General features: G+C 67.7%; 100 protein-coding genes, 1 tRNA gene and 1 pseudogene (2 of these 102 cut by a window edge). 56 read left to right on the top strand and 46 right to left on the bottom strand.

Annotated elements, in window-relative coordinates; genetic code table 11:
• On the top strand, positions 1-1,960 hold the final stretch of the coding sequence (locus ACK6C6_RS12725) for a two-component regulator propeller domain-containing protein (protein WP_409267618.1). The gene continues 1,970 nt to the left of window position 1, outside the view; only the last 1,960 of its 3,930 coding nucleotides appear in the window; its start codon lies beyond the left edge, outside the window; it ends in the stop codon at positions 1,958-1,960.
• 1 nt (position 1,961) lies between these two features.
• On the opposite strand, the gene ACK6C6_RS12720 is transcribed toward ACK6C6_RS12725, so the two are convergent.
• The gene (locus ACK6C6_RS12720; protein ID WP_209586929.1) at positions 1,962-2,909 is read right to left on the bottom strand and encodes a D-2-hydroxyacid dehydrogenase; all 948 of its coding nucleotides are present in this window, start codon (positions 2,907-2,909) and stop codon (positions 1,962-1,964) included.
• A gap of 268 nt (positions 2,910-3,177) precedes the next feature.
• On the opposite strand from ACK6C6_RS12720, the gene ligD reads away from it, so the two are divergent.
• Complete coding sequence (ligD, locus tag ACK6C6_RS12715) at positions 3,178-5,841, top strand: DNA ligase D (protein ID WP_409267617.1); 2,664 nt, start codon at positions 3,178-3,180, stop codon at positions 5,839-5,841.
• Positions 5,842-5,975: 134 nt separating this feature from the next.
• Here the strand turns inward: ligD and ACK6C6_RS12710 are convergent, their stop codons facing one another.
• Together ACK6C6_RS12710 and ACK6C6_RS12705 are read right to left on the bottom strand one after the other, a co-directional pair.
• Entirely contained in the window at positions 5,976-7,439 is a 1,464-nt protein-coding gene (locus ACK6C6_RS12710; protein ID WP_409267616.1) for a catalase, read from the bottom strand.
• A gap of 92 nt (positions 7,440-7,531) precedes the next feature.
• Positions 7,532-8,983 (bottom strand): App1 family protein, encoded by a 1,452-nt coding sequence (locus tag ACK6C6_RS12705; protein ID WP_409267615.1) that lies wholly within the window; start codon positions 8,981-8,983, stop codon positions 7,532-7,534.
• 147 nt (positions 8,984-9,130) lie between these two features.
• Here ACK6C6_RS12705 and ACK6C6_RS12700 point away from each other — a divergent pair, with 147 nt between their 5' ends.
• Both ACK6C6_RS12700 and ACK6C6_RS12695 read left to right on the top strand, forming a co-directional pair.
• Complete coding sequence (locus ACK6C6_RS12700) at positions 9,131-9,703, top strand: hypothetical protein (protein WP_409267614.1); 573 nt, start codon at positions 9,131-9,133, stop codon at positions 9,701-9,703.
• Positions 9,704-9,783: 80 nt separating this feature from the next.
• The gene (locus ACK6C6_RS12695; RefSeq protein ID WP_409267613.1) at positions 9,784-10,857 is read left to right on the top strand and encodes a S41 family peptidase; all 1,074 of its coding nucleotides are present in this window, start codon (positions 9,784-9,786) and stop codon (positions 10,855-10,857) included.
• A 25-nt stretch (positions 10,858-10,882) separates the two neighbouring features.
• On the opposite strand, the gene ACK6C6_RS12690 is transcribed toward ACK6C6_RS12695, so the two are convergent.
• The 3 genes from ACK6C6_RS12690 to ACK6C6_RS12680 are packed head-to-tail and all read right to left on the bottom strand — an operon-like array spanning position 10,883 to position 13,165.
• The gene (locus ACK6C6_RS12690) at positions 10,883-11,116 is read right to left on the bottom strand and encodes a hypothetical protein (RefSeq protein WP_409267612.1); all 234 of its coding nucleotides are present in this window, start codon (positions 11,114-11,116) and stop codon (positions 10,883-10,885) included.
• 3 nt (positions 11,117-11,119) lie between these two features.
• Positions 11,120-12,190 carry a Ku protein gene (locus ACK6C6_RS12685; protein ID WP_409267611.1) on the bottom strand — a complete coding sequence of 357 codons (1,071 nt, stop codon included), beginning with the start codon at positions 12,188-12,190 and terminating at the stop codon, positions 11,120-11,122.
• Between the two features lie 9 nt (positions 12,191-12,199).
• Positions 12,200-13,165, bottom strand: coding sequence for an SDR family oxidoreductase (locus tag ACK6C6_RS12680; protein ID WP_409267610.1), 966 nt, complete (start codon positions 13,163-13,165; stop codon positions 12,200-12,202).
• Positions 13,166-13,340: 175 nt separating this feature from the next.
• On the opposite strand from ACK6C6_RS12680, the gene ACK6C6_RS12675 reads away from it, so the two are divergent.
• From ACK6C6_RS12675 to ACK6C6_RS12665, 3 genes and pseudogenes are all read left to right on the top strand, one after another.
• Positions 13,341-14,810, top strand: a complete 1,470-nt coding sequence (locus ACK6C6_RS12675) for a diguanylate cyclase (RefSeq protein WP_409267609.1) — start codon at positions 13,341-13,343, stop codon at positions 14,808-14,810.
• 42 nt (positions 14,811-14,852) lie between these two features.
• Positions 14,853-16,496 carry a SulP family inorganic anion transporter gene (locus ACK6C6_RS12670; RefSeq protein ID WP_409267608.1) on the top strand — a complete coding sequence of 548 codons (1,644 nt, stop codon included), beginning with the start codon at positions 14,853-14,855 and terminating at the stop codon, positions 16,494-16,496.
• 130 nt (positions 16,497-16,626) lie between these two features.
• A pseudogene (locus ACK6C6_RS12665) lies at positions 16,627-18,420 on the top strand (DUF1302 domain-containing protein).
• Between the two features lie 4 nt (positions 18,421-18,424).
• Here ACK6C6_RS12665 and ACK6C6_RS12660 read toward each other — a convergent pair.
• Positions 18,425-19,057: a 1-acyl-sn-glycerol-3-phosphate acyltransferase gene (locus ACK6C6_RS12660; protein WP_292040993.1), complete on the bottom strand. Its 633-nt coding sequence runs from the start codon at positions 19,055-19,057 to the stop codon at positions 18,425-18,427.
• Between the two features lie 178 nt (positions 19,058-19,235).
• Here ACK6C6_RS12660 and arsC point away from each other — a divergent pair, with 178 nt between their 5' ends.
• Positions 19,236-19,583, top strand: coding sequence for an arsenate reductase (glutaredoxin) (gene arsC, locus ACK6C6_RS12655; RefSeq protein WP_409267607.1), 348 nt, complete (start codon positions 19,236-19,238; stop codon positions 19,581-19,583).
• Positions 19,584-19,592: 9 nt separating this feature from the next.
• On the opposite strand, the gene ACK6C6_RS12650 is transcribed toward arsC, so the two are convergent.
• From ACK6C6_RS12650 to ACK6C6_RS12640, 3 genes are all read right to left on the bottom strand, one after another.
• A complete protein-coding gene (locus tag ACK6C6_RS12650; protein ID WP_409267606.1) occupies positions 19,593-20,813 on the bottom strand; it encodes a DUF1565 domain-containing protein in 1,221 nt (406 codons plus the stop codon).
• Positions 20,814-20,933: 120 nt separating this feature from the next.
• Positions 20,934-21,371, bottom strand: a complete 438-nt coding sequence (locus tag ACK6C6_RS12645) for an acyl-CoA thioesterase (protein ID WP_409267605.1) — start codon at positions 21,369-21,371, stop codon at positions 20,934-20,936.
• 91 nt (positions 21,372-21,462) lie between these two features.
• Positions 21,463-22,317 (bottom strand): endonuclease/exonuclease/phosphatase family protein, encoded by an 855-nt coding sequence (locus tag ACK6C6_RS12640; protein WP_409267604.1) that lies wholly within the window; start codon positions 22,315-22,317, stop codon positions 21,463-21,465.
• Positions 22,318-22,409: 92 nt separating this feature from the next.
• Here ACK6C6_RS12640 and ACK6C6_RS12635 point away from each other — a divergent pair, with 92 nt between their 5' ends.
• Entirely contained in the window at positions 22,410-22,748 is a 339-nt protein-coding gene (locus ACK6C6_RS12635; RefSeq protein ID WP_409267603.1) for a hypothetical protein, read from the top strand.
• 21 nt (positions 22,749-22,769) lie between these two features.
• Here ACK6C6_RS12635 and ACK6C6_RS12630 read toward each other — a convergent pair whose 3' ends face one another.
• The 5 genes from ACK6C6_RS12630 to ACK6C6_RS12610 form a co-directional block, all read right to left on the bottom strand.
• Complete coding sequence (locus ACK6C6_RS12630) at positions 22,770-23,096, bottom strand: hypothetical protein (RefSeq protein ID WP_409267602.1); 327 nt, start codon at positions 23,094-23,096, stop codon at positions 22,770-22,772.
• A 396-nt stretch (positions 23,097-23,492) separates the two neighbouring features.
• On the bottom strand, positions 23,493-26,147 hold the full coding sequence (gene pepN / locus ACK6C6_RS12625; RefSeq protein WP_409267601.1) for an aminopeptidase N: 2,655 nt from the start codon (positions 26,145-26,147) through the stop codon (positions 23,493-23,495).
• Positions 26,148-26,339: 192 nt separating this feature from the next.
• Positions 26,340-27,395: an alkene reductase gene (locus ACK6C6_RS12620; RefSeq protein ID WP_209586910.1), complete on the bottom strand. Its 1,056-nt coding sequence runs from the start codon at positions 27,393-27,395 to the stop codon at positions 26,340-26,342.
• 13 nt (positions 27,396-27,408) lie between these two features.
• Positions 27,409-27,705, bottom strand: a complete 297-nt coding sequence (locus tag ACK6C6_RS12615; RefSeq protein WP_027868136.1) for a helix-turn-helix transcriptional regulator — start codon at positions 27,703-27,705, stop codon at positions 27,409-27,411.
• Between the two features lie 95 nt (positions 27,706-27,800).
• The gene (locus ACK6C6_RS12610) at positions 27,801-28,772 is read right to left on the bottom strand and encodes a succinylglutamate desuccinylase/aspartoacylase family protein (RefSeq protein WP_409267600.1); all 972 of its coding nucleotides are present in this window, start codon (positions 28,770-28,772) and stop codon (positions 27,801-27,803) included.
• A gap of 119 nt (positions 28,773-28,891) precedes the next feature.
• Here ACK6C6_RS12610 and ACK6C6_RS12605 point away from each other — a divergent pair, with 119 nt between their 5' ends.
• Positions 28,892-30,028 carry an acyltransferase family protein gene (locus ACK6C6_RS12605; protein ID WP_409267599.1) on the top strand — a complete coding sequence of 379 codons (1,137 nt, stop codon included), beginning with the start codon at positions 28,892-28,894 and terminating at the stop codon, positions 30,026-30,028.
• Here ACK6C6_RS12605 and ACK6C6_RS12600 read toward each other — a convergent pair.
• The 3 genes from ACK6C6_RS12600 to ACK6C6_RS12590 all read right to left on the bottom strand — a co-directional run bounded on the left by ACK6C6_RS12600 (position 30,009) and on the right by ACK6C6_RS12590 (position 32,083).
• Positions 30,009-30,482: a hypothetical protein gene (locus ACK6C6_RS12600; protein ID WP_209586907.1), complete on the bottom strand. Its 474-nt coding sequence runs from the start codon at positions 30,480-30,482 to the stop codon at positions 30,009-30,011. The two genes, ACK6C6_RS12605 and ACK6C6_RS12600, sit on opposite strands and share 20 nt — an antisense overlap.
• 66 nt (positions 30,483-30,548) lie before the next feature.
• The gene (locus ACK6C6_RS12595; protein ID WP_409267598.1) at positions 30,549-31,421 is read right to left on the bottom strand and encodes a pirin family protein; all 873 of its coding nucleotides are present in this window, start codon (positions 31,419-31,421) and stop codon (positions 30,549-30,551) included.
• 65 nt (positions 31,422-31,486) lie between these two features.
• Positions 31,487-32,083 (bottom strand): FMN-dependent NADH-azoreductase, encoded by a 597-nt coding sequence (locus ACK6C6_RS12590; protein WP_036205583.1) that lies wholly within the window; start codon positions 32,081-32,083, stop codon positions 31,487-31,489.
• 112 nt (positions 32,084-32,195) lie between these two features.
• Here ACK6C6_RS12590 and ACK6C6_RS12585 point away from each other — a divergent pair, with 112 nt between their 5' ends.
• A complete protein-coding gene (locus ACK6C6_RS12585; protein ID WP_409267597.1) occupies positions 32,196-33,179 on the top strand; it encodes a LysR family transcriptional regulator in 984 nt (327 codons plus the stop codon).
• Here the strand turns inward: ACK6C6_RS12585 and asd are convergent.
• On the bottom strand, positions 33,112-33,927 hold the full coding sequence (gene asd, locus ACK6C6_RS12580) for an archaetidylserine decarboxylase (protein ID WP_409267596.1): 816 nt from the start codon (positions 33,925-33,927) through the stop codon (positions 33,112-33,114). The genes ACK6C6_RS12585 and asd overlap by 68 nt on opposite strands.
• Positions 33,928-34,169: 242 nt before the next feature.
• Here asd and ACK6C6_RS12575 point away from each other — a divergent pair, with 242 nt between their 5' ends.
• Positions 34,170-36,377, top strand: a complete 2,208-nt coding sequence (locus ACK6C6_RS12575) for a TonB-dependent receptor plug domain-containing protein (RefSeq protein WP_409267595.1) — start codon at positions 34,170-34,172, stop codon at positions 36,375-36,377.
• A gap of 169 nt (positions 36,378-36,546) precedes the next feature.
• Positions 36,547-38,709 carry a TonB-dependent receptor plug domain-containing protein gene (locus ACK6C6_RS12570; RefSeq protein WP_409267594.1) on the top strand — a complete coding sequence of 721 codons (2,163 nt, stop codon included), beginning with the start codon at positions 36,547-36,549 and terminating at the stop codon, positions 38,707-38,709.
• Between the two features lie 4 nt (positions 38,710-38,713).
• On the opposite strand, the gene ACK6C6_RS12565 is transcribed toward ACK6C6_RS12570, so the two are convergent.
• The 5 genes from ACK6C6_RS12565 to ACK6C6_RS12545 form a co-directional block, all read right to left on the bottom strand.
• Positions 38,714-39,988 carry a TCR/Tet family MFS transporter gene (locus ACK6C6_RS12565; protein ID WP_409267593.1) on the bottom strand — a complete coding sequence of 425 codons (1,275 nt, stop codon included), beginning with the start codon at positions 39,986-39,988 and terminating at the stop codon, positions 38,714-38,716.
• Positions 39,989-40,083: 95 nt separating this feature from the next.
• Positions 40,084-40,758 carry an HD domain-containing protein gene (locus tag ACK6C6_RS12560; protein WP_409267592.1) on the bottom strand — a complete coding sequence of 225 codons (675 nt, stop codon included), beginning with the start codon at positions 40,756-40,758 and terminating at the stop codon, positions 40,084-40,086.
• Positions 40,727-41,437 (bottom strand): ribonuclease HI family protein, encoded by a 711-nt coding sequence (locus ACK6C6_RS12555; RefSeq protein ID WP_409267591.1) that lies wholly within the window; start codon positions 41,435-41,437, stop codon positions 40,727-40,729. Before ACK6C6_RS12555 ends, ACK6C6_RS12560 begins: the two co-directional genes overlap by 32 nt.
• Positions 41,438-41,497: 60 nt before the next feature.
• Entirely contained in the window at positions 41,498-42,121 is a 624-nt protein-coding gene (locus ACK6C6_RS12550) for a YXWGXW repeat-containing protein (RefSeq protein ID WP_209586897.1), read from the bottom strand.
• Between the two features lie 187 nt (positions 42,122-42,308).
• A complete protein-coding gene (locus tag ACK6C6_RS12545) occupies positions 42,309-42,524 on the bottom strand; it encodes a hypothetical protein (RefSeq protein WP_409267590.1) in 216 nt (71 codons plus the stop codon).
• A 243-nt stretch (positions 42,525-42,767) separates the two neighbouring features.
• On the opposite strand from ACK6C6_RS12545, the gene ACK6C6_RS12540 reads away from it, so the two are divergent.
• The 8 genes from ACK6C6_RS12540 to ACK6C6_RS12505 all read left to right on the top strand — a co-directional run bounded on the left by ACK6C6_RS12540 (position 42,768) and on the right by ACK6C6_RS12505 (position 54,939).
• Positions 42,768-45,797, top strand: coding sequence for a penicillin-binding transpeptidase domain-containing protein (locus tag ACK6C6_RS12540; RefSeq protein ID WP_409267589.1), 3,030 nt, complete (start codon positions 42,768-42,770; stop codon positions 45,795-45,797).
• A gap of 90 nt (positions 45,798-45,887) precedes the next feature.
• A complete protein-coding gene (locus ACK6C6_RS12535; protein ID WP_409267588.1) occupies positions 45,888-47,174 on the top strand; it encodes a hypothetical protein in 1,287 nt (428 codons plus the stop codon).
• Positions 47,175-47,179: 5 nt separating this feature from the next.
• The gene (locus ACK6C6_RS12530; protein WP_409267587.1) at positions 47,180-47,719 is read left to right on the top strand and encodes a hypothetical protein; all 540 of its coding nucleotides are present in this window, start codon (positions 47,180-47,182) and stop codon (positions 47,717-47,719) included.
• A gap of 1 nt (position 47,720) precedes the next feature.
• On the top strand, positions 47,721-48,755 hold the full coding sequence (locus ACK6C6_RS12525) for a hypothetical protein (RefSeq protein ID WP_409267586.1): 1,035 nt from the start codon (positions 47,721-47,723) through the stop codon (positions 48,753-48,755).
• Positions 48,752-49,744 (top strand): hypothetical protein, encoded by a 993-nt coding sequence (locus ACK6C6_RS12520; protein ID WP_409267585.1) that lies wholly within the window; start codon positions 48,752-48,754, stop codon positions 49,742-49,744. Before ACK6C6_RS12525 ends, ACK6C6_RS12520 begins: the two co-directional genes overlap by 4 nt.
• A gap of 67 nt (positions 49,745-49,811) precedes the next feature.
• A complete protein-coding gene (locus ACK6C6_RS12515) occupies positions 49,812-51,740 on the top strand; it encodes a hypothetical protein (RefSeq protein ID WP_409267584.1) in 1,929 nt (642 codons plus the stop codon).
• A 19-nt stretch (positions 51,741-51,759) separates the two neighbouring features.
• Positions 51,760-53,961: a bifunctional serine/threonine-protein kinase/formylglycine-generating enzyme family protein gene (locus ACK6C6_RS12510; RefSeq protein WP_409268279.1), complete on the top strand. Its 2,202-nt coding sequence runs from the start codon at positions 51,760-51,762 to the stop codon at positions 53,959-53,961.
• A 75-nt stretch (positions 53,962-54,036) separates the two neighbouring features.
• A complete protein-coding gene (locus ACK6C6_RS12505) occupies positions 54,037-54,939 on the top strand; it encodes a pirin family protein (protein ID WP_409267583.1) in 903 nt (300 codons plus the stop codon).
• Between the two features lie 301 nt (positions 54,940-55,240).
• Here ACK6C6_RS12505 and ACK6C6_RS12500 read toward each other — a convergent pair whose 3' ends face one another.
• The 7 genes from ACK6C6_RS12500 to ACK6C6_RS12470 form a co-directional block, all read right to left on the bottom strand.
• The gene (locus ACK6C6_RS12500) at positions 55,241-56,212 is read right to left on the bottom strand and encodes a hypothetical protein (RefSeq protein ID WP_409267582.1); all 972 of its coding nucleotides are present in this window, start codon (positions 56,210-56,212) and stop codon (positions 55,241-55,243) included.
• A gap of 359 nt (positions 56,213-56,571) precedes the next feature.
• Positions 56,572-57,195, bottom strand: a complete 624-nt coding sequence (locus tag ACK6C6_RS12495) for a helix-turn-helix transcriptional regulator (RefSeq protein ID WP_409267581.1) — start codon at positions 57,193-57,195, stop codon at positions 56,572-56,574.
• Entirely contained in the window at positions 57,192-58,403 is a 1,212-nt protein-coding gene (locus ACK6C6_RS12490) for an MFS transporter (protein ID WP_409267580.1), read from the bottom strand. Before ACK6C6_RS12490 ends, ACK6C6_RS12495 begins: the two co-directional genes overlap by 4 nt.
• Positions 58,404-58,470: 67 nt before the next feature.
• A complete protein-coding gene (locus ACK6C6_RS12485; RefSeq protein ID WP_409267579.1) occupies positions 58,471-59,406 on the bottom strand; it encodes a lipid-binding SYLF domain-containing protein in 936 nt (311 codons plus the stop codon).
• A 295-nt stretch (positions 59,407-59,701) separates the two neighbouring features.
• Positions 59,702-61,228, bottom strand: coding sequence for an FHA domain-containing protein (locus tag ACK6C6_RS12480; protein ID WP_409267578.1), 1,527 nt, complete (start codon positions 61,226-61,228; stop codon positions 59,702-59,704).
• Between the two features lie 113 nt (positions 61,229-61,341).
• Positions 61,342-62,325, bottom strand: coding sequence for a PP2C family protein-serine/threonine phosphatase (locus tag ACK6C6_RS12475; RefSeq protein ID WP_409267577.1), 984 nt, complete (start codon positions 62,323-62,325; stop codon positions 61,342-61,344).
• 62 nt (positions 62,326-62,387) lie between these two features.
• Positions 62,388-63,674 carry an MFS transporter gene (locus ACK6C6_RS12470; RefSeq protein ID WP_409267576.1) on the bottom strand — a complete coding sequence of 429 codons (1,287 nt, stop codon included), beginning with the start codon at positions 63,672-63,674 and terminating at the stop codon, positions 62,388-62,390.
• A gap of 127 nt (positions 63,675-63,801) precedes the next feature.
• Here ACK6C6_RS12470 and ACK6C6_RS12465 point away from each other — a divergent pair, with 127 nt between their 5' ends.
• Positions 63,802-64,251, top strand: a complete 450-nt coding sequence (locus ACK6C6_RS12465; protein WP_409267575.1) for a GNAT family N-acetyltransferase — start codon at positions 63,802-63,804, stop codon at positions 64,249-64,251.
• Here the strand turns inward: ACK6C6_RS12465 and ACK6C6_RS12460 are convergent.
• The 6 genes from ACK6C6_RS12460 to ACK6C6_RS12435 form a co-directional block, all read right to left on the bottom strand.
• Positions 64,237-64,692: an SH3 domain-containing protein gene (locus ACK6C6_RS12460; RefSeq protein WP_209586885.1), complete on the bottom strand. Its 456-nt coding sequence runs from the start codon at positions 64,690-64,692 to the stop codon at positions 64,237-64,239. The genes ACK6C6_RS12465 and ACK6C6_RS12460 overlap by 15 nt on opposite strands.
• A gap of 8 nt (positions 64,693-64,700) precedes the next feature.
• Entirely contained in the window at positions 64,701-66,254 is a 1,554-nt protein-coding gene (locus tag ACK6C6_RS12455) for a hypothetical protein (RefSeq protein WP_409267574.1), read from the bottom strand.
• Positions 66,224-68,548: an FtsW/RodA/SpoVE family cell cycle protein gene (locus tag ACK6C6_RS12450; RefSeq protein ID WP_409267573.1), complete on the bottom strand. Its 2,325-nt coding sequence runs from the start codon at positions 68,546-68,548 to the stop codon at positions 66,224-66,226. Before ACK6C6_RS12450 ends, ACK6C6_RS12455 begins: the two co-directional genes overlap by 31 nt.
• Positions 68,545-69,504: a protein kinase domain-containing protein gene (locus tag ACK6C6_RS12445; RefSeq protein WP_409267572.1), complete on the bottom strand. Its 960-nt coding sequence runs from the start codon at positions 69,502-69,504 to the stop codon at positions 68,545-68,547. The genes ACK6C6_RS12450 and ACK6C6_RS12445 overlap by 4 nt, the downstream gene beginning before the upstream one ends.
• A 71-nt stretch (positions 69,505-69,575) precedes the next feature.
• Positions 69,576-70,535, bottom strand: coding sequence for an IS1595 family transposase (locus ACK6C6_RS12440; protein ID WP_409267571.1), 960 nt, complete (start codon positions 70,533-70,535; stop codon positions 69,576-69,578).
• Positions 70,536-70,681: 146 nt separating this feature from the next.
• Positions 70,682-71,062 (bottom strand): glycine zipper domain-containing protein, encoded by a 381-nt coding sequence (locus tag ACK6C6_RS12435; RefSeq protein ID WP_409267570.1) that lies wholly within the window; start codon positions 71,060-71,062, stop codon positions 70,682-70,684.
• Between the two features lie 346 nt (positions 71,063-71,408).
• On the opposite strand from ACK6C6_RS12435, the gene ACK6C6_RS12430 reads away from it, so the two are divergent.
• On the top strand, positions 71,409-72,482 hold the full coding sequence (locus ACK6C6_RS12430) for a metallophosphoesterase (RefSeq protein WP_409268277.1): 1,074 nt from the start codon (positions 71,409-71,411) through the stop codon (positions 72,480-72,482).
• Positions 72,483-72,560: 78 nt separating this feature from the next.
• Complete coding sequence (locus ACK6C6_RS12425; protein WP_409267569.1) at positions 72,561-74,009, top strand: M20/M25/M40 family metallo-hydrolase; 1,449 nt, start codon at positions 72,561-72,563, stop codon at positions 74,007-74,009.
• A gap of 66 nt (positions 74,010-74,075) precedes the next feature.
• Here the strand turns inward: ACK6C6_RS12425 and ACK6C6_RS12420 are convergent, their stop codons facing one another.
• Together ACK6C6_RS12420 and ACK6C6_RS12415 are read right to left on the bottom strand one after the other, a co-directional pair.
• Positions 74,076-74,447, bottom strand: coding sequence for a DUF1566 domain-containing protein (locus tag ACK6C6_RS12420; protein ID WP_036214920.1), 372 nt, complete (start codon positions 74,445-74,447; stop codon positions 74,076-74,078).
• A gap of 172 nt (positions 74,448-74,619) precedes the next feature.
• Positions 74,620-75,291: an SOS response-associated peptidase gene (locus tag ACK6C6_RS12415; protein ID WP_036214918.1), complete on the bottom strand. Its 672-nt coding sequence runs from the start codon at positions 75,289-75,291 to the stop codon at positions 74,620-74,622.
• A 117-nt stretch (positions 75,292-75,408) separates the two neighbouring features.
• On the opposite strand from ACK6C6_RS12415, the gene ACK6C6_RS12410 reads away from it, so the two are divergent.
• The 3 genes from ACK6C6_RS12410 to ACK6C6_RS12400 all read left to right on the top strand — a co-directional run bounded on the left by ACK6C6_RS12410 (position 75,409) and on the right by ACK6C6_RS12400 (position 76,374).
• A complete protein-coding gene (locus tag ACK6C6_RS12410) occupies positions 75,409-75,813 on the top strand; it encodes a hypothetical protein (RefSeq protein ID WP_409267568.1) in 405 nt (134 codons plus the stop codon).
• Positions 75,814-75,819: 6 nt separating this feature from the next.
• Entirely contained in the window at positions 75,820-76,020 is a 201-nt protein-coding gene (locus tag ACK6C6_RS12405; RefSeq protein ID WP_027867456.1) for a hypothetical protein, read from the top strand.
• 269 nt (positions 76,021-76,289) lie between these two features.
• A tRNA-Leu gene (locus tag ACK6C6_RS12400) sits at positions 76,290-76,374 on the top strand.
• A gap of 22 nt (positions 76,375-76,396) precedes the next feature.
• Here the strand turns inward: ACK6C6_RS12400 and ACK6C6_RS12395 are convergent.
• Positions 76,397-76,990: a hypothetical protein gene (locus ACK6C6_RS12395; RefSeq protein WP_409267567.1), complete on the bottom strand. Its 594-nt coding sequence runs from the start codon at positions 76,988-76,990 to the stop codon at positions 76,397-76,399.
• Positions 76,991-77,269: 279 nt separating this feature from the next.
• On the opposite strand from ACK6C6_RS12395, the gene ACK6C6_RS12390 reads away from it, so the two are divergent.
• From ACK6C6_RS12390 to ACK6C6_RS12340, 11 genes are all read left to right on the top strand, one after another.
• Positions 77,270-78,064 (top strand): hypothetical protein, encoded by a 795-nt coding sequence (locus ACK6C6_RS12390; protein ID WP_409267566.1) that lies wholly within the window; start codon positions 77,270-77,272, stop codon positions 78,062-78,064.
• Positions 78,065-78,085: 21 nt separating this feature from the next.
• Positions 78,086-80,323, top strand: coding sequence for a penicillin acylase family protein (locus tag ACK6C6_RS12385; protein WP_409267565.1), 2,238 nt, complete (start codon positions 78,086-78,088; stop codon positions 80,321-80,323).
• Between the two features lie 65 nt (positions 80,324-80,388).
• Positions 80,389-80,943 carry a sugar O-acetyltransferase gene (locus ACK6C6_RS12380; protein ID WP_409267564.1) on the top strand — a complete coding sequence of 185 codons (555 nt, stop codon included), beginning with the start codon at positions 80,389-80,391 and terminating at the stop codon, positions 80,941-80,943.
• A 91-nt stretch (positions 80,944-81,034) separates the two neighbouring features.
• Entirely contained in the window at positions 81,035-81,592 is a 558-nt protein-coding gene (locus ACK6C6_RS12375) for a thymidine kinase (RefSeq protein WP_036214897.1), read from the top strand.
• A gap of 1 nt (position 81,593) precedes the next feature.
• Entirely contained in the window at positions 81,594-82,130 is a 537-nt protein-coding gene (locus ACK6C6_RS12370; protein ID WP_209586873.1) for a hypothetical protein, read from the top strand.
• 157 nt (positions 82,131-82,287) lie between these two features.
• A complete protein-coding gene (locus ACK6C6_RS12365; RefSeq protein WP_409267563.1) occupies positions 82,288-84,588 on the top strand; it encodes a carboxy terminal-processing peptidase in 2,301 nt (766 codons plus the stop codon).
• Between the two features lie 341 nt (positions 84,589-84,929).
• A complete protein-coding gene (locus ACK6C6_RS12360) occupies positions 84,930-85,721 on the top strand; it encodes a PEP-CTERM sorting domain-containing protein (RefSeq protein ID WP_209586871.1) in 792 nt (263 codons plus the stop codon).
• A 126-nt stretch (positions 85,722-85,847) separates the two neighbouring features.
• Complete coding sequence (locus ACK6C6_RS12355) at positions 85,848-87,050, top strand: acyl-CoA dehydrogenase family protein (protein WP_209586870.1); 1,203 nt, start codon at positions 85,848-85,850, stop codon at positions 87,048-87,050.
• An 11-nt stretch (positions 87,051-87,061) separates the two neighbouring features.
• Positions 87,062-88,201: an acyl-CoA dehydrogenase family protein gene (locus tag ACK6C6_RS12350; protein WP_409267562.1), complete on the top strand. Its 1,140-nt coding sequence runs from the start codon at positions 87,062-87,064 to the stop codon at positions 88,199-88,201.
• 9 nt (positions 88,202-88,210) lie between these two features.
• On the top strand, positions 88,211-88,678 hold the full coding sequence (locus ACK6C6_RS12345) for a MaoC family dehydratase (RefSeq protein WP_409267561.1): 468 nt from the start codon (positions 88,211-88,213) through the stop codon (positions 88,676-88,678).
• A complete protein-coding gene (locus tag ACK6C6_RS12340; RefSeq protein WP_409267560.1) occupies positions 88,671-89,129 on the top strand; it encodes a MaoC family dehydratase in 459 nt (152 codons plus the stop codon). The genes ACK6C6_RS12345 and ACK6C6_RS12340 overlap by 8 nt, the downstream gene beginning before the upstream one ends.
• Before the next feature lie 39 nt (positions 89,130-89,168).
• Here ACK6C6_RS12340 and ACK6C6_RS12335 read toward each other — a convergent pair whose 3' ends face one another.
• The 3 genes from ACK6C6_RS12335 to ACK6C6_RS12325 all read right to left on the bottom strand — a co-directional run bounded on the left by ACK6C6_RS12335 (position 89,169) and on the right by ACK6C6_RS12325 (position 92,269).
• Positions 89,169-90,395, bottom strand: coding sequence for an acyl-CoA dehydrogenase family protein (locus ACK6C6_RS12335; protein WP_409267559.1), 1,227 nt, complete (start codon positions 90,393-90,395; stop codon positions 89,169-89,171).
• Between the two features lie 22 nt (positions 90,396-90,417).
• A complete protein-coding gene (locus ACK6C6_RS12330; protein ID WP_409268275.1) occupies positions 90,418-91,482 on the bottom strand; it encodes a phosphotransferase in 1,065 nt (354 codons plus the stop codon).
• Between the two features lie 82 nt (positions 91,483-91,564).
• Entirely contained in the window at positions 91,565-92,269 is a 705-nt protein-coding gene (locus tag ACK6C6_RS12325; protein ID WP_409267558.1) for a histidine phosphatase family protein, read from the bottom strand.
• A gap of 159 nt (positions 92,270-92,428) precedes the next feature.
• Between ACK6C6_RS12325 and ACK6C6_RS12320 the strand changes: the two genes are divergently transcribed.
• From ACK6C6_RS12320 to ACK6C6_RS12245, 16 genes are all read left to right on the top strand, one after another.
• Positions 92,429-94,132 (top strand): GspE/PulE family protein, encoded by a 1,704-nt coding sequence (locus ACK6C6_RS12320; RefSeq protein ID WP_409267557.1) that lies wholly within the window; start codon positions 92,429-92,431, stop codon positions 94,130-94,132.
• Positions 94,132-95,373, top strand: coding sequence for a type II secretion system F family protein (locus ACK6C6_RS12315; RefSeq protein WP_409267556.1), 1,242 nt, complete (start codon positions 94,132-94,134; stop codon positions 95,371-95,373). Before ACK6C6_RS12320 ends, ACK6C6_RS12315 begins: the two co-directional genes overlap by 1 nt.
• Positions 95,370-95,876: a hypothetical protein gene (locus ACK6C6_RS12310; RefSeq protein ID WP_409267555.1), complete on the top strand. Its 507-nt coding sequence runs from the start codon at positions 95,370-95,372 to the stop codon at positions 95,874-95,876. The genes ACK6C6_RS12315 and ACK6C6_RS12310 overlap by 4 nt, the downstream gene beginning before the upstream one ends.
• A 46-nt stretch (positions 95,877-95,922) precedes the next feature.
• Positions 95,923-96,420, top strand: a complete 498-nt coding sequence (locus ACK6C6_RS12305; protein WP_209586860.1) for a prepilin-type N-terminal cleavage/methylation domain-containing protein — start codon at positions 95,923-95,925, stop codon at positions 96,418-96,420.
• Between the two features lie 115 nt (positions 96,421-96,535).
• Positions 96,536-97,066 (top strand): GspH/FimT family pseudopilin, encoded by a 531-nt coding sequence (locus ACK6C6_RS12300; RefSeq protein ID WP_409267554.1) that lies wholly within the window; start codon positions 96,536-96,538, stop codon positions 97,064-97,066.
• Positions 97,056-97,655 carry a type II secretion system protein gene (locus ACK6C6_RS12295; protein WP_409267553.1) on the top strand — a complete coding sequence of 200 codons (600 nt, stop codon included), beginning with the start codon at positions 97,056-97,058 and terminating at the stop codon, positions 97,653-97,655. Before ACK6C6_RS12300 ends, ACK6C6_RS12295 begins: the two co-directional genes overlap by 11 nt.
• Before the next feature lie 5 nt (positions 97,656-97,660).
• The gene (locus ACK6C6_RS12290) at positions 97,661-98,554 is read left to right on the top strand and encodes a prepilin-type N-terminal cleavage/methylation domain-containing protein (protein WP_409267552.1); all 894 of its coding nucleotides are present in this window, start codon (positions 97,661-97,663) and stop codon (positions 98,552-98,554) included.
• The gene (locus ACK6C6_RS12285) at positions 98,551-99,012 is read left to right on the top strand and encodes an agglutinin biogenesis protein MshP (RefSeq protein ID WP_409267551.1); all 462 of its coding nucleotides are present in this window, start codon (positions 98,551-98,553) and stop codon (positions 99,010-99,012) included. The genes ACK6C6_RS12290 and ACK6C6_RS12285 overlap by 4 nt, the downstream gene beginning before the upstream one ends.
• A complete protein-coding gene (locus ACK6C6_RS12280; RefSeq protein ID WP_409267550.1) occupies positions 99,009-102,011 on the top strand; it encodes a DUF6701 domain-containing protein in 3,003 nt (1,000 codons plus the stop codon). The genes ACK6C6_RS12285 and ACK6C6_RS12280 overlap by 4 nt, the downstream gene beginning before the upstream one ends.
• 132 nt (positions 102,012-102,143) lie before the next feature.
• On the top strand, positions 102,144-103,079 hold the full coding sequence (gene pilM / locus ACK6C6_RS12275; protein ID WP_209586855.1) for an agglutinin biogenesis protein MshI: 936 nt from the start codon (positions 102,144-102,146) through the stop codon (positions 103,077-103,079).
• Positions 103,076-103,723: a hypothetical protein gene (locus tag ACK6C6_RS12270; RefSeq protein WP_209586854.1), complete on the top strand. Its 648-nt coding sequence runs from the start codon at positions 103,076-103,078 to the stop codon at positions 103,721-103,723. Before pilM ends, ACK6C6_RS12270 begins: the two co-directional genes overlap by 4 nt.
• Entirely contained in the window at positions 103,720-104,442 is a 723-nt protein-coding gene (gene gspM, locus ACK6C6_RS12265; RefSeq protein ID WP_409267549.1) for a type II secretion system protein GspM, read from the top strand. Before ACK6C6_RS12270 ends, gspM begins: the two co-directional genes overlap by 4 nt.
• Complete coding sequence (locus tag ACK6C6_RS12260) at positions 104,439-104,792, top strand: hypothetical protein (protein WP_409267548.1); 354 nt, start codon at positions 104,439-104,441, stop codon at positions 104,790-104,792. Before gspM ends, ACK6C6_RS12260 begins: the two co-directional genes overlap by 4 nt.
• A 26-nt stretch (positions 104,793-104,818) precedes the next feature.
• On the top strand, positions 104,819-106,594 hold the full coding sequence (gene mshL, locus ACK6C6_RS12255; RefSeq protein WP_409268273.1) for a pilus (MSHA type) biogenesis protein MshL: 1,776 nt from the start codon (positions 104,819-104,821) through the stop codon (positions 106,592-106,594).
• The gene (locus ACK6C6_RS12250) at positions 106,594-107,484 is read left to right on the top strand and encodes an ExeA family protein (protein WP_409267547.1); all 891 of its coding nucleotides are present in this window, start codon (positions 106,594-106,596) and stop codon (positions 107,482-107,484) included. The genes mshL and ACK6C6_RS12250 overlap by 1 nt, the downstream gene beginning before the upstream one ends.
• A complete protein-coding gene (locus tag ACK6C6_RS12245) occupies positions 107,481-108,551 on the top strand; it encodes a tetratricopeptide repeat protein (RefSeq protein ID WP_409267546.1) in 1,071 nt (356 codons plus the stop codon). Before ACK6C6_RS12250 ends, ACK6C6_RS12245 begins: the two co-directional genes overlap by 4 nt.
• Positions 108,552-108,670: 119 nt before the next feature.
• Here ACK6C6_RS12245 and ACK6C6_RS12240 read toward each other — a convergent pair whose 3' ends face one another.
• On the bottom strand, positions 108,671-109,828 hold the full coding sequence (locus tag ACK6C6_RS12240; RefSeq protein ID WP_409267545.1) for a pyridoxal phosphate-dependent aminotransferase: 1,158 nt from the start codon (positions 109,826-109,828) through the stop codon (positions 108,671-108,673).
• 25 nt (positions 109,829-109,853) lie between these two features.
• A complete protein-coding gene (locus ACK6C6_RS12235; RefSeq protein WP_409267544.1) occupies positions 109,854-110,309 on the bottom strand; it encodes a putative toxin-antitoxin system toxin component, PIN family in 456 nt (151 codons plus the stop codon).
• A gap of 34 nt (positions 110,310-110,343) precedes the next feature.
• Here ACK6C6_RS12235 and yaaA point away from each other — a divergent pair, with 34 nt between their 5' ends.
• Positions 110,344-111,114 (top strand): peroxide stress protein YaaA, encoded by a 771-nt coding sequence (yaaA, locus tag ACK6C6_RS12230; protein WP_409267543.1) that lies wholly within the window; start codon positions 110,344-110,346, stop codon positions 111,112-111,114.
• A gap of 43 nt (positions 111,115-111,157) precedes the next feature.
• Here yaaA and ACK6C6_RS12225 read toward each other — a convergent pair whose 3' ends face one another.
• On the bottom strand, positions 111,158-111,994 hold the full coding sequence (locus ACK6C6_RS12225; protein ID WP_209586847.1) for an outer membrane protein assembly factor BamD: 837 nt from the start codon (positions 111,992-111,994) through the stop codon (positions 111,158-111,160).
• Positions 111,995-112,091: 97 nt separating this feature from the next.
• Here ACK6C6_RS12225 and ACK6C6_RS12220 point away from each other — a divergent pair, with 97 nt between their 5' ends.
• Positions 112,092-112,638 carry the 5' portion of an RluA family pseudouridine synthase gene (locus tag ACK6C6_RS12220; protein ID WP_409267542.1) on the top strand. The gene runs 473 nt beyond the window's last position, so 547 of the gene's 1,020 nt are visible here — the first part of the coding sequence; its start codon is at positions 112,092-112,094; the stop codon falls past the right edge of the window.

Raw genomic sequence — 112,638 nt, 5'->3', positions numbered from 1 at the left:
CTGGTTCGGCGGCACCACCGGCCTGACGTCCTTCCTGCCGGACGCGGTGCGCGACAACCCCTATGCGCCGGAAGTGGTGATCACCGACTTCCTGGTGCTGAACCGCTCGCGGGCCACGCCCAACTTCCACGAACAGTCCGCCCTGACGCTGTCGCACCGCGACACCGTGTTCACCCTCGAATTCGCGGCCCTGCATTATGCCGACCCCGAAGGCAACCGCTACGCCTACCAGCTGGAGGGCTTCGACCAGGGCTGGGTCGACACCGACGCGCGTCGCCGCTATGCGACCTATACCAACCTCGATCCGGGAACCTATGTGTTCCGGGTCCGGGCCAGCAACAAGGACGGCGTCTGGAGCGCGCAGCCGGCCTCCCTCACGATCACGATCACGCCGCCGTTCTGGAAGACCCCGTGGTTCCGCACGCTCGCGGTGCTGGCCGTCCTGGCGCTGTTCACTGCCGCCTACCGCCTGCGCGTGCGCGGCCTGGTCGCCCAGAAGCTGCTGCTGGAACACGAGGTGGGGGTGCGCACCGTCGAGCTGCGGCGCCAGAAGGAATCGGCCGAGCGGCGCAAGCAGGAGGTCGAGCAGCAGAAGGAAGTGGTGGAGCAGGCGCACCGCAACATCGCGCTGCTGTCCGACATCGGGCGCGCGGTGACGGCGAACCTCGAGCTCGAAGCGATCATGCGCACGCTCTACGAGCAGGTGCATGCGCTGATGGACGCGAGCCTGTTCGCGGTGGTGCTGCGCCACCCCGAGCGCGGCGCCATCGAATATGCCTATGCGGTGGTCGACGGCGAGCGCCGCGAGGCCTTCGAGCTGCCGGAAGACCCGGACCGGATTCTCGCCGCCTGGGCCATCGTGCGCGGGCGCGAGGTGCTGGCCGGCGAGCTTCCCCAGGAGCTGCCGGACTACCTGCCGGGCTTGCCGCCTGAACAGGCCGCCGAGATCGCCTTGCCCTGCGCCTGGCGCGCCGGCATGGCGCCGCGCTCGCTGCTCCTGGTGCCGGTGCTGGTGGGCGAGCGCGTGCTGGGCGCGCTGACGGTGCAGAGTCCGGCCGCCAGGGCCTACGGCCAGGTGCACCTCGACATGCTCGAGACGCTGGCCGCCTACGTCGGCGTGGCGATCGACAATGCCAGCGCCTACCGCCAGTTGCAGGATACCCAGGCCCAATTGGCGGCGCGCGAGAAGCTGGCCTCGCTCGGCTCGCTGGTGGCGGGCGTCGCCCACGAGCTGAATACCCCGATCGGCAACAGCCTGCTCATGGCCAGCACGCTGCAGGAGAAGACGGGCGACATCGCCGCGCGCTTCGACAGCGCCAACCTGCGCCGCTCCGAGCTGGCCGACTACATGGCGGCCTCGCGCGAAGCGTCCAGCCTGATCATGCGCAGTCTGCACAATGCGGCCGAGCTGGTGAACAGCTTCCGCCAGGTGTCGGTGGACCAGGCCAGCGCCCAGCGGCGCCGCTTCGACCTGGCCCAGGCCTGCCAGGAAATCGCGGCCACCCTGATGAACACCGTGCGCCTGGCCGGACACCGCCTCGAGCTGCGCGTGGCGCCGGGCATCGTGATGGACAGCTTCCCCGGCCCGCTCGGCCAGGTCGTGATCAACTTGGTCAACAACGCCCTCTTGCACGCCTTCGAGGGGCCGGGCGGAAGCATGGTGCTGGAAGCGGCGCCCTGCGAGGGCGGGGCGCGCATCACCTTTCGCGACGACGGGCGCGGCATCCCGCAAGGCGACCTGTCGCGCATCTTCGATCCCTTCTTCACCACGCGCATGGGACAGGGCGGCACCGGCCTGGGACTGAACATCAGCTGGAACATCGTCACCACGCTGCTGGGCGGATCGCTGCGGGTGGAGAGCAGCCAGGGTCAGGGCGCGGCCTTCATCCTCGAGCTGCCGCTGCGCGCGCCGGACCCGCAGGCGCTGCAGGCGGCGCCGGAAAGCGTGCCCGGGCGCTAGCTCATGCGACCACGTTGATCGGCCGGCCGGCGGCCCAGGCTTCGATGTTATCGACCAGCATGTCGGCCAATGTCTGCATTGCCCCGCCGCTGGCCCAGGCCACGTGCGGGGTCAGGATGAAGTTCGGCAGGCGCAGGCGCAGCAGCGGGTTGTCGGGCAGCGGCGGCTCCTGGCTCAATACGTCGAAGCCGGCGCCGCCGATGCGCCCCTCCTGCAGGGCCACGGCCAGCGCCGCCTCGTCCACCAGGCCGCCGCGCGCGGTGTTGATCAGGAGGGCATGCCGCCCCATGAGGCCCAGCTCGCGCGCGCCGATCAGGTGGCGTGTGGCTTGCGTCAGCGGCAGGTGCAGGCTGACGACGTCGGAGCTGGCCAGCAGTTCGTCGAGCGGCAGTTCGGTCACGCCAGGCTCGGCTACCTTCGAGCGCGAGGTGGCGGCGATCTCCATGCCGAAGGCGCGCCCGAGCTGCGCCACTTTCTTTCCCAGCGCGCCGTAGCCGACGATGCCGAGCCGGCTGCCGGCCAGGTCGCCGATCGGGTGGTCCAGCAGGCAGAAGCGGGTCGAGCGCTCCCATTTGCCGGCCTCGACGTCGGCCACGTAGGCGCGCAGATTGCGGCGCAGCGCCAGCAGCAGGGCGAAGCAGTGTTCGGGCACGGACACCAGGGAATAGTTGCGGATGTTCGACACCACGATGCCGCGCGCCCGGCAGGCCGCGAGGTCGACGTTGTCGGTGCCGGTGGCGGCGATGGCCACCATCTTCAGGTCGGGCAGGCGCTCGATCGCGGCCGCGCGCAGCGGCACCTTGTTGGTGACGGCCACGCTTGCTCCGGCCAGGCGTTCCACGACCTGGTCTTCCGCCGTGCCGGCATGATCCTGCCAATCATGGTCGAAAGCGGGGGCGCGGACCCGGGCCTGCAGGCTGTCGCGGTCGAGGAAGACGATTCTGGGCATGGCGTGCTCGCGGGTGGTCAAAGCCACATTGTAGACGCCATCGAAACGATGGCGCCGAATACGACAAAGGACAGGCGAACCTGTCCTTTGGATATGGTGGGGCCCGAGCGGCCTGTTTATGTACTGCTGAACCCTCAACGGCTGCGCAGGGCGGCCGGTTGACGGGCTTACATTTGCTTACAAAGGAAGGCAGGGTTAGCTGGCGTACAGTCGCGCCAGCCGGCCGCGGCCTACACTGGAGACACGACCGTAGCCGGGGAGGTGCCACATGCCAGACGCGCTCAAACTGTACAAGGCCAAGCGCAATTTCGACATCACGTCCGAGCCCCTTGACGGCGGCGTGCCCAGTACCGAGGCGTTGACCTTCGTCATCCAGAAGCACTGGGCCACGCGCCTGCACTACGATTTCCGGTTGGAACTCGATGGAACCATGAAGAGCTGGGCCGTCCCCAAAGGACCGAGCTACGACACCCACGACAAGCGCATGGCCGTGCACGTCGAGGATCACCCGATTTCCTATTCCGACTTCGAAGGCACCATTCCGCCCAAACAATATGGCGCGGGGAAGGTCATCATCTGGGACAAGGGTACCTGGGAACCGGTCGGCGATCCGCACGAGGGCTATCGCAAGGGCAACCTGAAGTTTGTCATCCACGGCCACAAGATGCACGGGCGCTGGGTGCTGGTGCGCATGAAGGGCCGCGGCGACGACAAGCAGGAACCCTGGCTCCTGATCAAGGAGAACGACGAGCACGCCCGGCCGGCCGAGGAATTCTCGGTGGTCGACGAGATGCCCGACAGCGTCAAGGACCTGCCGATGCCGAAGCCCGCGCGCGGCAAGGTGGCGGCGCTGAAGGCCGAGGCGGCATCCGAAGCCCAGTCGGAAGACGTGCGCAAGCCGGCGCGCAAGCGGGCCGCCGCCGCCAAGCCCGCGGCCAAGGCCGGCGCGAAGTCCACCGGCACATCCACGCGCGCCAGGAAGGCCGCGGCGCCCAACTTGCCGGAAGGCGTGGTCGAGGCAGACCTGCCCGAAGCCTTCACGCCCGAACTGGCGACGCTGGTCGACGGTCCGCCGCTGGACCCGGAAAACTGGGTATTCGAAGTCAAGTTCGACGGCTACCGCATGCTGGCGCGGGTCGAGAAAGGTACGGTTCGGCTCATCACGCGCAACGCCAACGACTGGACCGACAAGCTGGCGCCGCTGCGCGATGAACTGCAGCGCATCGGGCTGCCGGATGGCTGGTACGACGGCGAGATCGTGGTCCATGACGAGAACGGCAAGCCGAACTTCGGCCTGCTGCAGCTGGCCTTCGATGGCGTGCGCACGGCCGATATCGTCTACTTCCTGTTCGACGCTCCCTATTGCAACGGCTACGACCTGCGCGACGTGCCCCTGGTCGAGCGGCGCGCCGCGCTGGAACAGATCCTCAAGAAGGCCAAGTCGGACAAGGTGCGCTTCTCCGCCGAGTTCGGGACCAACCCGGACGAACTGGTGGTGGCGGCCTGCAAGATCGGCCTGGAAGGCGTGATCGGCAAGCGCCGCGATTCGCGCTACGTGTCGCGCCGCTCGCCCGAGTGGATCAAGCTCAAGTGCGGCCTGCGCCAGGAATTCGTGATCGGCGGGTACACCGACCCGAAGGGCTCGCGCAAGGGCGTCGGCTCGTTGCTGCTCGGGACCTACGACCGCGAGGGCGTGCTGCGCTATGCGGGTAACGTGGGGTCGGGCTTCAACCATGCTTCGCTGATGGACATCAAGGAACGCCTGGAAGCCCTGCGTACCGACGACAGTCCGTTCCCGCCGCGCGCGGTGCCGGGGCGCCAGCACCACTGGGTCAAGCCGGTGCTGGTGGCCGAGGTGAGCTTCTCGGAATGGACCAATACCGGCTCGGTGCGCCATCCGGTGTTCCAGGGCCTGCGTAATGACAAGCCGGCCAAGGGCATCACGCGTGAGGAGCCGCGCCACATCGAGGACATCGACGAGGGCAAAGCGCGGGCCGAGGCGCCCGACGAACCGGTGTCGCCGCCGCCCGCCGGCCTGCACGGCAAGCTGCCGGACACGCTGCGGGTCACCAACCCGGAGCGGGTGGTCGACCCGTCCACCGGCATCACCAAGCTGGACATCATCCGCTACTACGCGCTGGTGGGCGAGCTGATGATGGAACACCTCAAGCGCCGTCCGCTGACCCTGGTGCGCGCACCCGCCGGCATCGGTGCGGAGCTGGTGTACCAGAAGCATGCCGACGTGAAGAAGCTGCCCGGCGTGAAGCAGATGGACCAGGCGCTCGACCCGGACAATCCGCCGATGCTGGAGATCGCCGGCGTGGAGGGCATCCTGTCCCTGGCGCAGTGGAACGCGATCGAGCTGCACACCCAGAATGCGCTGGCCAGGAGCTACGAGACGCCGGATCGCATGGTCTTCGACCTCGACCCGGGCGAGGGGGTGGAATGGAGACAGATGCAGGAAGCAGCGCAGATCATGCACGCCTTCCTCGACGAGCTGGGCCTGCCGTCTTTTCTAAAGACCAGCGGCGGCAAGGGCCTGCACGTGGTGGTGCCGGTGAAGCCGGAATACGGCTGGGATACGGTAAAAGCCTTCTCGCAGGCCATCGTGCGCCACCTGGCGGCGACGCTGCCGGACCGCTTCGCCTTCAAGAGCGGCGCCAAGAACCGGGTCGGCAAGATCTTCATCGACTACCTGCGCAACGGCCGCGGCGCGACCACCATCAGCGCCTGGGCGGCGCGTGCGCGCCCCGGGCTGGGCATTTCGGTGCCCCTGGCATGGGACGAGCTGCAAAAGCTCAAGTCGAGCGCGCAGTGGACGGTGGCAAACGTGCACACGCGGCTGGACAAGGGGAACGAGCCGTGGGCGGGCTATGCGAAAGCCGCGAAAGGGCTCACCAAGGCGATGAAGATCCTGGGGTTTGACGAGTAGCGCGCTTGGAGTTCGTAGGGTGGACGGGTCCCCGTCCGCACGTTCAACCAGGCGGAGAACGGTCGGCCGCGTGGTTTCAACCGTGATTTGAACGCGCGGACGGCTTAGCCGTCCACCCTACGATTACCTGGACATCAATCGACGTTACGGCCCAGCGCCTTCAGGGAGGCCCGCACGCCCCGCCCGTACGCCGGATCCGCCTTGTCGAACTGGCGCAGCTGGCGCTGCAGGATGTCCTCGTCCACACCGCTGAGCGGTCCTGCCAGGTTGTCGCACAGGTTCTGGCGCTCCGCAGGACTCATCAGGCGGAACAGGTTGCCGGCCTGGGTGTAATCGTCTTCCATCCCGCGGAAGTCGTAGCGGCCGGCGTCGCCCCTGATCGGCAGTTCCGGTTCGCCATGGCCCATGCCCAGCGCTCCCCGGCCTACCGAATCGACGGTGGCGTAGTTGCGCGCCGCGCCGCCGTTGGCGATCGCCATCGCGCCGTCGCGCTGCTGGTTGTGGAAGGGGCAGCGCGGGGCGTTCACCGGCAGGTGCTGGTGGTTGGTGCCGACCCGGTACAGCTGGGCGTCGTGGTAGGCGAACAGTCGGCCCTGCAGCATCTTGTCCGGCGAGTAGCCCAGGCCCGGCACCACGTTGGCGGGCGAGAACGCGGCCTGTTCGACTTCGGCGTGGTAGTTGTCCGGGTTGCGGTTCAGCTCCAGCACACCCACCGGCAGCATCGGGAAGTCGCCGTGCGGCCACACCTTGGTCAGGTCGAAGGGGTTCCAGCCGGTGCGCTGCTCCCAGTCGGCCAGCTGCTGTTCGCTTGCCACCTGCACCTTGACGTCCCACTGCGGAAAGTCCTGGCGGGCGATCGCCTCGAACAGGTCGCGCTGGGCGTGGTCCGGGTCCGTGCCTGCAAGTCGGACCGCCTCGGCGGCGCTGAGGTTCTTGATGCCCTGGCGGGTCTTGAAGTGCCACTTCACATACACGCGTTCCCCGGCTTCGTTGATCAGGCTATAGGTATGGCTGCCGAAGCCGTCCATGTGGCGGTAGCCGTCCGGGGTGCCGCGATCCGAGAACAGGATGGTCACCTGGTGCAGGCTCTCCGGCGCATTGCTCCAGAAATCGAACATCATGTTGGCCGATTTCAGGTTGGTCTGCGGATCGCGCTTCTGGGTATGGATGAAGTCGGGGAACTTGATCGGGTCCTTGATGAAGAACACCGGGGTGTTGTTGCCGACCAGGTCCCAGTTGCCTTCCTCGGTATAGAACCGCAGGGCGAAGCCGCGCGGGTCGCGCTCGGTGTCGGCGCTGCCCTTTTCGCCGCCGACGGTCGAGAAGCGCAGGAATACCGGGGTGGTCTTGCCGATCTCCGAGAACAGCTTGGCCTTGGTGAAGGGGCGCAGGTCGTGGGTGACGGTGAAGCTGCCGTAGGCGCCCGAGCCCTTGGCGTGGACCACGCGCTCGGGAATGCGCTCGCGGTTGAAGTGCTGCAGCTTCTCGATCAGGTGGAAGTCCTGCAGCAGCAGCGGGCCGCGCGGGCCGGCGCTGAGCGAATTCTGGTTGTCGGCGACCGGGATGCCGGAAGCGGTGGTAAGGCGGGGCTGGCTCATCAGGAATCTCCTTGTTGTGTACTCGATAGGGAGATTCTATGGCTCAACGGGGAATTAATAAATTTGATTTATTGAATCAGTTTGATAGTTTTTCACAATCCCGTCTTTGCAGGGGGTGCGTTGTCGTCCTCGCGCTTGTCCGAGCGGATCCCGGGAAGTCGGTCGACCGCGATCAGGCCCTCGGCTGCGGCGTGGGAGGCGGCGAACACGCTGTCGGGCGAGAGCACCAGCTGGGTGCCGGTGGCGCTCACTTCGTCGATCAGGCGGTCGAGCGCATCGATGCGCGAGGGATCGGGGTTGACGTTGCGGATGTAGATCATCCTGACGGCGCCCGGATGGCGGCGCACGACCTCGGCATAGATCTCGGGGTCCTGTTCGCCGCTGTCGCCGATCAGCACGAACTGCATGCCGGGATAAAAATCCAGGATGCGCTCGATCTGTTCGAGCTTGTGGTTGCCGTGCTCGTTGATCTTGAGGACCTGGCGCACGCTCAGCTCGCGCAGCAGCAGGGGCCCGAGCGGGATGTCCTGCAGCTTGAGGAAGTCGACCAGGGGCCCGAACAGGTGCCAGGGGCTGCTCGAGACGTAGAACAGGGGATTGTCCTCGCTGCCGCTGGCACCGTCGCGCAGGGCGCGGTAGAAGCCGGCCACGCCCTTGAAGGGCTTGCGCGTATGGTGGTTGGTGCGGGCCAGCATCAGCGCCATGTTCAGCTTGTTGGTGACATTGGTCCAGAGGACGGTGTCGTCGATGTCGCTGATGATGCCGAAGCGGGCGCTGGCGGCCGGGACGCGGATCTCGCTTGTCGCGCGCAGCGGCTGGCCGTCGGGCTGCAGGTTGTCCGGGAATTCGAGTTCGACCGCGTGCCAGCCGCCGCCGAGTTCGGCGGCGGGGACGAAGTCGAAGGAAAAGTAGCCGCCCCCATCCGTGTGAGTTTCGTGGGTGGCGCCGGCAAAGTGCGCCAGCACGCGCGCACCCGCCACCTCATCCGATTCGAGCCGGCGGTACAGGGCCACCAGGTTCTGCCAGCCGCTGTCGGTGTCGCTCTGCTCGCGGAAGGCCGCCTCGTCCAGCAGGCGGCCCTTGAGCCATACGCGCCTGGCATTGCCGAAGCCGAGGTAGGGGACGGCCATCAGGCGCCGGCCTTGCTCGGGCGCGGCCAGGCGCCTCAGGGCGGCGCTGGCGAAGGCGCCGGCAGTGCGGGCCAGGCGTTGGCGCAGCGGCGTTGCAGGCACGACCTCCTGCCTGGCCGCCTGTAGCTTGTCGGTAGACGTGGCCGACCGCGGCGTGCCGCGTTCCACCCACACGCTGCCGCGCGCAGTGCGGGTCAGGAGCAGGGCCTGCTGCACCTGCTGGGGTTTCATCGGATCGACCGGCGTGGCCATCACATGCACCGCCGTGCCCATCTCGCGCAGCCGCGCGATGTCCGTTTCCGACAGCAGGCCGGGATTCAGGAACAGGCTGGCCTTGCCGAGGTCGACCCTGGCCGCGATGTCGTCGAAACCGGCACGGGTCAACACGAGGAAGGGCATGGCGCTGTTGGGCATGGTCGCATCTGGCATAGTCGGGATATGCCAAGTATCGCGCACGCGCGGCGAAGGGCACGCACGCTACGAGACAATTGTGGTGCACGCTTTGTGCACGCCACGCTTCTCTGGCAAGCTGGAGTGCCTACCTCACACCGCCGGCCGACCATGAACATCGTATGCATCGCCTGGGGCTCCCTGTTGTGGAAGCCCGCCCCCCTCAAGCTGGCCTCGGGCTGGCATCCCGGCGGTCCACGCCTGCCGCTCGAGTTCGTGCGCAAGAGCGACGACAGCGCGGAAGTCGCCCTGGTGCTGTGCGAAGGCGCGCGCCCGATGCCGACCTATTGGGCCTATCTCGATGTCTCCGACCTCGATGCGGCGCGGGCGATGCTGGGCGAGCGCGAGAAGATCGCGCCGGGGCGGCCCGACTACATCGGCAGCATCCCGTCAGTGGGCGGAGCCCGCAGCGACGAGCGCATCGTCGCCTGGCTGGCGCGCATGCGTCTCGACGCCGCCGTGTGGACGGCGCTGCCGGCCAAGTTCGACGGGGAGTCCGGACGGGTGCCGACGCCCGAGGAAGTGGTGCGCACGCTCGATTGCCTGCCGGGCGAGGAACGTGCGCAAGCCGAGCGCTACGTGCGCTGCACCCCGCCGCACATCGATACCGCGTACCGCCGCATCATCGCGGCGCGCCTGGGATGGCACGCCGCGCGCGATGCCCATGTGACCCGAACGCGCTAGGTCTGCGATCTCCTGGCAAGAAATATTGCCAGGGGATGGCAATTGCTGTGCTATTCTTCCTGTGCCGGATTGTCTCGCTCATGGAAATGCTCGTCCACGCGGAGAAAACAATGAAAAGAATAGTGACGGTGATAGCAGTCTTCTTGGTGCTGGCCGTGTTCTGGCTGGCATTCAAGCCCCGGCCGGTGGTAATGGTCGATCGTGCGATGCGTACCGCGATGATCGATGCCCTGGTGGCGAAGCTGAACGATCACTATGTCTTCCCCGAGAAGGCGAGGCAGTTCGAGGCAGTCCTGCGCCAGCGCGAGCGGGAAGGCAGATACGAAAAAATTAGGGACGGTTATCGGCTGGCGCAGCAGCTCACGGCCGATATCCATGGCGTCGCGCAAGACCTGCACCTGAAGGTGCGCTTCGCTCCCGGACTGGACCTGGTGGGCGACATGGGAGCGGCTCCGGCGGCGACGCAAGCGGAGTGGGAGCAGCGCACCAACGTTATCGAGCGCCTGATGATGCGCCGCACGGCAGCCCGTGCAGTGAAGCTTGAACGCCTCGGCCACAATGTCGGCTACCTGAAAATCACCAGCTTCCCCGATGCCCTCCCGGTCGCCGACAAGTTCGGTGCAGCGATGGATGAACTCGCTGATACCGAGGGCCTCATCGTCGACCTGCGCAAGAATGACGGCGGCGATCCGCAAGCGGTGGCCCTCTTGATCAGCTATTTCGTCGACCGGTCGACACGCCTCAACGACATCTGGGATCGCGAGACCGGCAATGCGGTCCAGCATTGGACGCACGACAAGCTCGCCGGCAAACGCTACGGCGGCAGCAAACCGGTCCTGATCCTGGTCGGCCCCCGCACGGCGTCCGCCGGCGAAGACTTCGCGTACACGATGCAGGCCCTGAAGCGCGCCACCGTGATCGGCGAGCGGACCTGGGGCGGCGCCCACCCCATGAGTTTCTACCGCATCGGCGAGCATTTCTTCGCACAGATCCCCAACAAGCGCACCATCAGTCCCATCACCGGCACCAACTGGGAAGGAACCGGCGTCAAGCCGGATATCGCGGCGGCGCCGGACCAGGCGCTGGGAGTGGCCAGGGACATGATGCGGCGTCGGCTCCAGGGAAGCGCCACGCTCGCCGCCGCCGCACCTTGACAAAGCCGCGCCGGGACGGCCGGCCTCAGGATTCGTTCTTGAAGATCCCGCGGATGTTCATGCACATCAGCGCCGCCTGCAGGACGATCAGGGCCCAGGCCTCGTCGTGGATGCCCCACACGATCCACAGCACGTTACTGAGGATGAACATGGAAAAGCCGAACACGCGCCGCTCGGCGCGCTTGGAGCCGATCAGGTAGGCCGCGAACAGGGTGACCAGCATCGCCGGCCACTGGAGGAGGTCGATGAATTCATCCATCCGTCACGCCGCCTTCCTGCGGCGCGGAGCGGCCGTCGATGGTGCGCCGGTGGACTTGGCGGCAGTCTTCCTTGCCGCCGGCTTGGCCGCGGCTTTGGTGGCGGTCTTGCGCTTCGGCGCCGCGCCGCTGGCGGCGACGCGGTCGGTGCCGTGGGCGGCGGCCTTGCGGGCACGCGGAGGCGGGGCTTCCTCTTCGTCCTCGTCCTCGGCAGCGGGCCGGCGTTTCTTCGGCGGCGGCGGTTCGTCGTCGTCATCCTCGTCGGGCGCGGCCTTGCCGGGTTTCTTGCCGAGGCTGGCCTGCAGCAGCGAGACCAGGTCGATGACCTTGCCGGTCTCGCGCTTCGTCTCGCCCGGCTCGGGCATGGTGATGGTCTTGGTCTGGTGCGCCTTGACCTTCTTCTCGATCAGGGCCAGCACGTCCTCGCGGTAGGTGTCGTGGTACTGCTCGGGATCCCAGTCCTCGGCCATGCCCTGCACCAGGGCCATCGCCATCTTGAGTTCCTTGTCGGTGATCTGGGCTTTCTTGTCGTCGGCCGTGGGAATCTTGAGGTCGCCCGCGTCGCGGATCTCGTCGGCGTAGCGCAGCGTGTTCATGACGATGGTGTCGCCCACGCACACCAGCGCCGCCAGGTGCTGCTTGACGCGGATGACGACGCGCGCGATGCCGATCTTGCCGGCCTTGCGCAGGGTTTCGCGCAGCAGGGCGTAGACCTTGTCGCCGCCCTTGCCGGGGGCGAGGTAGTAGGGCTGCTCGAAGTAGAGCAGCGAGACGTCCTCGGCATCCACGAAGGCGAGGATGTCGATGGTCTGGGTCGCCTCCGGGTTGGCGCGCCGCAGGTCTTCGTCGGACAGCACGACGTATTCGCCGCTGGTGTACTCGTAGCCCTTGACGATGTCGTCCCAGGAGACTTCCTTGCCGTTGCCCTTGTTGTAGCGCTTGAAGCCGACCGGCGAGAAGTCGCGCCGGTCGAGCATGGTCAGGTCGAGCCCCTTGTTGTCGACCGCCGGGTACATATCGACGGGGATGTGCACCAGCCCGAAGCTGATCGCACCTTTCCACATGCTGCGCGGCATAACTCCTCCTTATTCGCCTACCTTGCCGGTCACCGGCAGGATGACCCCCGTGATGTAGCCCGAGCACACCGGCGAAGCCAGGAACACGTAGGCAGGCGACAGTTCCTCCGGCTGGGCGGGACGCTTGAAGGTGGTGCTGGCGCCGAATTCCTTGATGTCCTCGGGCGCCTGGTCGGCCGGGTTCAGCGGCGTCCAGACCGGGCCCGGGGCCACGCAGTTGACGCGGATGCCCTGGTCGATCACGCTGGCCGCGAGCGACATCGTGAAGGCGTGGATGGCGCCCTTGGTGGCGGAATAGTCGAGCAGCTTCTTCGAGCCTTTCAGGCCGGTCACCGAACCGGTGTTGATGATCGACGAACCTTCCTTGAGGTGGGGCAGGGCCGCGCGCGCCATGTGGAAGTAACCGTAGAAGTTGGTGCGGAAGGTCTCGTCCAGCCGCTCCTCGGTGATGTCCAGCAGCGAGCTGGCATGTTCCTGGAAGGCCGCGTTGTTGACGAGGACGTCGAGGCGCCCGAATTCGGCGACCACTTTCTCGACCGCGTCCTTGCAGAATGCGGCGTCCTTGACGTCGCCCGCGATGGTGACGCAGCGCCGGCCTTCCGCCTCGACGCAGCGCCTGGTCTCTTCGGCGTCCTCGTGTTCGTTCAGGTACATCACGGCCACGTCGGCGCCTTCGCGCGCGAACAGCACCGCGACCGCACGCCCGATGCCGGAATCGGCGCCGGTGACGATGGCGCTCATGCCTTCGAGCTTGCCGCTGCCCTTGTATTGTTCCGCCATGAACTTCGGCTTCATCTCCATCTGGGCCTCGATGCCCGGCTTGGCGAGATGCTGCTCGGGCATCGGCGGAGCCGGCTGCTGGATCCCGGTCTGCACCGCCTCGTCGTTCTCCGCCTTCTGCATGCTGCCGTCCTGCTGGTCCTGGCGGCTCTGGATCGCCTTCTGCTCCTTTGCCACGTCATCCTGGTGTGCCATTGCGTACTCCCGTGAACGTTCAATCGACCCGTAGAGTATCGACGCGTCGCTCCGTGCCGGACGGTGCGCTCCCACACACACGGAGACAATTCTTCACTATGCCCTCCCATGGCTTTATGGCAAACTTGCCAGCGTTTTTCGCAAACTGGCTCGCCAGGAAATAAAAGGAGAAGGGATGTCTCAGCAGGAAGGCGCAGGGCAGGCGTGCAGCGGCCTGTTCGTCAATCCGGCCGGGCAGCGCCGCAGCGCGTTCCAGCAAGCCTGCGCCGGACTGTTCGACGCCTTGCGCGTGGCCGATGGCGCCGAGCAGGCCCTTGCCATGCTGGCGCAGCAGCCGGCCGACGTGCTGGTGCTCGACCTCGAGTGCTTCGAGATCGGCATCGACCTGCCGGCGCTCGGCCAGCTGGTGGCGCAGCGCGAAGGCAGGCGGGTGCTGGTCCTGTGCCCCTTCGGCAATGCGCGCTGGCTGCCGGCCCTGATGGCCCATGGCCCACTGGCCTACGTGATCGGTCCCCTCGGGCCGGAGGAGCTGTGCCGCGAAGTCGCCGCAGGCCTGCGCGCCGCGTTCTCGCCGGCCCCCGCGGCCGGTCCGGTCGAGGCGGAGCTGGCGGCGCTGCTGGCGGTGCGCAGCAGGGCCCAGGGGGCGCTGGCCGAGGCCGACGACAGCATCCGCTTCGGCGAGCGCCTGTGCCTGGCTCTGCTGGACTGGCCCGGCGTGGTGCATGCCGCGATGTTCCAGCGCCACGAGGGCGGCGATCTGCGGCTGGAAGCGCAGCACGGGCGCGCTGGGCTCGACCTGGCCGCCGTGCTCGGGCGCGGCGAGCGCCTGCTGCAGGCGCCGCTGCGCCATGCCTTTCCCGGACTGCTGGCCGCTGCCAGCGGCGCGACCGTGCTGCTCGATGCCGTCGACAAGGCAGGCGAGCCGCTGCTCGCGCAAGCCTTGCGTGCCCAGGGCGTGCAGATGGTGCTCGGCGTGCCGGTGCCGGCATCGGGTCCGGGCGCGCCGCGCGGCGCCCTCTGCCTGCTGTTCGGGGACGCGCGCCCGCTCTCTGGCGCCCAGCTGTCCGCCCTGGACGACCTGGCGCAGTTGGCCGCCTTCGGGCTGCGCATGGCGGAGCTGATGCGCGAAAGCGAGGAGCTTCTCGGCCGGGTCACCCAGCTGGCGACCCTCGACGCCCTGACCGGCGTGGCGAACCGCCGCCATGGCGAATACCTGATGGAACAGGAGATCAAGCGCGCCCGCCGCTACCGCACGCCGCTGGCCCTGATCGCCTTCGATATCGACCGCTTCCGCAACGTCAACGACGCCTACGGCCACCCGGTGGGCGATATCGCACTGCGCACCGTGGCCGACACCGCGCGCGCCCTGCTGCGCTCGAGCGACGTGCTGGTGCGCTCGGGCGGCGAGGAGTTCCAGGTGATTGCGCCGCACACCAGCGCCATCGACGGCCTGAAAATGGCCGAGAAGCTACGCGCGGCCATCGAAGCCGCCGAGATCCCGGGCTGCGACCGCGTCACGGTCAGCCTGGGCGTGGCGCAGCTGGGCGAACTGGAAAACGGCGATTCGCTGGCGGTGCGCGTGAACGCCGCGCTGGCGCGCGCCAAGCGGGCAGGGCGCAACTGCGTCGAACTGGCGATGCAATAAGCCGCATGATAGGCTAGCGGCTTTTCTGTCGGGCAATACCATATGCTTCAGTGGCTGCAGCACTACCGGCGTTCGATGCTGCCGGGCGACATCAGCGCCGGCATCGTCGTGGCGATGATGATGATCCCCCAGGGCATGGCCTATGCGCTGGTGGCCGGCCTGCCGCCGGTGGCCGGGATCTACGCCAGTATCGTGCCACCGCTGCTGTACGCGCTGTTCGGCACCAGCAGCACCCAGTCGGTCGGCCCGATGGCGATCATCTCCCTGATGACGGCCTCCAGCCTGGCCCCGCTGGCGGCGCCCGGCAGCGCGCTGTATGGCGTGCTGGCCGCGCAATTGGCGCTGTTGTCCGGGGTTGTGCTGCTGGCCTGCGGCCTGCTGCGCATCGGCTTCCTGGCCAACTTCTTTTCCCGTCCCGTGATGAGCGGCTTCACGCTCGGCTCGGCGCTCCTGATCGCCTGGGGCCAGCTGCGGCCGCTGCTGGGCGCCATGCCGCCCGCCGTCCACTGGCCGAGCGCGGCGCTGGGACTGGGCGCGCTGGCCGTGCTGGTCTGGGCGCGGCACTACATGGCCGGCAGCCTGCGCCGCACCGGGCTGCCGCCGGTGGCGGCCGACATCGGCGCCAAGCTGGCGCCCATGCTGGTGGTGATCGGGGCGACCGCGCTGGTGCCGCTGCTGAAGCTGGAAGCGCTCGGCGTGGCCACCACCGGCTCCGTACCGGCGGGACTGCCGGGGCTGAACCTGGCGACGTCAAGCGGGCACTGGCAGGCCTTGCTGCAGCCGGCGCTCCTGATCGGTTTCATGATCTTCCTGATCAGCATGTCCGGCGCGCAGACGCTGGCGCTCAAGCGCGGCGAGAAGCTGGGCAGCAACCAGGAACTGGTGGGCCTGGGCGCGGCCAACATCGGCAGCGCCCTCAGCGGCGGCTTCCCGGTGACCGGCAGCATCTCGCGCTCGGCGGTGAACTTCGCCGCCGGCGCCAACACCCAGCTGGCCAGCATCATCACGGCCGCGCTGCTGGCGCTCGCCCTGGTGGCCCCGACCGGCTGGCTGGCGCTGCTGCCGCTGCCGGTGCTGGCGGCGACCATCATCGTCGCGGTGCTCGGCATGCTCGACCTGTCGACCTTGAGCACCTCGTGGCGCTACGACCGCGCCGACGCGGCGGCGCTGCTGGCCACCGGCGCCGGGGTGCTGGTGCTGGGCGTGGAAGCGGGCGTGGTGGTGGGCGTGGCCTTGTCGATGGGGGCGCTGATCTGGCGCGCCAGCCGTCCCCACATCGCCGTGCTGGGCCGTATCAACGGCACCGAGCACTTCCGCAACGTGGACCGCTATTCGGCCGAGACCGCACCGGGCCTCCTGATGCTGCGCGTGGACGCCGGGCTGTTCTTCGGGAACGTCGAGGCGGTGAACGAACGCATCGAGGACGAACTCGCGGCGCGCCCTGACACGCGCCACCTGGTGCTGGTGCTGTCGGCGGTGAACGCCATCGACACCTCGGCCCTGTTCGGGCTCGGAGAGTTGAACACCTCGCTGCGCCAACGCGGGGTGCTGCTGCACCTGGCCGAGGTGAAGGGGCCGGTGATGGACCGCCTCAAGCACAGCACGCTGCTGCAGGCGCTGGGTGGTCGCCTGTTCCTGAGCGCCGCCATGGCCTGGGACGAACTGGCGCCCGGGCCGGCCGCATGACTAGTTCCTGAATAGCAACGCTGTATTGACAGCGTGTCGACCCGTCATTACGATTGATCAGGCGCAATATCAAATCAGGTGCGACAGGCTTGGGCCTGGAGCGCACGCGCCGAATCGGATAAGGGCAGGGATGACCCGAGATGAGACGCCGGCAACCCGCGTTGCCGTTCGTAGGACAGGCGCGGCGATCGCACTTGCCGCGCTGGCGGCGGGACCGGCCCAGGCGGCCGAGGTCAAGGCCAGCGGCCGGCTGATGGCCGGCAACGTCTACCGGGTGCAGGACCGGGATCCTGATCTCCTCACGAACGTGAATGCCCCCGCCCTTGGCCTGATAGGCTACGGTAACGGGAGCAACGCCGACGACGGCAATACCAACTACGCCAGGGACGAGGCCGCCTCGCGCGCGATCCGTGCCTTGCTCGACATCGCGGCGGCGGACGGCAACTGGTCGGGGCTGGTGCGTATCAAGGCGTGGCACGATGCCGGGCTGGCGCGCGACGGCCGGCCCTGAAGCAACGTCGTCAACGGCTACGGCGCGGGTGCGCCGCTGTCGGATAGGGGCATGCCGCGGCTGTCGCGCTTTTCCGGTGTCGCGCTGCTCGAGGCCTGGATCGAGGGCAAGGCTGAGCTGGCCGGGATGCCGGTACTGGGACGCATCGGGCAGCAATCGACGACCTGGGGCGAGCGCTCGATGACGCCGGGCGGGCTCGAAGCGCTCAATCCGCGCGACCAGCCCGGGCTGCACCGCGCGGCCCCGATCCCGAACGAGGGCATCGTGCCGCGGCCGATGCTGTTCGGGCGCATCGAGCCGGGAGCCGGCCGCGGTTCAAGCCTTGCGCTGGAAGCCTATTACCAGAGCGCCTTCCGCCCGTCCGCGCTCGACGCCTGCGGCACGCTGTGGTCGATGAGCGACTACCTGGTGGAGGGGTGCGACCGTGTCATGAGCGGACAGCCGCTGGTGAGCGACCGCGCCCGCACCGCGCTCGGCGTCTACCAGAAGCGGCTGCCGACCTTGACGCCGAAAGCGAAGGAATTCGGCTTCGGCGCCACCTGGCGCCCCGACCAAGGGCTCGAGCTCGGCGTGTACCATGCCCGCTATCATGCGCGCACCCCGCTGCCTGGCCTGCGCCGCACCCTGCGCCCCGGTGGCCCGGCGCTGCGGCCCGGTGATCCGGACGGACGCAACATGGCGTATTTCACCGAATACACCGAAGGCCTGCGCATCACGGCGGCGACCTTCTCGCGCAAGCGCGCCGGCACCAGCATCCACGGCGAAGTGTCGTACCGCCCCGCGCTGCCGTTCATGCTCGCGCCGGGCGACGTGCTGCCGCCTTTTCTGAGCGCCACGGCGCCATCGCTGTTGCGGGCGCGCGCCGATGCGGTGCCGCCGGGCGGCGTCTTCCACGGCTACGACCTGTATGCGATGTGGCAGGCCCAGGCCGGCGTGCGCCGCGAATGGACCTTGAGCGCGATGGAGCTGGCGTTCGGCGCGGAGGTGGTGGGCAAGCGCGTGCGCGGCCTGCCCGATCCGTCGGTGCTGCGCTACGGGCGCGGGGACAGCTTCGGGGCTGGCGCGGTCCACGGCAACTGCGCGGTGAGCACGCGCGATGCGGCGCGCCAGTGCAGCCTGCGCGGCTACGCGACGCCGCAGGCCTGGGGCTACCGGCTGCGCCTGGATGGGCGGCTGCCACGGCTGGCGCCCGGGCTGGCGGGCAGCGCCAGCCTGCTGTTCGTGCATGACGTAAAGGGCTGGTCGGGCGACCTGCTGCTGAACGAGGGGCGCAAGTCCGCCAACCTCGCGCTGCGCTTCGAGTACCGGCAGCGCTATCTGGCGGAGCTGGGCTACCAGCCCTCGTGGGCTGGGGACTACAACGCGGCGGCGGACCGGGATACGGCCTCGGTGGCGCTCGGGCTGCGCTTTTAGGGCTTCAAGCGCGCCGGCGTTGCGGCTCGGAGGGATCGCGCGGCGGCGCCAGCTTGATCGGCGCGGCCTGGTCGGGATAGAGCGCCTGGCGGCCCTCGTAGACGGCGGCGATGGCGGCCATGTCCCGCTCAGGGTCGCCGCTCAGCTTCAAGGTATGGACCACGCTGAGCACCTTGGCGCGGTAGTCGATGTAGACCAGCAACAGGGGCACATCGGCGGTGGCGGCCAGGTGGTAGAAACCGCTCTTCCAGTGCGGGCGGTAGCTGCGCGTGCCTTCCGGGGTGATGCCGATCCAGCACCAGGACGAGTCGAGCATGGTCTTGGCCAGTTGGCGGGTGGCACCCATCGAGGCGCGCCGGTCGACGGCGATGCCGCCCCAGTAGCGCATGATGCTGCCCATCGGGCCGCGGAACAGCGAATCCTTGGCGACCCAGCGGAACTTCAAGCCGACCGCCCATTTTCCCAGCAGGCCGACCAGGAAATCCCAGTTCGAGGTGTGCGGATAGACCACGGCGATCCCGTGCGGTCCCGGGAGGGGCTTGAAGTGCACCTGCCAGCCGGCCAGGTTCAGCAGGCGAAGCGCAGTGCGCTGGCCCCAGGTGGGAAGTGCTGCGGGGCGCAGCAGGTGTTCGCTCATCGATTCTCCGTCGCGGTTCAAACGCTTTTTTTCGGGCAGCTTTTGTGTTCTACCGGAAAAATAAGCGTCGAATTCTATAGCGAGCTGGAGCGAGGAACAAGCAAAAAAGCTGGTGCCAGACATGAGGTGTGGTTATGATGCCGCTAGTTTTTCGCCAATATTGAAGAGTATTTAACAGATGGATATCACGATTTACCATAATCCGCGCTGCGGCACCTCGCGCAACACCCTGGCAGAGATCCGCGCAGCCGGCCATGAACCGCAGGTGGTCGATTACCTGTCGGCGCCGCCCGCACTGGAACAGCTCGCAGCGATGATTGCCGCGGCCGGCCTGAGCCCGCGCGAGGCCGTGCGCAGCAAGGAGGCCCTGTTCGCTGAACTCGGCCTGGACCAGCCCGGCGTCGACGACGCCGCCTTGCTCGATGCGATGGCGGCGCATCCGATCCTGATCAACCGTCCCTTCGTGGTCACGCCGAAGGGTGTGCGCCTGTGCCGGCCTTTCGAGCTGGTGCACGAGATTCTTTAAGCACCGGCCTTACTGCGCACCCGGCGCCGGCCCGCCCGTCGGTTCCGAGTCGGTATACGGCACCGCGCCGATATCGATCGGCCTCCGCGGCCGCAGCGCGACCGCATCGCCGGCATCCGGCGGCAGGCCCTTGCCGATTGCCGGCGAGCCCGGCTGGAGCCGGAAGTCGGGCGTGGCGAGCGCCCGGCTGTAGTCGGCGAACAGCGGCGCCGCGGCCACGGTGCCGCTGTGCCGGCGTCCCGCCGAGAGCTTCCAGTCGCCGCCGGCGTTCTGGTACACCAGGTTGTTGCGGTAGCTGATGTTCTGGCCGGTCGCACCCTGTTCCATGATGCCGTGGCCGTTGTCGTAGACGATGTTGTTCGCCGTGTGCGTATGGTCGTTGGGGCCCGTGCTGTGATAGAAGTCGCCGCCGCCGACCACGATGCCGGTGCCGCAGCCGACCACCGTGTTGCCGCGGATCGTTACCTTGCTGGCGTCGTGCCACAGGTGGATGCCGGCGCCCGATGTCCGGTAGATGATGTTGTCGCGCACGCTGGCCGTGGTGCTGACGTAGATGCCGTGCATGTAGCGGCACTCGGGCGGGCCGATGTCGTGCACGTTGTTGCCGACCACTTCGGCGTCGCTGCCCTTGTAGTAGCTGTCGACGCCGATGCCGGCTCCGCCCTTGGCCTCGCAGGGCACGTCGTTGCCGATGTGGTGGATGTGGTTGTGGTGGATGCCATTGTGCGAGCCGCCGTTGTAGATGCCGCTCAGCCACTTCATTCCGCTCTGGTACTGGCCGCCGTCGATCTCGAAGCCGATGATGTCGAGGTAGTTGGCGCGGTTGTCCCAGGCCGCCGGCTGGCGCGAGTCGAGCGGCGGCACCAGGCGCGCGCCGCCGCGCTCGGTGGATTCGAAGACGATGCGCGCCTCCGCCGTGCCATGGGTATTGGTGCGTATCCCGCCGAAGTAGGTGCCGGGCGCGACGTGCACCGTGGTGCCGGGGGTGACGGCCTGGGCGGCGCGGGTGAGCGTGCGGAAGGGTTCGTCGCGGGTGCCCGGGTTGCTGTCCGAGCCGGATGGCGCCACGTACAGGTGCGTGCGTACCAGTTCGGGAATCACGAGGTCTTCCTGGCCGGGCTCGCGCAGGCGACAGCCGGACAGCACCGTGGCGCCGAGCAGGATGAAGAGCAGGGCGGCCAACAGCGGGCGTTTGGCGGGCCAGGCAGCGACGAACGGGTAATGGCGCATCTCTCTCTCGTGGCAACGGACGTGACGGAGTCAGTTTGACCCAGCACAAGCGGGAGGGAGGCCGGTTGTCTCAAGGTCTACTTTGAGGACACTCAACACGGCGCATCGGCGCTTCGGCGATCAAGAGGCCTGCACGACGGCCGGCATGTAGGTGTCGATGAACTCGGCCGGCATGCGGCGCGGGCGGCCGCTGCTGATCTCGATACAGACCAGGTCCCAGCACCCGCGCAGGACGGTGGCGCCGTCGCTGTCGCGCAGCAGCTGGAAACGGCGCTGCATGGCGAGCTTGCCGTCGCCGGCGACCAGCCAGGTGGCCAGGGTCAGCGACTCGCCCAGCAAGGTCGGCAGCAGGTAGTCGTATTCTCCGCGCCGGATCGCCATCGCGCGGTCGAGGCGGCGGTAATCGTCCAGCGACAGGCCGAGCTGTTCGGAATGGGCCCAGCCGGCCTGCTCGCACCAGCGCACGTAGACGGCATTGTTGGTGTGGTTCAGGCCGTCGATGTCGCCGGCTTGCGGCGTGACGGGCAGGGTGTAGGGGCGCGGGTAATCCCAGTCCAATGTGACCTCGTGATGCAAAAACGCTTCGGGCGGCATGCGGCCGCGACACCGCCATTGTACGACCCGGCGCCGGGCCGGGTGTCTTGACGCCTCACGCGTCCCAATCCAGCTCGACCAGCAGTGCCTGGTGGTCCGAGCCCTGTTCGCTGGCGTCCACCCGCACCCGCCGCACCCGCTCGGCCAGGTCGGCGCTCGCGAACACGTAGTCGAAAGTAAAGGGAGCGCAGGCTTCCGGACTGGCGTCGTGCAGGCCCACGGTGGGCGCGTGGCGCCGTCCCGGCTGGGCCAGCTGCCAGCAGTCGCGCCAGGGATGGACGCCGTCGCCGAACGGCGCCAGCAGGCGCTGGTGTTCGGGCGAGCCTGGCAGCATGTTGAAGTCGCCGGCCAGCAGGGCCGGCATGGCGCGCGGCGGCATCGCGAAGGGCCCGCGGCCCGGGGCCGGCGGATTGGCCGCATGCAGGCTGGCTTCGCGGTGCAGGTCGCGCAGGCGCTCGACCTGGGCCATGCGCTGGCGCTGCGAGAAGTACTCGAGGTGCATGGCGACGACGCGCAGCGGCCCGCCGGGCGCCGCCACCGTCAGTTCGAGTGCTGTGCGCGGCATGCTCATGACCTCGGGCTCGGATGGCCAGGGCAGGGAGTGGCGCAGGGCCTGCAGGACCGGATGGCGCGAGAACACCATCATGCCGAAGCGGCGGCGCGCAGCATCGGCGGCGTCGGCAGCGGCGGTATCGCAGGCGATGGCCTCGAAGCCGGTATAGCCGGGCAGGCGCTCGCGCAGCATGGCGAACTGGTCTTCGGCGTCCGCCGTATAGCCGCTCGAAACTTCTTGCACACAAAGCATGTCAAAACTGCAAAATCGGTCGAGGCATGCGATGATACGGTCGAGATCTGTCTTGCCGTCCGGGCTGCGGCCGGACTGGATATTCCAGGTGACGAGCTTGAACATGGTGGTCCTTTCTTTGGACCCCACAGGCTAACTGTCGGGGCGGCGCGGACGTTTGAACCAAGTCAGGCGTGCGGGATACTGAAGGAGTGTGAATGTTTACGATGATCCTGCTGCTCTATCTGCAGCAGCACCGCGATGTGAGCCTGGAGAGCACCAGCCTGCGTGGAACTTTCCAGACGAAAAAGGCATGCGAGGCGGCCGCGCTGCGGGCGCGCGGGCCCTTGCCGACGCCGGATGGCTATGCGGCGGCCTGGCACGACGCGATGTGCATCCCGATCAACCGCGGCGTCACCGTCAACGAGGGCAAGCCGCTCGACCTTGGCAAGCTGCTGCAGGGGCGCCCGCCGGTGGTATGCGAAGGCACCGGGGCCTGGCGCCGGGTCCAGGAACTGTGCGCGCCCGCCGCGGGCGGCAAGGTCGGCAAGCGCTGAGGCGCCTAAGCCGGGGTCGTTTCAGTCGCGCTTCCAGTCCCCATGGCTCGGACAGCGGATCAACCCCGCGGCGCCTCCGCCGCCGGCGCTGTCGAACTGGGTGGCCCCGCCGCCGTTCGCGCCTCCGATCTGCGGGCGGACGCTGCCGCCTGTGCGGCACCATACCTTGCCGCCCTGGCGGAAACGGTAGATGACCTGGCCGTCGGGCGCGGTATAGGTGTCGCTGCTCAAGCCGCGACTGCTGTCCTTGTGGGCAGCTTCGAGCGCCTGCCTGAAGCGTCCCATCGGGGTGTCGGCGACTTCCGGCACGCCTGACTTCCCCTTGCGCATCTCGCGGTCGATGATCATGGCGTCGCGTTTCGCGCGCCCGACCATCGCATCGAGTGCGGGTTCAGCCGAAGCGGAAGGGGCCGTGATGGCGAAGGGGTCGGCGGCCGTTGCCGGTATTTCCTGTGGGTGAGTAACGGGTTCCGGCTCGGGCGACGTGCCTGTATCTGCAGCCTCACTACGCGCGCGTCGCTCCTTGGGCATGGCAGGGCGGGGAAGCGGCGGTTCCGAACGGATCCGCGGGAGCTGAGGTGACGGCGGCGGCAAGGGAACCAGGTCGATGAGCTGTTCTGCGCGCGCATCTGGCGCCGGCGGATGCGCGATCCGCCAGCTCCAGGCCAGCAGCAGGTGGACCCCCAGCGTGGCCACCAGGGGCCAGCCGGGCCTGCTGTGTGGGTAGACCGTCACTATCGGCGATTACGCCTTCGGTGCGGTCAATGCCTTCTTGATCGCCACGCAGCGCTGGTCTTCCTGCAGCGTGTCGAGCAGCGAGCGGCGGGTGCCGGCCGACAGGTCCTTCATGGTGTCGGCGGCGCGCTGCAGGCGCTGGACGCTTTGCGGCGTGCAGCCGGCCGGGATCATTGTGCCCGCATAGGTGCGCATGAAGACCGGACCGGCCGCCTTGTCGATCGCCGGCAGCTTGGCCAGGCGCTCGCTCGCGGTCTGTTCGGCCAGCTTGTGCTGCTCGACCGGATACATGGCGCCCATCGCGGTGCGGATGCGCGAGAACGGCAGCTTGGTCTTCAGGTCTTCCACCGTGCCCAGCCACTCGCTCTTGACCTTCGGATCCGGACGCACCACGGTCGCGGCCAGCGCCGCGCCCTGGCCGGTGTCGGACTTGTCGCGCGCCTGCTCGGCTTCGACCAATCCGGCCGCGCCGGGGACGTTGAAGCGGTTCAGGCGGTTGATGATGGCCCAGCGCTGATCCTGGCTGATGTTCAGGCCTTCGGTGCCCTTACCTTCGAGCATGCCGGCCAGGCGCGCCAGCGCTTCCGGGCTGCTCGCCAGGCCCATGTAGGTGCCGAACCAGCGGCGCTGGAAGGCATCGTTGCCGCGGCTGGCCACCACGCCTTGCCAGGCCATGTCTTCCAGCGCCTTGCCGGTCTTCTTCGCGTAGGCATTGTCGAGGCCCATGGCGTCGAGGTAGTACTTCGAGGTGGCGACCTTGCCCAGCACGTCGCCCAGCAGGGTGTAATCCTTCTCCTGAGGCGCGTTGGCGAGCGCCACGTCGATGAATTCGTTGAGCGGCAGCTTGGCGTCGCGCACGCCGTCCCACAGGGCCTGCCACAGCATGGCGCGCAGCAGCGGGTCTTCCACGCCGCCCAGGGTAGTGCGGGCGGTCTCGAAAGAGCGCTTGTCGAGGTTGACCTTCACGAAGCCCCAGTCCTGGTAGTTCGGGTACACCAGGTCGGGACAGGCGCTGCCGACCATGCCGGCGACATTGGTCTTGGCGCCGGAATAGGTCACCGGCACGTTCTTGGCCAGCACCAGCTTGCCGTTCTCGCGCTTGAAGGCGCCTACCTGCACGCGCTGCTCGCGCAGGGTCGGCAAGGCCTTGCTCGGCGCGGTCTGGGCCAGCGAGAAGTTGCTGATTTTTCCGTTCGAGCAGCTGTAGTTGGCGGTGATGGTGTTCACGCCGGCCTGGTACAGCCATTCCTGGCTCCACTTGGACAGGTCGCGGCCGGCCGCTTCGCCCAGACTCTTGATGAAGTCGTCGAGCGTGGCGTTCTGCCAGGAGTATTTCACCAGGTAGTTGTGCACGCCCTTGCGGAAGGTTTCCTCACCCAGCATGTGGCGCAGCTGCTTCAGGGTCGACGCGCCTTTCGAATAGGTGATCGCGTCGATGTTGTCGAAGGCATTGGCCGAGGAGGGCACCGGCACCTCGATCGGGTGGGTCGAGACCTTCTGGTCCATGGTGTAGGCGCCCTGCTTGTCTTCCTGGTAAAAGGCCTGCCAGGCGTCCTTGAATTCGGTGGCTTCGGCGGTGGCCAGGGTCGCCATGAAGGACGCGAAGCTCTCGTTCAGCCACAGGCCGTTCCACCACTTCATGGTGACCAGGTCGCCGAACCACTGGTGCGCCATCTCGTGCATGATGACTTCGGCCAGGCGCATCTTCTGCGCCGGGGTCATCTCGGCCTTGTACAGGAAGCCGGCTTCGGCGAAGGTGATCGCGGCGGCGTTCTCCATGGCGCCGTACAGGAAGTCAGGCACCAGGAGCTGGTCGTATTTCTCGAACTGGTAAGGGATGCCGTAGTAGTTGTCGAAGAACTCCAGGCCGGCCTTGGTGTAGCGGAACCAGTCGGCTGGGGTCACCTGCTTGGCCACCGACTGGCGCGCAAACAGACGCATCGGGTACTTGCCGCTCTTGTCTTCCCAGACCTGGTACGGGCCGGCGTGCATCGAGAAATTGTAGGGGCTGAGCTTCTTGGTCTTCGGGAAGGTCCAGCGCTTGCCGCCGCTTGCATCCGCAATGTTCGACTCGCGCGTCGTGGTGATCACGTGCCAGTCGGCCGGGGCATTCACGGTGACGGTGTAGGTGGCCTTCAGGTCGGGTTGGTCGAACACGGCGAACATCTGGTGCGCTGCGGCCGGCTCGAAGTGCGAATAAGTATAGACCCGGTTATCGACCGGGTCGACCATGCGGTGCAGGCCTTCGCCGTTGGTGCTGTGCGGGCGCTCGTAGCTGATTGTGACGGTGTTGCGGCCCTTGGCCAGGTGTTCCGGCGCCAGGGTGACGAACCAGTTGTTGTAGCGGGTCGGGACCTGCTTGCCGTTGATGCTGACCGACTTGACGGTCGCCTTGTCGAGGTCGATGGTCAGGGCCGAGTCGGTATCCTTGAGGTCGAAGCTGACGGTGGTGGTGCCGGCGAAGTTTTCCTTGCCGGTGAGCGTGAAATCGAGCACGTAGTCCACGTTCGACACGCGGCTTGACCTGGCCATGGCGTCGGCTTCCGAGAGGTAGGCGTTCTCGGCGCGCGCAGCGCCGGCAACTGCGGGCGCAGCGCTTGCGGCGTTGAAGACGAAAGCGGAAGCGATGGCGAATGCCATGGCGCGGGGGGCGAAGTGTTTCACGTGGTCTCCTGGGACGGCGCAGGCTCGGTGCGCGATAAAAATAATCGCGCAAGAATAGCATGAGCGGGGTGTCGTTTACACCACATACATATACGAAAACAGAACGTACGTACGGGTGCGGAGCGAAGCGTGCTGCACAAATAAAAACGGGTTCCCGCGAAGGGGAACCCGTTTCGGTGGACGACGGCCGAATCAGTTCAGCGTCGGGTAGTCGATATACCCCTCCGCCCCGGGCGCATAGAACAGCTCCGGTCGCGGCTGGTTCAGCGGCGCATCCTGCTTCAGGCGCTTCGGCAGGTCAGGATTGGCGATGAACCACACGCCGAAGGCCACCGCATCGGCCGCGCCCGACTCGATCAGCTGCTGCGCGCTTTCCTTGGTCAGCTTTTCGTTGGCGATGTAGACGCCGCCGAATTCCTTCTTCAGGTGCGCGCCCAGGCTGTCGCCGCCGACGGCTTCGCGCGCGCAGATGAAGGCGATGCCGCGCTTGCCGAGTTCGCGCGCGACGTAGCCGAAGGTCTCGCGCGGGTTGGAGTCGCCCATGTCGTGCGAATCGCGGCGCGGCGCCAGGTGCATGCCGACGCGGTCGGCGCCCCACACCTCGATGCAGGCGTCGGTCACTTCGAGCATCAGGCGGGCGCGGTTCTCGACCGAGCCGCCATACTGGTCGCTGCGCTGGTTGGTGGAGTCCTGCAGGAACTGGTCGAGCAGGTAGCCGTTGGCGCCGTGGATCTCCACGCCGTCGAAACCGGCCTTTTTCGCGTTCTCGGCACCCTTGCGGTATGCCGCGACGATTGCCGGGATCTCATGGGTTTCGAGCGCGCGCGGGGTGGCATAGTCGCGCATCGGACGCAGCAGGCTCACGTGGCCCTTCGGTTGAATCGCGGACGGTGCGACCGGCAGCTGGCCGTCGAGGAAGTGCGGGTCCGAGATGCGGCCCACGTGCCACAGCTGCAGGACGATGCGTCCGCCTGCCTTGTGCACGGCGTCGGTGACGATCTTCCAGCCTTCGACCTGTTCGTCCGACCAGATGCCCGGGGTGTCGGCATAGCCCACGCCCATCGGGGTCACGGCGGTGGCTTCCGACAGGATCAGGCCGGCCGAGGCGCGCTGCACGTAGTATTCGGCCATCATCGCGTTCGGCACGCGACCGCCGCCGACGGCGCGCGAGCGGGTCAGCGGCGCCATGATGATGCGGTTCGGCAGTTCGAGTGCGCCTACTTTGATCGGGTCAAACATTGTTGCCATCGTTGGAGTACTCCTAAAGTCCGTCGTTCAGTTGATCGAGGAAGGCCTGGATGACCTCCTCGTTTCGCTGGAAGAAGATGAACTGTCCGACGCGCCGCGTGCTCACCAGCCCTGCCTTGTGCAGGGTCGCCAGGTGCGCCGAGACCGTCGATTGCGACAGCTTGGCGCGCTGGTCGATCAGCTTGCAGCACACGCCCATGTCGAGCGGGTGCTCCTGCTCGGCGAAATGCTGCTGCGGATCCTTCAGCCAATGCAGGATCTGGCGCCGCACAGGGTTGGCCAGGGCCTTGTGGATCGCGTCGATGTCCATGAGCTCTTCCTTATATCGGGTTCTTTCGATCCGAATATCGTCATCTTACGATATATCGGAAAACCCTGCTGGCGACGGCTTCAGCAGGGTTGTGCTTATTCCCGGCCGAAGCGCGGGTTCGGGCGGGTCAGGTAGTACCACTCCGAGTTGGCATTGGCCTTGGCGTCCGGGAACAGGATGCGGCCGCTGAACTCGGCCACCACCTTGCTGCCGTCGGCGCGCACGCCGATCTCGTCGCCCTCGTTCACGGGATCGAAACTGGCCCAGGCGCGGCTGAACGCGTCGTCGGCGTGCAGCTTGTCGTGCACCACGACCATCGACAGGGCTTCCATCTCGTCGAAGGGCACCGGCTCCGGATCGGGCGCCGCGATCAGCTCCAGGTGCGCCAGCGTGTTCATGATGGCGCGGTAGGCCACTTCCGGCGCGGTCGGATCGACGTGCTGGCCGCATTCGAGCGTGAGCGCGTAGCCGCCCGTGGTACGCATGTATTCGGTGGTGCCGACGCCGTAGCGCAGCACGGTTTCCAGTTCGTCGGCATTGCGGCTGCGGCGCTTGACGCCGTCGCCGTAGGCGGCCAGCCAGCCGTCCACGAAGCGCTTCACGCCCAGGCGGCGCGCCCATGCGCGTTCCTTCTCGGCGTGCTGGAAGGGCTGCAGGGTGCCGTCGTTGTTGAGCGGGCCGACCATCACGAAAGGCTGGCCGCCCACCGCGTTGAAGGAGTGCAGGTCGAGCAGCACGTCGTGCTGGGCGAGCAGGGGGCACAGCCAATTGGCGATCTGGTCCTCGAAATCCTGCGGGTCTTCCTTGGGGAACAGGTTGCGGTTCAGGTTGCGGTCGCCGTTGCGGGTGTTCTGCTCGTAGGCCTTCGGGTTCACGATCGGCACGAAGGTCACGCTGCCGGCCGCGATGTGCAGGCGGCCACTGTCGATTTCTTCCATCACGCGGCGGATGGCGTTGGTGCCGCAAACTTCGTTGCCATGGGTCGCGCCCATGATGATGACGCGCGGGCCCGGCTGCAGGCCGGTGTAGTTGACGGACTTGAATTGGTACTGGCTCGGAGAAGTCATGCGGTGCTGATCCGGGAAAAGGGAGTGGAAGGTTTCGGGTGCCGACATTTTATCGGCAAACAGTGGCGGATGCCGAAGGGCCGTGGCATGATCCGCAATTCCCAACCAGAACGGCCAGCATGTCCTCCATCTCCACCCGCGTCCACGGCCTCGACACCTTGCGTGCGCTCGCCGTGACGCTGGTCGTCCTGCACCATTACGTGCTGTTCGTCAGCGATGCGCCGACCTTCGGCTGGGTGGGCGAGGTCGGCTGGGTCGGGGTCGACCTGTTCTTTGCGCTGTCCGGCTACCTGATCGGCAACCAGATCTTTGCAAGCTTGAAAAGCCCGGGCGGTTTCTCGCTGAAGCACTTCTATGCGCGCCGCCTGCTGCGCACCTTGCCGAACTACTGGGTGGTGCTGGCCCTGTACTTCCTGTGGCCGGCCTTTCGCGGCGACGCGCCCTTGCTGCCGCTGTGGGAGTACGCGACATTCATCCAGAACTTCGCACTGGAGCCGGGCAGCGCCTTCTCGCACTCCTGGTCGCTGGCGATCGAGGAACAGTTTTATATGCTGCTGCCGGCCGTGGCCTTGCTGGGCATCCTGTTCGGCGGCTCGTTGCGCCTGGCCTGGACCGGGATCGCGCTCGCCTTCATTGCCGGTATGCTGATCCGCGCCGAGCTGTGGGAGGAGATGGCGGGACAGAACTATAAGCTTTACTTCTATTTCAAGTACATTTATTACTCAAGCTTATGCAGGTATGACGAGCTGCTGGCCGGCGTGGCGCTGGCGCTGCTGCGCAACCACCATGCCGGGGTTTGGGCGCACCTGACCCGGCATGGCAACCTGATGGGCGTACTGGGCCTGCTTTCATGTGGGGTGGCGTTCTGGTTCTTCCTCGACGACCGCTACGGCTTCGGGATCACCGTGTTCGGTTTTCCATTGATGGCGCTGGGTTTTTCCTTGCTGATCGTAGCAAGCGTGTCGGAGCATTCGCTGCTGCGAGGCCTGCGGGTGCCCGGCGCCGGCGCGCTGGCGCTGTGGTCCTACGCGATCTACCTGCTGCACAAACCGGTGTGCGTGATGGCGGCGAAGTGGATGAAGGGGCAGGGCTACGGCGCCGAGCATCCGCTGACGATCACGGCGCTGCTGGTGCTGTCGGTCTTGAGCGGCTGGCTGCTGTACAAGCTGGTGGAGACGCCCTGCATGCTGCTGCGCGAACGCTACGTGCCGAGCAATGCTGCGCGGCCGGACATGCTCAGCCCCGCGCCTCGATGACGCCAAACGCCGCCGGCGCATCCGCCAGGTAGGCAAGAATCGCATTCGCCTGAACGTGCGGCTCGTAGCCCGAGGTGTCGCGAATCGCCTGGCGCAGCCCCGGCACGGTCTCCACCGTATGCGGACTGCGGTAGGCCGCCACCAGGAGCGCCGCCAGGTCGACCGGCGCCCCCTGGCCGCGCCGCAGGCGCCCCTCGATCATGCCCAGCAGGGTGCGCTGCATGCGCGGCGTCGGGTTGAGGATCTCGCCGAACAGGGAAGGGGTGTTGGCGATCGCTTCGCACATGCGCTGCTCGATCGCGTCGGGTTTCAGGTCCGAGGGGATGTCGAAATAGGCCTTGTTCCAGCGCGTGCGCGCATAGGCGTGGCCGGGCGGGAAGGAGTCGGCCGTTTCGAAGCCGAGTGCGCGGCTGGCGCGGCCCAGCAGGTCGGCCAGGGTGTCGATCAGGGGCATAAAAAAACGGGATGAGCAAGCGTCATCCCGTCAGTGTAGCAGGCGGCAATAGCGGGCTGCAAAGCCTCAGGCTGCAAACCGCCCCGCCCGGAAATCGTCGAAGGCCTGGTACAGCTCTTCGGTGGTGTTCATCACGAACGGGCCGTGCTGCGCGATCGGCTCGTTCAGCGGACGCCCCGCCAGCAGGATCAGCCGGGTCGGCTCGAGCGCCTTGATGCGCACCCCGTCGGCGCCCGCGGCATTGTCCAGCACCGCCATGCGCGTCTTGGCCACGCCCTTGCCCTCGACCACCGCTTCGCCCCGGTACACGTACAGGAAGGCGTTATGCCCCTGCGGGATCGGCTGCTCGAAGCTGACGCCGGCCGGGATCTCGATGTCGAGGTAGAGCGGCAAGGTGTGCTCGCGCTGCACCGCGCCCGTCACGCCGTGGGTCTCGCCCGCGATCACCTGCACGGTCACGCCGTCGCCGCTGGTAAAGCGCGGCACTTCCTCGGTCGGGATGTCGCGGTACCACGGCTCCATCATCTTGTCCTTGGCGGGCAGGTTGAGCCACAGCTGGAAGCCTTCCATCAGGCCTTCGTCCTGCTCCGGCATCTCGGAGTGGATCACGCCGCGGCCGGCCGTCATCCACTGCACGCCGCCATTGGTCACCAGGCCCTCGTTGCCGGCGCTGTCGCGGTGGCGCATGCGGCCGTTGAGCATGTAGGTCACGGTCTCGAAGCCGCGGTGCGGGTGCTCCGGGAAGCCGGCGATGTAGTCGCCCGCCTTGTCGCTGCCGAAGGCGTCCAGCATCAGGAAGGGGTCAAGGCGGCGCTGCAGGGAACCGGTCAGCACGCGGTTGATCTTCACGCCCGCGCCGTCCATCACGAACTGACCCTGGATCAGGCGTTCGACGCCGCGCGATTTTGCGATCGATGCGGTATTGGTTTGCTGGGTCATGCTGTTCTCCTCGTGTGTTGATCGGTAATGCGCCGCCGTGGGGCGGCGCGATTCCAGGTCATGAATTACGCCAGCGCCGCTTCCACGGCCTCGTTGGCAGCCTGCTGGCCCTTGGCCGCCGCCTCCGGACCCATGTTCAGGCCCGACGAGTAGATGAAGGTGTGGTCGGTCAGGCCCAGGAAGTTCAGCAGCATGCGGATGTGCGGCACCTGCGGGTCGGCTTCCACCGGATACACGCCGCCACGGGCGGTGGCCACGTAGACCTTCTTGTTCTTCAGCAGGCCTTCCGGACCGGTCTCGGTGTAGCGGAAAGTCACGCCGGAACGGGCGATCGCGTCGAACCAGTTCTTCAGCTGCACCGGCATGCCGAAGTTGTACATCGGGGCACCGATCACGATCACGTCGGCGGCTTGCGCCTCGGCGATCAGCGCGTCGTCCAGGGCCACGCGGGCGGCCTGCTCGGGGCTGCGCTTGTCCGCCGGGGTGAACAGGGCGCCGACGGCGGCGCCGTCCAGCAGCGGATGGGGCTGGGCGCCGAAGTCGCGGCGCACCACCTTGGCGTCCGGATTGCTGGAGATCAGCTTGTCGACGACGAGGTTGGTGACGCGGGTCGATTCCGAATCGTTGCCACGGACGCTGGAGGTGATGTGCAGGATATTCATGTTCTGTGTCCCTTCATTCCAAGAATGTTTGTCAATGGAGACACTTTAGCGGTTCCAAAATCGTTGCGGAAGACAGTAGAATGGATAACATTATCCTACTGATGGGACAATCATGGAAGTCGAACCGAATGACCTGCTGCTCTTCGCCCGGATCGTCGAGGCCGGCAGCTTCAGCCGCGCCGCCGAGCGCGTGCAGCAGCCCAAATCGACTGTCTCGCGCCGCATCGCGCTGCTGGAGCAGAAGCTGGGCGAGCGCCTCCTGCAGCGCACCACGCGCAAGCTGGTGGTGACGGAATTCGGCGCCAGCCTGCTCGAGCACGCGCGCAAGGTGGCGGAAGAGGTGGAGGCGGCCGGCGCGCTGGCCCAGCACCGCCAGCAGGAACCGAGTGGCAAGCTGCGCATGTCCCTGCCGGGCGACTTCGCCAATATCGGCCTGCAAGAGGTGATCGCGCGCTTCATCGCGCGCTATCCCGAGGTGTCACTGGAGATGGACCTGTCGCCGCGCCGGGTCGACCTGATCGCCGAGGGTTACGACATCGCGATCCGCATGGGCGAGCTGCCGGACGACGCTTCGCTGAACGCGCGCCCGATCAACCTCGAACACTGGGGGCTGTATGCCTCGCCCGCGTACGTGGCCCGGCACGGCTTGCCCGAGCATCCCGACGACCTGCTGCAGCACGACCTGCTGTGCATGCTGAGCCGCTACGGCGGCGCGACGCCCTGGGTGCTCACCCGCGGCAAGCTGCGCTGGGAACGGCAAGTGCCGGCGCGCCTCACCGCCAATTCGCCCGAGCTGCTGGCGCGGCTGGCGTCGCGCGGCGCCGGCATCGCGGCCAGCTCGCTGACCTTCGCCGGGCCTTACCTGCAGACGGGGGAGCTGGTGCGGGTGCTGCCGGAATGGGAACCGCCGACCACCCAGGGCTGGGCGGTCTTTCCGGGCCGCCGCCTGATGCCGGCCAAGACCCGGGCCTTCCTCGACCTGATGGAAGAGAAATGTACGGAAGTCGGTGACCGAACCCCGAGCGTGATCAGCGAGGATGGTTTCCCATCACCTCGCCCAGGCGCACCGGACGCTCCGGCGCCCACTCGCCGTTGAAGGAAATCGTCCCCTTCTTGAAGAGCATGACGACGGTGGAACCGAGCAGGAAGCGGCCCATCTCTTCGCCCTTCTTCAGCACGACAGGGTGCGCATCGTAATTCCATTCGCAGATGCGCGGCATGCGCGGCGGATTGACCACGCCGTGCCAGCTGGTGGCCATGCTGCCGACGATGGTGGCGCCCACCAGGGTCATCACGAAGGGACCGTGTTCTTCCGATTCGAACACGCACACGACACGCTCGTTGCGGGCGAACAGGCCCGGCACGCCGCGCGCCGTGGTCGGGTTCACCGAGAACAGCTTGCCCGGCACATAGATCATGCGCGTCAGGCGGCCGTCGCAGGGCATGTGGATGCGGTGGTAGTCCTTCGGGCTCAGGTAGAGGTTGGCGAAGTGGCCGTGCTGGAAGTGGGCTGCCAGCGTCTCGTCGCCGCCCACCAGCTCCGCGCTGGTGAACTTGTGTCCCTTGGCCTGGAAGATGTGGTGGTCGTCGATGTCGCCGAACTGGCTGATCGCGCCGTCCACCGGGCACACGAAATCGGCATGCGCCAGCGGCCGCGCGTCGCTACGCAGCGGGCGCGTGAAGAACTCGTTGAAGCTGCTGTAGCTCGCGATGTCCGGGTTCGCCGCCTCGTCCATGTTGACGCCGTACTTGCCGACGAACCAGCGGATCAGGCGCGTGGTCATCGCGCCGCCCTTGGCGCCGGCGACACGGCCGGCGAAGTTGGTCAGCGCCGTCTTCGGCATCACATATTGGGGCAGGACTTTTAGACGGGACACTTGGATGGGCCTCTCGGTTTGAAAACGATCGCGCATTATACGGGCTTCACATACGGGAATGCATGTTTATCGCCTGCCAACAGTGTACTCCAGTGCTCGTATGGACGGCGTATGCGAGAAAAATAGTTGCAGCATGCATATTCGATTCTTGGAGACAGGCTGAATTGCTTCTGGGACAATTGCGACTCCTATCACTTTCGAAGTATTCAATGTCCCCCGTATCCCGTCCCTTCCGTTTGACCGTGCTCGCCGCCGCGATCAGCCTGTGCCTCCCGGCCCTCAGCGCCTCCGCGCAAGAGGCCAAGACCCCGGCGCCAGCCGCTGCGACCAAGGCGGAGCCGGCCAAGAAGATCACCCAGGTCGAGGTGAAGGGCACGGCCGACAGCTACGACCCGCGCCGCGACGACACCGCCACCAAGGTCGTGGTCAGCAGCGAAGAGATCACCAAGTACGGCGACACCAATGTGCTGGACGTGCTCAAGCGCGTGCCCGGCATCACCGTCAATTCTTCCAACGGCCGCGGCGGCGAGATCCGCATGCGCGGCCTGGGCGCGGGTTATACCCAGATCCTGGTCAACGGCGAGCGCGCGCCGGCCGGCTTCTCGATGGACTCGCTGGCGCCGGACTCGATCGAGCGCATCGAGGTGCTGCGCGCCGCCAGCGCCGAGTTCTCGACCCAGTCGGTGGCCGGCACCATCAACATCATCCTGAAGCGCTCGGTGAAGAACCGCCTGCGCGAACTGAAGCTGGCGGCCCAGGGATCGAGCAACGGCTACGGTCCGAACGCCAACCTGCAGATGTCCGACCGCATTGGTGGCTTCTCGTACTCGATCTCGGCCAACGCGATGAAGGACCGCTTCGAGTTCGAGTCCACCGGCGAGGAACGCGGCGTGGCACCGAATGGCGAAGTCACCATGCTGCGCACCATGGTGCTGCCGCAGAAGGGCGAGATGAGCGTCATCAACCTGAGCCCGCGCCTGAACTGGACGCTCGGCCAGGACAATACCCTGACCTCGCAGACTTTCATCAACCAGCACCGCTTCCAGAACCGCTTCAGCCAGCCGACCACGACCCTGATCGGCCCGCCGCCGCCGTTCCCGACCCTGGCCAATGCCTTCGAGGCGAAGAACGGGTTCCTGCGCTCCGACCTCTCCTGGGCGCGCAAGTTCGAGTCCGGCGCCAAGCTCGACCTGAAGGTGGGGGCGCAGGCCATGGAGAATGACAGCACCTCGCACCGCACGGCCGCAACGGGCGCCGGCGTGGCGCTGCTGGACACCACCAGCCTGCTCGAGGGCCGCGACCGCGGCTTCAACTCCACCGGCAAGTACAGCCGCAGCATCGAGAAGGGCCACACTTTCGCCTTCGGCTGGGACGGCGGCGTCGACACCCGCGACGACGAGCGCAACGACATCAACCGCGTGCGTGTGAGCGGCAACGTGCCGGTCTACGAAGTCTCGGAAGCGCGCGTCAAGCGCCTGGCCATGTTCGCGCAGGACGAATGGAACATCACCCCGGCCTGGTCGATGTACCTGGGCGCGCGCTGGGAGGGCATCCGCACCCGCGTCACCGGCAATACCTTCGAGCGCGGCGAATCGAGCTCCAACGTGTGGAGCCCGATCATGCAGACCCTGTACAAGATTCCGGGTAAAAAAGGCGACCAGGTGCGCCTGGCCCTGACCCGCACCTATAAAGCGCCGGGCGTGGGCAGCCTGACCCCGCGCCGCCAGGTCAGCGAGAACAACAGCTCGACCGAACCGGATTACCGCGGCAACCCGAACCTGAAGCCGGAACTGGCCTTCGGCATCGACGCCGCCTGGGAGCATTACTGGGCCGACGGCGCGCTGCTGTCGGTGAGCGTGTCGCAGCGCCGCATCAGCGACTTCACCCGCAACCTGACCTATTTCGACGGCGAGCGCTGGATCCAGACCCCGAGCAACCAGGACAGCGCTACCACGCGCTCGCTGGAAATCGAGACCAAGTTCCCGCTCAAGGCGGTCATGAAGGACGCGCCGGCGGTCGACCTGCGCGCCAGCGTCAACCGCAACTGGTCGCGCGTGGAATCGGTGCCGGGCCCGAACAACCGCCTCGACCAGCAGACCCCGCTGACGGTCAACCTGGGCGCCGACTACAAGCTGGGCGCCCTGACCACCGGCGGCAGCTTCGCCTACCGCCGCGGCGGTCCGGTGCGGGTGTCGACCAACCAGCGCGCCTACGTGATCCCGCGCCGCGAGCTGGACATGTACGCGCTGTGGAAGTTCGACGCCCAGCGCCAGCTGCGTTTCGCGGTCAGCAACATGACGAGCCAGGACTTCATCAACGAGAACACCTACGAGGACGCACGCTTCGGTGCGCAGACCCGCCGCTTCGTGTTCCCGCAGGGGGTGCGCTACCGCCTGACCTATGAACTGAAGTTCTGACAGGAGCTCGATCCGACCCGAACCCGGCCTCTGTGCCGGGTTTTTCTTTGTCATGGAAAATTAGATTGCTATGTCGTAGCAATAAACTCGTCTGTGCGACGTTTACATCCTGCCATTGCATGGAATATAGTTCTTCACATTAATTGAACAACTATTTCCGGAGACTGGAATGACATTGCTGCGCCCCCGTTACCTGGTAGTCCTTGTCGCCGGGCTCTGTGCCCAGGCAACCGCCCAAGAAAGTACCGCGGACGGCGCCATCCAGCAGGTCGAGGTGAAGGGGGCAGGTTACGATCCCCGCCGCGACGATACCGCCGCCCGCATCGTGATCAACCGTGACGAGGTGGTCCGCTATGGGGACAGCAATGTCGCCGACGTCCTCAAGCGCATCCCGGGCGTGACCGTCACGACGGGGGCCGGGCGCAGCACCCAGATCCGGATGCGCGGCCTGGGCGGCGGCTATACCCAGATCCTGGTGAACGGCGAGCGGACCCCGGCCGGCTTCGCCCTTGACACCCTGTCGCCCGACATGATCGAGCGCATCGAGGTGCTGCGGGTGGCGACCGCCGAGTTCTCGGCAGAGTCGGTGGCCGGCACCATCAACATCGTGCTGCGCAAGAAAACCAACCAGCGCCAGCGCGAGGCCAAGCTGGGCTACCTGCTCTCGAACGACTTCCGCGGCCCGACCTTCAGCACCCAGGTGGGCGACCGCGCCGAGAAATCGTCCTGGTCGTTCTCGGCCAGCGGCAACCATGACAGCCTGGATCGGGAGTGGGGCGGCTTCGAGGAGAACACCCGGCCCGATGGCAGGGTCGACATGTATCGCACGGTGCACGCGCCGGAGAAGGGGCACATGAACCGCCTGAACCTGAGCCCGCGCCTGAACTGGACCCTCGACAACGGCGACACCCTGGCGTGGGAAACCATCGCCAACAGCTCGAGCTTTCGCAATGGGGCCCATCCGATCGTCACCACCCTGATTGGACGGCCGCCGCAGACGCCGGACCTGCAGACCTTCGGCGAAATGGACGACCGCATGCTGAAGTCGGACCTGAGCTGGACCCGCACCACCGAGACGGGCCTGAAACTCGACGCCAAGCTGGGCGCCGAATGGTCGTCGCGCAAGATGTTCGTCCGCCGCAGCGGCCTCGACGCCAGGGGCCTGCCGGAAACCGAGGGGAGCACCTTGTCCGACACCCACGCCCGGGGCCTGAACACCACCGGCAAGGCCAGCCGCACGATGGATGGCGGGCATCTGCTGGCGCTGGGCTGGGACCTGCGCGTCAATGAGAGCACCGATATCCGCGCCGAGCGCGACACGGTCCGGGTATTCGCACCAGGCCAGCTGCTGGACGAGGACTTCCGCGCCCAGGTCAGCCGCGCCGCCTTCTACGTGCAGGACGAATGGACCATCGATCCACGCTGGTCGGTCTACCTGGGCGCCCGCTGGGAAGGCGTGCGCACGCGCGTGTCGGGCAATGCCGTGGAATCGACGCGCGTGCGTTCGAGCGTCCTGAGCCCGATCCTGCAAACCCTGTACAAGTTTCCGGCCAAGGAGGGCAAGGACGCGGACCAGCTCCGCTTCGCGCTCAGCCGCACCTACAAGGCGCCCGACCTGGACAGCATCGTGCCGCGCCGTTCGGCATGGGAAAACAACAGCGCCACCGAGGCCGATTTCCAAGGCAACCCGAACCTGAAGCCGGAACTGGCCTGGGGCCTGGATGCCGCCTGGGAGCACTACTGGGCCGAGGGTGCGATGCTGTCGGTGAGCGGCGCGCTGCGCCGTATCGACGACTACACCAGCAACCACATCTACTTCGACGGCCGGCGCTGGATCTTCACGCCGGTGAACGACGACCGCGCCGTCATGCGCAGCCTCGAGATCGAGACCAAGTTCCCGCTCAAGGCGCTGTACGCCGGCGCGCCTGCGATCGACCTGCGCGCCAGCGTCAGCCGCTACTGGTCACAGGTCGACTCGGTGCCGGGCCCGCACAACCGGATGGAACAGCAGGTGCCGCTCACGGCCAACCTCGGCGCCGACTACAAGTCCGGCGCGCTGGCGCTCGGGGCCAGCGTGGCCTACCGGCGCGGCGGCTACGTGCAGGTGGCGGCCAACCGCGGCTTCTACCGGATCGGCCGCACCGACCTCGACACCTATGCGGCCTGGACCTTCAACCCGAAGACCGTGCTGCGGGTCGCGCTGTCGAACCTGCTGGAACAAGGCAACTCCTTCGAGCCGAGCTACTACGATCCGGTCGGCGGCCTGGAGAAGCGCCGCTGGAATTATCCGAATGGGATCAAGCTGCGCACCACGCTGGAACTGAAGTTCTGACCGGTCAGGCCCGTATCTCTTCCTTGCCCTGGCTCTCGCCATGGCTGTCATGCACGCGGTGGGTGCGGAAGTAACGCCAGGCCACCAGGATCGCCACCGTCTGCATGCCCGCGCACAGCAGGAAGTGGCTGCCGATGCGCCAGTCGCCCGGCGGCAGGTGGCTGACGGTGGCCAGGATGGCGGTGCCGATGATCGGCGTGATGATCACCCCCAGGCTGCTGATCGACTGCAGCGAGCCCATGAGCTCACCCTGCTGGTTGGCGGGCGTGGCCTTGGAGACGATCGCCTGCAGCGCCGGCGTGGCGGCGAAGCCCAGCACGTTGCACAGGATGAGCGCGTACATCATCCAGCCCTGGGTTGCCAGGCCGTAGCCGAGCAGGGTCAGGGCGCCCGAGGTGATCCCCATCAGCGACAGGCGCACCTCGCCGAAGCGCCGGATCAGGATCGCCAGCAGCCAGGCCTGGACTACCGCCGACACCAGGCCGACGCAGAACATGGCGATGCCGTTATCGCGCGGCGTCCAGTCGAAGCGGAAGGTGGTGTACAGCACCCAGGTCGACTGCAGCATCATCTGGCCGAAGGTGACCAGCGTGATGGCGACGATCAGGCCGCGGATGTCGGTGCGCCGCCCCAGCCGCAACAGGGCGGCCAGGGGATTCAGGCGCGCCCAGGAGAAGGGCGGGCGCTGGCCGGCGGGGAGCGACTCCGGCACCATGAAGTAGCCGTAGACGAGGTTGGCGGCGCCCAGCAGCGCCGCCACGTAGAAGGGCAGGCGCAGGTCGTTGTTGCCGAGCAGGCCGCCGAGCATGGGCCCGCAGATGAAGCCCAGGCCGAAGGCGGCGCCGATCTTGCCGAAGCTTTTCGCGCGGTTTTCCTTGGTCGAGATGTCCGAGGCGTAGGCCGCAGCCACCGACATGCTGGCCGAGGACATGCCGCCGATGACGCGGCCGATGAACAGCCAGAACAGGCTCGGCGACCAGGCGGTGACCAGGAAGTTGACGCACATGCCCCCCATCGAATACAGCAGCACCGGGCGCCGGCCGATGCGGTCGCTGAGGGCGCCGAGGGCCGGCATGAACAGGAACTGCAGCACCCCGAAGGTCGCGGCCAGCACCCCGAACCACAGGGCCTGGTCGTCGCGCGCCGGGACGAACTGCCCGACCAGCAGCGGCATCACCGGCACGATCAGCCCGATGCCGAGCATGTCGATGAAGATGCAGACCAGGACGAAGTTCAGTTTGCCGGGGCTGGCGGTCGGCAAAGCGGTGGGGCTGGTCATGGATGCCTCGAAGCGGATGACATTCGGCTATCTTAACACCGGGCAAAGTTCATTCGGACGTCCCCGCCGCCGATATTTGCCATACGCCGGGTGGCCTAGCCGGGCGGCATGCCGCTCTCGAGCGCGAACTCCTCGCGGAAGGCCATCAGCCGCGCCAGCCTTTCCTCGGCCAGGACGCGGCCGGCCGCGGTCTGCATCATGCCCGGCAGCTTGGCCAGCTTGACCATGATGTGGTCGAGCGCGTAATTGCGGTCGTCGAATTCGCGCGCGCTGCCGAGCGGGTCGCTGGGGTGGGCCAGGCTTGTCCCCATGCGGCCGGCGATGTAGAACATGCGCGCCAGACCGACCGCGCCGAGGCCGTCCAGGCGGTCGGCATCCTGCACGATCTTCGCCTCCAGCGACTCGGCGGGGATGCTGGCCGAGAAGCTGTGCGCCGCGATGGCATGCGCCACCGCGTCGAGACGCTCGGGCGGAAAGTTCATCCACGCCAGCTGGTGGCGCGCCAGCTGGGCCGAGCGGGTCGATGCCTGGGCGCGGTCCGGGTCGTTCTTGGGCAGGTTGACCAGGTCGTGCAGGTAGCAGGCCGCCATCACCACCAGGGCGTCGGCTTGCGGGTGCCCGGCCAGCAGGGCCTGGGCATTGCGCCAGACGCGCTCGAGGTGGGCGCTGTCGTGGGCGCCGTCGCCGCCGCTGGCGCCTTCCGCCATCGCCGCCAGGCGCGGTCGCCAGGTGGCGAGGTCAGTCTTGGGTTCGTCGTTCGTCGGGCGCATGCGTTTCTTCGGTCGGGTGGGGAGGCACGGCGCGCTGCGACAGCGCGTCCGCTTGCTGGTTCTTGTGGCGCGGGATCCAGCGCAGCGAGCTGCCCGGCAGGCGGGCGAGCAGGGCGCGCACCCGCGCGCGGTAGGCGCGCAGCGCCGGGGCGCTGGCACTGTCGGGCGCGTGGACGTCGTCGATCACGACCTGGCTGTCGCCCTCGATGGCGAGCGCCGGCACGCCGTGCTCGACGGCCGCTTCGAGGACGGCGATCAGGGCCAGGTATTCGGCTTCGCTGCTGTTGCCATGGCCGGCATCGCGCGACAGTTCGATGCGCACGCCGCCGGGCCCTTCGAGCACGGCGCCGATGCCGCAGCGTCCCGGGTTGGGCCGGGCCGAACCGTCGAACCAGGCGCGCCATGCGGGCAGGGCAGGGTTCGCGCCGCCGCGCCGGGCCAGCGCCGCCGCGGCCAGGGCACGCCGGGCCGTGGCGCCGTGCTCGCTGCGCAAGCGCTCGGCGGCGCGCGCGACCAGCAGCTGGTCCAGCCCGGCCACGCCGGCGCGCAGGCTCAGGGTGGCGCGCAGCGCCTCGGCCTCCGGCATTCCGGTGCGGGCGGCGAGCTTGCGGCTGGTGGCGAGTTCTTCCTTGAAGGCGGCGGCGAGCAGGGCGGCGTGGTCTGGAGGCGGGTAGGACATGGCGCAAGGATAGCAAAAAGGCAGCCGAAGCTGCCTTTTTCCGTTGCTGGAGCGCGTCGATCAGCGGCGGTAGGGATTCTCCGGCCGCCCGTCGTAACGGTTCGGGACGCCATCGCCGTCGATGTCGCGGTCACGGCGGTTGCGGATGCCGTCGTTGTCGAGGTCGCGGTCGCGGTAGTTCGGCACGCCGTCGCGGTCGGTGTCGCGGTAGCCGCGGCGCTCGTAGCGGTCGGGGATGCCGTCGCGGTCGCGGTCACGGTGGTAGCCGTCCCTGCGGCCCTCGCGGTAGTAGTAGTCGCGGCCGTCGCGGTAGCCTCCGCCGGCATACACCGGGGCATAGCCGCGGCGCTCGTAACGGTCGGGGACGCCGTTGCGGTCGCGGTCCCAGCGCGCCGGCTCCATGTACCAGCCGCCGTTGCGCTGTTGCCAGCGCGGCGCGTAGTAGACGTAACCCGGGCGGGCGACGACGTAGCGGCCCGGCACCCAGGCATGGCGGTGGCCGCGCCACTCCCAGTAGCCCGGCGCCCAGACGTGGCCGTGGCGCGGGCCGGGGACGCGTTCATAGATGGGCGCGGGCGGGGCCGAGCCGATGTAAATTTGGAAATCGGTCTGCGCCATCGACGGTACCGGCGCAAAGGCGGCGCCAAGGGCGATCAGGGCAGCAAGGGTGAGCGTGCGTTTCATGTCGGGTCTCCAGATCCAGGAACGGATGACCCACTATATCGCCGGCGGGAGGCCGAAGGGAGCGCTGAAGCAGATACTTACAACTGACACAGATTCGGAGCCGGGCTCCGCAGTAGCGTGATACAAATCGCGCCGCACTGGGCCGCCCGCTGTCGCGCCGCGGCGACAACGGGCAGGCCTGCGGCACTCATCCGCGCGCCCCTGCGGCCTGCTTTTCTTCGCTCGACAGGCGCTTGGCGCTGACCGTCACGACCGCCATCTTGGCGCCGCTGGCGACCATGGCTGCGTCGGCGTTGTAGTTGCGGGCCTGGGCTTCGGGAATGGTGTCCAGCAGGTAGCTGCCCGAGACGGCGAGGCTCATCGCGACGACGAAGACGGCTTCCATATGCTTCATGATGTTCATGGTGTTTCTCCTTGCGGGTGGGTTGTCGATGTGTGCACTGTAGGCCAAGCGATTCCAGGCCGCGAGGCGCTTGCGACGGGACGCCAAAAACGAGGAACGAGCTGTCGAAAACTGCGCGCGAACGTGCGCGCCGATCCTCGCGCCGGATGGGTTTCACCCGCCCCCGGCTAGGGCTTCGCGAGGCGGCCACGACCGGGCCGCGCCTATCGCGACATACCGATGCCAGCCACGTTCAGCTCACTGATGGATTCCTTCGCCGCCGGTCGCACGGCGCGGCGGCGCGCGCGCAACCTGCGCTTAGGCGCCAGGCCGGCGGCCAGGGCCAGGCTGCCGGTCACGCTGTGGCTGCTGCTGGCCTGCGGCGCGGCGCTGCTCGGCGCCGTGGTGCTGGCGCAGGCAGCGCGTTCGCTGGCCGCTTCCGGCGCGCACGCGGCGGCAGGCGAGTCGGCGGCGCTGTCCGCGTTCCAGCCGCTGCTGGGCGGCGTCACCGTGCGCGTGCCGCGCGCGCCCGGCATCGAGATCGTCCAGCACGGCGCCAACGCGCTGGTGGTGGCGTCAAGCATGCGCCTTGGACCGCCGGTACGGATCGACCTGTGTACCCAGCCGGTGCGGATCGGCTATCCCTTCGCCGAGGCGGCCGCGCTGGCGCCGGCGCGCAAGCTGCTGCTGGCGGCGACAGGCTCCGCCACGCCGCGCGTGGACCTGCGCGGCGACGCCGGCGGCGCCATGCGGCTGGCCTGGAATGCGGGCAGCGCCCGGGCCGCCTGGGTCGGCGACGCCGGCAACGGAGGGGTAGTGCGCGGCGCGCGCGGCCAGGCACTGTTGGGCACAGCGGGCTGGCTGGTGTGGCAGGACGGCGCGCTCAGGCTGACCCGGCGCGCCAGCAGCACGTGTGCGCAGGCCGGTGAACTGCTGGTGCAGCGCGCCAGCGTCGACCCGGCCGCGGGTGGCGCGCTGGTACAGGCCTTCGGTCCCGGCGTGGCGCTGCCGGCGCTGCAGCTCGCGGCGGGCGAATACAAGGTGCCGGCGCGCCCGCCGCGCGCGCTGGAAGACGCCTTGTTGTTCGAACAACTGCAGGCGCGCGGGCTGATCCGCCTGGGACCCGGCGGCCTGGCCGAGGCTGCGCCGCGCGACCTGGCCACCTGGACGGCGGCAAGTCTTGACGCCCGCGCGCCGCTGCCGGGCTGGGAAGGGCTGCGCCTCGACGAGGAAGGGCGCAAGCTGCTGGTGCGCCTGTACTACCGCGCTGACGGCGCCTTCGTGCGCGAGCAGCTGCGGGTGTTCAACAGCGAACGCCGGCTGCTGGCCTGGCGCGTCCGCACGCACAGCCGGCAGTTGTGGCAGGCGAGCGTCGGTGGGGTGCCGGTCGCGCAGGACGCCGGGCTGCCGGTCGCCGCCATGCGCCTGTTCGCGCGCCTGCCGGAAGGCTGGGGGCCCTGGACGCGGGTGGGCGCCTGGGACGGCGGTGGACAGGCCGCGACCGCCCGCCTGAGCCTCGACCAGGCCGCACCGAGCGAACTGCTGCTGGCCGGCCGCCTGCGCCGGGTGGAGGGTGCGACCGCCTCCGTGAGCGGCGTGTGCGACGGGCGCGCCTGCCGCGAGCGCGACGCCGTCCAGCGCGTGCTGCTGGCGCCCGTGCCGGGCGCACAGCGCATCGTGCTCGAGGTCGAACCGCTCGACCTGGCCCGGCTCTCCGGCAACGCCGACGCCGCCTACCGCCATGTGCGCGCCGAAGGGGGGCGCCTGGCCTGGCAGGCGCTGCCGGCGTCGAACGCCGCAGCGCGCCCGGCCCTGGCCGAAGTCCGGCTCAGCGGGCGCCACGGAGAGAGCTTGTGGACCGACGGCAGGGCCAGCGCCGCGGCCCAGGCGGCCGGGCTGGCGCCGCTGCTGGGCGTGCACCGCGAGCACGCGTCGAGCGTGGCCGGCATGCTGGCCCGGCTGCCGGGCGGCAGCCACACGGCGCGCCTGAGCCTGGACCTGCGCCTGCAGGGGGCGGCCCAGGCGGTGCTGGACTGCGTCGGCTTGCGCGGGGGGCAATGGGACGGCCGGCGCTGCCTGGGTGCGGGGGCAATCCCCGATGGGCGCCAGGCCGGCCTGGTGCTGCTCGATGCCGGCAACGGCGACGTGCTGGCCGCGGCCGGCGGCGGCGTCGGCGCGGCCGATCCGGCGCGCTGGCCGGAAATCCGCGACTTCGACCGTGCCGATCCCGCGCGCAGCCCCTTGCGGCTGCCGGCTTTCCAGCACGACGGCGGCCCCAGGCGCGCGCCCGGCTCGACCTTCAAGGTGGTCACCGCCCTCGGCCTGGAGGCGGCGGCGCGCGGCGACGCGCGCCTGGAGCGCCTGCTGGCCGGCATGCCGCTGACGGCGATCGACGCCATGGCGCATGAAGATGGCTACGGTTTTCGCACCGGCGCGCCCGCCTATCCGCAAGGAGGGGGCGCGCGCATCACCAACTTCCGCGAACAGCTGGCCGGCGCCCGCGCCGTCGAGGGCCGCTTCGGGCTGGCGCAGGCGATGGCGCACAGCGTGAACACCTGGTTCGCCTGGACCGCCGAGCTGGGCGACCGCAGCCTCGGCGGCGGGCCGCAGGGCGGGCTGCCGGGCGTGCGCGAGATCGACCCCGGCGCCCTCGACCCGGTGCGCCCGGTCGCCGGCATGGCGCGCCGGCTCGGTTTCGGCACGCCGCTGCGCCTCGACGGTGGCCTGCTGCCGCAAGACTTCCGCTGGTCCAGCTGGGACGCGCTGCAGGCCAGCCCGTCGATGCTAGACCCGATCCAGACCCGCCACGAGGTGCGCCAGATGGCGATCGGCTTGCGCATGCAGGCCACGCCGCTGCAGATGGCGCTGGTCGCCGCCGCGGTCGGGCAGGGCCGGATGGTCGCGCCGCGCCTGCTGCTCGAACTCGACGGGCGCGCGGCGCTCGCGCAGCCTGGACCCGAGCTGGGCGTGCGCCTCGACCGCGTGCGGGCCGGCATGAAGGGCGTGGTGGCGGGCGGCACCGCGTCCGGCGCCTTCCGCGGCAAGGAGTTCGACGCCTTGCGCGCCGGCCTGTTCGGCAAGACCGGCACCGCGCCCACCGGCGAGGACGGCATGGCGACGGTCTGGTTCATGGGCTGGCTGGAACCGGGAAGCCTGCCGGGCCAGACCCGCCGGCTCGCCTTCGCCGCCTTCGTCAGCGAGTCCGGCCTCACGGGCGGTGCGCATGCCGCGCCGCTCCTTGCGGGCTTGTTGCTTTCCATGCAAGGGCAATCCCTCGAACAGAAGGGGGATTGACCGCCATCTGCGCGCCAGGATTTTGTGTTTGTATGGCATCATCTGTTGACAATCCGCTCTTGTGCGGATGGCGACGACGATGAGGAAGGTATGCGTTTGCCGGGAACCCGGTACCAGGAGCACGGTTGGGAGCAGGTCCGCAAGTTGCTGGGGCAATGCTCGCTGCAGGCGCTCGCCCGCATCGATCCGGTCCGCCTGCTCGAACCCGCAGGCGAAGGACTCCTGGCGGAGTATGTCGACACGGTGGCGCAGGCCCTTTATGGCAGCCGCCGCGGTGAGCAGCCCGGCAACAGCTACGGCGACAGCGTCCTCGAACTGGCCCTGAGCCTGGTCTACGAACTGCAGGCCCGGCCAGGCGACTGGGCCGCCTTGTGCGCGGCGGTGGCGGGCGAGCATGCGCGCATGGGCGCCTTCTGGGCCGCGCCGGGCGGCGACGCGCTGCTGCGCAAGAAATTCAACGACCTGTACGCGGTCCTGCGCGACAAGGTCGACAGCGACAACTACCAGGCGGCCTGCGGGCGGCCCTGCAGCCCGAACCGGATGTACGCCTACCGCATGCTCGACACCGCCTACGGCGAGGTGGCGCGCCTGTTCGCGTCCTGGCGCGAGCATCGCGAGCAGGTCGGCGCCATCCTTGGGCGCACGATCGAGCTCGAACCGATCGAAACACGCCAGCTGCGCAGCGTCCTCGATTGCCGCCCCGAGTGGATCCTGCGCTGGAGCGAGAGCCTGGAGCGTTTCAGCGGCGCCGCCGGGCCGCTGCACACCCGTTCCAAGCGCTTCGCCAGCCTGAAGGACCAGCCGGACAAGATCGGCGCCATGCTGCGCGAGATCGGCGAGTACGAAGCCCTGTCCGCGAACCAGGACCGCGACTGGCTGCGCGACAGCAGCGACGCCAGCGCCTGGCTGGACGACTACTGGCGCGTGCTGGGCGAATCGGAGGCTGCCAGCACGCCGGGCCCGGACCTGGTGCTGGAGGCGCGCCAGGACGAGCTGGACCTGGCCGCCACGGGGGCGGACAGCGACGATCCGCCTGTCGCCGCGCCGCTCCTGGTGCTGGACGAGGCGCTGGCCCAGCGACTTTCACTGTCCCCCCGCTACCTGGAGGTAGCGGCGGCGGCCCAGGAGCGCGGCAGCTGGGCGGCGCGCATGATGGAGGGCGACTCGCTGCCGGTGCGGCTGGCGGTCTACCTGAAGCTGCTCGGGGCCTTCGACGACAGCTATCCCTTGGCGTGGCTCGATCCGGCCACCGGCGAGCTGCCTACCATGCAGCAGCTTGCGCTGCTCGACGGGATTTCGCTGCCGACCCTGCGCAAGCGGCGCGACGCCGCCATCGCCCGGCTCGGCGCGGCGGCCGGCAACAAGGAGGAAAGGTGATGGGGATGACTATGCTTGACCGCAAGCTGCAGGCGCAGCTGATCGCAGGCCGCCGGGTCGAAGGCGACCGCCTGGTGCTGGACGACGCGGTGCTGCTGGCCGCGCTCGACGGCAGCCGCCCGCTGACGGCGGGCGAACGCAGCGCGCTGCAGGGCTCGCCGCTGACGACACGCCGCCTGCGCACCCTGGCCGACGCCCGCCGGCTTAAAACCGCGTCGCGCGAATGGCGCGGCAGCGCCGGCATGCTGCGCGCCGCCGACGGCGGCGCGGCGCTCGACACCCTGGTCACGGACGATGGCGCCTGGCGCCTGCATTTCGTCGGGAACCGGGTGATCCTGCAGCTCGACCCGCAAGCGCCGCTGGCCGCCACCCTGCTGCGCGCCGGCCGGCTGCTGCGCGTGCTCGATGGCGCCGGCGCGACGGTCCTCGAGGGCAGGCTGGACAGCGACGGCGAGTGCGAAGGCCCGTGGCCGTTCGCGCAAGCGCCGGCGCAGCATCTGCAGCAGCACGGCGCACGGTTTACCGTGGAGCCGGCGGGGGCCTAGGATGCTGAACCTGTTTACACGGCCGTTCCGCCAGCCCGCCCCCAAGCTCGACGGCCTGGGTGCGGGCTTCATCGCGCTGCCGCTGGCCAAGGGCTGCACGGTGCCGGCCGGGAGCTTCGCCGTGCTGGCGAACAAGGACGGCCATACCCGGCGCCTGAGCGAAGGCGCGCGGGTCGCGATCCTGGACGGGGAAACCGCCTGGTGCGTGCACCCGGGCCCCTACGGCTGCGAGCTGACCCCCTTCGCCGCCGCGCCCGAGATCGGCCTGCGGGTACGCTTTGCCATCGATGCGCCGGACCCGCGCGAAGCGCAGCAGCGCTTCGACCTGTTCCTCGCCAGCGAAGCGGCGCAGCAGGTGGCGCTGGAGGGCTTCGTGATGCTGCTGCAGTCCGCCCTGCAGCGCGAACTGGAGCAGGGCAACCTGAATTTGCCGCCCTGCACCAGCTTCGAAGAGTGGAACGCTTTTCGTACCGGCTTCAACCAGCTGCTGTACACGCGATTCGGCGTGATGGTCGACGACTGCGTGCCGGTCGACCTCGGCGCGTCGCGCGACCTGGCGGCGCTGCTCATGGCACGGCTGGCGTCGCAGCCCGCGCCGGCTGCCGCACATACGGTGCAACAGACGGCGTTCGACCCGGCGCTCGAGGATGCGAAGGCCTTGCGCCGCCTGTTCCTGGAATTGCCTGGCGTGCTGTGCGGCCTGCGGCTGGCGCTGCTGCCGGCCGATTGCGCCGTGTTCCGCCGCCACCAGGACCTGTTGCGCCGGCTCGACCTGGTCAGCCTGTCGGTCGGGACCATGCCGGCGCTCGAACTGGCGGCGCCGGGCCAGCCCCTGGCGCTGGACCAACAGCGGCGGCGCGCCCGCCACAGCCGGCGCGCCGCCGCCGCGCTCGACGAAGCCTGGGCGCTGCTGGCGCGCATAAAGCTGGGCGACGCGGCGCTGGCGGCGGCGCTCTTGGGAGAGGCCGACCGCATCGTCGCCAACCTCGAATGCGATTGCGCGGCGCGCCGCGACATCGCGGGAGAATCGGCATGAACGCGCCCGTTACCGTGCGCAGCATCGCGCCAGATGGCGCGTACTTGACCGTGACGGCCAGCGTGCGCCCGCGCGGCGGCCGCGCCGACGTCAAGTGCAGCGTGCCGGATGCGCCGGCGCTGGCCCGGCGCGTGCAGGAAGTGGTGCGCCTGGCGCGCCACACCGAGCCGCGTTTCGACAGCCGCGACCAGGTGGTGCTCAGCCTCGACCGCGCGCCAATGGAAGGCAGCCGCGACTGGGAACTGGCCTGCGTGCTGGCCGACCGCATGGTGCGCGGGCTGTGGCAGTCGCCGCGCCCGGTGATTGCCAACGGCTGGTCCGACACCTGGCAGCTGGGCCGCATCGACGGCCACGCCCTGGGCCAGGTGCCGCTCGGCGTGCTGGCCGGAGGCGAGGGCGGCCTACCGCATCTCGGCGCCCTGACCGGGCATCCCGATCCGGCCGCCGGCGTGTCGAGCGCGCGCGCCTGGTTCCCGCTGGTTAGCGGCGGCGCCGGCGACAGCCTGTGCTGGGTCGAAGTCAGCGTGCGTCCCGCGCCGCACGAGGGCGAGGAGGAAGCGAGCATCGCGGCCCCCGGCGTCGATGCGGCCCTGCAGGCGCGGGTAGGGGAGGTGCTGGCCGCTTCCCGCCACTTCGATGGCCGCGGCCTTGGGCAATGGCGCACCACGGTGCGCTTCGGCGAAGAGCGCTTCCAGGGCGCTTCCTTCGAGCTGGCCCTGGTCATGGCCGACCGCATGGCGCGCGGGCGCGAGTTCCTGGCGCGCGGCCGGGTGCTGGCCACCGGCCAGTCCACGGCCTGGCATGCGGGGCGGGTCGAGACGGTCGAGGGCGTGCTGCCGAAGTGCGCGCTGCTGGGGCGCGAAGCGGCGCCGGGGGACCGCATCCTGGTGCCGCGGGCCTGGGAAGCGCAGCTGCCGCCGGGCTGGCGCGCGGTGCTGCAGGAGCGCGGAGCCAGCCTGGCTTGCGTCGACAGGATCGGGATCATTTGAATCGCGCCCGGCTGCGCTAGAATCGCCGGGTGATGTTGTGCAGGAAGAAACGGAAACGGAGTCGGATATGTTCCAGATGTTCGGAGTGAAAGGCGCCGGTTGCCCGCGCTGCGAGCGCAAGCAGGGCGGCGACGCGCGCTATTGCGCCGGCTGTGGCCTGATCCTGGGCGCGCCGCGCAATAGCCCGGTGCTGCGCGAGAACCGCTGGGTCGCCGGCCCGGACGAACTGGCCGTGTTCTTCGGCATGCGCGAACTCTCGGGCGTGTTCGTGAAGACCCTGCGCGTGCCGGCCACGGCGCGCGCCTACATCCTGCAGGGCGACAAGGCCACCGAAGTGCCCCAGGGCGAGTACGAGATCGAAGGTTTCTTCACCCGCCTGAACCACCTGCTGCGCGACCAGCACGCCGAAATCCTGGTCACCCGCACCGGCGCGCTGCCGGTCGAGTTCCGTTTCGACGACGTCGCCACTGCCGAGCACCTGGCCGTCAGCGCGCGCCTCACGGTCAGCCTGCGCATCGAGAATGTCCCGGCCTTCGCGCGCCACTTCATGACGCTGCCGGGCACCATCGGCGCCGATCAGCTGCGCGAGCTCCTGGCGGCGCCGGTGCGCCAATTGGCCGAGGAATTCGTCGGTGCGCGCTCGATCCGCGAGATGGTCGGCAACCGGGAGCTGCGCGAGCAGTTCGACGAGCGCCTGCAAGGAGGCCTCAAGCTCCTGCTGCTCGAGTACGGGCTGGCGGCGGTGAAGGTCGACACGGTCGAGCTGCGCCATGATAAATACGACGCCCACCGCGCCCGGGTCGGCAGCCTGTGGCTGGCGGCCGACGAACGCCACGTGCAGATCGAGCATGCCAAGCACCTCGACGAGCTGTACGACGCCGAGGAATGGCAGCGCCTGCGCCGCGCCGAGCAGGCCGCCCGGGTGCGCCAGCGCGAGCGCGAACTGCGCCAGGACGACGCCATCGCGCGCGCCGAGCTGTCGCTGCAGGGCGCCGACCGCGCCCACGCCGTGCGTGCGCGCCAGATCGAGCTGTATGCACGCATCCTGGATGCCGGCTCGCGCAAGCAGGCGCTGGAGCGCGGCGCGGGCGAAGTGCTGCTCGACCTCGAACACGAGCTGGCAAAGAAGAATGCGCGCCGCCTCGACGAGGCCCAGGAATGGCAGCACCTGCGCGCCCTGGCCCAGGTACGCATGCGCAGCGAACTCGGGGTGGCCCAGCAGGATGCCCGGCAGACCCTGGCGATTGCCCGCCAGCGCTTTTCCCAGCAGCTGCTGCAGCAGCAGATCCGCTACAAGCTTGATCAGGCCGCGCTCATCGAAGACGCCGCCCGCCGGCAGGCGGAACTCGTGCGCCTGCGCGCCAGCGAAGAAGACGCGGCGCGCCGTGCCCGCGAGATCGACGAGCAGGAACACCTTGCGCGTCACCAGAGCCTGGTGCTGGCGAATGCCGCGCACCGGCGCGAGGCCGAGCGCCTGCAGGAATGGGAAGACGAGCAGGCGCGCCAGCGCATCGAGTCCACCCGCACCGGGCAGCAACAGGACAAGCTGGCCCGCACCATCGAGCTCGATGCGCGCCAGGCGCGTGCGCTGCAGGACGTGCAGCTCGACGGTGAAGAGCGCCGCCACGCGCTGGAGCTGCGCCGCCTCGAGGCCTTCGCCGCAATGGACGACACGGCCAAGCTGGCCCTGGCCGCGGCACCGAACGCGGCGCTGCTGAACGACTTCATGAAGACCCGCGTTCACGCGAACATGGATGCCGAGCAGCTGGGCGCATTGGCCGGGCTGGCCGAGGCGGGCAAGCTGTCGACCGAGGAAGCGCTGCAGCTGGTGCGCGACGAGCAGGCCCGGCGCGAGCTGGAGGTCGACCGCGACCGCCACCACCAGGTCGCCCTGCTGGCGACCGTGACGGGGGCAAGCCGCCAGTGCGCCCATGGCCACCCTTCGCGCGGGGGCGAGCGCTTCTGCGCCGCATGTGGCGCGGCGATCCCGCATTGATGGCAGCGTGACCGAAGCAATGCAGACTGCCATCGACAAGATCCGCGAGTTGCGTGCCCTGCACGAGGATGGCCTGCTGAGCCGTACCGAATTCGACCTGCGCAAGAATGCGATCCTGGACGCGGCCTATCTGCCCGCCCAGGCGACGGCAGAGGAAGCGGTTGTGCAAGTGGCGCGTCCCGGCACCGAGATCGGCCTGATGGCCGGCCAGGAAGTCGGCCCGCAGAACCGGCGCTACCGGCTCGAGCGCCTGATCGCGCACGGCGGCATGGGGCAGGTGTGGCAGGCGACCGACCTGGCTACCCACGCCGAGCTGGGCCACAGCGCCCAGGTGGCGCTGAAGATCCTGCCGCCGCAGCTGACGCAATCGACCTTGCAGTCCAAACTGCTGATCCAGGAAGCCACCCGCGCGCGCCGCCTGGCGCACGAGCACATCGTGCGCGTCTACGAATGGGCGCAGGATCCGGCCACCGCCAGCTTTTTCCTGATCATGGAGTGCCTGGAGGGCGAGGACCTCGACAGCCTGCTGGCGCGCGAGGGCAAGCTGCCCTTCGAGCGCGTGCTGGCCCTGCTCGAACCGGTGGCCGCCGCCCTCGACTACGCCTGGGACAAGCATGGGCTGGTCCACCGCGACATCAAGCCCGGCAACGTATTCCTGACGAAGCGCGGCGAGGTCAAGCTGCTCGACTTCGGCATCGCGGCGCGCGCGCGCGGCAGTGGCGCGGCGCCGCTGGATGCACCGGCCACCTCCGGCACCCCGGGCTACCGCGCGCCCGAAGCGGGCAGCCAGGGCCAGCCGGCCCCGAGCCTCGACGTCTACGCGGTGTCGATGATGATCTACCGGATGCTCGATGGGGCGCTGCCGCCAGACCCCGGCGTGGCGCCGCAGGCCCTGCAGCCGCACCAGTGGGACGCCCTGCGCGCCGGCTTCGCGCAGGATCCGGCGGCGCGCCCGCCGACTGTGCGCGCATTGCTCGAGAACCTGCGCGATGCGGCGGGGCCATCGGCGGAGGAAATCGCAGCAAAGGAGGCGGCCGAGCGCGCCGAGCAGGAGCGGCGCGAACGCGAGCTGGCGGCACGCCAGCAGGCGGAAGAACAGGCCAGGGCCGCGGCCCGCGCCCTGGTCGAGCGCCAGCGCCGCGAGCAGCAGCGGCGCGAGCGCGCCGAGCAGGAAGAGGCACGCGCGGCGCGCAAGGAAGCGCTGCGCCAGCAACTGCTCGCCAAGCGGGAGGAAGAAGCCGCCAAGGCGCGCCTGGCGCAGGAAGAAGCCCAGCGCAAGGCGGCCCAGGCCAAGGCCGCCGCAGCCTACCTGGCGGAGCAGAAGCGCGCACGCGAACTGCAGGCGGCGCGCACGGCCGGCGAATTGCAGCGCTTGACACCGACCCCCGCCAGCCCGGTGGCCGACGGCGACGGTGTACTGTGCGACCCTTTCCTGGAGGGCGCCGGCAGCGGGCCCTCGCTGGTCCTGGTCCCGACCGGCCGCTTCCAGATGGGTTCCCACGAACACGAGCGCAAGATCGCGATGGCGGCCGGCGCGCAGCAGCGCTGGCTGGAGCGCGAAACGCCGCAGCGCTGGGTCGGCATCGAACGGCCCTTCGCGCTGGGACGCTATCCCGTCACGGTGGGCGAATGGCGCGTGTTCGTGGAGGCGACCGGCTGGGAGCCCCAGGGCGACGTGGACTGGCTGGCGCCGGGCTTCACGCAGACCGATGCGCACCCGGTGGTGGGCGTCACCTGGCACGACGCCCAATGCTATCTGGAATGGCTGTCGCACGCCACCGGCCAGCGCTACCGCCTGCCGAGCGAAGCGGAGTGGGAGTATTGCTGCCGCGCCGGCACCCGCACTGCCTTCAGTTTCGGCGACACCATCGGTCCCGACCAGGCCAACTACGACGGCAGCTTCACCTACAACGGCGGCGCGCGCGGCGCCTGCCGCCACGGCACCACCCCATGCGGCATGTTCCCCGCCAATCCCTGGGGCCTGTACGACATGCACGGCAACGTGTGGGAATGGGTGCAGGACGTCGTCCACGACAACTACATCGGTGCGCCGCTCGACGGCAGCGCATGGGAAGCGGGCGGCGACGGGGCGCGCCGCATCCTGCGCGGCGGCTCCTGGCTGTACGCGCCGCGCTACCTGCGTTCGGCGCTGCGCAACGGTTTCTCCAGCGTGCTGTCGAACGACATCGTGGGCTTTCGCGTGCTGCGCGAGCTGGCCTAGACCCATCCTTCGGCCTGCCTGCAGGCGTGGGCGGATGGTGTACAGTAGGCGTATCGTTCACATCGGAGGAGTGTCATGGCCATTGCCCACCTGTTCAAATCGCATGACAAGGACCTTGGCGGCGGCTTCAAGGTCCGGCGCATCCTGCCCGCTGCCGCGCGCCAGTCGGTCGGTCCCTTCCTGTTCTTCGACCACATGGGGCCGGTGGAAGCCGAGCCCGGCGCGCGCCACGATGTGCGTCCGCACCCGCACATCGGGCTGGCCACCGTCACTTACCTGTTCGAGGGCGCCATCATGCACCGCGACAGCCTGGGCACCGAGCAGCGCATCGAGCCCGGCGCGATCAACTGGATGACGGCCGGCAGCGGCATCGTCCACTCCGAGCGCACCCCGGAAGATTTGCTGGACCGGGTGCGCCGCACCCACGGCCTGCAGCTGTGGGCGGCGCTGCCGCGCGAGCACGAGGAAGCGCCGGCCGCCTTCTCGCACACCCCGGCGGACCAGATTCCCGAAGTCGAGTTCGAAGGCGCCACGGTGCGGGTGCTGGTGGGCACGGCCTTTGGGCGCACGTCGCCGGTGCCGACCTTCAGCACCACGCTGTACCTGGACGTGCAGCTGGCGCCGGGCGCGTCCATCGACCTCGGCGGCCTGCCGGAGGAGAGCGCCGTGTACGCCCCGATGGGCGCCATCGAGGTCGACGGCGAAGCGATTCCGGCCAACACGATGGCGATGGTGGACCCGGGCCTGCCGGTGCGGGTCTCGTCCAGTACCGGCGCGCGCTTCGTGCTGATCGGCGGCGAGCCGCTGGACGGACGCCGCTACATCTTCTGGAATTTCGTATCGTCCAGCCGCGAGCGCATCGAGCAGGCGGCGCGCGACTGGGAAGCGAATGCCTTCGTGGCGGTGCCGGGGGATGAGGAGCGTATTCCGCTGCCGGCGTGGCCGGCGGCGTGGCGGCACGATGGGCCGCGCGATTGAATGTGCCTTACATAAGCCTCAAGCTGTCCCGGAAGCAACGGTAGATAGACTGAGGCATTCGAACGTTCGCGAGCGGCCAGGAGCGAAATATTGACGCAGTGCACGGCGTCCATGAGTTGCGGACGCGCTACCAGGGATCACCTCGCCAAACACCGTTGGCGAGTTTTTGAATCGGCATAACGACCGCTCAAAGCAGGAGCGGTCCTTGCACAAGTCCTCCACGGCGGCCTTGCATCGTCTTGCCGTACATTCTTACTGTCTTGGAGCAAACGCCCTCGCCACGAAGGTCTGGTGGGCGTTCTTACGTCGTCTTCCGCGTAGTGGCGCTCGTTCTCCTTTTTGATCGACGCAACTTCAACTCGGACTTCACCTGCTCGAGGCCTTGGCGAAAACCCCTTTCTTTTTCGGCGGGCAACTCGACTTTCTCCTTGATGTAGATCTGGCGCTGCGTAACGTTTAGTGTATGTTTGTTGAGTGTCGTTGTCCTCGCATTGCCAGCCATTGTTATCCAAAAGTAAATAGTGTATCCAACCGGCACGAGTGCCATAAGTGGCACAAGCCAGATCTTTGCGTCCATCACAGATTGCTGGATATTGTGAATGCCAAGCATTTCGGCGATAAAATTTGCAACGCCGGCTTTCGCAGCGATCAACGCCAGGGTCGAGAGGCCGACGACGACAAAAATCATGTTGAGGAAATGGCCCAGGTGGTCATTTACCTTACTAGGTGAAAAGACGACCTGCAAATTATCGGAAATGGGGCCGGCCGGTTTTGCAAGGTTGCCGGCTTCGGATTCGGCTGAACATTCTGCGATCACCGTACGGAACATCGGAAACAAGACTTCCTGCTCGAGCACGTCCACATGAAGTTCCCAGTTATGTTGCCAAAACTTTCCACCCAGATTCACATACTGCCACGCTTTGGTCACGATAAAGCCCACGCAGCTGAGAGTTTCAAGCATGAACAAGATCGGATACGTCATCAGCCGGCCATCCTTGATGGAGTTTGCAACGATCAGGCCGATCGCACCGAGTACAACCGCCGCAATTGCCCAAAAATACGTAGCACGCTTCCAATAAAGTTCAATTTCAAACTTCCGGGTATCCAGTGCAACTTCGTAAGCCTTTGCTAGCTTGCTTTCTTTCTCATACTTTTCCGTTTTGGACTTCATGTTTTCCAGGTACGGAATATGGATATGTCCTTCAGTGATTGGTCCTTGTTCGGGCTCGCGTATCTTGAAAGGGCTTTGCCATACCCAATTACGTTGCGTCATGCAGGTTCTCCCTATTTATTCCAACGAAACGGCGCAGGCGCCGGGACGACAGGAGTATAAAGGAAGTTTTTTTAGTTGCAATAAGTTAAGGCAAGTGTGGATTTTGGATATATTCACGAACTAGGCATGGCGAAACGGGCGATGGCGTATCTTGTTTGGCTTAGAAAGTCGGCAGCCCAAATTTTCTGCGAACACGGCTTTACACGTTGATTCCTAGGCATTGCTATGTCCGTATCGGATCAGACATGACGTACAACGCTATTGCGCGCTACTAAAGGGCCTGTTTTGGCAGGTAGACGAATGCCATGGCGACTGCAATTGACGCTTCTTCGAGCGTCCTTGCCAGCCGCTCTGCAGCCTCAGGCGAGCAGCACGATCCGATAGGCACAACGCCGCCCGCCGGCCAGCTGGTGCTCGACCCTTTCGACCCGCACGTCCGGCCCCAGCACGCGCCTGAACACGTCCAGCTCCGAGCGGCAGAAGTTCTGGCAGGCACGCGCCGCGGCGCAGATCGGGCAGTGGTTCTCGACCAGCAGCACGCTGCCGTCGTCGCCGACCTGCGCCTCCGCCATGTAGCCTTCCGCCTCGCGCAGCACGGCCAGCGACGCGGCCCGCTGCGCCAGTGGCGCAGCCGGATCGACTGCGGCGCGGTAGGCGCCCTCGCTGGCGGCCTCGCGCGCATCGATCAGGCGGTCGATGGCGGCTTCGCCGAACAGGTTCCGCACCTGCCCGATGAGGTCGACCGTCAGCGCGGCGTGGCGGTCGGGGAATCGCGCGTGTCCCAGTTCGGTGAGCTGCCACAGCCGCACCGGGCGGCCCACCTTGCCCGGCTGGTCGACGTAGGCGACCAGGCCCTTTTCCTCGGCCGCTTCGAGCTGGCGGCGCACGCCCATCGAGGTCAGGTGCAGGATCGCGGCCAGTGCCTGGGCGGTCTGCGGCCCGCGGGTCTTCAGCAGCAGCAAGGTTTGTTCGGACGTGTTCATGCGAATTCCTGGTGGGTTGGGATGGCCTGGCGGCTCCAGCGCCGCATCGAGAACGCCGCCAGGGCCGCCAGCAGGCCGCCCGCGACCAGCACCAGGCGGGTGTCGATCAATGCGAGCAGACCGCCGCCGAGCGCCACGACGATATGGGCCACGCAGAAGGTCGTCGACAGCAGGCCCATGACGACGCCCTGGCCATGCTGCGCGAAACTGTCGGCCGCCCAGGCCTGCAGCGTCGCATTATAAAAGGCGTGCGGCAAGCCGAACAGGACGATGGCCGCCATGCCGACCCACAGGTTTCCCAGCCCGACGCACAGCACCGCCAGCGCCACCGCGCCGGCCAGGCCGCCGACACGCAGGCGCGCGTCACCCGGGTAGGCGCGACCCGCGAACAGCGCCGCGCAGGTCATCACGCCGCACATGGCCATGTTCACAAGGGCGATGCCTTTCGCATCGTAACTTCCCGTTTCGACCAGCCAGAGCGGGAAGAACTCATAGAAGCCGGCCACGCCGCAGCAATAGGCGAGGTGGATCAGGAACAGCGTATGCAGCGGCGCGTGGCGCAGCAGGGTGAAGGCATGGCGCTCGCGTGCCAGCGACCACCAGTTGGCCCGGGCGGGCGGCGCCGACTGCGGCGCCAGCACCAGCATCGACAGCGCCGCACCCAGCAGCAGGCCGGCGGCGGCGATGCAGAAAGGGAGCGTGATGCTGTAGCCGGCGCTGAGTCCCGACAGCAGCGGCCCGGCGAGCCAGCCCAGGTGGAAGGCGCCGTTCAGCCAGGAGAGGGCATGGTTGCGTAAAGGCCCGTCGAGGCGCTCGGCCAGCAGCGCGCGCAGGATTGCGCCGTTCCCCTCCAGAACGCCGGTGGCGAAGCGCGCCGCGATCAGCAAGGGATAGGATTGCGCCAGCAGCGCATAGGCCGTCAGCAGGTGGCCCGCAGCGGCGCCGAGCGTGGTCAGGAGCAGGATGCGGCGCCGGCCGAGCGCATCCGACAATGAGCCGAGCACGGCGCTTCCGATCAGCATGCCGAGCGGGTTGAGCATCAGGGCAAACCCGAACAGCAGCGTGGGCGGCAGGCCGAGAAAGCCGTTCAGCGCGTTCGGCGCCGCGCCGGCAAACAGCGGCGGCAGCAGGGGATAGGCCAGCGATGCGCCGATTGTCGACAACAGGGCAAGCAGGCAAGCGCTGCCGATGAGCAAGCGGTGTTTCATACGGCTCCTGGCACGGGATGGTTGCCAGGAGTGTAAGAGAGCTCAGCATTTAAGTAAACTAAAAGGTTTATTTATTCGCCGTCGGACTGGTCGGAGCCTGCGGTTCGGCGCGCCGGGTCGGACGCATGTCGCTGTCGCCGCTGCGGGTCTTGCTGTCGCTGCTGCCGCCCTGGCCGGCGGCGCCGGCGGCCGTGCCGGGGTCGGCCAGTGCCATGCGCAGCTCGGCCGTGCGCGGGTTGGGGACCTGGCCCGCCACCACGTCGCGCGCCGTTACCGGCCTGCGGTAGTAGGCGCTCGTCTCGGCGGCATCGAAGCGGATGTCGGTGAGGGCGATGACGGCGCCGCCGAACAGGCCCTCGGTATCGGACCAGGCGGTGATGTCGCCCCAGCCGAGCGAGCCTTCGCCGCGCTTCGACCATTCCACGACCGTGAGGCCGGCTTCGGCATTCAACGAGAACTTATTGTCCTGCATGAAGCCGTTGAGCGCCTTCTGGTCGTTGAGGATGAAGGCCATGCCGCCGCCCTCGGCCCCCAGTTGCGCGCCAACAGTGAGCCCTGCCATGTTGTAGAAGGACGGCGTACTCCAGCCGTCGGCGCGGCGGACCAGCAGCACGCCGGCGCCGCCGCGCGCCCCAACGCCGACCGCGACGCGCACCGAATCAGGTATCACGAACACGCCCTTGGCCTTGGCCAGCTGCGCCGCGACCTCGGGCTTGCGCTCCATCTGGTGCAGCACGGCGATGGCGCGGTTGAGGTGGGTGGTGGCGTCCGAGGCGTCGCTGCCTTCCTGGACCACGCCGGGCTGGCCGCTCGTCGGGTTGGTGCGCTGCTGCACTGTGGACGGGCCGGTGCGTTCCTGCGCGGCCACCGGCTTGGCAGTCTGGCGCCCGCCTTGCGGGTTGTTCGTCTGCGACGCTGTCTGGGCGCTGGCGCCGAGGGAAGTAGCGGCGGCCAGCAGGACGAGGGCGGCGCCGCGGACATGGATCAGGGTGTTGTTTTTCATGGGTATGCTCGCGAATCGATGGATGCCCCTAGCGTAGCCGGATGCCGCGCGCGGCGGCGCAGGCTTGCAGGCTGGAGGGAGATTGTCGCGAGGCTACAGGGCGCAGCGCCGTTTGCGGCGGGCGTAAACTGGTGCTCCCGTACGGTTTTCTCTGAACGCCATTGAGAGGACGCGCCATGAAAATTCCAGAACATCTGAAGATCCCGGTCATCGTCTTCGCGCTGCAGGCGGCGCTGCTGGCCGGTACCTCGCTGGTCTTCCTGCTCCTGCGCCCGCACGGCGCTTGAGCCGCGGCTCAGCTGCCGAGCCAGGCAGCGGGCTGTGCACGCCGGCGCTCGCCGGCGCGGAGCGTCTGCGCGCGCATTTCCTGGGCTCGCTCAGGATAGGGGCGGGCCGTGAAGCGCAGCTGCCGGCCCATGCCGGACAATCGCTCCAGGCTGGCGCCCGGCGTGAGCGGCGTCTCCACGCCCGTGAGCTGGTCGCGGTGCCAGAAGCCACCGTCGCGGTGGAACAGCAGCGGCATGCCGGCGGCGCGCGGCGCCGCCAGGAGCTCGCGCCGGCCCGGATCGGTGTCGGGAGCGAGGACGCAGAAGGCTTCCGCCTGCGCGCCCGCGTCGACGCGGTGCAGGATCACGCCGTGCGGCAGCAGGGCGCTCACTTCCAGTTCGACCACACCGCGGATGCTGGCGGTGAGCGCAATGCGCATGCCGAGCCGCAGCGGCGCCGGCGTGTGCTTGCCCGGCCAGACGCCGTCGAGCAGCAGGCCGTAGCGCGACACGTCCTCGATCTCGAAGCCATGCCGGCCCTGGCGGATGAGCGCATGGCGGCCGGACAGGCGGCGCGTCAGGCCGCCGCGCTCCTCGCCGTGTTCGCCGTAGTGCATCAAGAGCAGGTCGGCTTCCGGATCGATCTCTTCGAAACGCCCGAGCACGCATTCGTCGAGCGCGAACAGGCGCAGGTGGCGTTGCGCGCTCGAATCCGGTTCCGCGTGCACCAGGCAGGCGGTGCCGGCCGGGCAGGGATGGCCGGCCGCCTGCACCGGAACGTCGATCTCGATCAGGTCTTCGTCCCAGGCGATGGTGGACCAGCCCAGGTCGACCTTCCCGCCGCCGTCGCGCGGATCGCGGATGTCCAGCTGGGCGATCGAGCCGTCGCGGGCCGTGACGTCGATGTCGATGCTGCCGCCGCCCGGGGCCTGCACCCGTGCGATGCCGGCGTCGTCGGCGGTCACGCGCACGTTCTTGTGGGTGGCCAGGAAGGTCTGGTGGATCTCGCCCAGGCTGGCATCCATGCGCGGCACCAGGATCACCGGCGAGCAGGTCCAGGTGCGCGCCGCTCCGGGGAGCGAGGGGTGGCGGCTGTGCAGCTCGATGTCGATGCGGTACTGGCCGTGCTCCAGGCCGCGCGAGGAGAATTCCAGGAACACCGGGCGCCAGTCGCCGCGCGAAGTGCGCTGGAAGACATAGCTTTCGCCTTCGCGCAGGCGCAGGCCGGAACGGACCAGCATGCGCAGCTCGGCCGCGCAATCCATCGGCATGCCGCGCAGTTCCAGCTTGATGGCCTGGCGCCCGCCGGCCGCGCGCGGGTCGAAACCGCTGATGTGCAGTTGCGGGCGGCCAAGGCCGGCGCTGAGGGGCGTTGCGCTCGCCTCAGGGACGCGCTGGGCGCGCAGCGCGCTGATCGCCTCGAAGCTCGCGGGCAGGCCGCCGCCGGAAGCGGCGCCATCGGAAGCCGGCTGGGCGTGCCCGTGCGCGCACAGCTGCTCGCCGGGCATGACCCAGACGGTGCAGTGCGGATGCTCGGGATTGCGGCAGCGGTTCATGGGACGAGGGCGGACTCGATCGTGATCGACAACATTGCTAGCTTACGCCCTTTTACTGCCCAGCGGCGCGCCGCATTCATTGATTAGCAACATTATTTTCTGTTGGGAATTTTTCAATCCCGTGCATCGTCCGGCAGGGCGGTTTCGTCCGCGTGGCTGCCGGCCTGCATCGGCAGGGGACGCAGCACCAGCGCGGTCAGGTTGTCGGGGTGCAGGCCCTCGGGCGGGGCGCTTTCCATCGCGCCGAACAGGCGGCCGACCATGGCCGCGGCGTCGGGCGCGCCGGCCAGCAGGTGCGGCCATCGGTCCACGAAGCGGTCGGGCGCGGCGCAGGACCAGAAGCCGTCGGTGGCCAGCAGGTAGCAGGCGTCCTCGCGCAGGCGCAGCACGCGGCGGTCCGGCAGGGCGCACAGCCAGGACGGCAGGTTCAACGGGCTCAGTTCGAACAGCGGGTTCGAGAGCTGCGACGGTTTGCTGAAGGCATTGCCGAGGATGAAGGCTTGCGCGATCTGCGGCGCGTGCGCGCCATGCACCTGGCGGCGCCAGGACCCCTCGTCGATGCGACCGGCTAGCGCCGCTGCGGTGGCGGGCACGTGGTCGACGGTGAGCGGCACGGCGCGCTCCGGGCCGATCTCGTACAGGCGCGAGTCGCCCACATGGTAGAGCAGGGGCGCGGAAGCTGCCGGCAGTTCCAGCATCGTCAGGGTGGTGCCGGGGCGGGGGCCGCTGTCGACGGCGAAATGGCGCTGCAGTTCGGCGTGCAAGGCGTCCAGGTGGCGCGCCAGTTCGGCCGGCGTGTGGCAGGCCGGAATCGTGAGCAGGCCGGCGGCGACCGCCTCCGCGGCTTCGCGCCCATGGCCGTGTCCGCCCATCCCATCGAGCACCGCCACCCGGCCGTGGCCCGCGGGCCAGGCCCCGACCTGCGCCTGTTGCGGCGCCTGGCCGAGCAGGTAATGGGCCTGGCCGGCGCCATCGATGACGACGAAATTGTCCTGGTTCTCGGGGCGCTGCACCGGGCCGCTGCCGCGGCGGCTGGCCACGGCCACGTCGTAGCGCGGCGCAAAATCGAAGGCGGACAAGATGTCGGATGAGGGCATGAGGCGGATCGGCTAGGCAATCCCGCTACTTTACACCTGAACAAGCTCCTTTCATGCCGCGATTAGAGCGGGTTTTTCCTGCTTCCCGTGACGAGGACCAGCGCATTGGCCAGCACGCAGGCCCCGGCGGCGCCCAGGGCCGCGCGCACGCCCCATCGTTCGGCCACCTGGCCCCAGAACAGGCTGCCCGCCACGTAGCCGCCCGACATGACGAACAGGTAGATCGACAGGGTGCGGGCGCGGATCTCGGCCGGGAAGGACAGCTGGGCCGCGGCGTTCAGGGTCGATACCGTGGCCGACCAGGCCATGCCGCCGCACAGGATCGAGGGCACCAGCAGCAACAGCGAGCGGCTCGCGGCCATGGCCAGCAGCATGCCGCCGTAGACCAGCATGGCGCCGGCCAGCACGCCGGTCTTGTCGACCCGGGCACGCAGCTGCGGCAGGAAGAAGGCGGCCAGTACTGCGCCGCCGCCCAGGCAGCCCATCAGGGTGCCGTAGGTGCTGGACTGCATGCGCAGCACCTCGCGCACGTAGACCGGCAACAGGCTGGCGAAAGCGATGGTCGAGAAGAACACGGTGCAGACGTTGCGCAGGATGCGGCGGTAGCGCGCGCAACCGAAGGCGGTCCGGACGCCCGACACGAAGCGCGCGCGGAAGCCCTCGGCCGCCTGCGGCTGCGGCCCGCCTTCGCGCCACCAGCTCCAGTACACGCCGAGCAGGCCGGCGAAGGACAGGGCATTGGCCAGGAACAGCGCGCCCGGTCCGATCCAGCCGAACAGAACGCCGCCCACGGCCGGGCCGATGATGGCCGACAGGTTGTAGGATAGGTTGTTGAGGGTGGCCGCAGCCTCCACTTCATCCGGCTCGACCAGGCCGGACATGGCGGCCTGCCAGGCCGGCCAGATGAAAGCGGTGCCGATGCCGATGCAAAAGGTCAGCAGCAGCACTGGCGTGGCGGCCACCAGTCCGGTGCCCGCCAGGAGCGCCATGATGGCGGCGCACAGCGCCATGTACAGGTTACAGTAGAACAGGAACTTGGGCCGGTGCACGGCGTCCGCCACCACTCCCGCCAGCAGGGCGAACACGAACACCGGCACATAGGTCGCGGTTTGCACCAGCGAGGTGATCGAGGCCGAGCTCGAGATCGAGGCCACCAGCCAGGCCGACGCGAAGGTCTGGATCCAGGTGCCCATGTTCGAGACCATGTTGGCGAGCCAGAGATTGCGGTAGCGCGGGTGGCGCAGCGGCCGGGTCAGCGGCACCTTGCGGCGGCCGGCCGGGGCGGGCGACAGGCCGTGGGCGAGGCTCGCGCCGATGGAGGAAGAAGACGGGGAGCTCGGGTCTGGCATGGTCTGGCCAGTGTAGGTGGCTTCGCTACCTACGGTCAATTAAATTGCCGTACGGAAAGTGTTTTCTGTGATATTGTGGCATTCCCAAAACACCTTTGCCGCGAAACCCATGTTGATCCGACCGCTAGTGTCCACGGACATCCCCGCCGTGGCGGCGTTGTTGCGCGAGCTGGCGCGCGAATACATCGTGCACGAATCGCCGCCCGAGGGCGCAGCGACCTTCCTTGCCGAGAACAACGAGATGGGCGTGCGCGGCTTCCTGGCGCGCGGCCACATCTATCACGTGGCGCTCATCGACGGCCAATTGGCCGGTTTCGTCGCGGTGCGCGACCGCAGCCATTTGTTCCACCTGTTCGTCGGCAAGCGCTGGCACCGGTGCGGCGTGGCGCGCGCACTGTGGGAAGCGGCGCGCGAGGCGGCGATCGCGGCGGGCGGCGACGGCAGCTTCACGGTGAACTCCTCGAATTTCGCGGTGCCGGTGTACGAGGCCTTCGGCTTCGTGCGCGTCGGGCCGACCCAGTGCGCCAAGGGCCTGTACTTCAACCCGATGCGGCTTGGCGGCTCAGAAGACCACTGAATGCTCGTCGGCGCGGCGCAGCCACAGGCTGCTGGCCCAGCCATCGTGGCGGCGGCCATCCACCACGGCGCTGACCTGCCACCAGTCGCCCCGGCGCTGGCCGGTTGCCGTCACCCGCGCGCCGGCCGGCACCACGGCCAGGCGGCGCGCGTTGATGCCGGTATGCTCGCGCAGGTTGAGGTGGTCGCGCACGCGGTACTGCGCACCCGCCACCGGCGCCTCGGACACGGGCAGCGCCGCCAGCGTGGCCGCGCGCGGATCCGCCTCCGGCTTGACGAGCGCATGCAGCAATCCCCCCAGCAGAGCGGTGCCGCACACCAGCACCGCCAGGGCGCGTGCGTTCGCACGGCGCCACCAGGCGCGCGGGGTCAGCCAGGCGGCCAGGCACAGCGTCAGCAGCAGGCCGGCGCAATAGGCGGCGATGACGGTCGCGGACGGCATGGCTGGACTCAAGCGTCGAAGCGCAGCACGTAATGGCCGGCGACCAGGTGGTGGCCGGAGGGCAGCAGGTAGGGTTGCTCCTGCGTGGCCTGCGTGATCGGCCCCACCAGCTTCAGTTCCGCGTCGAGGTGGAACAGGGCCTGGGTCTCGGACAGGCGCACGATGCGCAAGCCTTCGCCGGTGGCTTCCCAGCTGAAGGCATTGCGCGACAGGCCGAGGCGGTCGGCGCTGGCGGCCGCGCTGCCATCGAGGTGGCGCAGGAAGGCCGGGCCATCGAGCACCCGCAGCCCGGCCAGCGCCGGCATGCCGCGTCCGAACACCAGGCGGGTGCCGGCCGCCGCCGGCTGTTCGGGGCCTTGCGGCAGTGCGAGCAGGGCCGCGTAGCGGTCCGCCATGCCGGGCGCCACCGCGTGCAGCCGCAGGCTGGCGCCATCGAGCGGCGCGAACTGCGAGGGCACCTTGACGCGCTGGCGTCCGGCCGCGGTGATCGCGTGCACGTCGTCGGCGTCGTCCACTAGGAAGCGGATCAGGCTGTCCTTGCCGGGCGCGCAGGGCGCGAGGCTGCTGCCCAGGCCGATCTCGAGCGCGGCGGCGCCGGTGTCGCGGTAGCGGCTCAGGCGCGGAAGCGCCAGCGCGGCCAGCGTGATGCGGTGGCGCGCGACCGGGGCGTAGGTCGCGTCGTTTTCCAGCGCGTGCGGGGCGGCGGCAGGCGGGGCGGCGAGCGGCATCGCGGTCATCTCGCTCTCGGCAATGCTGGCCTCGCGCGGCTTCCAGACCGAGGGCGTGCGCGGCGGCACGGCGCTCGGCGCCTTTACCGGGTTGGCCCGTGCCGGCGTGCCTGCCCGGCTGATTCTGAGGAGCAGGCGCTGGCCGGCGCCGTCGCCATTTGCCTTCCTACGGATGACGTAGTAGCCGCCGGCCGCGTCGAAGCGGCAGTCGAGCGTGTCCTTGGGGCGCACCTGCACTTCCATCTCGCTGTCGGCGCCGTCGTTAATCAGGAGGATGCCTCCCTCCGCACCGAAAGGCCAGCCGGGCACCGCGAAGGTGGCATTGGCCTCGTCCTGGCCGACCACGGTCAGGCGCTGGTTCGGATACACCGCGCACACCGGCTGCCAGATGGCGCTGTCGCGCGAGGCCGTCACCGTGTACAGCAGCTGTTCGCCCGGGGACGGCAGGTAGACCGCGTGGCCGAACTTCACCTTGACCTCGCCGCTGGCGACGGCATCGTTGCCGACCACGTGGTAGCGCACCTCGTCGCCCCCGAGCAGGTCGCCGAAATCCTTCTGGTGCAGGGCCGCCAGCGATTGCGCCAGGTCGCGCACGCGCGCGCCGCGGGTCAGGTGGCGGTCGTCGTCGACCTCGTCCTGCGGCAGCATCAGCGTGACGTGGGAGAAGCAGCGGGTGGCGGCGCGCCCGCGCTGTTCGCGCGGCGAGCGCTCCAGCAGGTCGCGCAGCAGCGGGCGGCGCGAGAACAGCGCCAGGCCTGGGGCCTGCCACAGCGCCTCGGCATTGAAGACATCGTCGACCCTGGCTAGGACTTCGTGTTGGACGTAGACCGGCATGTTGGATTCTCCTCGAAAGATTGAACGCTCGCCACGCCGAACGCTAGCAGGGGGCAGATGAAAAACAGCAGGTGCGAGCCGCCGCTCGAGAGAAAGCTCATCGGCTGGCCCATGATGGGAAACAGCGCCAGGTTGGTGCCCCAGGACAGCAGGAAATGCCCGCCCAGGAAGGCCGCGCCGCCGGCCAGCAGGAAGCACTGGAAGCGCCCGAGCCAGGCGCGGCGAAAGTCGCCGGCCCCCAGGGCGCCCTGCCACGCGGCGGCGGCCGCGTGCAGCAGGCAGCCGAGCAGCGCGGCCTGCAGCGCCCACAGCAGCAGGCCGCCCAGCAGGCCGTGGCGGTTGAGCAGGAAGGAGGGAGCGAAGTCGTCCTGGACCGCCGGGATGCGCAGCGCGTCGCCGCCGGCCTGGCCGAGCGAAGCCAGGCCGAGCAGGCCATCCGCACCGAGCCAGCCGCCGCCGGCGACGGCGCGGGCGCCGAGCAGCATCTGCTGGCCGGTGTGCGGGTGGGCGGCCGGATCGGCCCAGACCTGGAAGCGTTCGGCATAGAAGCCGCCGCTCAAGCCCGGGCCGACCGCCTGCAGGGCCAGCGCAGCGCCCAGCAGTGTGCAGCACAGGCCGCTCGCGAGCGCTGCTTGCAGCCGGCGGCCGGTGGCGAGGCACCAGGCCAGGAAGCTCACCGCCCCCCACACCAGCAGCAGGATCAGCGGAGAATAGTCGTCCACCTGGATCAGCGCCACCGCCACCAGCAGCACGAACAGCAGGATCGGCGCCAGCATGCGCAGCCAGGCGCGCCAGCCGCGAACTTCGCTGCCCGCCCCGGTTGCCAGCGCCAGGCAATGGGCGCTCAGTGCGGCCAGGGCCAGCTTGGCGAATTCGACCGGCTGCACCTCGAACACGCCGGTCTCGTTGCCGAAGGCGACCTGCAGCACCAGCCCGGCCAGCGCGCCGAGCGCCAGCGCGAACAGCAGCCATTCGGTCGCCACGCGCGATAGCGTACCGCGCGCCACGCCGTCCAGCAGCAGCAAGCCGAGCGGCAGTCCGGCGCCGAGCAGCACGCAGCTGGTTTCCACGTGGCGCAGCCAGGCGCTGTCGCGCGCGCCGAGTCCCAGTTCCAGCTGCACCAGCAGGCCGGCGCCGAGCAGCAGCACGGCCACCGCCCCGAGCAGCGGCAGGCGGCGCGGCCACAGCAGCGCGTGCCACAGCGCGGCCCAGGCCAGCAGCAGCGCCCAGCCGGCGCCGGGCGCCGCCCCGAGGCGCTGCATCGCCAGCAGCAGCACCGCACCGGCGGGAATGGCGCAGGACAAGGCGAGCTTCGCCCACCCCGCGGGCGTGGGCGCCGGGCTTGCGCTGCGCAGGCCGGCGGCCGCGGCCAGCAGGAACACGCCGAGCGCGGCGCACCACGCCAGCGCGGACGGCGGCGCGAAGCACCACAGCGAGCGCTCGCCCCAGCTCCATGCGACGCCGGCCGGCAGGATCGTCTTCGGTTCGGCGAACAATTCGACCTCGCGCGCGGGCTCCAGGCGCAGGCTGTCCCCGCGCGCCGACAGCGCGAAGCGGGTGCGGCCGACCGCGATCGCCTCCACGCCGTCCAGCAGGTGCTCGCGCCGGGCGACGTCGAGCCAGTGTCCCCCGTCCTGCAGCAGGATTGGCTGCGTACCGTGCACATTCAGTACCTGCCTGCGCGCGGCGTCGCGCGCCAGCGTGAGCCTGCCGCTGTCCAGGCCGGGCACGGCGAGCCGGTTGCCGCAAAACAGATTGCCGCCGAAGGCGAGCGGACGACTCAGCGCGAGGAAGCCTGGCGCGACCCGGTTCCACAGTCCGGCCAGGCGCGCCGCCAGGCTGGCATCCGGGCAGGCCGGCTGGACTTCGCCATCGCGCAACAGGAGGGCGCCGTCGTAGTCCCAGGTGTGGCGGACGTCTCGCAGGACGGTGCGGTCTTCATTCGCCGCGACGATCTCGAAGAGCGCCGCGCCGGCCTGCAGGCGCTGGCCGGCGGCCAGCGGGAGGCTGCCGCCATGCAGGCGTTCTGCGCCGCGCACCAGTACCGCGGCCTGCGCCGGGTCGTCATTGCGCAGCCACCAGCGCCCGCCCGCATCGCGCCGCACCGAGAACTGCCGGCTCGCGGCGCGCGGCGCGGCCAGTTCGGCGCGGCCAAGCGCGAGCGATTCGCCCGGCGCAAGCCGTAGCGTCACCGTGTGCGGCAGGTAGCGCGGCGGCGCCAGCAGCATCGCGAAGAGCTGCAGGGCGCACACGCCGGCCAGGGCGAGCGCGGCGAGCGCCAGGCGGGGCCTCATGCCGCCCTCGCCAAGGCCGGCTGCGCCATGGCGCTGCGCACCGCATGCAGCATCCGGCTGATCTCCAGCGCGTGAGCGGGGCGCTCGCTGACGGTGGGCGCGAGCAGGGCGCGCAGGAGGGCATCGGCCTGCGCCCGCGCCGGGCCGAAGGCGTGGGCGAAGCCGGCCGCCTCGTCCGGCAGCAGGGTCGGCGGGATGCCCGCGTACGTGCGGCGCAGCATGGCGGCGCCGTCGCGCCCATGCGCCGCGTAGGCCTGGGCGCAGGCGGCGCCGTAGCGCAGCATGCGGCCGCACACCAGCCAGTAGAGCAGGGCGCCCAGCGCGAAATAGTCGCTGCGCGGATCGGTCAGGTACCCGTCGCCGGCCTGCGGGAAGAACTGTTCCGGCGCCTGCCAGCTGGCGGTACCCAGGTAGGCCTGGGTGGGCGCCGCGCACAGGGCGCGGCAGGTGCCGAAGTCGGCCAGCTTCAGGTTTCCGCTGCGGCGCTCGAGCAGCAGGTTGCCGGGCTTGAGGTCGAGGTAGCGGAAACCGGCCGCGTGCACCTTGGCCAGCGCCTGGTTGACTTGGCCGAGCCAGTCGAGCGCCTGCCGGGGGCCGGGCATACGCCCGGTGGCACGCAGCAGCTTGAGGTGGGTGGCCAGGTCGCCGTCCAGCAGTTCGAGCGCCATCGCAGGCAGGCCTTCGACGCTGCCGCTGTCGAGCAGGCGCACGATGTGGCGTCCATCCCAGGGCGCCAGCCGGGACAGAAAGGCCTGTTCGGTGCGGGCTGCGTCGATCCAGTGGTGGCGCAATTCGACGGGCGCGCGCGCCATCTGCGCACTGTTGACCAGCTTGAGGGCGACGCTGCCGCCCGGCGCATCGGCGCGCCACACAACGCCGTAGGCCGAGCCGCCGAGCGTCTCGGCCAGGCGGTACTGGCCCTGCGCCAGTTGAACGATTGTGCCTTGCTGGATCATGCCCCCGCCTTTCGCGACTGGCGCCGTGCGCCCTCACGGTGCTCAAGCGGGGGGAGTGGGAAAGGGCGCTGTCACCGTTCGATGTTGGACGTGCCCAGCGCTATTCGCAGCATCGCCTCCGCCGATCCGATACGACGTCCGTCGACCGCCCACTGCCAGCCGAGATAATTGGGCAGATAGCGTGAGGCCACGCCATTGAAGCGGGCAAGCCACTGGCGGAAGCGCCGGTGGTAGGCATTCACGTTCTGGACATGGACGGCGCCACGCACGCGTTCGCCAGCCCGCAGGTTCACCGCTTCGTGCGAGATGGCGGCAGTTCGGGCAAACGCCTTGTAGGCAGGATGGGAATCGGTGACCAGCAGCACATCCCTGTCCAGCACCGGAAGCAAGTGCTGGTGCAACTGGGCCGCGGTCACGGCGCCCCGGCCGGTAATGAAATCGAAGGTGGCGCCGGTACGGTCGCGCGCGACCAGCACGCAGACGTGTTCACCGTTGATGCCACGGCGGCTGGCTACACCTGCGCGCTTGCGTGGCGGCCGGTCGAGCGTGCGCGAGCCCTTCCGGGATTCGAGCAGGAACAGTTCATCGGCCTCGGCGATGCCGGCCAGCGCTGCAGGACGGTCTTCCTTGGCCAGGTGCAGGAAACGGTGACGCCAGCGGAAGCTGGTGTTACGGTGCACGCCGATCCGATCTGCCGTCTTGCGCACCGACTGGCCCTCGAGCATGCCGTCCAGGTAGTCCAGCCATTTGCCGCGGTGGCGCAGCCGGGCAAGCGGCGTACCCGTCAAGGCACTGAAGGTCTTGCCGCAAGCGCAGCAACGATAGCGCTGTACCCCGCGGTCGTGCCCATGGCGATGCAGTCGCCGACCTTCACAGACCGGACATGAAGATGGACTCCTGGCCTCCTCGATCGTCGCACAGACACGATCCAGTCCAACTGCCGGGCGCAACAGCGCGAGCAATTGTTCGCGCTGGCGCTGCGTCAGCTGCGCGACACGCGCCAGCCAAGGTTTGAAGCTTGCCGCCTGCATTGCCACCTCCACTGTCGATCGGACAGTGGTTTGACATCGGCTCAGCTCAACAGTTCAAGATCTCCAACACGTAGTGGTGACAGCGCCTGGGAAAGCGAAGAAAGGGACGGGCGAAAAAAAACCGCGCAGCGCGCGGTTTGGGTGGATTAGCGACGATCCCAGCGGTCACCGCGGTCCCAGTCGCGGCGATCGTGGCGATCCCAGTCGCGGCGCTCACGACGGTCGTAGTCACGGCGCTCGACGTAGACCGGGCGCGGCTGGACATACACCGGGCGCGGTTGTACGTAGACCGGACGCGGCTGCACGTACACCGGACGCGGTTGCACGTACACCGGGCGCGGCTGGACGTAGCCATAACCATAACCGCGGTTGTCGTAGTAACGGTTGTCGCGATAACGGCGATCGTCGTGGGTCGAGATCGAGTTGCCCACCGCCGCGCCGAGCACGCCGCCCACCAGGGCGCCGCTGCCGCCGCCGGCACTGTGGCCGATAGCTGCGCCGACCACGGCGCCGATAGCAGTATTCACACCACGGTCGTCCGCCATTGCCGCTGGGGAGACGGCAACCGCGGCCAGGACCACCGCACCAACAATTTTAGATTTCAACATGGTTTTTCCTTTTGCCCCTGCGGTGATCAGGATGATCGAACAACGCCAGGCATGGAACGAACTATAGACCTGCGGACTCATGCTGCCATCCGTTAATACAGATTATTACAAACGCTGATCCAGCAGTAACATCCGGAACGGCACTTGCAGAGGGACGGGCCCGCCCCATCTAACATTTGTTACCGTTTACCGCCCCGGGTCCCCTGTGAATCGATCTTTCGCCACCATCCTGTCCCTGCTGGTCTTGCTGCAGGTATACATCGGCATGCGCCTGTTGCCGGACCTGGCGCTGGGGCTGCCGTTCAACGTGGCGGGCGTGCTGCTGCTGGTCGTGTTGACCGTGCTGGTGCCGGTCGGGCTGATGTCGGCCTCGCTGCGCCGGCGCCGCTGGTCGGAGCTCGTTGCCTGGCTGGGCTTGGTGTCGATGGGCTTCTTTTCTTCGCTACTGGTGACGACCCTGGCGCGCGACCTGCTGCTGCTGGCGCTGCGCCTGTTCGGCGAGCTGGATCCGGAATTCGTGCGCGGCAGCGCCGCCGCGGTGCCGCTGGTGGCGCTGGCCGTGACCGCGCTCGGCTTCGTCAACGCGCGCCGGCTGGCCCGGGTGAAGCGGGTCGAGGTGCCGATCGCCAACCTGCCGCCCAGCCTGCACGGCTATGCCATCGCCCAGGTCTCGGACATCCACGTCGGCCCGACCATCAAGCGCGCCTACCTGAATGCGATCGTCAACCGGGTCAACAAGCTGGGCGCCGACGCCATCGCCATCACGGGCGACCTGGTGGACGGGAGCGTGCACCGCCTGGGCCTGCATACCCAGCCGCTGGCGCGCCTGGCGGCGCCCGACGGGGTGTTCTTCGTGACCGGCAACCACGAATACTATTCCGGGGCGGAGGAGTGGATCGCCGAGGTGCGCCGGCTGGGCGTGACCGTGCTGCTGAACCAGCACGTGATCCGGCGCCGCGACGACGCCACCCTTATGATCGCCGGCGTGCCCGACTACACGGCCCACCATTTCAACCCGGGGCACAAGAGCGACCCGCGCGCGGCCGCAGGCAGCGCCCGCGAGCAGGCCGACGTGCGCATCCTGCTGGCGCACCAGCCGCGCAGCGCGCTAGCCGCGGCCGAGGCGGGCTTTCACCTGCAGCTGTCCGGGCATACCCACGGCGGCCAGTTCTTCCCGTGGAACCTGTTCGTGCCGCTGCAGCAGCCCTTCGTTGCCGGGCTGCACCGGGTGCGCGACATGTGGGTGTACATCAGCCGCGGCACCGGTTACTGGGGACCGCCGAAGCGCTTCGGCGCCCCCTCCGAAATCACGCTGGTGCGCCTGGTTCCGGCGGTGTAAAGACGTCAACATTTCTTACCAAAAACTATCCGGATGCGCTATCGTTGAATTCTCTTGAACTGAAGAAGGATTCGACGCATGAACCGCAGCATCCGCAGTTTTCCTGTCCTGAGCGCGCATGTCGTTACGCTTGCCGCCGTGCTGCTGAGCCCGGCAGTCCTGGCCGCCAGCCCCGGCAATGATCCTGCCGCGCTCGCGAAGATCCGCGATACGGCGATGCAGAGCGATTACGCCTGGGAACGCATGGCGGACATGACCGACCTGATCGGCCCGCGCCTGTCCGGCTCGCCGGGAGCGGCGGCGGCCGTGACCCAGGTGGCGGAAGCGATGCGCAAGCTCGGCGCCAGGGTGACCCTGCAGCCGGTCAAGGTGCCGCACTGGGTGCGCGGCGTGGAAACCGGGGAAATCGTCGAGTACGCAGGCCGCCCGCAGGGCATCACCCAGCGCGTGGTGCTGACCGCACTGGGCGGCTCCGGCGCGACCCCGGCCAGCGGCTTGATTGCGCCCGTGATGGTGGTGAAGAGCTTCGACGAACTGAAGGCGCGCAGCGCCGAAGTGAAGGGCAAGATCGTGCTGTTCGACGCCAGCTTCGACCAGCACCAGGCCGACCGCGGCCTGGCCGGCCAGGCCTATGGACAGGCATCGGCTTTTCGGCGCAGCGGCCCGCCGATGGCCGCCGAGCTGGGCGCGGTGGCGGCGCTGGTGCGCTCGGTGGGCGGCGCCAACTACCGCCTGCCGCATACCGGCTCGACCGCGCTGCAGGACAATGCGCGCATCCCGGCCGCGGCCGTGACGGCCGAGGACGCCATGCTGATGGGGCGCCTGGCCAAGCGCGGCCCGCTCAGCATGAAGCTGGTGCTCACGCCCAAGACCCTGCCGGACGCGGACAGTTTCAACGTGATCGCCGACCTGCCGGGCACCGACAAGCCCGACGAGATCGTGATCGTGTCGGGCCACCTGGATTCCTGGGACCTGTCTCCGGGCGCGCATGACGATGCGGCCGGCGTCGCCAGTGCGATGGCGGTGCTCGACACCCTGAAGAAGCTCGACTTCCGCCCGCGCCGCACCATCCGCGTGATCGCCTGGATGAACGAGGAGAACGGGATGCGCGGTGCGCGCGCCTACACGGCCGCCGAGCAGGCCAACACCGAGAAGCACATCGGCGCGATCGAAAGCGACAACGGCGCCGGCCGTCCCTTCGGCCTGCGCGCCAGCGTGCCGGCGACCTCGAGCAAACTGTTCGCGCCGCTGCAGGCCGCGCTGCAGCCGATCGGCGCGGGCATCTTCCGCCGCGAAGACGCGCTCCTGACCGGCGACCTTTCCTTCCTGGAACGTACCGGCGTGCCGAGCTTCGCGCCGCTGATCGACACGTCCAGCTATTTCGACTACCACCACACCCCGGCCGATACGCTGGACAAGGTCGACCCCGACCACCTGCGCCGCCACGTGGCGGTGATGACGGCCACCAGCTGGTTCCTGGCCAATATCGAACAGCCGATCGGCCGCGCGAACGTTCCTGAACGTTGATGGCAGGCGCCGCCCCGTGCGCAACGGGGTGCCTGCCAGGCTGCGGTCCGGCCGCCGTGCTCGCGTTCAGGGCACGGCAATGCGCCTGATCGCGCGCGCGTGGCCGCGGTAGGGGCGACCGTAGATGGTCTGGATACCGCTGGCAAAGTTTTGCCCCCAGACCAGCTGGGTGCGCGTTTCGTGCGGTTCGCTCGACCAGTACCAGTTGCGCTCGAAGGCTTCGCGCTGGTTGGCGAACAGCAGCGCCAGTTCGCGTCGCGTCGGCAGCACGCCGCCCTGTCCGCGCGCCCAGTCGACGGCGCTCGGCCAGCTGACGTCGACCGCCTCGCCCGGTAACAGCACCAGGTGGTAATCGGGATCTTCTTCCTTGCCCAGGATTAGTCCCGCATAGGCCTCGCCTTCTTGCAGCATGGCCCGCACTTGCATGTACTCGCCCATTTAACACGTCCTCAGAGTTGGTATCCAGTCTTTAAGACCTTCCGAACCGAGCGTTGGTTGCGTGTACAAGTTCGATCTAGCTCATGCAAGTGGTTGAGTTCGTTGAGGATAGTTCTTCGAGATGGAGGGCCTGCCGCTGCGAGCCTGCGATTTTTTACCGTGTGGTAAAAGTTCACTCGGCCAGGGGCAGGGCCATCTGCGGGTCCTGCGCGCCCGGGCGGTTCACCGCGTTGGTCACCTTGTACCATTCGAAGGCGTCGACGGGCAGGGCGGCGCGGCGCGCCAGGTCCAGGGCTTCTTCGGGCGACAGGTCGGGGTTGAGCCACAGCTCGGCATCGGCCGCGTCCAGCACCACCGGACGGCGGTCGTGGATATCGAGCATGCCCTCGTCGGCGGCATCGGTGACCAGCACGAAGCCGGCCTCGGCCCGGTTCTCCGTGAAGCTGCCGAAGTTGGCCAGCGCCAGCAGGAACAGCGGGGCGCGGTCCTTGCGGTGGATGTGCCAGGGCTGCTTCTTGCCCTTTTCGCCGGTCCACTCGTACCAGCCTTCGGCCGGCACGATCGCGCGGCCCTTCTTGAGCAGCGGCTTCCAGTAGCGGTTGGTGAGCTTGTCCATGCGCGCGTTGACCATGATCGGCAGCTTGCCTTCGGCCCAGCGCGCGCGGTAGCTCCAGAACACGTCGTCGATGCGGCGTTCGCCGTCCTGCAGGTGCATCACGGGGCGGTAGCTGCCGGGCGAGACGTTCCAGGCAGGGGTGGACTCGCTGTCGTAGACCGCGTCCGTCCAGCCGAACACGCCGGCGTAGTAGCGAGCCGTCTGGCTCTGGTCAAATCGTCCACACATGCTTCCATGGTAGCGCAGGCCTGCGCCGTGCGCGGCACGGTAGAGATCGGATGAGCTCGTGTGCTTGCCATGCAGGGTGGTATGCTCCCGGCTAGACTGAATATGAGGAGAAACTGTATGGCTAGTGGCTGGTGGAGCGTCCTGAAGACCGTTCCGTGGAGCGAGGTGATCAACGCGGCGCCGCAAGTGGCGACCGGTGCGCGCAGGCTGTGGGACACGGTGGCGCGCAAGTCCGGCGGCGCGGCCGGCATGGCCCCGGAGCCGATGATGGGCGAAGAGCCCCAGGAAGACTATCTCGGCACGCTGGTCATGCGCGTCGAGCGGAACGAAATGAGCCTGGCCGAGCTGCGTACCCAGATGCTGCAGGCTTCCGAGATCATCGCCAACATGGCCGACCAGAACGCCCAGCTGATCGCCAAGATGGACGCGGCGCGCAACCGGATGATGTGGCTGAGCGTGGCGACCGGCGTGTCGTCGATACTGGCGCTGGTGGCGCTGGCGCTGGTCGTTGCCCGCACCTAGCCCCGCATGAAAATCGTCCTGATCCTGGCGAGCCTGTTCGTCTTCGTTTCACTGCTGCTCAACGGGGCGCGGCGCAAAGGAAAACTGAACAGCAAGGCCGACCGCGCCGTCGCCGAGCTGGCGACCTCGATGCGCATCTTCGTCTATGGCCTGCTGTTCTTCGTGGGACTGGTCTGCCTGGCGGTAGCCTACGAGTCCATTTATTGATGCTTTGCTGCAGCTTTGTGCGAACACGCTGACAAACACGCGGGAAAAACCGGCGCTTGTAGGTCACAATAGCGGGCTTATGTTGGTTACGTTCTCTGGTGGATAGTTCCACCTCTCCGCGTGTCTCCAGCTCAGTGTTGACTGAGTTCTTTGCCGCTGTCTTTGATGGACAGCGGCATTTTTTTTGGTTCGCCGACCGGGACGTGTTCGCGCCGCGTAGCTCAACTACTAACACTGTCGCTGCGGCACGTAGTACAATCCCCGCCGGCGCGGGCATGGCGAAATTGGTAGACGCATCAGACTTAAAATCTGCCGCCGCAAGGCGTGCCGGTTCGATTCCGGCTGCCCGCACCAGCTCCCTTCGTTCATGCGTGAACTAGGGTGCGACCGACACCGCCGCCACCTGGCGCGGCGCCGTTTCCGGCGCGGGCGCCGGCGTCTCCCGGCGCGCCGCAATCTCCCGATCCGCCCGTTCATACACCCGCGCACTGTGCTGCCACCACAGCACCCCGGCCACCAGCCCGGCGGCGATCGCGACCGGCGAGGGCGCGGACAGCAAGACCATCAGGTTGTTGACGGCGGCGCCCGTCCACAGCGAACTCGAACTCCTGATGAGCATCCGCTTCTCGTCTTCCGGCAGGCGGTCGGCGTATTTCACCAGGCCGATCTTGGCGCCGGTCAGCACGATGATTCCCACCGGCGAGGTCGGCACCAGGGGATTCATTTCCAGCGCGCCGGACGACAGCGCGAGGCCGGTGCTGAGGCCGTCGGCCACGGCGGCCCCCATGGCATTCTTGTCGAGCCGTTCGATGCGCTCTTCCGCGGAAGGGACGTCCGCGCCCGCGATCTCCTGCGGCGCTCGGGAAGGCGGACTGCCCGTCGCGCAAGCGACCAGGGCGGGGGCGACAAACAGGCAGGCGGTGGCAATCCTGGCCAGGCGGCGATACAGGGGCGCGCAAAGATTTCGCATATCCAACTCCTCGCAATGACGGCTCGATCGGAAACTTGCTGCTAACCGGCAATGACTAATTAGGCAAGCCTAATAATCAGTACATACCTTTTTGATAACAGGGCAGTGCGCCAGCGCAGCGTAATAGCTGAGCCATGTCATGCAAGGTGGATACGTCGGGAACTTCAGTAGAAGGCTGCGCACCGATTCCGCTAACTCATCCATTGGTCGTCCCGCCGGGATGGTGTAGCATGCCGGACGGCGGTTTTACCCGTTGCCGCCGCTGCAAGAGGACAAGAATTGAACATCATCATCAATGACGAACTGCGTGCCTTCGTCGACCCGCTGACCGACATCGAATATGCCGCGCTCGAGCGCAGCCTGCTGGCCGAGGGTTGCCGCGACGCGCTGGTACTGTGGCGCGACACCCTGATCGACGGCCACAACCGCTACGAGATTTGCCAGAAGCACGGCATTCCTTTCCGTACCGTCCACAACAACAACTTCGCGTCGATCGACGACGTGATGCTGTGGATGATCGACAACCATCTGGCGCGCCGCAGCGTGTCGGACTTCCAGCGCGGCGTGCTGGCGCTCAAGAAGAAAGAGATCGTCACTTCCCGCATGGCGGAAGAGATGGCGAAAGAGCCGCCCAAGCCGGAAGCCGACGACATGGATTCGCGTCCGCCGCCACCCTGGAACACCCGCGAGGAAGTGGCCAAGGCCGCGCGCGTGTCGGCCAATACCATCAGCCAGATCGAGCGCATCCAGAAAGCCGCGACGCCCGAACTGCGCGAAGCCGTGCGCACCGGCACCATCTCGATCAACGCTGCCGCCAACGTGGCGCAGCTGCCGGAGGAGGCGCAGAAGGCGGCCGTCGCGGGCGGACGCAAGGAGCTGCAGCAGGCTGCGCGCCAGGTGCGCGAGCAGAAGATGGCGACGCGCCCGAAGAAAGAGACCGTGCCGAGCGACCCGGCCGATGAATTGGCCGCCGCACGCGCCGAGATCGCGTCGCTGAAGGACCGCGTGGCGACCCTGCTGACCGAGAACGAAGTGCTCAAGCAGCGCCTGATCCACGCCGGCGTCACACAATAAAACCATAACAAGGAGACACGCATGACCACCACCCGCAGCATGCTGCCGACGATCCTGGCCTGCGCCCTCGGCGCGGCCGTTCCGGCGTTCGCCGCGCCGGCAGCCGCACCGGCCGCGAAACAGGCCGTGAAACAGGCCGCAAGCAGCGCCGAGCTGGCGCGCTGGAAGAAGACGGCGGCGCGGGTGACCATCATGCGCGACAAGTGGGGCATCCCCCACGTGTTCGGCAGAAGCGACGCCGACGCGGTGTTCGGCCTGCTGTACGCCCAGGCCGAAGACGATTTCAACCGCGTCGAACTCAACTACATCAATGCGATGGGCCGCCTGGCCGAGGTCGAGGGCGAGAAGGAAGTCTGGCGCGACCTGCGCATGAAAATGTATATCCAGCCGAGCGACATGCAGGCCAAGTACGCGGCCAGCCCGGCCTGGCTGAAGGAGTTGATGAATGCCTTCGCCGACGGCCTAAACTACTACCTGCACACGCACCCGGAAGTGAAGCCGAAGCTGATCACCCGCTTCGAGCCCTGGATGGCGCTGAGCTTCAGCGAAGGCAGCATCGGCGGCGACATCGAATCGATCGACCTGAAGGACCTGGAGCGCTTCTACGGCAAGCGCCATGTGGCGCAAAACGTGGCGGCGCTGGAGAATGCCTTCGACGCCGAACCGCGCGGCTCCAACGGCTTTGCCATCGCCCCCAAGCTGTCGAAGACGGGCAATGCGCTGCTCCTGATCAACCCGCATACTTCCTTCTACTTCCGCCCCGAAGTGCACATGGTCAGCGAAGAGGGCCTGAACGCCTACGGCGCCGTGACCTGGGGCCAGTTCTTCATCTACCAGGGCTTCAACGACAAGGCCGGCTGGATGCACACCTCGGGCGGCGGCGACGTCATCGACGAATACCTCGAAACCGTGGTCGAGAAGGGCGGTAAATACTTCTATCAGTATGGAAGTGAACAGCGCCCGGTACAGGCAAGGCAGATCACGCTGCCCTACAGGACCGCGTCCGGCGCCATGGCCAGCAAGACCGTGACCGCCTATTTCACACACCATGGCCCGATCGTGCGCGAGGAAGGCGGCAAGTGGGTGGCCGTCAGGATGATGGACGAGCCGCTCAAGGCCCTTACCCAGTCGTACACGCGCACCAAGGCGCGCGACTACGATGCCTTCTACAAGGCGATGGAGCTGCGCACCAATTCCTCGAACAACACCGTGTACGCGGATGCGAAGGGGAACATCGCCTACTTCCACGGCAACTTCATCCCGAAACGCGACCCGCGCTTCGACTGGAGTAAGCCGGTGGACGGCAGCAGCCCCGCCACCGAATGGCAGGGCCTGCACGCCATCAAGGAAACCATTACCCTGTTTAACCCGGCCAGCGGCTACATCTCGAACACCAACAACTGGCCGTTCAGCGCTTCCGGCGCGAGCAGCCCGAAGCGCCAGGACTGGCCCGACTACATGTGGTCGCTGCCGGAAAACGCACGCGGCCGCCATGCCGAGCGCGTGCTCAAGGACGCCAAGGACTTCACCCTCGACAGCCTGATCGCCGCCGCCTACGACAGCCACCTGACCGCCTTCGAACCGCTGGTGCCGCAGCTGCTGAAGGATTACGACGCCCTGGCAGCGAACGACCCGCGCAAGGCACTTCTTTCGGCCCAGGTGGCCAGCCTGCGCGGCTGGGACCTGCGTTTCGGCATCGACTCCAAGCCGACCTCGCTGGCGATCTACTGGGGCCAGGACATGGTGGCCCAGCACGCGCCGCGCGCCCGCGCCGAGGGCACGCCGACGGTCGACTTCATCACGCACAAACTGAACGCGGACGAGCGCCTGGCCTCGCTGCAGCGGGCCTCCGACAAGCTCACCGCCGACTTCGGCACCTGGCAGACTCCCTGGGGCGAGATCAACCGCTTCCAGCGCATCAACGGCGACATCGACCAGCAGTACGACGACAGCAAGCCGAGCTGGCCGGTCGGCTTCGCCTCGGCCAACTGGGGTTCGCTGGCCTCGTTCGGCATGGTCGCCAAGCAGAAGACCAGGCGCATCTACGGCGACCGCGGCAACAGCTTCGTCGCGGTGGTGGAATTCGGCCCGCGCGTGCGCGCCAAGAGTATCCTTGCAGGCGGCAACAGCAACAACCCGGCCTCGAAGCACTTCGCCGACCAGGCCGAGATGTACAGCCGCGGCGAGTTCAAGGACGTGCTGTTCTACAAGGAAGACATCGAAAAGCACCTGGAGCGCAAGTACCATCCGGGGGAGTAGGGTGCACGGCTTTGCCGTGCGCGCGTTCAAATCACGTATGAAATGACGCTGCGGGGGTAACCAGAATGCGCATGAGCGAACGCCACAAGATGCTGGAGGGCCAGCCCTACCATGCCAGCGATCCCGAACTGGTGGCGGAACAGGCCCTCACTAGCGCCTGGCTGGCGCGCTACAACGCGGCGCTGGGCCAGCCGGCGCCTAGCTGGCGCAGCCTGCTCGCCGAGCGCCTGGCCGCGGTGGGCGAGGGCAGCATCGTGCGTCCTCCCTTCCATTGCGACTATGGCTGGAACATCCGCATCGGCAGCCGGGTCTTCATCAATTTCAACTGCATCATCCTCGACGTCGCCCGCGTCGACATCGGCGACGACACCCGTATCGGCCCGGCGGTCCAGATCTACACCGCCGAGCATCCGCTCGACCCGCAGCAGCGCCGCAGCGGCCTGGAATCCGGCCGGCCGGTCACGATCGGCAGCAACGTCTGGATCGGCGGCGGCGCCATCATCCTGCCGGGCGTCACGATCGGCGACGACGCTGTGATCGGTGCCGGCAGCGTGGTGACCCACGACGTGCCCGCAGGCGCGCGCGTGGCCGGCAATCCGGCCCAGCTGCACGCCGGCTGAACGGGTCCGGAGGCTGGTGTCGGGGCCGTCCCACTTGTTATAATCCGGAAATTATTCGTATATTCGTATCGATTCGTTTCAGGGCAGGGCCGTGGCAAAACTCTATTTCAGGTACTCGGCGATGAACGCCGGCAAATCGACCGCCCTGCTGCAGGTCGCCCACAATTACGAAGAGCAGGGCCAGCAGGTCAAGCTCTACACGGCGGCCATCGACAACCGCTACGGCGTCGGCCTGATCACCTCGCGTCTCGGCCCGCAGCGCCAGGTCGACCTGTTCGACAGCGATACCGATTTCCTGGCCAGCGCGCCGCCGGTCGCCTGCATCCTGGTCGATGAAGCCCAGTTCCTCAGCACGGCGCAGGTGCAGCAGCTGCACCAGGTCGCCCAGGTGCGCGGCATCCCGGTGATCTGCTACGGCCTGCGCAGCGACTTCCGCGGCGAACCTTTCCCGGGCTCGGCCTACCTGCTGGCGCTGGCCGACGACATCGAGGAAATCAAGAACATCTGCACCTGCGGCAAGAAGGCGACCATGAACATCCGCGTCGATGCCGAAGGCCGCCGCATCCGCGAGGGCGAGCAGGTTTCAATCGGCGGCAACGAAAGCTATCGCCAGGCCTGCGGCCGCTGCTTCTACTCCGGATCGCATTGACATGAGCCTGGCGGGTTGGTCGGACCTGCTGCTCTACCTGCTACCCTCGGCCGCGCTGGCGCTGCTGCTGTGGATCGGTTCGGGCGCGCATCCCTTCTTCTTCGTGTTCACGGCCGCCGGCACCCTGTGCCACGAGCTGGCGCACTTCTCGGTCGGGCTGCTCACCAACGCCGAGCCGATCGGCTTGAGTGTGATTCCCAAACGCATCAAGAAGCCGGGCAAAGGCCACAACTGGGAACTCGGTTCCGTCACCTTCGCCAACCTGCGTTGGTACAACGCGGCGCCGAGCGCGCTGGCGCCGCTGCTGGTGCTGGCGCTGCCCTTCGCCGTGGCCTGGTGGCGCACCCGGCACGGCCTGGTGTTCGAGCCGCTCGACCTCGCGCTGGCGTTTTTCCTGGCGCCGCAGTTCCTGTCCTTCTGGCCGTCTCCGGTGGACTGGCGCCTGGCGGCACGTTCCTGGCCCTGGATACCGGTCCTGCTGCTTGCCGGATTCGCCACGGTTTTCCGCGACGAACTGCTCCAGCTTGTCAAAGGATGAATGCCTGGCTTACGCCAGCCTTAATTAATGGGCGTAAATGCGCTTACGCTGGCTCTGCCTTCCCCCGGCTTCCTGTAGAATGGCCCGCAAAGGGCGTATTGACCGGCCCGCCGCCGGTCGCGCCGAGGCATGGAATACCGTTTCGGAGAGACGACGAATGAAGAAGCACCACCTGTTCATGGCCGCGATGGCCTTTGCGATGTCCGCCCATGTGGTGACGGCCCAGCCGGAAAAGGAAAAGGCCGTTGCCGCCGTGCCGGCCAAGGCTGCAGGCGCCGGTGCCGGGTCGGCCGCTGCCACGCTGCAGATGAAGCCGCTTGCCGAGCAAACCCAGGCGGCGTTGTGGGCATCGCGGGTGCTCGGCCGCTACCACTACAAGGCGGTGCCGCTCGACGATGCGATGTCGGTCAAGATCTTCGACAACTACTTCGAAGGGCTCGACAGCGAGAAGCTGTATTTCGTCCAGGCCGACCTCGACCGCTTCGCTTCGCTGCGGACCAAGATGGACGACGCCATCAACAACGAGGACCTGACCGGTCCCTTTGCCGTCTTCAACCTGTTCCAGCAGCGCTATAACGAGCGCATGAACTACGCGCGCCAGCTGCTCAAGACCCGCCCCGACTTCACCCTCGACGAATCAATCGAACTCGACCGCGAGAAGTCGCCCTGGGCCAAGAGCGAAGACGAAGTCCGCGAGTTGTGGCGCAAGCGCGTCAAGAACGACTGGCTGCGCCTGAAGCTCGCCGGCAAGGACGAAAAAGCCATCCGCGAGACGCTCGACAAGCGCTACGAGAACTACATGACCCGCATGCGCAAGTTGAACAACGAGGACGTGTTCCAGATGTTCATGAACGCGTATGCCACCGCGATCGAGCCGCACACCAATTACCTGGGCCCGCGCTCGGCCGACAATTTCGACATCGCGATGCGCCTGTCTCTGGAAGGCATCGGCGCCGTGCTGCAGACGCGCGACGAGTACACCATCATCCGCGAGATCGTGCCGGGCAGTCCGGCCGCGCTGTCGGGCAAGCTGAAGGTCGGCGACCGCATCGTCGGCGTGGCCCAGGGCGACAAGCCCTTCACCGACGTGCTCGGCTGGCGCATCGACGACGTCGTGCAGCTGGTGCGCGGCGAGAAGGGCACCACGGTCCGCCTCGACGTCCTGCCCGGCGACGCCGGTCCCGACGCCAAGCACGTGAGCGTGTCGATGGTGCGCAAGAAGATCAGCATGGAAGAGCAGGCCGCCAAGAAATCGATCATCGAGGTCAAGGACGGCGCCTTCAAGCGCCGCATCGGCGTGATCTCGCTGCCGACCTTCTACCTCGACTTCGAGGCGCGCCGCCGCGGCGACAAGGATTACCGCAGCGCCACCCGCGACGTGGCCCGCATCCTGGGCGAACTCAAGAAAGAGAAGGTCGACAACGTCCTGATCGACCTGCGCAACAACGGCGGCGGCTCGCTGACCGAGGCGATCGAACTGACCGGCCTGTTCATCGACAAGGGCCCGGTGGTCCAGCAGCGCGATGCCCAGGGCCGCGTCGAGGTCGAGTCCGACCTGCAGCCGGGCCTGGCCTGGGACGGCCCGATGGGCGTCCTGATCAACCGCGGCTCGGCCTCGGCATCGGAAATCTTCGCCGCCGCGGTGCAGGACTACGGCCGCGGCCTGGTGATCGGCGAGCCGAGCTTCGGCAAGGGCACGGTGCAGACCCTGATCGACCTGGACCGCTTCTCGCCGGCCGAGAAGGTGCGCTACGGCGAGCTGAAGATGACCATTGCGCAGTTCTTCCGCATCAACGGCGGCACCACCCAGCTGCGCGGCGTGACGCCGGACATCAAGCTGCCGGTGCTGACCGACCCGGAAAGCTTCGGCGAGTCCTCGTATGCCAACGCGCTGCCCTGGGTGGCCATCAAGCCGGCCAGCTATACGGCCGCGGGCGACCTCAAGGAGCTGATCGGTCCGCTGCAGAAGCGCCATGAAGCCCGTATTGCGAAGGACAAGGAGTTCCAGTTCCTGCAGGAAGACATCGCCGAGGTGCTCAAGATCCGCAAGGAGAACTCGATCTCGCTGAACGAGACGGTGCGGCGCAAGGAACGCGACGCCCAGGATGCCCGCGCCAAGCTGCGCGAAGCGCGCCTGGCCGGCGCCAGCGGAACCAGCAGCGACGAGCCGGCGGCAGGCCCGGCCGGCAAGGAAGCGCGCGGCAAGGTGCCGAACCCGACCAAGCCGGCCAAGGCGGTGACCGCCGTGCGCGGCACGCCGCGCCAGGACGATGGCCTGCAGTACGACGAGCGCGACCTGCAGGCGGAGCTGGCTGCGGAAAAGGCAGCCAAGGACGCCAAGGACATCCTGCTGCAGGAAGCCGCCAACATCCTGGCCGACGAAGTCGGCATGCTGCGTACCGATACCCGCCTGGCCTCGCGCGCCATGCCTTACATGGCCTCGCGCAACGGCAACTGAGCGGCGCAGCGCCGCCTGAACCGGTGACATGGCCGGGTCCTGCTTGCAGGGCCCGGCCATTTTCTTTTTTGTTTCGCTAGACCCTCGTTAATTGCTTTCCATGCAATTTTCGTTGGGAATCAATGTTGATTTAAACGCACCAAATCGCACAGTCACCGATCCAACCTATCCCCAGCCAATCCTCCAAGTAGGATCAATCCTACTGAATTTCGAGTGTTTTTCTCAGATTCATACCCCGCGCACTGTTGAGCTGGGCTTAAAGCTGAGTTTTTTTTAGCTGTGGTAGGATAACTCTACGGTTGTAAGAACAACAATTGAACATCAACTCAGGAGTTATCGCTATGTTAATTCGCCGCCTTGTCATCGCAAGTCTTCTCGCCGGCGCAGCTACTGCCCAGGCCGGTACCATCACCACCGCGGCTGCCCAGCCGTCGAACGTCGTCAGCGGTTGGACTACCGGTAACGGTACCGACGTGCTCGGTTCTGGTGTCCTGCAAGGCAACCTGAACCTGGTGGCCGGTGTGTCCCATACCGCGAACGCCAGCCTGGCCGACATCCTGTACGGCAAAGTCGCCGGCAGCGTGCAGCAGGTCGAAGGCCAGACCAAGCTGTTCTTCCAGCGCGGTATCGAGGCAAATTACCTGCTGGCGTCGGGCCACGGCATCCTGGCCGCCACCGCGGGTACCGGCAAGTCGGTGGTCGGTGACGCGTATGGCGCCATCATTTCGGATGGCGTGAGCAAGGCGCCGGGCTTGACCGGCGGCGGCAACCAGAGCTCGGGCGGCAACCAGAGCTCGGGCGGCGGCAACAGCGCTCCGGGCCTCGTCACGGGCGGCGATCTCACGAGCACGATCCCGCCTGCCGGCCAGGGCAACGGCATGAACGACAGCACTTCCGGCCAGCTCCCGGGCAACGGCAATGGCAATGGGAATGGTATCGGCAACGGCAATGGCATCGGCAACGGCGCCCTGAACGGCAACGGCAATGGCATCGGCAACGGCCAGGGTAATGGCCTGGGCAATGTCGCCAACCAGGAAGGCCAGGCGGCCGAAGTTCCGGAGCCTTCGAGCATCGCCTTGATGCTGCTGGGCATGATGGGCGCGGGCGCGATCACCCGCCGCCGCAGCCGCTGATCCTGTCGCATGCAGGGCGGCGGTTTGTCCTGCATGCTTCCAAATTTCTAACTAGTCAGCAAAACTGTCGGGTACAATCCTTGTGAACGACCGTGCTTTTTAAGGCGGCGATAACAAGGAGACGACATGGACCTGCACTACACGGACGAGGACCTGGCCTTTCGCGACCAGGTCCGCGCCTTCCTCGATTCCCACTTGCCGAAAGACCTGCAAGCCAAGGTGCTCAAGCACCTGCGGCTGAGCAAGGACGACTTCGTCCGCTGGCACCGCATCCTTGCCGAACAGGGCTGGGTGGCGCCGGGCTGGCCCGTCGAATTCGGCGGCCCCGGCTGGACACCGGTGCAGCGCCATCTCTTCGAGGAAGAGTGCGCCCGCGCCGGCACCCCGCGCGTGATGCCCTTCGGGATCGACATGGTCGCTCCCGTCATCATGGCATTCGGCTCCCAGGAGCAAAAGGATTATTTCCTCCCGCGCATCCTGTCCTGCGAGGACTGGTGGTGCCAGGGCTATTCCGAGCCGGGCGCCGGTTCCGACCTGGCCTCGCTCAAGACCACGGCCGTGCGCGGCGTGGACGCACAGGGCGAGCACTACATCGTCAACGGCCAGAAGACCTGGACCACGCTGGCCCAGCACGCCGACATGATCTTCTGCCTGGTCCGCACCGACCCCGCCGTGCGCAAGCAGGAGGGCATTTCCTTCCTGCTGATCGACATGCATGCGCCCGGCGTCACGGTACGCCCGATCATCATGCTCGACGAAGACCACGAGGTGAACGAAGTCTTCTTCGACAACGTCCGGGTGCCGGCGGCCAACCTGGTCGGCGAGGAAAACCGCGGCTGGACCTACGCCAAGTACCTGCTGGGCCACGAACGCACCGGCATCGCGGCGGTCGGCCGCAGCAAGCGCGAACTGGCCTTCCTCAAGCGCCTGGCGCGCCGCGAGCAGAAGAATGGCCGCCCGCTGCTCGAAGACCCGCTGTTCGGCGCCAAGGTCGCGGACCTGGAGATCGAACTGATGGCGCTGGAAATGACCGTGCTGCGGGTGCTGGCCAAGTCCAGCAAGGCCCCGGGACCCGAGGCCTCGGTCTTGAAGGTGCGCGGCACCGACATCCAGCAGGCTCTCACCGAGCTGATGCTGGAAGCGGCCGGCCCGCTGGCCTTGCCCTTCGATCCCGCCTACCTGGAGGGCGAACACGAGCACAGCGTCGCGGGCGACGACGATGCCGCCCCGCTCGCGTCCTACTACTTCAATTACCGCAAGACCTCCATCTATGGCGGCTCGAACGAAATCCAGCGTAACATCATCTCCCAGATGATCCTGGGGCTGTAAGGAGAAGCACCATGCATTTCGACTTCAAGGAAGAGCAGCTCCAGTTCGCCGACGCGCTCAAGCGCTGGATCGGCCGCGACTACGGCTTCGAACAGCGCCGCGCCATCGTCGCTTCCAGCCAGGGGACATCCGATGCGGCCTGGGCCACGCTGGCCGAGCTGGGCATGACGGCGCTGCCGGTGCCGGAAGCCCAGGGCGGATTCGACGGCACCGCGGTCGACCTGTTCGTGGTCATGCGCGAGCTGGGCCGCGGCCTGGTGGTGGAGCCGTATTTCGCCACCGTGCTGGGCAGCCAATTCCTCAAGCTGGGCGGGGCGCACGGCCCGCTCCTGGAACAGGTGGCGCAGGGCAGCCTGAAGCTGGCCTGCGCGCTGGGCGAGCGGCAGGCGCGCCACGAACTGTGCGACATCGCGACTCGCGCGCAAGGCATCGACGGCGGCTGGCGCCTGGATGGCGAGAAGACGGCGGTCGTGCATGGCCTCGAGGCAGGCGTGCTGGTGGTCTCGGCACGTAGCGCCGGCGGCCAGCGCGACGAGGCAGGCATCACGCTGTTCGCGCTGCCGGCGGATGCGCCCGGTGTGCAGCTGACCGGCTACCGCACGCTCGACGGCCAGCGCGCGGCAAACCTGCGCCTGGATGGCGTGCAGCTCGGGCCGGAGGCCGTGATCGGCACGCCAGGGGCCGGCTGGGACATCCTGGAAGCAGCGGCGGACTACGGCGCCGGCCTGCTGTGCGCCGAGGCGCTGGGCGCGATGGAAGCGCTGTTCGAGGCCACGCTGGACTACCTCAAGACGCGCCAGCAGTTCGGCGTCCCGATCGGCAAGTTCCAGGCGCTGCAGCACCGCATGGCGGACATGGTCATCCACCTGGAGCAGGCGCGCTCGATGGCGCTGCTGGCGGCCGTGACCCTGGATGGCATTGACGCCGGCGAGCGCCGTCGCGTGGTGTCGGCGGCCAAGTACCGCGTCGGCCAGGCGGCCCGCTTCATCGGCCAGCAGGCGGTGCAGCTGCATGGCGGCATGGGCGTGACCGACGAACTGGCGGCCGCGCACTACTTCAAGCGCCTGTCGATGATCGAGCTTACCCTGGGCGACCGCGACCACCACCTGGCGCGCTTCATGGCGCAGCCGGGCTTCCAGCAAGCCGCGTAAGGAGGACACATGGCGCGTCAATGGTATTTCGAAGATTTTCATCCCGGCGAGGAGATCGATCTCGGCGAGCGCAGCGTCGGCGAGGAGGAGATCGTCGCCTTTGCCCGGCAGTTCGATCCGCAGCCCTTCCACGTCGACCGCGACGCGGCCCAAGCCTCGATCTACGGCGGCGTGATCGCCAGCGGCTGGCACACCTGCAGCCTGATGATGCGGATGGTGGTCGACGGCCTGATGTGCTCGGCCTCGAGCATGGGCTCGCCGGGCCTGGACGGGGTGCGCTGGCTGCGTCCCCTGCGTGCGGGCGACACGATCAGGGTGCGCTACCTCACCACCCAGGTCAAGGCGTCGAACTCGAAGCCGGACCGCGGCGTGGTCTGGTCGAAGTGGACCGCCACCAACCAGCACGGCGAGGAAATCTGCACCATCGAAGGCATGGGCATGTTCGGGCGCCGTCCCGGGGGAGGGGACGATGCCTAGGATGATTGCGTTCGCGGAGCTGCCGCAGCTGGTGGGAAGCGAGGTCGCCGTCTCGCACTGGTTCGAGGTCGGCCAGGAGCGCATCAAGGCTTTTGCCGAGGCCACCGAAGACCGCCAATGGATCCACGTCGATCCCGAGCGCTGCGCCCGCGAGTCGCCCTTCGGCGCACCGGTGGCGCACGGCTTCCTGACGCTGTCGCTGCTGCCCGCGATGCTGGAAAGCGCGCTGGCGATCGAGGGCATGCGCATGGGGCTGAACTACGGGCTGAACCGGGTGCGCTTTCCGGCGCCGCTCCCGAGCGGGAGTCGGGTGCGGGGCAGGTGGCTGCTGGCGGCCTGCGATCCGATCGAGGGCGGGGTGCAGCTGACGTGGAGCGTAGCCGTCGAACCCGACGGGGAGGGCGCTAAGCCGGTGTGCGTGGCTGAATTCCTGGTGCGCGCCTACGCCTGAGCTTGCGCGGGATGGCCGGCATGGCCGGCCATCGGGGCATCATCGCGCCGTGTACTTCGCCAGCTCCAGCTTGGCCACCGCATTGCGGTGCACCTCGTCCGGCCCGTCGGCCAGGCGCAAGGTCCGGTTCGCCGCCCACTGGTAAGCCAGCGGGAACTCGTCCGACACGCCGGCCGCGCCATGGGCCTGGATCGCCCAGTCCAGCACGTCCTGGGCCACGGTCGGCGCCAGCACCTTGATCATCGCGATTTCCGCCTGGGCCACCTTGTTGCCGACCGTATCCATCATGTAGGCCGCCTTCAGCGTCAAGAGGCGCGCGGTGTCGATCCGGATGCGGCTTTCCGCGATGCGTTCGCGCCAGACACCCTGGTCGGACAGCTTGCGCCCGAAGGCCATGCGGGTTTCCAGGCGCCTGCACATCAGCTCCAGCGCGCGCTCGGCCACGCCGATGGCGCGCATGCAGTGGTGGATGCGGCCCGGTCCCAGGCGGCCCTGGGCGATCTCGAAGCCGCGCCCTTCGCCCAGCAGCATGTTGGTGCCCGGGACGCGCACGTTCTCGAACAGGATCTCGCAATGGCCGTGCGGCGCGTCGTCGTAGCCGAACACCGGCAGCGGGCGCAGGATGGTGATGCCCGGCGTGTCGGCCGGGACCACGATCATCGACTGCTGCTGGTGGCGGGGTGCGCTCGGATCGGTCTTGCCCATCACGATGAAGACGGTGCAGCGCGGGTCGCCGGCGCCCGAGATCCACCACTTGTGGCCGTTGATCAGGTAGTCGTCGCCACTGCGTTCGATCCGGGTGGCGATGTTGGTCGCATCCGACGAGGCCACGCCCGGTTCGGTCATGGCGAAGGCCGAGCGGATCTCGCCGCGCAGCAGCGGTTCCAGCCACTGGCGCTTGATGTCTTCAGGCGCGTAGCGCTCCAGCGTTTCCATGTTGCCGGTGTCGGGTGCCGAGCAGTTGAATACTTCCGGGGCCCAGGGCACGCGGCCCATGATCTCGCACAGCGGCGCGTAATCGAGGTTCGACAGGCCCTCGGGCGCGCGTGTCGAGCGCGGCAGGAACAGATTCCACAGCCCGGCCTCGCGTGCCAGCGGCTTGAGGCGCGCGATCAGGTCGAGGGGCAGCCAGCGCGTGCCCCGGTCGCGGGCATTGGCCGCGATCTCTTCGTTGAACGCGCGTTCGTTCGGATAGATGTGCTCGTCCATGAAGGCGAGAAGGCGCGCCTGCAGTTCCCTGCAGCGCTCGGAATAGGCGAAGTCCATGGCTTGTCCTTGTCTCGTTGGATCAGCGGCTGCGGCTGGCGAACTGCCAGGCCATCTCGGCCATCGGCCGCGCCGCCTTGCCGTTCTCGAGGGCCTGCGCACTGGACGCGGTGCCGTCCACGTAGCGCTTCATGATGCCCTGCATGATGCCGGCCAGGCGGAACATGTTGTAGGCCAGGTAGAAATCGAAGTCCTCGGCGCGCAGGGTCTTGCCGGTGCGTTCGCAGTAGCGCGCCACGTAGGCGTCCAGCGAGGGGATGCCGAGCGACTCCAGGTCCAGGCCCGCGATGCCGCGGAAGCGCCCCGGCGGGATGTGCCAGCTCATGCAATGGTAGGAAAAATCGGCCAGCGGGTGGCCGAGGGTGGACAGCTCCCAGTCGAGCACCGCCAGGATGCGCGGTTCAAGCGGGTGGAAGATCATGTTGTCGAGGCGGTAGTCGCCGTGCACGATGCTGGTATCAGTGCCCGGCGGGATGTGCTGCGGCAGCCGTTCGATCAGGCGCTCCATGGCCTCGATCGGCTCCGTGACCGAGGCCTGGTACTGTTTTGTCCAGCGCTCGATCTGGCGTGCGAAATAATTTCCCGGCTTGCCGTAGTCGCCCAGGCCGATGCTCGCGTAGTCGACCGTGTGCAATTGGGCGATCACGCGGTTCTGCTCGTCGTAGATGGCGGCCCGTTCTGCTGGCGATATGCCGGGCAGCGACTGATCCCACAACACGCGCCCCTCGACGCATTCCATCACGTAGAAGGCGCGGCCGATGATGGCTTCGTCCAGGCACAGCGCGTACTGGCGCGGGACCGGGAAGCCGGCGCCGTGCAGCGCCTGCATCACGCGGAACTCGCGGTCGATCGCATGGGCCGAGGGCAGCAGCTTGGCGGCCGGGCCAGGCTTGGTGCGCAGCACGTAGCGCTGGCCGCCGGCTTCGAGCCGGAAGGTGGGGTTGGACTGGCCGCCCTTGAACTGTTCGACCGCCAGGCTGCCGCCCGGATAGCCGTCGACATGCGCCTCGAGCCAGGCGCCGAGGGCCTCGACGTCGAAGCGCTGGCGTTCGGACACGGGCTTGGTGCCCATCATTTCCTCGTACATCGCGTCTCCATTTCTTGTTGGTTTGCGCTTCATTCTAGCCTTGAAGTGCACGGGCGTGCTATTTCTTTGCGAGCAAATAGATTCAGCGGCCTTTGCGGTACTGCTCGAACAGCTGTTCCATGGTGGTGGCGCGCGCCTCCGGCTGTAGGGGACCGGGCGGCACGTAGTTGACGAAGCGGACTACCCAGTCGGCAGCGTCCTCGCCGACGTCGAGCGCATTGATGCAGCCGGCCGCCTGCGACAGGCCGCCCAGGAACAGGCGCTGCCCGGTCAGGGCCAGCGACAGGATGGCGCAATTGACGCCCCCGTGCAGCACCAGCAGCACGGTGTCCCAGTCGTCCTGCGCGCGCAGGCGTGCGATGGCGGGATGGACCCGGTCCATCATCTCGCCGACCGCTTCGCCGCCGAGGAAGCGTTGCTGTTCATCTACCACGCCCTCGAAGGCGCCGGTAAACGCGCGCCGCAGTTCCTGCGTCGGGATGGCGGACAGGCGACCGCCGCGGATCTCGTGCAGTTCCGGCCATAGGTCCAGCGCGATCTCCTGTCCGCTCGCCGCCAGCACCCGCTGCGCCGTCTCATTGGTGCGCGGCAGGCCTGAGGTGATGACGCGGTCGAAGCGCACGCCAGCATTGCGGAAGGCCAGGCCGGCGGCATCGGCCTGGGCCTGGCCGGCCGGATTCAGGGCGACGGTCTCGGGGAGGAAGGGTCTGCCGGTGTCGTCGAAATAGGTGACGCTGCCATGTCGCATCAGGTAGACGCGGCGGCGCCGGGTAGGTGTGTCTGCCATGGGGCTCCTCGTGGTTTTTTGCCGGGTCATGTTACACGCGATGCTATTTGAGCATGGCGAAACGGCGACACTTGCCTGGCGACAGTTAATTTCGTAGGTCAATTCCTACAGGTTCTGGCATAAAATATTCATCACAAGCAATAACAACAAAGGATGTTCATGGCAAGGCCGGAAAAAATTCGCCTCGGCGAGGTGCTGATCCAGCAGAAACTGCTGTCGGAAGAGCAGCTCGAGCAGGCGCTCGCGGACCAGAAGCGCACCGGGCGCAAGCTCGGCCGCGTGTTCGTCGAGAGCGGCTTCGTCACCGAAGACCAGATCTCGGGCGCGCTGGCGCGCCAGCTGAACATCCCGTACATCAATCTCAAGTTCTACAACATCAACGCCGAGCTGGTGCGCCTGCTGCCGGAAACCGCCGCGCGCCGTTTCCGCGCCCTGGTGCTGGAAGACCGCCGCGAGACCCTGCTGGTGGGCGTGTCCGACCCGACCGACCTGTTCGCCTATGACGAGATCGCGCGCCTGCTGAAGAAGACCGTCGAGCTGGCGGTGGTCAACGAGACCGAGGTGCTGGGCGCGATCGACCGCATCTACCGCCGCACCGGCGAGATCACCGGCCTGGCGCGCGAGGTCGAGCAGGACCTGGGCGACACCTCGATCGACTTCGGCGCGCTGGCCGCCAACCCGGGGCTGGAAGAAGCGCCGATCGTCAAGCTGCTGCAGTCGGTGTTCGACGACGCGGCCCAGGTGCGCGCCTCGGACATCCACATCGAGCCGCAGGACGGGCGCCTGCAGATCCGTTTCCGCATCGACGGCGTGCTGCACCTGCAGACCGAGGCCGACATCAAGGTGGCCACGCCGCTGGCCCTGCGCCTCAAGCTCATGGCCGACCTCGACATCTCGGAAAAGCGCCTGCCGCAGGACGGCCGCTTCGCGGTCAAGGTGCGCAACCAGCGCATCGACGTGCGTATCTCGACCATGCCGACCCAGTACGGCGAGTCGGTCGTCATGCGACTGCTGAACCAGGGTGGCACCACGCTGCGCCTGGACGCGATCGGCATGCCGGCGCGCATCGTGGAGCGTTTTCGCGCGCTGGTGCAGCGCCCCAATGGCCTGGTGCTGGTCACCGGCCCCACCGGCAGCGGCAAGACCACCACCCTGTACAGCGCGCTGTCCGAGCTGAACTCGGTGGAGAAAAAACTCATCACGGTCGAGGACCCGGTCGAATACCGCCTGAAGGGCGTGAACCAGGTCCAGGTCAACGACAAGATCGAGCTGTCGTTCGCGCGCGTGCTGCGCTCGGCGCTGCGCCAGGACCCGGACATCGTGCTGGTCGGCGAGATGCGCGACCAGGAGACCGCCCAGATCGGCCTGCGGGCGGCCATGACCGGCCACCTGGTGCTGTCGACCCTGCACACCAACGATGCCGCCTCGACCCCGCTGCGCCTGATGGACATGGGCGTGCCGCGCTACATGGTGGGCGGTTCGCTGCAGGCGGTGCTGGCCCAGCGCCTGGTGCGCGTGATCTGCGAAAGCTGCTCCACGCCTTATCAGCCGACGCCGGTAGAGACCAACTGGCTGCGCGCGGAACTGGGCGAACGCGCCGCAATGACGTCCTTCTTCCACGGCAAGGGCTGCTCGCACTGCAACGGCACCGGATTCCGTGGCCGCACCGGCGTCTATGAACTGCTCGAGATGACGCGCGCCGTCACCGAGGCGGCCAACCACCCGGACCCCTCGCACTTCCTGAAGGTGGCGCATGCCGAGATGGGCGGCGAGACGCTGCGCCGCCATGGCGTGAGCCTGGCGGTGCAGGGCAGGACCACCATCGCCGAAGCGATGCGCATCAGTAACCAGTACGAAGACTGATGCCTTATTTTTCCTACAAGGCGCGCAACGCCGCCGGCGAACTGCTGCAGGGCATCCTCGAGGGCACCGACAGCGGCGCGGTCGCCGACCAGCTGTTCGGCAGCGGCGCCACGCCCATCGAGATCAACCCCAGCCGCAAGGGACCGGCCTCGAAGGACGGCGGCGAAGGCTGGCTGGCGCGCCTGCAGGAAAAGAAGGTCACCTCGATGGACGTGCAGCTGTTCAGCCGCCAGATCTATACGCTGCTCAAGTCCGGCGTGCCGATCATGCGCGGCCTGGCGGGCCTGCAGGAGTCGGCCATCAACAAGTCCTTCGGCAAGGTGATCAAGGACCTGCGCGAGTCGCTCGATTCGGGCCGCGAACTCTCAAGCGCGATGACGCGCCACCCGAAGGTCTTCAACACCTTCTACCTGTCGATGGTGCGGGTGGGCGAGATGACCGGCCGCCTGGAAGAAGTCTTCCTGCGCCTGTTCGACCACCTCGAGTTCGACCGCGACATGCGCGAGCGCGTCAAGACCGCGATGCGCTACCCGACCTTCGTCGTGATCGCGATGGCGATCGCGATGGTGATCGTCAACGTGTTCGTGATTCCGCAGTTCGCGGCGGTGTTCAAGTCCTTCAATGCCGAGCTGCCCCTGATGACGCGGATCCTGCTGTCGACCTCGAATTTCACGGTCGCCTACTGGCCCGCCATGGCGGCCATGCTGGGTGGCGCCGTGTTTGGTTTCAAGGCCTGGGTGGCCACGCCCAAGGGCCGCCTGGCCTGGGACAAGCACAAGCTGCGCCTGCCGATCGCCGGCAAGATCATCCACAAGGCGACCATGGCGCGCTTCGCCCGCAGCTTCGCGCTGTCGACCCGCAGCGGGGTGCCGATCGTGCAGGCCCTGACGGTGGTCGCGCAGACCGCCGACAACGCCTACCTGAGCTCGCGCATCGAGGGGATGCGCGACGGCGTCGAGCGCGGCGAGAGCATCCTGCGCACCTCGATCGCCGCCAATGTGTTCACCCCGATCGTGCTGCAGATGATCGCCGTGGGCGAGGAATCCGGCTCGCTCGACGACCTGATGGACGAGATCGCGCAGATGTACGAGCGCGAGGTCGATTACGAGCTGAAAACCCTGTCGAGCCAGATCGAACCGATCCTGATCACCTTCCTGGGTGTGATGGTGCTGATCCTGGCGCTGGGCATCTTCCTGCCGATCTGGGACCTCGGCAAGGCGGCGCTACACGGAGGCAAATGATGCTGATTGCCCGCATGCGCGGGGCGACCCGCTTCGAGTTTGCGGTCTGCGTCGTGGTGACGGGCTTGCTGGCGGGGGTGCTGCTGGGCCGGCTGCTCGAGTGGCGTGCGCAATCGGAGCGGACCGCCGCCTACCACGTGGTGGGTGCGCTGCGCACGGCGCTGGCGGCGCGCGAGGCCCAGCTGCTCACGGCGGCCGGCAAGGATGCGGTATTGAAATTATTGCAAGAAAATCCAATGAGCTGGTTGCTCAGGCAGCCAGCCAATTATGTCGGCGAATACTACTCGCCCAGGCCCGAGATGTTGCGGCGTGGAGCCTGGTTCTTCGACCGGACGGATCGGACCGTGAATTATGTGCTAAGTAACGACACTTTTTCTTCCAAGACATCTAAATTGCTTAAGTTCAAGGTAGAATTATCCAGTTCGACTCATCCGGCCGAAAGCGGGCGGAGCGGTAAGCACGGGGCACTGGTCATCGACGAAGTCGGCGCCGGGCCCAAATAAACCAAGACCGCGGGCTCACCCGCACACCTTCAACGGAGAGAATTACATGAACAAATATTCCAGCAAGAGCGCGCAGGGCGGCTTCACCCTGATCGAACTGATCGTCGTGATCGTCATCCTGGGCATCCTGGCTGCAACCGCGCTGCCGAAGTTTGCCGACTTGAGCGGCGATGCTCGCGCCTCCAGCTTGAAAGCGGCGAAAGGTGCGCTGACTTCGGCAGCAGCTATGATCCACGGAAAGGCGCTGGTAGCCAATGTCACCACCGGAACGGTGGATATGGAAGGCACCACTGTTACCCTGATCAATGGCTATCCGGCTTCTGCGTCCCAAGTGCAAGCACGCGCGTTCGCCGCTGCCGCCGGCCTCAACGAAACTGATTTCACGTTCACCTTTGCCGGTAATGGACTGACGGTCGCCCCGAAGGGTGTGAGCGCTGCGAATGCCGCCACGTGCTCGGTGACCTATACCCCGCCAACGGCGCTTGGCCAGGCGCCGACCTATACCGACAACGCCGATACCAACGGCAAATTCATCTGCGGTTGATGTACGAAGCGCCTGTTAGCGAAAGCGCCGTCGAGTCGATAGCGTGGTTAGCAGGCGCCACCGGATCCGTGCGACCCAGCGCCGCGTGTCCGCTTGCCCCTACCTTCCTGTTAGCATGCGGACTGTAGCAAGCAGCCGCGCGCATGGCTTCACGATGGTCGAACTGATCATCGTGATGGTCCTCATCGGCATCCTGGGAGCGATCGCCGCCGGCCGTTTCTTCGACCGCAGCGGTTTCGACGCCGAGGCCTTCGCCGACCAGACCCGCGCACTGCTGCGCTACGCCCAGAAGAGCGCGATCGCCCGCAATACTCCCGTGTTCGTACAGCTCGACGACAAGCGCATCGCCCTGTGCTACGACGCGCCGCAGGGCAACTGCGCGCCGGCCAACCGCCTGGCCGCCCCCGCGGCCGGTATCGGCGGGGAAGCCTCCAGGGCCCATTGCCAGGACGAGCGCTGGTACTGTATCGGCGTGCCCGAGGGCGTACAGGTCTCGCTGTCGGCCGCGCTGACCGAATTCTACTTCGATGCGCTCGGCCGCCCGATCACCCCCGGCGGGACGCCCGGCGGCCTGGCCATGACGATCACCAGCCCGGGCGAAAGCCGCAGCGTGACGGTGAACCGAGAGACCGGCTATGTCCAGTAAACGGACCCAGTCGGGCCTGACCATGATCGAGATGATCATGTTCATCCTGATCGTCGGGGTGGCGCTGGCCGGCATCATCGGCGTGCTGAACCTCACCAACAAGGGCAGCGCCGATCCGCTGCGCCGCAAGCAGGCCCTGATGATCGCCGAAGGCCTGCTCGAGGAAGTCCAGCTGGCGCGCTTCACCTTCTGCGACCCGAGCGCGGACAAGGCCGGCGACGAGGACGTCAAGGACAGCCTCGAGTGCGACGTGCCGGAGAACTGGGGCCCCGAGAAGGGCAGCGTCCCGGCCCTGAATAACAGCCGTCCCTTCGACAACGTCAACGACTACGCGAGCGCCGCCAACGTCGCCGAGAGCGGCTTCAACGATGTCTTCGGCCGGCTCACCGACGCCAATGGCGAACCCATGAACGTGGACGGCTACAGCGCCACGGTGACGATCACGCCGGAATCGATCGGCGGCATCGCCGTCGCCAACTCCGCTTCGGCCGACGTCGACGTGCTGCGCATCCGCGTGGAAGTGCGCTACGACGGCGAGACCCTCGTGCTCGACGGCTACCGCACGCGCTACGCGCCGAATTTCCTGTGAATCCCATGCGCGCGCCGAAGCAACCCTGCCGCGCACGCGGCTTCACGCTGATCGAGGCGATCATGGTGATCGTCATCATCGGCGTGATCGGCGCCATCGTGGCCGTGTTCATCCGCGCCCCGGTGCAGGGCTATGTCGATACCCGCGCACGGGCCGCCGCAACCGACGAGGCCGACCTGGCGCTGCGCCGCATCGCGCGCGACCTGCGCCTGGCGCTGCCCAACAGCGTGCGCGTGAGCGGCGACGGCAGCGCGGTGGAATTCCTCCAGACCCGGGCCGGTGGGCGCTACCTGACGCTGGACGACGACGTGGAGGGCTCCCCGGTCCTCGACTTCGACGATCCGGCCAATCTCAGCTTTACCGCCGTGGGCGGCACCAAGCCGCGCATCGCAGCGGGCGACTACATCGTCGTCTACAACCTCGGCAACCCGGAAGACAGCGAGTCCGACGCCTACCGCTACGTCGACATGGGCAAGGGCATCAATATTGCGCAGGTTACCGCGGTCGACTTCGCTTCGCCGAACAATCCGGTGGTGACGATGAAGAGCAATCCCTTCGCGACCCAGGCCACGCCGATCCGTTCGCCCAGCAATCGCTTCCAGGTGGTGAGCGGCCCCGTTACCTATGCCTGCGAAGCGCGCAAGGACGGCGGCAGGGAGCTGGTTCGCTACTGGGGCTACGCCATCTCGCGCACCCAGCAAGCGGCGCCGGACGGCGCGCAGCGCGCCGTCATCGCCTCGCGCGTGGCCGACTGCAGCCAGGTCTTCCGCTATGGCAGCGAAGCCTTGCGGCGCAGTGCGCTGGTGGTGCTGAATCTCGCGCTGCTGGCCGGTAACGGCAACGGCGACGCGACGCTGGTGCGGCTCGCCAGCCAGGTCCACGTCGACAATACGCCATGAAACAGTACATTCATCTCGCCCACATGCTGCGCTTGCGGCGCCAGGCCGGCGTGGGCCTGGTCACCGCGATTTTCCTGCTGGTGGTGCTGGCCGGCCTCGGCGTGGCGTCGGTGACGCTGTTCACCTCGCAGCAGGCCAGCAGCAACCTGGACCTCGAGGGCGCCAAGGCTTACCAGGCGGCGCGCGCCGGCCTCGAATGGGGCCTGTATGCACGGCTGCGCGAGGAGCGCTGCGTCGCGAGCAATTCCTTCGGCTTTCCGGTCACGAGCGTGCTGGGAAGCTTCCGCGTCACCGTGAGCTGCCAGGCCATCGACGACCTCAAGGACGTCGATGGCGAACCGGTCATGCGCTGGCGCATCGCCGCGGTGGCCTGCAACCAGCCGGTGGAAGGGGCCTGCGGCCAGCAAGCTCCGAACAATCCCGATTACGTCCAACGCAGGCTCGAGGTCGAAATATGAAAACGCTGCTGAATCTTACCCGCACCGTCCTGTGCGGCGGCCTCGCCGCCCTTGCCTGGGCCCAGCCGGCCGCCGCCACCTCGTTGGCGCTGACCAAGACCTTCGAAGGCAACATCAATTTCGCGGGCACCCAGGCCAGCCTGCAGAGCAAGGCCGGCGGCGCCAAGGTCTGCGACCTGGCGACCAGCGCGCAGGCGAGCATCGCGCTGCCCAAGGAGGCCGGCATCGTGTCGGCCACCCTGTACTGGGCCGGCACCGGCGCCATCGACGGCGAGGTCAGCATGAACGGCACGGCGGTCAGCGCCCCCGCTAATCGCCGCTACGGCTCGTCGATCGACGGCTTCACCTATTTTGCGGCCGCGGCGGAGGTCACCAGCCTGGTGCAGGGCAAGACCAGCTTCACCTTCAGCGGCCTGACGGTCGATACCTCGGACACCTACTGCTCCAAGAAGCAGAAGGAAAACAGCATGGTGGCCGGCTTCGCGCTGGTGGTGGTCTACGCCCACAAGGACGAGCGCTACCGCACCGTCAACATCTACGAAGGCCTGCAGGCCATCAAGTACGCCAGCGTCACGGTGAAGATGCCGGACTACACGCCGCCGGCCGACAATGCCGGATCCGGCAGGTTCGGCTACATCGTCTGGGAAGGCGACAAGACCGGCAACCAGAAAGGCGACGAGGTGCGCTTCGCGGGCGAGCTGCTGCGCGCGGAACCTTTCATCCAGAAGCAGAATGCCTTCAACTCCAAAAGCGGCGCCAATTCCGACGAGAACTCGATGGGCATCGACTTCGACGTGGTCGATCTGCCCGCGCCGCCGGCCAGGCCGGTGGATGCGAATGCGGTCTTCACCACCGAATCCGACCGGGTCCTGCTCGGCACGGCGATCGTGGCGCTGCCGTCGAAGCCCGCGGACCTGGCGATCAAGAAGACCCAGCTTGGTGAATTCAAGCTCGGCAACGAGATCACCTATACCCTGACGGTCAGCAACCTGGGCACGCGCTCCGACAGCAAGGTCGAGGTCACCGACACGCTGCCGGCGGCGCTCACCTACGTGTCGGCGGGCGGCTCCGACTGGACCTGCCGGGTGGCCGGCCAGACCGTCAGCTGCGCGTACGGCCAGGCGCTGGCCCCCGGCGCCAGCGCCAGCGTCCAGATCAAGGCCAGGATCAATGCCGAAGGCAAGATCGCGAACACGGCCGAAGTGAAGGGAACGGGGGACGGCGTACCCGGCAACAACACGTCCACCGTCGAGGGCGACACCGGCGGCGGCCAGCCGGTCAACCTGGATCCTTACGTGTTCACGGTGGGCGCGTGCAAGCCGAATGAAGAGATCAAGGCCTCGGGCAGCGGCTGCGCACTGTTTGCCGGGCCGGTGGTTGCGGGCAGCAAGCCAGTGATCTACCTGACCCGGGCCGACAAGGGAATCGCGAAGCCGTTCAGCACGACCGCATCGACCACTGCCAATCTGCGCTACAGCCTCGAGTGCAACAACCCGGCGCAGACCGCCGGCACCACTGCCAGCTACGGCGTGGCCCTGTCGACCTGCGTCCCGCACGATACGCCGCTGTCGGCGGGTACAGGCGCCGCGGCCACGCCGGTGTTCGCCGCCAACGTGGTATCGAAGGAAGCGGAATTCCACTACCCGGACGTGGGCATGGTGACCCTGCGCGTACGCGACGCCGCCGGCAACATCGGCAAGGTCAGCTTCGCGTCGGTCCCGGCAAGCATCAAGAGTGTCATCAAGCGTACCGACGGCGTCCTCAATCCAGCTAGCTCGACCCTGGAGCAGCCTGGCTTCGCCGAAGCCGGCGAGCCTTTCCTGGTCGAGGTGTCGGCGTATGGCCAGGAGAACATCGGGCCGCTGAGGAATTTCGGCAACGAATCCGGCGAGTTCGCGCTGACCGCGCGCCTGCGGGTCCTGGCCAAGGGGGGCGACGTTGAACAGAAGATGCTGGCGCCGCAGAACGACTGGAGCGGGACCGGATCGGTGCTGCGCAGCTTTGCCTGGAACGAAGCCGGCGTTGCCAAGCTCGGCATCACCCTGGACTATCTGGGGATCAAAACGCTGGAGAATGACCATCCCGTTGTCGGCCGCTTCTACCCCCAATACTTCAAGACCGAGACCGAAAAGGGTTTCGGCTGCCTGAAGCGGATGAACTGCCCGGCGGGTGCGCCGCACCTGATCTCCCGCGCCGTGTATTCGGGGCAGCCGTTCACGGTGACCGTTACGGCGTATGGCCGCAACGGGAATGCGCTGCAGCGCTTCGACGAGGCCCTGGTGCCCGCCATCAGCTTGATTGCCGTAAGTGCGCCGGGCGCGGATGGCAAGCCGCCCGGCACCTTCGTAAACGGAGAAGGCAAGCCGGTGGCCGCGCGCGAGGACCTCCGCTTCCAGCTCGAGGTCGGCTACGATGCCGAGGCCGCCACGCGCGGCTGGACTGCGCCCACCGCCGTGCACGTGCGCGCCACCGCTTCCGAACTGCGCAAGACCGCCGGGGGCGACATGCCGGTGACCATCAGTTCCCTGCGCGAGAAAGGCATCCTGTCCGTTGAAGGCGGCATCATGGTGGTGAACGGCCGCCTGATGGTGAACAACGTGGTCGGCACGCCGCTGGCCAAGACGCCGGTGCCGCTGCACGCCCAGTTCTGGAGTGGCCAGGCGTGGGAGCACAATGGCGGGCTGGAGCAAGACACGGCGGTACTGGGGAAGGTCAGGTTCTCGGCCTGCCGGCGCAGCCTGCGCGCCTCTATCACAGGCGAATGCGATCCCTCCATCAAGGTATTCGGGAGCGGCGCTGCCGGCAGCACCGTCACGCTGCCGCTGCTGAAGGAGGGCAAGGCCAGCCTGGTGCTGGCGCCGCTCACGGCCGACAAAAGCGGTACCGTCGACCTGTTCATCGACGCCAAGGAATCGCTTCCTTACCTTCCGAGCACGGTCGGCCGCGTCAGCTTCGGCCAGTTCAAGAGCCCCGTCATCTACGTGCGCGAGATGTATTGACAACGAAACGTGGCAAAGCGGATCGAAAACTGCCAGTTTTGAGGGCAGGGGGCCACTTTTTGTGATCGCTTCCGGCCCGGCTTGAATATAATCAAGTCTTTGCCGTATTGAATTATTTCCGCGATCCCGTGCATGCGTTTTCTTAAGAGAGCAAAGAAGAAAGATGGCTGGCTGACCATCGCCGTCCTGGCCGATGGCGTGGCCGCGGCCAGCGTCAAGCCGGCCGCGGAAGGCATGCCTTCCGTGCGCTTCGCGCATTTCTTGCCGGGCAAGCCGGATGCGGCCGTGCTGGAAAAGGCCGCGCGCGAAGGCCAGGCGCATGCCTACCGCTGCCTGACCCTGCTCGGACCGGGCGAATACCAGCTCATCAACCTCGACGCGCCGAACGTGCCGCGCGAAGAGCTCAAGACCGCGGTGCGCTGGCGCCTGAAGGACATCCTCGATTTTCCGGTCCTTGAGGCCACCGTCGACGTGCTCGACATTCCGGTCGACGCCGGCCAGGTGCGCGCCCAGCAGTCAGTGTTCGTGGTGGCGGCGCGCAATACCGTCATCAAGCCGCGCCAGCAATTGTTCCTGGACGCGAAGATCGGGCTGGAAGTCATCGACATCCCGGAAATGGCGCAGCGCAATATCTCGGCGCGGATCGCGCCCGAAAACCGTGGCGTGGCCATGCTCTCGTTCAGCGCCGAGGGCGGTCTCCTGACCGTGACCTGGCGTGGCGAGCTCTACCTGTCGCGCCGGATCGACGTCACGCTCGACCAACTGCTCGAGCCCGACCACGAGCGCAAGCACGCCAGCTTCGACCGCATCACCCTCGAGCTGCAGCGCTCGCTCGACAACTTCGAGCGCCAGTATTCCTTCATCAGCATCGCCAAGCTGGTGCTCGGGCCCAGCAAGGTGAGCGGCCTGGACGAGTACCTGTCGAGCAACCTGTACACCCCGGTCGAGACCCTCGACCTGGCCTCGGTGTTCGACCTGGGGCGCACGCCCGAGATGCAGGACCGGGCCGTGCAGGGGCGCTTCTTGATCCCGCTGGGCGCCGCGCTGCGCACGGAGACGGCGCCATGACCCAGCAGATCAACCTGTTCAACCCGGCGTTCCAGCCGCAAAAGCAGGTCTTTACCGCGGCCACCATGGCGCTGTCGCTGCTGGTGCTGGTGGGCGGCATTGCCGCGCTGGCCGTCTATGGCCGGATGCAGACCGCCGGCCTGGAGGCGCAGGCCGGCGCCGGCGCCCAGCAGCTGGAGCGCAAGCAGGCGCGCCTGGCCAGCGTGAACCTCGACTTCGCGCCGCGCCAGAAGAACAAGGAGCTCGACGCCGAGATCGCCGAGGCCCAGGCCCAGCTGGTCGCGCTGCGCAACATCTCGCGCGTGATCGAGCGCGGCGAGCTGGGCGACACGGCCGGCTATGCCGGCTACTTCAAGGCCCTGGCGCGCCAGAGCGTCACCGGCCTGTGGCTGACCGGCGTGAGCGTTTCCAGCGGCGGCAGTGACATCGGGATCCGCGGCCGGACCACGGACCCGGCCACGGTCCCCGGCTACCTGGCGCGCCTGACCGGCGAACCGCTGATGCAAGGTAAATCTTTTGCCAGCCTGTCGATCAGCCAGCCGGCGCCCGTGAACACCGCCGATGCCGACGGCAAGCCGGTCGCCAGCCCCGCGCCCTGGGTGGAGTTCAGCTTGGAGTCAAGGCCCGAGGAGCCGCGCAAATGAAGGCGCGCCTGATCGAACTGATGGCGCGCATCGACGCGCTCACGCTGCGCGAACGCGGCCTGCTGTTCGCAGCCGTCGCCGCGGTGATCGTGTTCATCGGCCACAGCGCGGTGCTGGGGCCGATCTACCGCGAGCAGGACCTGCTGCGCGAGCAGATCAGCCAGCAGCAGAACAACCTGATCGGCATGGACGGCGAAATCGCCGCAAGGGTCCAGGCCTTCCAGGTCGATCCGGATGCGCCGGCGCGCAAGCAACTGCAGGCCATCCAGCAGGAAACCGCCGCGCTGGGCGACTCGCTGCTGGCGATGGAGCACGGCCTGGTGCCGCCCGAGCGCATGGCGCCGCTGGTCGATACCATCCTGCGCGCCAACGCGCGCCTGAAGCTGGTGTCGTTGCGCACGCTGCCGGTCGAATCGATGTCGTCTCTTGGCGCGCAGGCATCCGAGACCCCGGCGCCGCCGGCCGGCACGCCCGCCGCCGAAGGCAGCGCCGCGGCGCCCGGCCAGGCGCCCGTCCCGGCACTGCTGTACCGCCACGGCGTCGAAGTCACCGTGCGCGGCAATTACCTCGACATGGTCGATTACATGAGCGCGCTCGAAGCGATGCCCACCCGCCTGTTCTGGGGCAGGGCGCAGCTCGACGTGGAAGCGTACCCGGCCGCGCGACTGACGCTCACGCTGTATACCCTGAGTCTGGACCGCAAATGGATGAAGCTGTGAAAAAACTGACCCTCGCCCTGAGCCTGGCAAGCCTGCTGGCCAGCCTGCCGGCTGCCGCGCAAGCCCTGGCCGACCCGACCCGTCCGCCCGCCGCGCTGGACGCAAGCCGGCCGGACGGCGCCGACGGCTTGCCGCGCCTGCAATCGGTCCTGATCTCGCCGCGCGCGGGCGGACGCCACGTCGCCGTGATCGACGGCGAGACGGTGCGCCTGGGCGAGAGCTTCCGCGGCGCGCGCGTGGCCCGCATGACCGAGAACCAGGTCGAGCTGGTGCGCGGCCGCGAACGCCAGGTGCTGCGCCTCGACCTGGTGGAAGGCACGGCCGCCGGCATCACGCCTGCCGCCCAATGACGAATCGCTCGATGCCACGGACCATGATGAACAAGCTCTCCCTGACCAGCGCCGCCGTCGCCGGCGCGCTGCTGCTCTCCGGCTGCCAGACCGGTTCGCAGCACGAGACCTATGATGCGATCGGCAAGGAGATGGCCAAGGCCCAGGCCAGGCCTGCCGCCGCGCCCGCGGTCGACGATGCCGTCGCCGCGGCGCTGCTGCCGCCGGCAAGTGCGCTGGCCAGCCAGCTGCCCAAGGCCAGGGCCGCGCTCGAGGAGCGCTTCAACGTCGCGTTCAACAATGTGCCGGCGCAGCAGTTCTTCCGCTCGATCGTGGCCGGGACCCGCTACAACATGCTGGTCCATCCCGAAGTCTCAGGCAACATCAGCGCCAACCTGAAGGACGTGACCATCGCCGAGACCCTGGAAGCGATCCGCGACATGTACGGCTACGACTACAGGATCGACGGCACCCGCATCACGATCCGTCCGCTGACGATGCAGACCCGGATGTTCCAGGTGAACTACCTGACTGCCAAGCGCCGCGGCACCTCGAACCTGCGGGTCAGCTCGACCTCGGTGGCGGACGCGGGCCGGGACGGCACCGGCAACCGCAACAACAGCAACGGCAGCGGCCAGGGCAACACCGGCAACGACAGCGACCGCAACGCGCTCGGCGGCAACAACGTGCAGGTCGACAGCACCGACATCCGCACCACTTCCGACAACGATTTCTGGAGCGAGCTGAAGGCCGCGCTGGAAGCCATCGTCGGCTCGAAGGAGGGCGGGCGCAGCGTGGTAATCAGCCCGCAGTCGGGTGTGCTGGTGATCCGCGCCATGCCGGAAGAGCTGCGCAGCGTCGACGCCTACCTCAAGGCCACCCAGCTGGCGGTCGACCGCCAGGTGATCCTGGAAGCCAAGATCCTCGAGGTGGAGCTGAACGACAGTTTCCAGAGCGGGATCAACTGGGCCTCGTTCGCCTCGATCAAGAGCTCGCACCCGAACCGCGTCTCGGGCGGCATGATCGCCCCGGGCGCCAACCTGGCGCCGCTGCCCTACACCGGCGGCCAGCCACCAGTGATCAACAACGGCCAGGGCCTGGCCGCCAGCACCGGCTTCTCGCTGTCGAACGCGGCCACCGCGGCCGGTTCGCTGTTCGGCTTCGCCTTCCAGACCAATAACTTCGCCGCCCTGATTTCCTTCCTGGAGTCGCAGGGTCAGGTGCACGTGCTGTCCAGCCCGCGCGTGGCGGCGATGAACAACCAGAAGGCGGTGCTCAAGATCGGCACCGACGAGTTCTTCGTCACCGGCGTCACCAACACCATCAACACCACCGACAACGGCACCACCAATACCCCGAGCGTGACCCTGCAGCCCTTCTTCTCGGGCGTGGTGCTGGACGTGACGCCGCAGATCGACGACAAGGGCAACATCCTGCTGCACGTGCACCCTTCGGTGAGCCAGGTCTCCACGGTGACCAAGAATGTCGACCTCGGTTCGGCCGGCACCTTGACCTTGCCGCTCGCGGCCTCGGCCACCTCGGAGCTGGACAGCTATGTGCGCGGCCAGAGCGGCCAGGTGGTCGCGATCGGCGGCCTGATGCGCCAGGTGTCGAGCGGCGACGTCGACCAGCTGCCCGGCGCGAGCAAGGTGCCGGTGCTGGGCGCGCTGTTCCGCAACAAGACCCGCATGAGCCAGAAGCGCGAGCTGGTGGTCCTGATCAAGCCGACCATCGTCGACGGCGCCAACGACTGGAGCCAGGACCTGCTGGACGCGAGCCGCCGCATCGAGGCGCTGGATCCGCGCACCCGGGAGCGCCGCTGATGTACGCGGCCCACTTCGGCCTGCGCGAGCTGCCCTTCGGGATCACCCCGGACACCAGCTTCTTCTTCGGCAGCGCGCGCTCGCAGGAAGCGCTCAACACGCTGCTGGTGGCGGCGCGCAGCGGCGAAGGCTTCATCAAGATCACGGGCGAGGTCGGCACCGGCAAGACCCTGCTGTGCCGCAAGTTCATGGCGACGCTGGGCGAGGGCTTTGTGACCGCCTACATCCCGAACCCCTACCTGGAGCCGCGCGCCCTGATGCTGGCCCTGGCCGACGAGCTGGAACTCGATCTCGCGCGCGACGTCGACCAGCACCAGGTGCTCAAGGCGATCAACCTGCGCCTGCTCGAACTCGCGGGCCAGGACCTGCGCGTGGTGCTGTGCCTGGACGAGGCCCAGGCGATTCCGGTGGAGAGCCTGGAAGCCCTGCGCCTGCTCACCAACCTGGAAACCGAGAAGCGCAAGCTGCTGCAGATCGTGCTGTTCGGCCAGCCGGAACTGAACCGCAAGCTGGAACTGGAATCGATCCGCCAGCTGGCCCAGCGCATCACCTTCCACTACCACCTGGGCGCGCTCAGCCGCGACGACATGGACTATTACGTGGCGCACCGCCTGCGCGTGGCCGGCTTCACCGGTGCGCGCCTGTTCTCGCGCGCGGCGATCCGCGGGCTGTACCGCGCCAGCGGCGGCGTGCCGCGCCTGGTGAACATCATGGCGCACAAGGCCCTGATGCTCAGCTACGGCGAGGGCAAGCGCGAGGTGGCGGGCAGCCACGTGACCACGGCGGCGCGCGATACCATCGGCGTCGGGCGCACCATCTGGACCTGGCTGCTCGGTGGCGCCGCGGTGTTCTCGACCGCCGCCGGCCTGGCATGGGTGTTTGCACGATGAGTCTCATCAACCGGATGCTGCAGGACCTGGACGCACGCGCCGGACAGCCCGGAGCGGCGCCGCTGCCGTCCGACGTGCGGCCGGTGCCGGCGCCCGCGCGCGCCTGGCCATTGAACCGCGTCGCCATCGCCGCCGGCGTCGCGGCGCTCGTGACGGCTGCGGGCTTTGCCGGCTGGCGCTTCCTCGAGCCGCAGGCGACTCCGGCGCCGGTGGCGGTTGCGGTCCCGGCCGCCGCACCGGTGCTCAAGCCGGCGGCGCCTGTTGCGGTCGTGCCGGTCGTGGCCTTCGAGGTGCCGGTACCGCCGCGCCAAGACCTGGCCGCCCCTGCGGCGCCCGTGGTCGAGGCGGCGCCGGTCGACGCGCCGGCACCGGTAGCGAAGCCTGCCGCACCCGCGGCGGCCAAGGCTGCGGCCAAGCCTGCCAATCCGGTCGCAGCCAAGCCCGTGCGACCCGCGGCCGCCAAGCCCGTCGCGCCCGCGACGAGCGGCAGGGTAGAGACCCCGGCGCAGCGCGCCGAGAACGCCTACCGGCGCGCCCTGGCCAGCCTGGAGGACGGGCGCGTGACCGAGGCCATCGCCGGCCTGCAGGCGGCCCTGAAAGTCGACCCGCGCCACGAACCCGCGCGCCAGACCCTGGTGGGCCTGCTGGTCGAAGCCAAACGGCTTGATGAGGCCATGCGCCAGCTGCAGGCGGGGCTCGCGCTCGACGCGGCCCAGCCGGCGATGGCGATGCTGCTGGCGCGCCTGCAGATCGAGCGCGGCGGCTCCGGCATCGAGACCCTGATGCGCAGCCTGCCGCATGCGGCGGGCAACGGCGACTACCACGCGTTCCTCGCCGGCGCGCTGGCGCGCGAAGGACGCAATCGCGAGGCTGCCGAACACTATGGGGCAGCCTTGCGCACGGCGCCGCAGAACGGGGTGTGGTGGATGGGCCTGGGCATCTCGCTGCAGGCCGAGAAGCGCAAGCTGGAAGCGGCCGGGGCGTTCCAGAAGGCGCTGGACAGCGGGACCTTGTCGGGCGAGCTGCAGGGCTTCGTGGAGCGTAAGCTCAAGCAGTTGAGCCGCTAGCGGGCTGTTGTAGGGTGGTCGGCTCTGCCGACCGCGCGTTCAACTCCCCTAGGAGGAGAGATCGCATCTGCTTTGGAGTTGGCTGAACGCGCGGACGGCGAAGCCGTCCACCCTACGGTTTACAGGCGGCTCAGGGTGTCCAGGGCCTTCATCAAGGTCTCGTCCTTCTTCGCAAAGCAGAAGCGCACGATCCCCGATTCGGTCGGCCGGCTGTAGAAGGCAGACACCGGAATCGCCGCCACCTTCGCCTCCACCGTCAGCCACCTGGCGAAGTCCGCTTCCGGCAGGCTTGATATCGCGCCGTAGCGCACGCACTGGAAATACGTGCCGCTCGATTCCAACAGCTCGAAGCGCGAGCCGGCCAGGCCGGCGCGGAACAGGTCGCGCTTGTGCTGGTAGAAGCCGGGCAGCTCCAGGTAGGGCGCCGGATCCTCCATGTAGGCGGCGATCCCGTGTTGCATCGGCGTGTTTACGCTGAATACGTTGTACTGGTGGACCTTGCGGAACTCGCGCGTGAGCGAGGCCGGGGCGGCCACGTAGCCCACCTTCCAGCCCGTGACGTGATAGGTCTTGCCGAAGCTCGAGACCACGAAGGCGCGCTCGGCCAGCACCGGGTGGCGCGACACCGAGGCATGTTCCTCGCCGTCGTAGACCATGTGCTCGTACACCTCGTCGGACAGCACCAGGATCTCGGTGCCGGCCACGATGGCGGCCAGCGCCTCGAGGTCGGCGGCGCGCAGGATCGAGCCGGTCGGGTTGTGCGGCGAGTTCACGACGATCATGCGGGTGCGCGGCGTGACCGCGGCGGCCAGCAGGTCCCAGGGCACGCTGTAGCCCGCGCTGCCCACGCGCATGGCCACCGGCACGGCGACGCCGCCGGCGAGCGCGATCGCGGGAAGATAGCAGTCGTAGGCCGGCTCGATGACGATCACTTCGTCGCCCGGATGCACGCTGCACAGGATGGCCGACTGGATCGCCTGCGAGGCGCCGTTGGTGACCGTGATTTCGCCGGCCTCGTCATAGCGGCGGCCGTACAGGCGCGCGAGCTTGGCGGCGATCGCCGCGCGCAAGGCGGGAATGCCGGTCATCGGCGCGTACTGGTTGTGGCCGGCGCGCATGGCCTCGTTCACGAGGTCGAGGAGCTTCGGGTCGCAGCCGAAGTCGGGGAAGCCCTGGCCCAGGTTGACGGCGCCGTGTTCGAGGGCGAGCTGCGACATCTGGGTGAAGACGGTGGTGCCCACGGTGGGCAGGCGGGTCGGCAATGCGGGAGTGCTCATGATGGCGTGGAAGATGGCGATGCTGTCATTCTAGCGTGCTTGCCTGCCGGGCCTTGAGCCAGGCTTCGGGCTGCATGATCTTGAACAGGCCTTCGCGCGCGGTGCGGCGGCCCAGCTTGAGCAGGGCCTTGTCCTTGGTGACCAAGACCTCGGCGTCGGCGTCGCGTGCGATCTCCAGGAATTTCTGGTCGTCGCGGTCGGTGCAGACCGGCAGGCGCACGTGCCTGGCGTCGGGCGCCACCACCCGCAGCAGGGCGTCGAAGCGCTCCGCCGCCTGGGCACGGCTGCTGTCGTCGAGCGGCAGGTGCGGGTAGTTCAGCACGGCGCGATATTCGTCGCGGCAATCCGCGCGCGTCACGGCGACCAGTTCCCCCGACTCCAGCGCTGCCAGCAAGGGCAGGAAGCGCGGGTCGCGGAAGACGAACAGGTCGAGGCAGACGTTGGTGTCGATGACGATGGGTTTTACTGGAACAGGTATCATGTGAGAAATTTTTCTAGTAAAGCAGTTTGAACCGATGCTGATTGTCCTGTCGCCCGCCAAATCCCTCGACCTCGAATCCCCAAGCACCACCAAGGAAGCCACCACCCCGGATTTCATTCCGCACGCCGCCGAACTGATCGCCGTGCTGCGCGGCTATTCGCCCGGCCAGGTCGCCGAGCTGATGGACCTGTCCGACAGCCTGGCCATGCTCAACGTGTCGCGTTACGCGCACTGGAGCGAAGACCATCTGGATGCGCGCCAGGCCATCATGTCCTTCAATGGCGACGTCTATGCGGGGCTGGACGCGCGCACGCTTGCACCTGCGGCGATCGCCTACGCCCAGCGCCACCTGCGCATCCTGTCGGGCCTGTATGGCCTGCTGCGTCCGCTGGACCGCATGCATCCGTATCGCCTGGAAATGGGCACGCGCCTGAAGAATCCGCGCGGCGGCAATCTCTACGCCTTCTGGGGCGAGCGTGTGACGCAGGCGCTCAATGCCCAACTGGCGGAAATCGAGGCGGGAGCCCTGGTCAACCTGGCGTCGGAAGAGTACTTCAAGTCGGTGAAGCCCAAGCTCCTGAACGCACCGGTGATCACGCCGGTGTTCGAGGACTGGAAGAACGGCAAGTACAAGATCATCTCGTTCTTCGCCAAGCGCGCCCGCGGCCTGATGGCGCGCTATGCGGCCGAGCACGGCATTCTTGATCCGCAGCAGCTCAAGGACTTCGACGTCGACGGCTATGCCTTCGACGCGGCGGCGTCGAGCGAGACCACCTGGGTGTTCCGCCGCCAACAGGCGGCATGAAGGGGCTGGGCGCGGCCGGATCGGCCAGCCGCGCCCAAGCTGCTTACTGTACCGCGTCCTTCGGCGACGCCTTCGGGCCCGACTTCGACCAGAAGCGCCACCACGGCGCATCGCCCGCGGCGTTCGGGTTCAGGAAGCGGCTGTTCGGGTAGTTCAGCACCAGCACGCGTTGGGTGTCGTCGCGCAGCACCGGCATGCCGAGCTTGTCGTAGGAGCGCATCATGAGGAACAGGGCTTCCTCGCGCGCCGGCGCGTCGCTGTATTCCTGCACGGCCAGCTGGGCGCGGTTGAGCGCGGCCAGGAAGGCGCCGCGGCGGTAGTAGTAGTTCGCCACGTGCACTTCGTACTGGGCCATGGCGTTGACCAGGTAGTTCATGCGCGCGATCGAATCTTCGCGGTATTTACTGTTCGGGAACTTGTCGACCAGGGCCTTGAAGGCGGCAAAGGCTTCGCGGGTGGCCTTCGGGTCGCGCTCGGTCGGGTCTTGCTCGTAGATGAAGCTCAGGAAGCCGATCTGGTCGTTGAAGTTGATCAGGCCGCGCAGGTAATACATATAGTCGACCTGGGCGTGGTTCGGGTGCAGCTTGATGAAGCGCTCGACCGCCGCCAGCGCCTCGGCCTGGTCACCCGCCTTGTAATGGGCATACGCAATTTCCATCTGCGCTTGCGCAGCATAGGTGCCGAAGGGGTAGTTCGATTCGAGCTGCTGGAACAGCTTGATTGCCGCTTCGTAGTGGCCGCCGTTCATCTCATCGCGTGCCTCAGCGTATAATTTCTCCGCTGTCCAATTTTTACTGGCGTCATCCGCCTTCGGCAAGATGTTGCAAGCGGACAGACTGAGGGCGAAAGCGACGACCAGCACAGACAATTTTTTTTGCATAGCTCTTTGCAAGAAAGTTTTACCTAGATTCAACGAACGGCTGATTATAGCCGATGGGACTCACGTGATATTAACTCCTGCGCCGAATTCGGCGGAAATGCCTGTAGACTCTGACCTCGACGATGAGATCGGGTTCGAACTCCCCGCCGGTCCGGACCTCTCTCCGATCACCCTGCAGCTCACGCCCGAGGTCTGCGGCCAACGCCTCGACAAGGTCATCGCCGGCCTGGTGCCCCAGTTCTCGCGCAGCCGCCTGCAGCTCTGGTTCGAAGGCGGCTTCGTCAAGGTCGACGGCAAGCCGGCGCGCGGCAAGGACACCGCCTACGGCGACGAAACCGTGCTCATCGAACCGCAGGCGGCGCCCGAAGACACGGCCTTCGCGCCCGAGCCCATGGAACTTTCCATCGTCCACGAGGACGAGGACATCATCGTCATCGACAAGCCGGCCGGACTCGTGGTCCACCCGGGCGCCGGCAACTGGTCGGGCACGCTGCTCAACGGCTTGCTGCACCATTGCCCGCAACTGGTGGGCGTGCCGCGCGCCGGCATCGTGCACCGCCTGGACAAGGACACCAGCGGCCTGATGGTGGTCGGCAAAACCCTGGCGGCCCAGACCGACCTGGTGCGCCAGCTGCAGGCGCGCA

The sequence above is a fragment of the Massilia sp. BHUDP2 genome, from assembly GCF_046236355.1.
Taxonomy (GTDB): Bacteria; Pseudomonadota; Gammaproteobacteria; order Burkholderiales; family Burkholderiaceae_D; genus Telluria; species Telluria varians.
Note: the sequence above shows the minus strand (reverse complement) of the source record. Positions and strands in the feature narration are given on the sequence as shown.

Bases quoted from the DNA above. Each gene is read 5' to 3' on its own strand.
- ACK6C6_RS12240 (WP_409267545.1), bottom strand. From the start codon at position 109,828: ATGAGCACTCCCGCATTGCCGACCCGCCTGCCCACCGTGGGCACCACC.
- ACK6C6_RS12525 (WP_409267586.1), top strand. From the start codon at position 47,721: ATGCTGAACCTGTTTACACGGCCGTTCCGCCAGCCCGCCCCCAAGCTC.
- ACK6C6_RS12370 (WP_209586873.1), top strand. From the start codon at position 81,594: ATGAGCCTGGCGGGTTGGTCGGACCTGCTGCTCTACCTGCTACCCTCG.
- ACK6C6_RS12555 (WP_409267591.1), bottom strand. From the start codon at position 41,437: ATGTCCTACCCGCCTCCAGACCACGCCGCCCTGCTCGCCGCCGCCTTC.
- ACK6C6_RS12565 (WP_409267593.1), bottom strand. From the start codon at position 39,988: ATGACCAGCCCCACCGCTTTGCCGACCGCCAGCCCCGGCAAACTGAAC.
- ACK6C6_RS12670 (WP_409267608.1), top strand. From the start codon at position 14,853: ATGCTTCAGTGGCTGCAGCACTACCGGCGTTCGATGCTGCCGGGCGAC.
- ACK6C6_RS12620 (WP_209586910.1), bottom strand. From the start codon at position 27,395: ATGGCAACAATGTTTGACCCGATCAAAGTAGGCGCACTCGAACTGCCG.
- ACK6C6_RS12235 (WP_409267544.1), bottom strand. From the start codon at position 110,309: ATGATACCTGTTCCAGTAAAACCCATCGTCATCGACACCAACGTCTGC.
- ACK6C6_RS12420 (WP_036214920.1), bottom strand. From the start codon at position 74,447: ATGGGCGAGTACATGCAAGTGCGGGCCATGCTGCAAGAAGGCGAGGCC.
- ACK6C6_RS12635 (WP_409267603.1), top strand. From the start codon at position 22,410: ATGTTTACGATGATCCTGCTGCTCTATCTGCAGCAGCACCGCGATGTG.
- ligD (WP_409267617.1), top strand. From the start codon at position 3,178: ATGCCAGACGCGCTCAAACTGTACAAGGCCAAGCGCAATTTCGACATC.
- ACK6C6_RS12355 (WP_209586870.1), top strand. From the start codon at position 85,848: ATGGACCTGCACTACACGGACGAGGACCTGGCCTTTCGCGACCAGGTC.
- ACK6C6_RS12415 (WP_036214918.1), bottom strand. From the start codon at position 75,291: ATGTGTGGACGATTTGACCAGAGCCAGACGGCTCGCTACTACGCCGGC.
- ACK6C6_RS12380 (WP_409267564.1), top strand. From the start codon at position 80,389: ATGCGCATGAGCGAACGCCACAAGATGCTGGAGGGCCAGCCCTACCAT.
- ACK6C6_RS12350 (WP_409267562.1), top strand. From the start codon at position 87,062: ATGCATTTCGACTTCAAGGAAGAGCAGCTCCAGTTCGCCGACGCGCTC.
- ACK6C6_RS12550 (WP_209586897.1), bottom strand. From the start codon at position 42,121: ATGAAACGCACGCTCACCCTTGCTGCCCTGATCGCCCTTGGCGCCGCC.
- arsC (WP_409267607.1), top strand. From the start codon at position 19,236: ATGGATATCACGATTTACCATAATCCGCGCTGCGGCACCTCGCGCAAC.
- ACK6C6_RS12475 (WP_409267577.1), bottom strand. From the start codon at position 62,325: ATGCCCTCATCCGACATCTTGTCCGCCTTCGATTTTGCGCCGCGCTAC.
- ACK6C6_RS12650 (WP_409267606.1), bottom strand. From the start codon at position 20,813: ATGCGCCATTACCCGTTCGTCGCTGCCTGGCCCGCCAAACGCCCGCTG.
- ACK6C6_RS12325 (WP_409267558.1), bottom strand. From the start codon at position 92,269: ATGGCAGACACACCTACCCGGCGCCGCCGCGTCTACCTGATGCGACAT.
- ACK6C6_RS12680 (WP_409267610.1), bottom strand. From the start codon at position 13,165: ATGGCACACCAGGATGACGTGGCAAAGGAGCAGAAGGCGATCCAGAGC.
- ACK6C6_RS12700 (WP_409267614.1), top strand. From the start codon at position 9,131: ATGAACATCGTATGCATCGCCTGGGGCTCCCTGTTGTGGAAGCCCGCC.
- ACK6C6_RS12500 (WP_409267582.1), bottom strand. From the start codon at position 56,212: ATGACGCAACGTAATTGGGTATGGCAAAGCCCTTTCAAGATACGCGAG.
- ACK6C6_RS12460 (WP_209586885.1), bottom strand. From the start codon at position 64,692: ATGCCGTCCGCGACCGTCATCGCCGCCTATTGCGCCGGCCTGCTGCTG.
- ACK6C6_RS12590 (WP_036205583.1), bottom strand. From the start codon at position 32,083: ATGAATATCCTGCACATCACCTCCAGCGTCCGTGGCAACGATTCGGAA.
- ACK6C6_RS12320 (WP_409267557.1), top strand. From the start codon at position 92,429: ATGGCAAGGCCGGAAAAAATTCGCCTCGGCGAGGTGCTGATCCAGCAG.
- ACK6C6_RS12360 (WP_209586871.1), top strand. From the start codon at position 84,930: ATGTTAATTCGCCGCCTTGTCATCGCAAGTCTTCTCGCCGGCGCAGCT.
- ACK6C6_RS12540 (WP_409267589.1), top strand. From the start codon at position 42,768: ATGGATTCCTTCGCCGCCGGTCGCACGGCGCGGCGGCGCGCGCGCAAC.
- ACK6C6_RS12545 (WP_409267590.1), bottom strand. From the start codon at position 42,524: ATGAACATCATGAAGCATATGGAAGCCGTCTTCGTCGTCGCGATGAGC.
- ACK6C6_RS12685 (WP_409267611.1), bottom strand. From the start codon at position 12,190: ATGCCGCGCAGCATGTGGAAAGGTGCGATCAGCTTCGGGCTGGTGCAC.
- ACK6C6_RS12395 (WP_409267567.1), bottom strand. From the start codon at position 76,990: ATGCGAAATCTTTGCGCGCCCCTGTATCGCCGCCTGGCCAGGATTGCC.
- ACK6C6_RS12335 (WP_409267559.1), bottom strand. From the start codon at position 90,395: ATGGACTTCGCCTATTCCGAGCGCTGCAGGGAACTGCAGGCGCGCCTT.
- ACK6C6_RS12495 (WP_409267581.1), bottom strand. From the start codon at position 57,195: ATGAACACGTCCGAACAAACCTTGCTGCTGCTGAAGACCCGCGGGCCG.
- ACK6C6_RS12450 (WP_409267573.1), bottom strand. From the start codon at position 68,548: ATGAGGCCCCGCCTGGCGCTCGCCGCGCTCGCCCTGGCCGGCGTGTGC.
- ACK6C6_RS12510 (WP_409268279.1), top strand. From the start codon at position 51,760: ATGCAGACTGCCATCGACAAGATCCGCGAGTTGCGTGCCCTGCACGAG.
- ACK6C6_RS12445 (WP_409267572.1), bottom strand. From the start codon at position 69,504: ATGATCCAGCAAGGCACAATCGTTCAACTGGCGCAGGGCCAGTACCGC.
- ACK6C6_RS12675 (WP_409267609.1), top strand. From the start codon at position 13,341: ATGTCTCAGCAGGAAGGCGCAGGGCAGGCGTGCAGCGGCCTGTTCGTC.
- ACK6C6_RS12250 (WP_409267547.1), top strand. From the start codon at position 106,594: ATGTACGCGGCCCACTTCGGCCTGCGCGAGCTGCCCTTCGGGATCACC.
- asd (WP_409267596.1), bottom strand. From the start codon at position 33,927: ATGCCGAAGACGGCGCTGACCAACTTCGCCGGCCGTGTCGCCGGCGCC.
- ACK6C6_RS12505 (WP_409267583.1), top strand. From the start codon at position 54,037: ATGGCCATTGCCCACCTGTTCAAATCGCATGACAAGGACCTTGGCGGC.
- ACK6C6_RS12410 (WP_409267568.1), top strand. From the start codon at position 75,409: ATGGCTAGTGGCTGGTGGAGCGTCCTGAAGACCGTTCCGTGGAGCGAG.
- ACK6C6_RS12365 (WP_409267563.1), top strand. From the start codon at position 82,288: ATGAAGAAGCACCACCTGTTCATGGCCGCGATGGCCTTTGCGATGTCC.
- ACK6C6_RS12585 (WP_409267597.1), top strand. From the start codon at position 32,196: ATGGAAGTCGAACCGAATGACCTGCTGCTCTTCGCCCGGATCGTCGAG.
- ACK6C6_RS12530 (WP_409267587.1), top strand. From the start codon at position 47,180: ATGACTATGCTTGACCGCAAGCTGCAGGCGCAGCTGATCGCAGGCCGC.
- ACK6C6_RS12480 (WP_409267578.1), bottom strand. From the start codon at position 61,228: ATGAACCGCTGCCGCAATCCCGAGCATCCGCACTGCACCGTCTGGGTC.
- ACK6C6_RS12430 (WP_409268277.1), top strand. From the start codon at position 71,409: ATGCGCCTGTTGCCGGACCTGGCGCTGGGGCTGCCGTTCAACGTGGCG.
- ACK6C6_RS12640 (WP_409267604.1), bottom strand. From the start codon at position 22,317: ATGTTCAAGCTCGTCACCTGGAATATCCAGTCCGGCCGCAGCCCGGAC.
- ACK6C6_RS12270 (WP_209586854.1), top strand. From the start codon at position 103,076: ATGACCCAGCAGATCAACCTGTTCAACCCGGCGTTCCAGCCGCAAAAG.
- gspM (WP_409267549.1), top strand. From the start codon at position 103,720: ATGAAGGCGCGCCTGATCGAACTGATGGCGCGCATCGACGCGCTCACG.
- ACK6C6_RS12515 (WP_409267584.1), top strand. From the start codon at position 49,812: ATGTTCCAGATGTTCGGAGTGAAAGGCGCCGGTTGCCCGCGCTGCGAG.
- ACK6C6_RS12695 (WP_409267613.1), top strand. From the start codon at position 9,784: ATGGAAATGCTCGTCCACGCGGAGAAAACAATGAAAAGAATAGTGACG.
- ACK6C6_RS12330 (WP_409268275.1), bottom strand. From the start codon at position 91,482: ATGTACGAGGAAATGATGGGCACCAAGCCCGTGTCCGAACGCCAGCGC.
- pilM (WP_209586855.1), top strand. From the start codon at position 102,144: ATGCGTTTTCTTAAGAGAGCAAAGAAGAAAGATGGCTGGCTGACCATC.
- ACK6C6_RS12490 (WP_409267580.1), bottom strand. From the start codon at position 58,403: ATGAAACACCGCTTGCTCATCGGCAGCGCTTGCCTGCTTGCCCTGTTG.
- ACK6C6_RS12340 (WP_409267560.1), top strand. From the start codon at position 88,671: ATGCCTAGGATGATTGCGTTCGCGGAGCTGCCGCAGCTGGTGGGAAGC.
- ACK6C6_RS12610 (WP_409267600.1), bottom strand. From the start codon at position 28,772: ATGACTTCTCCGAGCCAGTACCAATTCAAGTCCGTCAACTACACCGGC.
- ACK6C6_RS12630 (WP_409267602.1), bottom strand. From the start codon at position 23,096: ATGATCATCGACCGCGAGATGCGCAAGGGGAAGTCAGGCGTGCCGGAA.
- ACK6C6_RS12605 (WP_409267599.1), top strand. From the start codon at position 28,892: ATGTCCTCCATCTCCACCCGCGTCCACGGCCTCGACACCTTGCGTGCG.
- ACK6C6_RS12660 (WP_292040993.1), bottom strand. From the start codon at position 19,057: ATGAGCGAACACCTGCTGCGCCCCGCAGCACTTCCCACCTGGGGCCAG.
- ACK6C6_RS12345 (WP_409267561.1), top strand. From the start codon at position 88,211: ATGGCGCGTCAATGGTATTTCGAAGATTTTCATCCCGGCGAGGAGATC.
- ACK6C6_RS12690 (WP_409267612.1), bottom strand. From the start codon at position 11,116: ATGGATGAATTCATCGACCTCCTCCAGTGGCCGGCGATGCTGGTCACC.
- ACK6C6_RS12615 (WP_027868136.1), bottom strand. From the start codon at position 27,705: ATGGACATCGACGCGATCCACAAGGCCCTGGCCAACCCTGTGCGGCGC.
- ACK6C6_RS12485 (WP_409267579.1), bottom strand. From the start codon at position 59,406: ATGAAAAACAACACCCTGATCCATGTCCGCGGCGCCGCCCTCGTCCTG.
- ACK6C6_RS12305 (WP_209586860.1), top strand. From the start codon at position 95,923: ATGAACAAATATTCCAGCAAGAGCGCGCAGGGCGGCTTCACCCTGATC.
- ACK6C6_RS12300 (WP_409267554.1), top strand. From the start codon at position 96,536: ATGCGGACTGTAGCAAGCAGCCGCGCGCATGGCTTCACGATGGTCGAA.
- mshL (WP_409268273.1), top strand. From the start codon at position 104,819: ATGAACAAGCTCTCCCTGACCAGCGCCGCCGTCGCCGGCGCGCTGCTG.
- ACK6C6_RS12310 (WP_409267555.1), top strand. From the start codon at position 95,370: ATGATGCTGATTGCCCGCATGCGCGGGGCGACCCGCTTCGAGTTTGCG.
- ACK6C6_RS12535 (WP_409267588.1), top strand. From the start codon at position 45,888: ATGCGTTTGCCGGGAACCCGGTACCAGGAGCACGGTTGGGAGCAGGTC.
- ACK6C6_RS12595 (WP_409267598.1), bottom strand. From the start codon at position 31,421: ATGACCCAGCAAACCAATACCGCATCGATCGCAAAATCGCGCGGCGTC.
- ACK6C6_RS12520 (WP_409267585.1), top strand. From the start codon at position 48,752: ATGAACGCGCCCGTTACCGTGCGCAGCATCGCGCCAGATGGCGCGTAC.
- ACK6C6_RS12455 (WP_409267574.1), bottom strand. From the start codon at position 66,254: ATGCCGGTCTACGTCCAACACGAAGTCCTAGCCAGGGTCGACGATGTC.
- ACK6C6_RS12315 (WP_409267556.1), top strand. From the start codon at position 94,132: ATGCCTTATTTTTCCTACAAGGCGCGCAACGCCGCCGGCGAACTGCTG.
- ACK6C6_RS12385 (WP_409267565.1), top strand. From the start codon at position 78,086: ATGACCACCACCCGCAGCATGCTGCCGACGATCCTGGCCTGCGCCCTC.
- ACK6C6_RS12225 (WP_209586847.1), bottom strand. From the start codon at position 111,994: ATGCAAAAAAAATTGTCTGTGCTGGTCGTCGCTTTCGCCCTCAGTCTG.
- ACK6C6_RS12560 (WP_409267592.1), bottom strand. From the start codon at position 40,758: ATGCGCCCGACGAACGACGAACCCAAGACTGACCTCGCCACCTGGCGA.
- ACK6C6_RS12570 (WP_409267594.1), top strand. From the start codon at position 36,547: ATGACATTGCTGCGCCCCCGTTACCTGGTAGTCCTTGTCGCCGGGCTC.
- ACK6C6_RS12285 (WP_409267551.1), top strand. From the start codon at position 98,551: ATGAAACAGTACATTCATCTCGCCCACATGCTGCGCTTGCGGCGCCAG.
- ACK6C6_RS12705 (WP_409267615.1), bottom strand. From the start codon at position 8,983: ATGCCCAACAGCGCCATGCCCTTCCTCGTGTTGACCCGTGCCGGTTTC.
- ACK6C6_RS12440 (WP_409267571.1), bottom strand. From the start codon at position 70,535: ATGCAGGCGGCAAGCTTCAAACCTTGGCTGGCGCGTGTCGCGCAGCTG.
- ACK6C6_RS12720 (WP_209586929.1), bottom strand. From the start codon at position 2,909: ATGCCCAGAATCGTCTTCCTCGACCGCGACAGCCTGCAGGCCCGGGTC.
- yaaA (WP_409267543.1), top strand. From the start codon at position 110,344: ATGCTGATTGTCCTGTCGCCCGCCAAATCCCTCGACCTCGAATCCCCA.
- ACK6C6_RS12295 (WP_409267553.1), top strand. From the start codon at position 97,056: ATGTCCAGTAAACGGACCCAGTCGGGCCTGACCATGATCGAGATGATC.
- ACK6C6_RS12575 (WP_409267595.1), top strand. From the start codon at position 34,170: ATGTCCCCCGTATCCCGTCCCTTCCGTTTGACCGTGCTCGCCGCCGCG.
- ACK6C6_RS12425 (WP_409267569.1), top strand. From the start codon at position 72,561: ATGAACCGCAGCATCCGCAGTTTTCCTGTCCTGAGCGCGCATGTCGTT.
- ACK6C6_RS12245 (WP_409267546.1), top strand. From the start codon at position 107,481: ATGAGTCTCATCAACCGGATGCTGCAGGACCTGGACGCACGCGCCGGA.
- ACK6C6_RS12290 (WP_409267552.1), top strand. From the start codon at position 97,661: ATGCGCGCGCCGAAGCAACCCTGCCGCGCACGCGGCTTCACGCTGATC.
- ACK6C6_RS12710 (WP_409267616.1), bottom strand. From the start codon at position 7,439: ATGAGCCAGCCCCGCCTTACCACCGCTTCCGGCATCCCGGTCGCCGAC.
- ACK6C6_RS12600 (WP_209586907.1), bottom strand. From the start codon at position 30,482: ATGCCCCTGATCGACACCCTGGCCGACCTGCTGGGCCGCGCCAGCCGC.
- ACK6C6_RS12280 (WP_409267550.1), top strand. From the start codon at position 99,009: ATGAAAACGCTGCTGAATCTTACCCGCACCGTCCTGTGCGGCGGCCTC.
- ACK6C6_RS12470 (WP_409267576.1), bottom strand. From the start codon at position 63,674: ATGCCAGACCCGAGCTCCCCGTCTTCTTCCTCCATCGGCGCGAGCCTC.
- ACK6C6_RS12405 (WP_027867456.1), top strand. From the start codon at position 75,820: ATGAAAATCGTCCTGATCCTGGCGAGCCTGTTCGTCTTCGTTTCACTG.